The 115,343-nt window shown below is 46.3% G+C and carries 106 protein-coding genes (2 of these 106 running past the window's edge); 90 read left to right on the top strand and 16 right to left on the bottom strand.

The features are described from left to right. The 16 genes from GJB61_RS05775 to GJB61_RS05700 all read left to right on the top strand — a co-directional run. Window positions 1-294 carry the 3' end of a M20 family metallopeptidase gene (locus tag GJB61_RS05775; RefSeq protein WP_154117520.1) on the top strand. 879 nt of this gene lie to the left of the window's left edge, so the window shows 294 of its 1,173 coding nt (coding positions 880-1,173); its start codon lies off the left edge, out of view; the stop codon is at window positions 292-294. A 68-nt stretch (window positions 295-362) separates the two neighbouring features. Then, window positions 363-794, top strand: a complete 432-nt coding sequence (locus tag GJB61_RS05770; protein WP_154117519.1) for a CBS domain-containing protein — start codon at window positions 363-365, stop codon at window positions 792-794. Window positions 795-908: 114 nt separating this feature from the next. Continuing rightward, window positions 909-2,636: a DNA repair helicase XPB gene (locus tag GJB61_RS05765; protein ID WP_154117518.1), complete on the top strand. Its 1,728-nt coding sequence runs from the start codon at window positions 909-911 to the stop codon at window positions 2,634-2,636. Next, window positions 2,633-4,513: a helicase-associated domain-containing protein gene (locus GJB61_RS05760; RefSeq protein ID WP_154117517.1), complete on the top strand. Its 1,881-nt coding sequence runs from the start codon at window positions 2,633-2,635 to the stop codon at window positions 4,511-4,513. Before GJB61_RS05765 ends, GJB61_RS05760 begins: the two co-directional genes overlap by 4 nt. A gap of 74 nt (window positions 4,514-4,587) precedes the next feature. Continuing rightward, on the top strand, window positions 4,588-5,025 hold the full coding sequence (locus GJB61_RS05755) for a YlbF/YmcA family competence regulator (RefSeq protein ID WP_154117516.1): 438 nt from the start codon (window positions 4,588-4,590) through the stop codon (window positions 5,023-5,025). A 40-nt stretch (window positions 5,026-5,065) separates the two neighbouring features. Then, complete coding sequence (locus GJB61_RS05750; protein WP_154117515.1) at window positions 5,066-5,329, top strand: YlbG family protein; 264 nt, start codon at window positions 5,066-5,068, stop codon at window positions 5,327-5,329. A gap of 540 nt (window positions 5,330-5,869) precedes the next feature. Next, a complete protein-coding gene (locus GJB61_RS05745) occupies window positions 5,870-6,736 on the top strand; it encodes an EAL domain-containing protein (RefSeq protein ID WP_154117514.1) in 867 nt (288 codons plus the stop codon). A gap of 42 nt (window positions 6,737-6,778) precedes the next feature. Then, complete coding sequence (locus GJB61_RS05740; RefSeq protein ID WP_229521496.1) at window positions 6,779-7,774, top strand: GGDEF domain-containing protein; 996 nt, start codon at window positions 6,779-6,781, stop codon at window positions 7,772-7,774. Window positions 7,775-8,070: 296 nt separating this feature from the next. Continuing rightward, window positions 8,071-9,591, top strand: coding sequence for an ethanolamine ammonia-lyase reactivating factor EutA (locus tag GJB61_RS05735; RefSeq protein ID WP_154117513.1), 1,521 nt, complete (start codon window positions 8,071-8,073; stop codon window positions 9,589-9,591). Then, window positions 9,591-10,946: an ethanolamine ammonia-lyase subunit EutB gene (locus GJB61_RS05730; protein WP_154117512.1), complete on the top strand. Its 1,356-nt coding sequence runs from the start codon at window positions 9,591-9,593 to the stop codon at window positions 10,944-10,946. The genes GJB61_RS05735 and GJB61_RS05730 overlap by 1 nt, the downstream gene beginning before the upstream one ends. Window positions 10,947-10,962: 16 nt before the next feature. Further along, window positions 10,963-11,673, top strand: coding sequence for an ethanolamine ammonia-lyase subunit EutC (gene eutC / locus GJB61_RS05725; RefSeq protein ID WP_154117511.1), 711 nt, complete (start codon window positions 10,963-10,965; stop codon window positions 11,671-11,673). Between the two features lie 186 nt (window positions 11,674-11,859). After that, on the top strand, window positions 11,860-13,446 hold the full coding sequence (locus GJB61_RS05720) for an amino acid permease (RefSeq protein ID WP_154118138.1): 1,587 nt from the start codon (window positions 11,860-11,862) through the stop codon (window positions 13,444-13,446). A 149-nt stretch (window positions 13,447-13,595) separates the two neighbouring features. After that, complete coding sequence (locus GJB61_RS05715; protein ID WP_154117510.1) at window positions 13,596-14,033, top strand: hypothetical protein; 438 nt, start codon at window positions 13,596-13,598, stop codon at window positions 14,031-14,033. Window positions 14,034-14,128: 95 nt separating this feature from the next. Then, window positions 14,129-15,031: a selenium metabolism-associated LysR family transcriptional regulator gene (locus tag GJB61_RS05710; RefSeq protein ID WP_154117509.1), complete on the top strand. Its 903-nt coding sequence runs from the start codon at window positions 14,129-14,131 to the stop codon at window positions 15,029-15,031. Continuing rightward, a complete protein-coding gene (locus tag GJB61_RS05705; RefSeq protein ID WP_154117508.1) occupies window positions 15,028-15,597 on the top strand; it encodes a GNAT family N-acetyltransferase in 570 nt (189 codons plus the stop codon). The genes GJB61_RS05710 and GJB61_RS05705 overlap by 4 nt, the downstream gene beginning before the upstream one ends. 21 nt (window positions 15,598-15,618) lie before the next feature. After that, window positions 15,619-16,470, top strand: a complete 852-nt coding sequence (locus tag GJB61_RS05700) for a PHP domain-containing protein (protein WP_154117507.1) — start codon at window positions 15,619-15,621, stop codon at window positions 16,468-16,470. A gap of 73 nt (window positions 16,471-16,543) precedes the next feature. Here GJB61_RS05700 and GJB61_RS05695 read toward each other — a convergent pair whose 3' ends face one another. After that, window positions 16,544-18,427, bottom strand: coding sequence for an Rqc2 family fibronectin-binding protein (locus tag GJB61_RS05695; RefSeq protein WP_154117506.1), 1,884 nt, complete (start codon window positions 18,425-18,427; stop codon window positions 16,544-16,546). Between the two features lie 194 nt (window positions 18,428-18,621). Between GJB61_RS05695 and GJB61_RS05690 the strand changes: the two genes are divergently transcribed. The 22 genes from GJB61_RS05690 to spoVM all read left to right on the top strand — a co-directional run bounded on the left by GJB61_RS05690 (window position 18,622) and on the right by spoVM (window position 44,795). Next, window positions 18,622-21,435 (top strand): calcium-translocating P-type ATPase, SERCA-type, encoded by a 2,814-nt coding sequence (locus GJB61_RS05690; protein WP_154117505.1) that lies wholly within the window; start codon window positions 18,622-18,624, stop codon window positions 21,433-21,435. Window positions 21,436-21,521: 86 nt separating this feature from the next. Further along, window positions 21,522-22,358 (top strand): diaminopimelate epimerase, encoded by an 837-nt coding sequence (dapF, locus tag GJB61_RS05685; protein WP_154117504.1) that lies wholly within the window; start codon window positions 21,522-21,524, stop codon window positions 22,356-22,358. 157 nt (window positions 22,359-22,515) lie between these two features. After that, a complete protein-coding gene (locus tag GJB61_RS05680; protein WP_154117503.1) occupies window positions 22,516-22,989 on the top strand; it encodes a MarR family transcriptional regulator in 474 nt (157 codons plus the stop codon). 151 nt (window positions 22,990-23,140) lie between these two features. Continuing rightward, window positions 23,141-24,376 (top strand): MFS transporter, encoded by a 1,236-nt coding sequence (locus GJB61_RS05675; RefSeq protein ID WP_154117502.1) that lies wholly within the window; start codon window positions 23,141-23,143, stop codon window positions 24,374-24,376. A 260-nt stretch (window positions 24,377-24,636) separates the two neighbouring features. After that, complete coding sequence (locus tag GJB61_RS05670) at window positions 24,637-25,932, top strand: ABC transporter substrate-binding protein (protein WP_154117501.1); 1,296 nt, start codon at window positions 24,637-24,639, stop codon at window positions 25,930-25,932. Next, on the top strand, window positions 25,929-27,644 hold the full coding sequence (locus tag GJB61_RS05665) for a methyl-accepting chemotaxis protein (protein WP_154117500.1): 1,716 nt from the start codon (window positions 25,929-25,931) through the stop codon (window positions 27,642-27,644). Before GJB61_RS05670 ends, GJB61_RS05665 begins: the two co-directional genes overlap by 4 nt. Window positions 27,645-27,756: 112 nt before the next feature. Then, on the top strand, window positions 27,757-29,628 hold the full coding sequence (locus GJB61_RS05660; RefSeq protein WP_338115679.1) for a bifunctional homocysteine S-methyltransferase/methylenetetrahydrofolate reductase: 1,872 nt from the start codon (window positions 27,757-27,759) through the stop codon (window positions 29,626-29,628). A 38-nt stretch (window positions 29,629-29,666) separates the two neighbouring features. Continuing rightward, on the top strand, window positions 29,667-30,563 hold the full coding sequence (locus tag GJB61_RS05655) for a YicC/YloC family endoribonuclease (protein ID WP_154118136.1): 897 nt from the start codon (window positions 29,667-29,669) through the stop codon (window positions 30,561-30,563). Window positions 30,564-30,613: 50 nt separating this feature from the next. Next, window positions 30,614-30,874: an extracellular matrix/biofilm regulator RemA gene (gene remA / locus GJB61_RS05650; RefSeq protein ID WP_006209218.1), complete on the top strand. Its 261-nt coding sequence runs from the start codon at window positions 30,614-30,616 to the stop codon at window positions 30,872-30,874. A gap of 19 nt (window positions 30,875-30,893) precedes the next feature. Next, the gene (gene gmk / locus GJB61_RS05645; protein ID WP_154117499.1) at window positions 30,894-31,463 is read left to right on the top strand and encodes a guanylate kinase; all 570 of its coding nucleotides are present in this window, start codon (window positions 30,894-30,896) and stop codon (window positions 31,461-31,463) included. 23 nt (window positions 31,464-31,486) lie between these two features. Beyond that, window positions 31,487-31,705 (top strand): DNA-directed RNA polymerase subunit omega, encoded by a 219-nt coding sequence (rpoZ, locus tag GJB61_RS05640; RefSeq protein WP_154117498.1) that lies wholly within the window; start codon window positions 31,487-31,489, stop codon window positions 31,703-31,705. 317 nt (window positions 31,706-32,022) lie between these two features. Continuing rightward, window positions 32,023-33,255: a bifunctional phosphopantothenoylcysteine decarboxylase/phosphopantothenate--cysteine ligase CoaBC gene (gene coaBC / locus GJB61_RS05635; RefSeq protein ID WP_229521495.1), complete on the top strand. Its 1,233-nt coding sequence runs from the start codon at window positions 32,023-32,025 to the stop codon at window positions 33,253-33,255. After that, complete coding sequence (gene priA / locus GJB61_RS05630) at window positions 33,255-35,783, top strand: primosomal protein N' (RefSeq protein ID WP_154117496.1); 2,529 nt, start codon at window positions 33,255-33,257, stop codon at window positions 35,781-35,783. Before coaBC ends, priA begins: the two co-directional genes overlap by 1 nt. A 54-nt stretch (window positions 35,784-35,837) precedes the next feature. After that, complete coding sequence (gene def, locus GJB61_RS05625; RefSeq protein WP_154117495.1) at window positions 35,838-36,323, top strand: peptide deformylase; 486 nt, start codon at window positions 35,838-35,840, stop codon at window positions 36,321-36,323. Between the two features lie 5 nt (window positions 36,324-36,328). Then, a complete protein-coding gene (fmt, locus tag GJB61_RS05620) occupies window positions 36,329-37,267 on the top strand; it encodes a methionyl-tRNA formyltransferase (protein ID WP_154117494.1) in 939 nt (312 codons plus the stop codon). Continuing rightward, window positions 37,264-38,655 carry a 16S rRNA (cytosine(967)-C(5))-methyltransferase RsmB gene (gene rsmB, locus GJB61_RS05615; protein ID WP_154117493.1) on the top strand — a complete coding sequence of 464 codons (1,392 nt, stop codon included), beginning with the start codon at window positions 37,264-37,266 and terminating at the stop codon, window positions 38,653-38,655. Before fmt ends, rsmB begins: the two co-directional genes overlap by 4 nt. Before the next feature lie 151 nt (window positions 38,656-38,806). After that, the gene (gene rlmN / locus GJB61_RS05610; RefSeq protein ID WP_154117492.1) at window positions 38,807-39,847 is read left to right on the top strand and encodes a dual-specificity RNA methyltransferase RlmN; all 1,041 of its coding nucleotides are present in this window, start codon (window positions 38,807-38,809) and stop codon (window positions 39,845-39,847) included. Between the two features lie 6 nt (window positions 39,848-39,853). After that, window positions 39,854-40,630 carry a Stp1/IreP family PP2C-type Ser/Thr phosphatase gene (locus GJB61_RS05605; RefSeq protein ID WP_154117491.1) on the top strand — a complete coding sequence of 259 codons (777 nt, stop codon included), beginning with the start codon at window positions 39,854-39,856 and terminating at the stop codon, window positions 40,628-40,630. Then, window positions 40,627-42,801: a Stk1 family PASTA domain-containing Ser/Thr kinase gene (gene pknB / locus GJB61_RS05600; protein WP_154117490.1), complete on the top strand. Its 2,175-nt coding sequence runs from the start codon at window positions 40,627-40,629 to the stop codon at window positions 42,799-42,801. The genes GJB61_RS05605 and pknB overlap by 4 nt, the downstream gene beginning before the upstream one ends. Window positions 42,802-42,948: 147 nt before the next feature. Continuing rightward, window positions 42,949-43,854: a ribosome small subunit-dependent GTPase A gene (gene rsgA, locus GJB61_RS05595; protein WP_154117489.1), complete on the top strand. Its 906-nt coding sequence runs from the start codon at window positions 42,949-42,951 to the stop codon at window positions 43,852-43,854. A 4-nt stretch (window positions 43,855-43,858) separates the two neighbouring features. Further along, complete coding sequence (rpe, locus tag GJB61_RS05590; protein WP_154117488.1) at window positions 43,859-44,524, top strand: ribulose-phosphate 3-epimerase; 666 nt, start codon at window positions 43,859-43,861, stop codon at window positions 44,522-44,524. 190 nt (window positions 44,525-44,714) lie between these two features. Next, window positions 44,715-44,795 carry a stage V sporulation protein SpoVM gene (gene spoVM, locus GJB61_RS05585; RefSeq protein WP_020431362.1) on the top strand — a complete coding sequence of 27 codons (81 nt, stop codon included), beginning with the start codon at window positions 44,715-44,717 and terminating at the stop codon, window positions 44,793-44,795. An 84-nt stretch (window positions 44,796-44,879) separates the two neighbouring features. Here the strand turns inward: spoVM and rpmB are convergent, their stop codons facing one another. Then, window positions 44,880-45,068, bottom strand: a complete 189-nt coding sequence (gene rpmB, locus GJB61_RS05580) for a 50S ribosomal protein L28 (RefSeq protein ID WP_154117487.1) — start codon at window positions 45,066-45,068, stop codon at window positions 44,880-44,882. 191 nt (window positions 45,069-45,259) lie between these two features. On the opposite strand from rpmB, the gene GJB61_RS05575 reads away from it, so the two are divergent. The 6 genes from GJB61_RS05575 to GJB61_RS05550 all read left to right on the top strand — a co-directional run bounded on the left by GJB61_RS05575 (window position 45,260) and on the right by GJB61_RS05550 (window position 53,811). Beyond that, complete coding sequence (locus GJB61_RS05575) at window positions 45,260-47,038, top strand: DAK2 domain-containing protein (protein WP_154117486.1); 1,779 nt, start codon at window positions 45,260-45,262, stop codon at window positions 47,036-47,038. An 80-nt stretch (window positions 47,039-47,118) separates the two neighbouring features. Continuing rightward, a complete protein-coding gene (locus tag GJB61_RS05570; protein WP_154117485.1) occupies window positions 47,119-47,979 on the top strand; it encodes a DegV family protein in 861 nt (286 codons plus the stop codon). 12 nt (window positions 47,980-47,991) lie between these two features. After that, window positions 47,992-50,043, top strand: a complete 2,052-nt coding sequence (gene recG, locus GJB61_RS05565) for an ATP-dependent DNA helicase RecG (protein WP_154117484.1) — start codon at window positions 47,992-47,994, stop codon at window positions 50,041-50,043. A 67-nt stretch (window positions 50,044-50,110) separates the two neighbouring features. Then, window positions 50,111-50,401, top strand: a complete 291-nt coding sequence (locus GJB61_RS05560; RefSeq protein WP_154117483.1) for a stage VI sporulation protein F — start codon at window positions 50,111-50,113, stop codon at window positions 50,399-50,401. A gap of 195 nt (window positions 50,402-50,596) precedes the next feature. Next, the gene (locus GJB61_RS05555; protein WP_229521494.1) at window positions 50,597-50,962 is read left to right on the top strand and encodes a DUF2500 domain-containing protein; all 366 of its coding nucleotides are present in this window, start codon (window positions 50,597-50,599) and stop codon (window positions 50,960-50,962) included. A gap of 140 nt (window positions 50,963-51,102) precedes the next feature. After that, complete coding sequence (locus GJB61_RS05550; protein ID WP_229521493.1) at window positions 51,103-53,811, top strand: calcium-translocating P-type ATPase, SERCA-type; 2,709 nt, start codon at window positions 51,103-51,105, stop codon at window positions 53,809-53,811. Window positions 53,812-54,123: 312 nt separating this feature from the next. On the opposite strand, the gene GJB61_RS05545 is transcribed toward GJB61_RS05550, so the two are convergent. Continuing rightward, complete coding sequence (locus tag GJB61_RS05545; protein ID WP_154117481.1) at window positions 54,124-55,050, bottom strand: C40 family peptidase; 927 nt, start codon at window positions 55,048-55,050, stop codon at window positions 54,124-54,126. A gap of 324 nt (window positions 55,051-55,374) precedes the next feature. Between GJB61_RS05545 and GJB61_RS05540 the strand changes: the two genes are divergently transcribed. The 27 genes from GJB61_RS05540 to GJB61_RS05410 all read left to right on the top strand — a co-directional run bounded on the left by GJB61_RS05540 (window position 55,375) and on the right by GJB61_RS05410 (window position 86,772). Beyond that, window positions 55,375-56,445, top strand: coding sequence for an ABC transporter substrate-binding protein (locus GJB61_RS05540; RefSeq protein ID WP_154117480.1), 1,071 nt, complete (start codon window positions 55,375-55,377; stop codon window positions 56,443-56,445). A gap of 64 nt (window positions 56,446-56,509) precedes the next feature. Beyond that, on the top strand, window positions 56,510-57,442 hold the full coding sequence (locus GJB61_RS05535; RefSeq protein WP_154117479.1) for an ABC transporter permease: 933 nt from the start codon (window positions 56,510-56,512) through the stop codon (window positions 57,440-57,442). Continuing rightward, window positions 57,426-58,220: an ABC transporter ATP-binding protein gene (locus GJB61_RS05530; protein WP_154117478.1), complete on the top strand. Its 795-nt coding sequence runs from the start codon at window positions 57,426-57,428 to the stop codon at window positions 58,218-58,220. Before GJB61_RS05535 ends, GJB61_RS05530 begins: the two co-directional genes overlap by 17 nt. Window positions 58,221-58,399: 179 nt before the next feature. Further along, window positions 58,400-60,175 carry a sensor histidine kinase gene (locus tag GJB61_RS05525; RefSeq protein WP_154117477.1) on the top strand — a complete coding sequence of 592 codons (1,776 nt, stop codon included), beginning with the start codon at window positions 58,400-58,402 and terminating at the stop codon, window positions 60,173-60,175. Next, window positions 60,168-61,733, top strand: a complete 1,566-nt coding sequence (locus tag GJB61_RS05520) for a response regulator (RefSeq protein WP_154117476.1) — start codon at window positions 60,168-60,170, stop codon at window positions 61,731-61,733. The genes GJB61_RS05525 and GJB61_RS05520 overlap by 8 nt, the downstream gene beginning before the upstream one ends. A gap of 129 nt (window positions 61,734-61,862) precedes the next feature. Then, window positions 61,863-63,188 carry an ABC transporter substrate-binding protein gene (locus tag GJB61_RS05515; RefSeq protein ID WP_420819731.1) on the top strand — a complete coding sequence of 442 codons (1,326 nt, stop codon included), beginning with the start codon at window positions 61,863-61,865 and terminating at the stop codon, window positions 63,186-63,188. 121 nt (window positions 63,189-63,309) lie between these two features. After that, window positions 63,310-64,197: a carbohydrate ABC transporter permease gene (locus GJB61_RS05510; protein ID WP_420819733.1), complete on the top strand. Its 888-nt coding sequence runs from the start codon at window positions 63,310-63,312 to the stop codon at window positions 64,195-64,197. Window positions 64,198-64,200: 3 nt separating this feature from the next. After that, a complete protein-coding gene (locus tag GJB61_RS05505; protein WP_154117475.1) occupies window positions 64,201-65,040 on the top strand; it encodes a carbohydrate ABC transporter permease in 840 nt (279 codons plus the stop codon). 25 nt (window positions 65,041-65,065) lie between these two features. Continuing rightward, window positions 65,066-66,178: a rhamnogalacturonan acetylesterase gene (locus GJB61_RS05500; protein ID WP_154117474.1), complete on the top strand. Its 1,113-nt coding sequence runs from the start codon at window positions 65,066-65,068 to the stop codon at window positions 66,176-66,178. A gap of 39 nt (window positions 66,179-66,217) precedes the next feature. Then, window positions 66,218-67,252, top strand: a complete 1,035-nt coding sequence (locus tag GJB61_RS05495; RefSeq protein ID WP_154117473.1) for a glycoside hydrolase family 88/105 protein — start codon at window positions 66,218-66,220, stop codon at window positions 67,250-67,252. An 89-nt stretch (window positions 67,253-67,341) separates the two neighbouring features. Then, window positions 67,342-68,133, top strand: coding sequence for an SDR family oxidoreductase (locus tag GJB61_RS05490; RefSeq protein ID WP_154117472.1), 792 nt, complete (start codon window positions 67,342-67,344; stop codon window positions 68,131-68,133). A 225-nt stretch (window positions 68,134-68,358) separates the two neighbouring features. Further along, window positions 68,359-69,072 carry an MgtC/SapB family protein gene (locus GJB61_RS05485; RefSeq protein ID WP_154117471.1) on the top strand — a complete coding sequence of 238 codons (714 nt, stop codon included), beginning with the start codon at window positions 68,359-68,361 and terminating at the stop codon, window positions 69,070-69,072. A gap of 85 nt (window positions 69,073-69,157) precedes the next feature. Continuing rightward, window positions 69,158-70,147: an aldose 1-epimerase gene (locus tag GJB61_RS05480; RefSeq protein WP_154117470.1), complete on the top strand. Its 990-nt coding sequence runs from the start codon at window positions 69,158-69,160 to the stop codon at window positions 70,145-70,147. A gap of 128 nt (window positions 70,148-70,275) precedes the next feature. Next, complete coding sequence (locus tag GJB61_RS32335; RefSeq protein ID WP_154117469.1) at window positions 70,276-72,081, top strand: sulfatase-like hydrolase/transferase; 1,806 nt, start codon at window positions 70,276-70,278, stop codon at window positions 72,079-72,081. Between the two features lie 50 nt (window positions 72,082-72,131). Further along, the gene (locus GJB61_RS05470) at window positions 72,132-73,148 is read left to right on the top strand and encodes a substrate-binding domain-containing protein (protein WP_154117468.1); all 1,017 of its coding nucleotides are present in this window, start codon (window positions 72,132-72,134) and stop codon (window positions 73,146-73,148) included. Then, window positions 73,138-75,015, top strand: a complete 1,878-nt coding sequence (locus GJB61_RS05465; protein ID WP_154117467.1) for a cache domain-containing sensor histidine kinase — start codon at window positions 73,138-73,140, stop codon at window positions 75,013-75,015. The genes GJB61_RS05470 and GJB61_RS05465 overlap by 11 nt, the downstream gene beginning before the upstream one ends. Before the next feature lie 41 nt (window positions 75,016-75,056). After that, window positions 75,057-76,274, top strand: a complete 1,218-nt coding sequence (locus GJB61_RS05460) for a response regulator (RefSeq protein WP_154117466.1) — start codon at window positions 75,057-75,059, stop codon at window positions 76,272-76,274. Window positions 76,275-76,473: 199 nt separating this feature from the next. Next, window positions 76,474-76,935 (top strand): putative immunity protein, encoded by a 462-nt coding sequence (locus GJB61_RS05455; RefSeq protein WP_229521491.1) that lies wholly within the window; start codon window positions 76,474-76,476, stop codon window positions 76,933-76,935. A 21-nt stretch (window positions 76,936-76,956) separates the two neighbouring features. Further along, window positions 76,957-77,295 carry an ArsR/SmtB family transcription factor gene (locus tag GJB61_RS05450; protein WP_154117465.1) on the top strand — a complete coding sequence of 113 codons (339 nt, stop codon included), beginning with the start codon at window positions 76,957-76,959 and terminating at the stop codon, window positions 77,293-77,295. Window positions 77,296-77,311: 16 nt separating this feature from the next. Further along, on the top strand, window positions 77,312-77,815 hold the full coding sequence (locus GJB61_RS05445) for an SRPBCC family protein (protein ID WP_154117464.1): 504 nt from the start codon (window positions 77,312-77,314) through the stop codon (window positions 77,813-77,815). Window positions 77,816-78,005: 190 nt separating this feature from the next. Beyond that, the gene (locus GJB61_RS05440) at window positions 78,006-79,472 is read left to right on the top strand and encodes an amidase family protein (protein ID WP_154117463.1); all 1,467 of its coding nucleotides are present in this window, start codon (window positions 78,006-78,008) and stop codon (window positions 79,470-79,472) included. Between the two features lie 130 nt (window positions 79,473-79,602). Continuing rightward, complete coding sequence (locus GJB61_RS05435; protein ID WP_154117462.1) at window positions 79,603-80,007, top strand: GNAT family N-acetyltransferase; 405 nt, start codon at window positions 79,603-79,605, stop codon at window positions 80,005-80,007. Window positions 80,008-80,340: 333 nt separating this feature from the next. Further along, entirely contained in the window at window positions 80,341-81,429 is a 1,089-nt protein-coding gene (gene chvE, locus GJB61_RS05430; RefSeq protein WP_154117461.1) for a multiple monosaccharide ABC transporter substrate-binding protein, read from the top strand. Between the two features lie 109 nt (window positions 81,430-81,538). After that, window positions 81,539-83,068: a multiple monosaccharide ABC transporter ATP-binding protein gene (gene mmsA / locus GJB61_RS05425; RefSeq protein ID WP_154117460.1), complete on the top strand. Its 1,530-nt coding sequence runs from the start codon at window positions 81,539-81,541 to the stop codon at window positions 83,066-83,068. 6 nt (window positions 83,069-83,074) lie between these two features. After that, complete coding sequence (mmsB, locus tag GJB61_RS05420) at window positions 83,075-84,238, top strand: multiple monosaccharide ABC transporter permease (protein ID WP_154117459.1); 1,164 nt, start codon at window positions 83,075-83,077, stop codon at window positions 84,236-84,238. A gap of 254 nt (window positions 84,239-84,492) precedes the next feature. Further along, complete coding sequence (locus GJB61_RS05415; protein WP_154117458.1) at window positions 84,493-85,161, top strand: TraX family protein; 669 nt, start codon at window positions 84,493-84,495, stop codon at window positions 85,159-85,161. Between the two features lie 93 nt (window positions 85,162-85,254). Beyond that, complete coding sequence (locus GJB61_RS05410; protein ID WP_154117457.1) at window positions 85,255-86,772, top strand: copper amine oxidase N-terminal domain-containing protein; 1,518 nt, start codon at window positions 85,255-85,257, stop codon at window positions 86,770-86,772. 119 nt (window positions 86,773-86,891) lie between these two features. On the opposite strand, the gene GJB61_RS05405 is transcribed toward GJB61_RS05410, so the two are convergent. After that, complete coding sequence (locus GJB61_RS05405) at window positions 86,892-88,307, bottom strand: metallophosphoesterase (RefSeq protein ID WP_154117456.1); 1,416 nt, start codon at window positions 88,305-88,307, stop codon at window positions 86,892-86,894. A gap of 225 nt (window positions 88,308-88,532) precedes the next feature. On the opposite strand from GJB61_RS05405, the gene GJB61_RS05400 reads away from it, so the two are divergent. Beyond that, window positions 88,533-89,132 carry a nitroreductase family protein gene (locus tag GJB61_RS05400; protein WP_154117455.1) on the top strand — a complete coding sequence of 200 codons (600 nt, stop codon included), beginning with the start codon at window positions 88,533-88,535 and terminating at the stop codon, window positions 89,130-89,132. Between the two features lie 91 nt (window positions 89,133-89,223). Here the strand turns inward: GJB61_RS05400 and GJB61_RS05395 are convergent, their stop codons facing one another. Beyond that, window positions 89,224-90,423 carry a foldase protein PrsA gene (locus tag GJB61_RS05395; protein ID WP_154117454.1) on the bottom strand — a complete coding sequence of 400 codons (1,200 nt, stop codon included), beginning with the start codon at window positions 90,421-90,423 and terminating at the stop codon, window positions 89,224-89,226. Between the two features lie 301 nt (window positions 90,424-90,724). Then, a complete protein-coding gene (locus tag GJB61_RS05390; protein WP_154117453.1) occupies window positions 90,725-91,063 on the bottom strand; it encodes a hypothetical protein in 339 nt (112 codons plus the stop codon). Window positions 91,064-91,247: 184 nt separating this feature from the next. On the opposite strand from GJB61_RS05390, the gene GJB61_RS05385 reads away from it, so the two are divergent. Beyond that, window positions 91,248-92,366, top strand: a complete 1,119-nt coding sequence (locus GJB61_RS05385) for a lactonase family protein (RefSeq protein ID WP_154117452.1) — start codon at window positions 91,248-91,250, stop codon at window positions 92,364-92,366. Between the two features lie 109 nt (window positions 92,367-92,475). On the opposite strand, the gene hfq is transcribed toward GJB61_RS05385, so the two are convergent. Continuing rightward, window positions 92,476-92,697 (bottom strand): RNA chaperone Hfq, encoded by a 222-nt coding sequence (gene hfq, locus GJB61_RS05380; RefSeq protein ID WP_239711642.1) that lies wholly within the window; start codon window positions 92,695-92,697, stop codon window positions 92,476-92,478. Window positions 92,698-92,808: 111 nt separating this feature from the next. Between hfq and GJB61_RS05375 the strand changes: the two genes are divergently transcribed. Continuing rightward, window positions 92,809-93,477, top strand: a complete 669-nt coding sequence (locus tag GJB61_RS05375; RefSeq protein ID WP_154117451.1) for a phosphatase PAP2 family protein — start codon at window positions 92,809-92,811, stop codon at window positions 93,475-93,477. A gap of 81 nt (window positions 93,478-93,558) precedes the next feature. Here the strand turns inward: GJB61_RS05375 and GJB61_RS05370 are convergent, their stop codons facing one another. Next, window positions 93,559-94,059 (bottom strand): hypothetical protein, encoded by a 501-nt coding sequence (locus GJB61_RS05370; RefSeq protein WP_154117450.1) that lies wholly within the window; start codon window positions 94,057-94,059, stop codon window positions 93,559-93,561. A 144-nt stretch (window positions 94,060-94,203) separates the two neighbouring features. On the opposite strand from GJB61_RS05370, the gene GJB61_RS05365 reads away from it, so the two are divergent. Together GJB61_RS05365 and helD are read left to right on the top strand one after the other, a co-directional pair. Beyond that, window positions 94,204-95,259: an FUSC family protein gene (locus GJB61_RS05365; RefSeq protein WP_154117449.1), complete on the top strand. Its 1,056-nt coding sequence runs from the start codon at window positions 94,204-94,206 to the stop codon at window positions 95,257-95,259. A gap of 253 nt (window positions 95,260-95,512) precedes the next feature. Then, window positions 95,513-97,870, top strand: coding sequence for an RNA polymerase recycling motor HelD (gene helD, locus GJB61_RS05360; RefSeq protein WP_338115678.1), 2,358 nt, complete (start codon window positions 95,513-95,515; stop codon window positions 97,868-97,870). A 24-nt stretch (window positions 97,871-97,894) separates the two neighbouring features. On the opposite strand, the gene GJB61_RS05355 is transcribed toward helD, so the two are convergent. The 3 genes from GJB61_RS05355 to fsa form a co-directional block, all read right to left on the bottom strand. Next, a complete protein-coding gene (locus tag GJB61_RS05355) occupies window positions 97,895-99,067 on the bottom strand; it encodes an MFS transporter (protein WP_154118129.1) in 1,173 nt (390 codons plus the stop codon). Window positions 99,068-99,121: 54 nt separating this feature from the next. Further along, window positions 99,122-99,565: a MarR family winged helix-turn-helix transcriptional regulator gene (locus GJB61_RS05350; protein ID WP_154117448.1), complete on the bottom strand. Its 444-nt coding sequence runs from the start codon at window positions 99,563-99,565 to the stop codon at window positions 99,122-99,124. A gap of 156 nt (window positions 99,566-99,721) precedes the next feature. After that, window positions 99,722-100,369: a fructose-6-phosphate aldolase gene (gene fsa, locus GJB61_RS05345; RefSeq protein ID WP_154117447.1), complete on the bottom strand. Its 648-nt coding sequence runs from the start codon at window positions 100,367-100,369 to the stop codon at window positions 99,722-99,724. 260 nt (window positions 100,370-100,629) lie between these two features. Here fsa and GJB61_RS05340 point away from each other — a divergent pair, with 260 nt between their 5' ends. Then, entirely contained in the window at window positions 100,630-101,079 is a 450-nt protein-coding gene (locus GJB61_RS05340) for a hypothetical protein (RefSeq protein WP_154117446.1), read from the top strand. Beyond that, window positions 101,066-101,548 carry a GNAT family N-acetyltransferase gene (locus GJB61_RS05335; RefSeq protein WP_338115677.1) on the top strand — a complete coding sequence of 161 codons (483 nt, stop codon included), beginning with the start codon at window positions 101,066-101,068 and terminating at the stop codon, window positions 101,546-101,548. The genes GJB61_RS05340 and GJB61_RS05335 overlap by 14 nt, the downstream gene beginning before the upstream one ends. Window positions 101,549-101,559: 11 nt before the next feature. Here GJB61_RS05335 and GJB61_RS05330 read toward each other — a convergent pair whose 3' ends face one another. Then, complete coding sequence (locus GJB61_RS05330; protein ID WP_154117445.1) at window positions 101,560-101,757, bottom strand: hypothetical protein; 198 nt, start codon at window positions 101,755-101,757, stop codon at window positions 101,560-101,562. Between the two features lie 79 nt (window positions 101,758-101,836). Here GJB61_RS05330 and rpiA point away from each other — a divergent pair, with 79 nt between their 5' ends. From rpiA to GJB61_RS05300, 6 genes are all read left to right on the top strand, one after another. Continuing rightward, entirely contained in the window at window positions 101,837-102,523 is a 687-nt protein-coding gene (gene rpiA / locus GJB61_RS05325) for a ribose-5-phosphate isomerase RpiA (RefSeq protein ID WP_154117444.1), read from the top strand. A 15-nt stretch (window positions 102,524-102,538) separates the two neighbouring features. After that, window positions 102,539-103,006, top strand: a complete 468-nt coding sequence (locus GJB61_RS05320; protein ID WP_154117443.1) for a VanZ family protein — start codon at window positions 102,539-102,541, stop codon at window positions 103,004-103,006. 21 nt (window positions 103,007-103,027) lie between these two features. Then, window positions 103,028-103,468 (top strand): GNAT family N-acetyltransferase, encoded by a 441-nt coding sequence (locus GJB61_RS05315; protein WP_154117442.1) that lies wholly within the window; start codon window positions 103,028-103,030, stop codon window positions 103,466-103,468. 49 nt (window positions 103,469-103,517) lie between these two features. After that, window positions 103,518-104,486, top strand: a complete 969-nt coding sequence (locus GJB61_RS05310; protein WP_154117441.1) for an aldo/keto reductase — start codon at window positions 103,518-103,520, stop codon at window positions 104,484-104,486. Window positions 104,487-104,735: 249 nt separating this feature from the next. Continuing rightward, the gene (locus tag GJB61_RS05305; protein ID WP_154117440.1) at window positions 104,736-105,188 is read left to right on the top strand and encodes a MarR family winged helix-turn-helix transcriptional regulator; all 453 of its coding nucleotides are present in this window, start codon (window positions 104,736-104,738) and stop codon (window positions 105,186-105,188) included. Beyond that, on the top strand, window positions 105,185-108,346 hold the full coding sequence (locus GJB61_RS05300; RefSeq protein WP_154117439.1) for an MMPL family transporter: 3,162 nt from the start codon (window positions 105,185-105,187) through the stop codon (window positions 108,344-108,346). Before GJB61_RS05305 ends, GJB61_RS05300 begins: the two co-directional genes overlap by 4 nt. Window positions 108,347-108,493: 147 nt before the next feature. Here GJB61_RS05300 and GJB61_RS05295 read toward each other — a convergent pair whose 3' ends face one another. Both GJB61_RS05295 and GJB61_RS05290 read right to left on the bottom strand, forming a co-directional pair. Next, window positions 108,494-109,168 (bottom strand): tetratricopeptide repeat protein, encoded by a 675-nt coding sequence (locus GJB61_RS05295; RefSeq protein WP_154117438.1) that lies wholly within the window; start codon window positions 109,166-109,168, stop codon window positions 108,494-108,496. A 115-nt stretch (window positions 109,169-109,283) separates the two neighbouring features. Continuing rightward, a complete protein-coding gene (locus GJB61_RS05290) occupies window positions 109,284-109,490 on the bottom strand; it encodes a hypothetical protein (RefSeq protein WP_154117437.1) in 207 nt (68 codons plus the stop codon). Window positions 109,491-109,622: 132 nt separating this feature from the next. On the opposite strand from GJB61_RS05290, the gene GJB61_RS05285 reads away from it, so the two are divergent. From GJB61_RS05285 to GJB61_RS31105, 5 genes are all read left to right on the top strand, one after another. Next, the gene (locus tag GJB61_RS05285; protein ID WP_154117436.1) at window positions 109,623-110,198 is read left to right on the top strand and encodes a hypothetical protein; all 576 of its coding nucleotides are present in this window, start codon (window positions 109,623-109,625) and stop codon (window positions 110,196-110,198) included. 120 nt (window positions 110,199-110,318) lie between these two features. Further along, on the top strand, window positions 110,319-111,320 hold the full coding sequence (locus GJB61_RS05280) for an aldo/keto reductase (protein WP_229521490.1): 1,002 nt from the start codon (window positions 110,319-110,321) through the stop codon (window positions 111,318-111,320). 275 nt (window positions 111,321-111,595) lie between these two features. After that, complete coding sequence (locus GJB61_RS05275; RefSeq protein WP_154117435.1) at window positions 111,596-111,973, top strand: MerR family transcriptional regulator; 378 nt, start codon at window positions 111,596-111,598, stop codon at window positions 111,971-111,973. 277 nt (window positions 111,974-112,250) lie between these two features. Next, window positions 112,251-112,994, top strand: a complete 744-nt coding sequence (locus GJB61_RS05270; protein WP_154117434.1) for an SDR family oxidoreductase — start codon at window positions 112,251-112,253, stop codon at window positions 112,992-112,994. Window positions 112,995-113,387: 393 nt separating this feature from the next. Continuing rightward, the gene (locus GJB61_RS31105; protein WP_195724291.1) at window positions 113,388-113,546 is read left to right on the top strand and encodes a hypothetical protein; all 159 of its coding nucleotides are present in this window, start codon (window positions 113,388-113,390) and stop codon (window positions 113,544-113,546) included. A gap of 83 nt (window positions 113,547-113,629) precedes the next feature. On the opposite strand, the gene GJB61_RS05265 is transcribed toward GJB61_RS31105, so the two are convergent. Together GJB61_RS05265 and GJB61_RS05260 are read right to left on the bottom strand one after the other, a co-directional pair. Beyond that, window positions 113,630-114,529 (bottom strand): manganese catalase family protein, encoded by a 900-nt coding sequence (locus tag GJB61_RS05265; RefSeq protein ID WP_154117433.1) that lies wholly within the window; start codon window positions 114,527-114,529, stop codon window positions 113,630-113,632. Between the two features lie 94 nt (window positions 114,530-114,623). Further along, on the bottom strand, window positions 114,624-114,836 hold the full coding sequence (locus GJB61_RS05260) for a hypothetical protein (protein WP_154117432.1): 213 nt from the start codon (window positions 114,834-114,836) through the stop codon (window positions 114,624-114,626). A 186-nt stretch (window positions 114,837-115,022) separates the two neighbouring features. Here GJB61_RS05260 and psiE point away from each other — a divergent pair, with 186 nt between their 5' ends. Next, a protein-coding gene (psiE, locus tag GJB61_RS05255; RefSeq protein WP_420819730.1) for a phosphate-starvation-inducible protein PsiE crosses the window boundary here: on the top strand, window positions 115,023-115,343 show its 5' portion. It continues 84 nt past the right edge of the window; 321 of the gene's 405 nt are visible here — the first part of the coding sequence; it begins with the start codon at window positions 115,023-115,025; its stop codon lies off the right edge, out of view.

Raw genomic sequence — 115,343 nt, 5'->3', positions numbered from 1 at the left:
TATCCTCCTCTTGTAAATGATGAAAGTGAGTACCAACGCTTTTTCGATGTGGCTCCGCAAGCGCTAGGGGAATCCGTTCAGGTCATCTTAATGGAGAGGCTGATGCCGGCAGAGGATTTTGCTTATTATGTAAAGAGTATCCCAGGCTGCTTTATGTTCGTAGGAGCGGGGAACCCGGATAAAGGGGCTGACTACCCACATCATCACAGCCGATTTGATTTTGACGAGGACGCTATGCTGCATGGAGTGAAGTTACTGATTGCGATGGCGGATTCCTGTCTAAAGGATAAGTAAACGTATAAATTGTTTGGTTTAGGAGAACCTACTTCTGAAACATGGAGATCATGACAGGAGGGTTCAACTTGAAGACGGTTAAAGAGGTTATGACCACCGATACTGTAACGGTTACATTGCAGGATAATATTTTTGAGGCTGCTATCAAAATGAGGGATAATGATACTGGGTTTATTCCAGTAATTGATTCTAACGACAGCAAGCAATTGCTCGGTGTGATTACAGACCGTGATCTTGTTATTAGAGGGTACGCAGACAAGCATGCCGGTTCCACATCGGTGCAGACAATCATGAGTACTGATATTCGTGCCGTCTCAGAAAATACCTCTGTAGATGAAGCTGCAGAGCTTATGGCTGCGGGTCAGATCCGCCGGCTGCCGGTGACAAATGGCAAGAAATTGATCGGGATCGTCTCGATTGGTGATCTCGCGGTGCGTAATATTTTTGCCGATGAGGCTGGAGAAGCGCTGAGTGGAATCTCACAGCAGCATTTGCATTAACAATATGAATGGGTGAAGCTCATGTCCGTGGTTATCCGGGTGTGGGCTTTTTCCTGCTACTCAGCAGCAGCTTGAAATAAAGGTACATAGCTCACTAAGCAAGGAGAGGAATCTATGGACGAAACAGGAGCTTGTATTATTCGCAGAGACCGGACTGTTTTACTGGAATGTGCTCACCCGGGCTTTGAGGCTGCCAGGCAGCTTCTGGCCTCTTTTGCTGAGCTTATAAAAAGCCCACCTGCCTATCACACTTACAGGATCACTCCATTGTCGCTCTGGAATGCCGCAGCGCTTGGTTACAAGGCGGAATATATTATAGCTAGTCTTAGAGCTATTACCCGTTGGGATATACCTGCTGGTGTTATAGAAGAGATTTCACTTCTCATGTCCAGGTATGGCAGATTGACACTGCATGCCCATGAAAGCGAATCTGAGCTGATTACCATCCGCGCGGATACTTCGGAGCAGCTGGATGAATTGGAGAAGCACCCTGGCTTATATGAAGCTGGACTGCGAAGATGCGGACCTGTAGAATGCGTGTGCAACAAAGCCTTCCGCGGTCAACTGAAGCAGGAACTGACAAGACTGGGTTACCCCATTATGGATTATGCAGGCTATCATGAGGGGCAAACTCTTACTATTGCCTGGAAAGTGCCTGAATACAGCCTGAATGACGAGAGAGAAATAGACGTGGAAGCAAGAAGCATCTTTGGCCTTAGAGAATATCAGTTGGAGGCCGTTCAACGTTTTCAGGGGACGGGCGGTACCGGAGGGAGTGGAGTTGTCGTTCTGCCTTGCGGAGCAGGCAAGACGGTTGTAGGCATAGCTGTTCTGGAAAGCCTCCAATGTGAAACACTGATTCTCACCTCAAGCACAACCTCTGTCCGGCAATGGATGAATGAGCTACTGCAGCGGACAAATCTGAAAGGTGAGGCGATCGGTGAGTACTCTGGTGAGAAAAGACAGGTGCGGCCGGTGACCGTAGCCACCTATCAGATTTTGACCCATCGTCGTACGAAGGGTGGTCCCTTTGTTCATATGAATTTGTTCAACGAACGAAACTGGGGTCTCATCATCTATGATGAAGTTCATTTGCTGCCGGCACCGGTATTCAGGGCCACTGCGGATATTCAGGCTACACGCCGTCTAGGGCTTACAGCTACTCTTGTCAGAGAGGATGGCCGGGAAGAAGATGTGTTCTCCTTAATCGGACCTAAACGCTACGATCTGCCCTGGAAGGTACTGGAGAAGCAGGGCTGGATCGCCACCGTCGAGTGTATAGAGATGACTGTGCCTATGAATCTGGGGTTAAGGCGAAAATATATGTATGCAGAGAACAAAGAAAAGTTCCGTCTAGCCGCTGGGAACCCTGGCAAAATCGATGTTGTGTTACAGCTACTGGAAGCACATCGCGGTTCCTCCGTTCTAGTGATTGGTCAGTATCTGGACCAACTGAGCCAATTGGCTGAAACCATCGATGCGCCTTTGATCACAGGTAAAACCTCAGAGCAGGTGAGAGGTGAACTATATGCGGCTTTTAATGCTAGGAGATTGCAAGTGCTGATCGTATCTAAAGTGGCCAATTTTGCGCTGGACTTGCCGGATGCTTCGGTTGCCATAGAAGTCTCGGGTGCCTTTGGCTCACGACAGGAGGAAGCCCAGCGGTTAGGACGCATTCTGCGCCCGAAGCCGGGGGAGAATAAGGCGTATTTTTATACGCTGGTGACCGGAGACAGCCGTGAACAAGATTTTGCTTGGCGCCGCAGGATGTTTCTGACGGAACAAGGCTACCAGTACGAGGTGAGAATTGTGGAACCAAGTGAGGAGGAGGGCATCCTTTGAAACAGCTTACACAGGAAGCACACGAGGTATTAAGACGGATCTGTATAGCCTATGCAGCGAAACCTTTTGAAGCAGGGAAGGAAGAACGGCTGCGGCCGCCCAATCTTTGTCGCGCAGAGCAGCGGCTTGCCATAAATGAATTATTAAATGCCGGTATGCTGGAAGTAAGGCAGAATATATGGGGTGAGAAGCTCTATCAAATCCCAGTGGAACGGCTACCCTTGCTTCAAGGTGGCTTTTTTTCGTATCATCCGCAGTTTATAGAAGGGCATGAAGTAAAGCTGACTATGGAGGCAGGTACGGGGTTGACCGGAGATTTATTTCGGGCGCTTCTGTATATTGCGCGGGAAGGGCTGCCCTTAACATCTAAAGGTAGCATTCACAAAAGGAATATAGGTCGTCTGACCGCACGGCTGTCTTGTCAAGAAAGTCATCTCCAGGGACTGTTCATTTCATCTTCTTATCTAGAAATATATCCAGCACCCACGGCAGTAATAGTGGATTTAATGCTGTATCTCGGTCTTATAAGTGAGCATGGTGCAGCGTATGAACTGGAGATGGAAGCCTTGCAGCAGTGGTTTAATCTTCCGGAGTCAGGGATGGCAGCGATTCTGTATACTATCGTAATTAATCGCTATGGAAGCTCTGAGCCAGCTGATCAGCATTTCCGGTACCTGATATCCAGCTCTCAATTCCAGCCGCAAAAGTGGACAGCACTTTCAAAGATACTGGACTGGATGGTGGCTAACCAGTTGGCCGCAGCGGAGACCCGTGCGGAGTTGGAATTGTCCAGTTTGGCCTGGTTGCGAATCATGGCTGGCTTTGGTTGGTGTGAACTCGGCGATGAACCGAATGGGGGGCTCTGTTTCCGCTGGAGCGCAGCGAAGCCTCGACTGATTGATGAAACCAGTGATTTCCATGACTTAAATGTTCAAGTACCCTCCCCAACCCCAATGTTTATTGTGCAGCCGGATTTTGAGGTGCTGGTTCCACCGGAGGTGCCTTATGCTATCCGCTGGACCTTGGCCGGCTGTGCCGAACTGCTGCAAAGTGATATCTTGTGGAGCTTCCGTCTGACCCGTGAGCGACTGGAATCCGCTGCCGAGCAAGGAATATCGCCGGAGGAAGCTATTTCCTGGCTAAATGCTCATGCTTTGGGCCAACTCCCTGCAGAGGTGGAATACGCTCTGAAGCAATGGGGCAGAGGATTCGGCCGGACGTTGTTGGCAGAGGTTATTCTGCTTTCTTGCCGCAGTGAGGAAGACGGGAATGCCATAGCTGCCCATCCTCGGCTGCAGGAGAACCTCATTCGCCTTGGCCCCTGTCACTTTAGTGTAAAGGCGGAAGGTCTAGAGCAGGTGCGCAGGGAGTTGACCGCGGCCGGTATGGCCCCGCCCCGCTCTATTACTGGGCGGGAGGAGGTGACTGCGGCAGATAAAGTATTTTTTTACCAGCGCAGTTCAGAGTCTCCAACGGTATATACCCTACCAATATCGCATTCCAAGCGGGGACTCTTCTGCACAGGAAGCCCTGATCATTATCAGCAACCTGCGCTGCTAAAATCACAAGAGGAGAGTTTGCCGGGAATTGAGAGTGTGACGACGATTTGGAGCAAAGAATGGCGTCATTATCACAGTACAACTGCGCAGAAGATTATGGAACAGGGACTAAGCTGGGGCATTAAGGTTCATCTGTCCCTTCAGGGAGAGAATTGTGATTTCATTCCTTTGCAGGTAAGTGGTAACCCGTGGAGAGTGCGAGGGAATAAGTTGTCGCTCACAACAGAGGAAGTCGAGGAAATAGAGCTTACTACAGAGGATTGGAAGGAGATGAGGCTCGTTATTCCCAGCGCCTGGAGAAATTCCTCTTCTGCTTGAGCAACTGGTTATGTTATGATAAGAAAGTCTAATGCCAAGGGCAGAACACTAACTAAAGAAGAGAGTTGAAGTTCATGAGCGTAGCGGAAATGAATACGGTCGATATGGCCGAAGTGCTGACATACGCCTATGAATTAGGCGACATGATTAATCAATCCGCAGAAGTGTCGGATTACCTATACTGGAAAGGGCGAGTTGATGCGAACCCCGAAATTCAGACGATGATTAAACGGCTTCAAAGCAAGAAGGAGCTGTTCGAGGAGACGCAGCGGTTTGGACACTTTCACCCGAACTATCACTCGGCCAAAGACGAGGTTTCAGCTGTAGAAACAGAGATGGAGCAGTTCGAAGAGGTTATCCGCTTCAAGCAGGCGGAGAAGACACTGGACGATATCCTGTTCTCCATGTCAGAAACCATTGCTTTTTCAGTATCGGAGAACATTAAGGTTCCAAGTAATAATCCTTCGCCTAAAGGCGGATGCGGCAGCGGTGGCTCATGCTCTTGCGGATAAGCTGCTCCTAGTAGTTAGAGAAAGAAAGGCGGATTAGCTTATGTTTGCGGAACGCACAGGATATATCATTTGGGTTAGTGACGTCAAGGCGGCGCGCAATCTGGAGAAATACGGAACATTGCATTATGTTTCCCGGAAGATGCATTACGCGGTTATGTACGTGAATGCAGAACGTGCCGAGGAAGTAATGAAGAATGTCCGCAGACTCTCTTATGTGCGCAAGATTGAAAGATCTTACCGCAACGAAATAAAGACAGAGTACACCAGCAACGGACCGGACAAGACACAATATTACGGTTTATAAAGTATAAATAAGGGGTAAGGGGCTGTCTCCAAGTAGAATTTTTTGCGAATGAGATAGCTTCTTGCACTTTGAAGCTGTAAAAGCTAACAAAAACGAGTCAGTCTCCAGGTTACTGGAGACTGACTCGTTTTTGTTTTCGATCCATAATTGGCCTTCGAGAGTCACTCAAAGCAGGAGACGCCGGTACAACGGTTGTTCTTCGGTTGGCAAAATACACTTTCCGCTTCAGTCATTCTGCTCCTTTTGAGAGGGTTAGTGTGATTTTAGAGGATTGTAGAAACTTTTTCTACTCAAAGCAGCGGAGAGGACGGAACGATTGTGGAAAAGCGTTAGCGGTCGCCTTGCTCTCCGGATTTTCACCGCTAAGGGAAATAAATAAAATCTGGAGAGCACAGCGATTGGAACAACGGTCCGTTCGCGGAGCGTCCACATCGAGTATCAAGCCGATCTTACTCAATTTTATCGCGCGTTAATATTTCTTGTGTATGCTGGGGGAGAGAGTGGCAGAATCTCAAGATAATAGGCCTATTGGGAGAGAGAATGGACAAACAATTGCAGATGTATAAGAAAATATTCGTGCTCCCTCAATACCTTCAACATCTGAATGGTAGAATGCGGAGCGAATTCAAAGAGCTGAAGAGACTGGACGAGCTATTGAACATTGTGGATAAAGGATTGCTAGATACTTACTTCCAGCCGATCCTTCAACTGCAGAGCGGGCTAACGATCGGACATGAGGCGCTGAACAGACCTCCAGTTACCCCGCAGTTTCCAACAACAGAGCAATTTTATGAGTTCGCTGGACGAACCGAACAGATGTTCAGATTTGAGAAATACTGCCGCCGGATGTCGCTCACTCGTTATGTGGAGAGACTGCCCAAATCGGCGACTGGTGAAGACAAGCTTATTTTTATAAATGTGCATCCCGGCGTGCTGGATGATTCACGACACAAAAGCGGAGAAACGCTGGAGCTTCTAAGAGAGCTCGGAGTATCTCCCTCCCGCGTGGTCTTCGAGCTGACGGAGCGGCAAGCCGTACATGACTACGTAAGCTTTGAGCGGGTGTTATCCCATTATCGTGAGCAGGGCTTCCGGATCGCGGTTGACGATGCGGGTTCTGGTTATAACAGTCTGAAGACCTTGGTGTATTTAAAACCGGAATTTATTAAGCTGGACAAGTCTCTGATTCGTGGGATTGGCGGCAATTCAGAGCAGCAGGAATTGCTTGAACTGATTAAAGAGTACGCTGCACGTGCAGCAACGAAGGTGATTGCCGAGGGTATCGAGACGGTAGAGGAGCTTTCTTTTTTACAGAAGGCAGGTATTGATTATGGTCAGGGTTATGCTCTGGGCAGGCCTATCTTTCGACCGCAGGATGGATCTATCAAACAGAGTGGTATGAATTAGAGCGTTATTTTACAGGGTGTACAAGTCACGCAGGAAGGGGTTATGAGCATGCTTCTCCAAATCGGAGAGATTGCGGAGCAAATTCCGCAAATCCCCCCCAACAGCAAATGCGAATTCGTAGATCATATTTTTAAAAGCAATCCTCAACTTCAGGGAGTGGTCGTCTCAGACAACGGCTATCCGGTCGCGCTTATTATGCGAATAAGGTTCTATCAGCAGATTGGGACCTTGTATGGGTTTACCCTGTTTATGGGGAGATCTGTAGAGTTGTTAATGGATAAGGACCCGCTTGTAGTTCCGTACAAAACACCTATTACTGAGGTGAGCAAGCTTGCAATGAACCGGAAGGAGGAGAACTTGTATGACTACGTGATTGTTACGCATGAGGATCAGTTCTTTGGCACCGTAAGCGTGCGCGATCTGCTGCTGAATTTTGCCGAGATACAAGCGCTGGCTGCGAGCTTCCTGAATCCGTTAACGGGGCTGCCGGGAAATCTGAGCATCAATGAATATTTGGTCAAGTCGCTGCTTCAGGATCAATTCAGTGTGTTATATATTGACCTTGACCATTTCAAAGCGTACAACGATACTTATGGATTTAAAGAGGGTGACCGGATGATTCAGTCCACAGCAGAGATATTAAAGCATTGCACACTGCGGCTGGGTGGGTTTCTGGGGCACATCGGTGGAGATGATTTCATTGTTTTTCTGAGCGATTATAACTATTTGGAAAGCTGTGAGACCATGCTTAGGGAATTCGATGCTGCGATAAAAGGATTTTATCTCGAGCAGCATCTGCAGCAGCAATATGTTCTCACCGAGAGCCGTTCTGGAGCTGTTGAAGAAATTCCGCTGGTCTCTCTGTCCATCGCCGTCGTGACCAATCGATTGCGGAAGTTCGATTCAATAGAGGACATATCCGGAGAAGCGGCACGAATCAAGAAAAGATGCAAAATGATCAAAGGCAGCTGCTACATAGATGATGCAAAACAAGGAAAAGAAAATGAAGGAATAAGAATGGTGACGAGAGGCTGCTAAAGATAAGATATATGACATAATGGAATATTGAAGTTTGTATTATACTTAAAAGTTGATTGTGTGTCATGTAATGTGACTCATCGTAACAATTTCGTTAATGAAATGAGAATTGTGTGGAAACTATATTGACAATTAGCTGCCATTATTTTACGATTGCTTCAAAAGAGCAACATCATGCCAGTTATCGACAAGAGAATATAGCTTAAGGCGAAGACACTTTATGAGCCATGCATACGGAATTACATGCAGGCGGGTAAGGTGTCTTTTTATGAATTAGAAGCATCTATAGGTGGTACATGGGAGGTGAAGGCATAGATTCTGCCAAGTGGATTACCAGTGTAGGTATTGATCTCGGAACCAGCACGACTAAATGTGTATTCAGCAGGCTTAAGATTGAGCGGCGGAATGGTCTATCCATGCTTCCGCAGTTTCATATTACCGACAGGATACTGAGTTATGAAAGTCCAATGCACCAGACCCCTTTTAGGAATGAAACAGAGATCGATATCTCTGCTCTTGAAATCATTATTTCTGGTGAATACCAGAAGGCTGAGCTTCGACCTTCTGATGTGGATACGGGAGCTGTCATTATTACCGGCGAGACGGCGGTGAAGCTAAATGCGGACTCCATAGTCCATGGACTGGCCAAACAAGCAGGAGCATTTGTAGTGGCCGAGGCAGGCGGGGATTTGGAGGCTATTCTGGCCGGAAAAGGTTCGGGAGCAGAAGCCCGATCGATCTTGACGCAGGGAATGGTAGTCAATATAGATATCGGGGGAGGCACAGCGAATGCGGCTTTTTTCGAGCGAGGCAGCTGCAAGAGAACGCTCAATTTCCATATTGGCGGTCGACTTATCATGCTGGACAGTGCGGGGACTATAACTAAAGTATATCCCGCTGTGCAGGATTGGCTGGTTAACGAAGGCTTCCACTTGAATAAAGGGGGAGTCACATCCATGGATGAACTGCGAAAAATCACCCATTGCTGGAGTGAAATGTTGTTCAGTACGCTGATGAATCCGCTTGATTCTGAGAGCTGTCCCCTGATTTATGGAGAGCGGAATGGAGCTTTGACTTCCTCCGAAAATATTGCGGAGGTGTGGATCTCTGGAGGTGTGGGACGATTGATGGAACAGGCTTCGCCTCGCACGATGGAGGAAGCTGCAGGTTATGGAGATATTGGCCCGCTGCTGGCCGAGGCCTTGAAGAAAGCGGGGAGCGCCTATCCATTTCGATTGCAGGTCCCTCCCGGCGCTCAAAGGGCAACTGTTATCGGAGCGGGTGTGCATACTACGGTGTTAAGCGGATCAACCGTGTTTGTGGACCCTCATTTGCTGCCTCTGCACAATATTCCAGTTGTGAAACTGAAATGGCCAGCGGGTGACCTATCGAGGCTGGCTGGAATTCAGCCAGCTGTTGAAGCAGTTTTTGCTGAGGGGATAAGGAAATTTGGCAAGCTCGGTAAACCACCTTTTGCGATCGTACTCCCGGCTGTACCTTATTATTCCTATCCTGTCATCCGCGAAATTGCTGCAGCGATTGTAGACGTAAGCACAGCATCTATGCAGCCAGAGAATCCCGAAATGTTTCTGGTGATTATCTGTGAGGATGATGCAGCTAAAGCGATGGGGAATTGTATTCATGTGTTGAGTGCGGGAAAGCTGCGCTGTATTTGCCTGGATCAGATTAGTGTGGAGCATGGTGATTATATCGACATAGGGAAGCCCGTAGCAGAGGAATGTATTCCAGTTGCTATCAAGACTTTGGTCTTCTCTGCCTTGAGAGAACTTCGCGATAATGAAAGGGAACAATGCTGATGAAACTTACGGTCACCTATCTTGGAGAGAGTTATCGCTTCCATAATCTAAAGGAGCTGTTCGCGAAGGCGAATGAAGAAAAGTCTGGAGATCAGCTCGCTGAAATTGCTGCAGAGAATGCTCGAGAGCGGATGGCAGCCAAGCTTGTGCTCGCTGAGCTTACTTTGGCTGAGATCCGCAACCACCCGCTACTGCCCCCGGAAGAGGACGAGGTAACCCGAGTGATTGAGGAAGGCATTGATGAGGCCATATATGAAAAAATCCGCAACTGGAGTGTAGGAGAGCTCAGGGAACAGCTCCTCTCCCAGGGGGAAGATGAGGTTCGGTCTATTGGCAGGGGACTTAGCAGTGAGATGGCTGCGGCGGTAACAAAGATCATGTCCAATCTGGATCTGATTCAGGCTGCATCCAAATGTGAAGTGCTCAGCCATTGCAACACAACTCTCGGACAGCGGGGAAGGTTAGGCAGCAGAGCGCAGCCCAATCATCCTACAGATGATCTGCAGGGTGTCAGAGCTTCCATTTACGAAGCACTCAGCTACGGAATGGGAGATGCAGTCATCGGCATAAACCCGGTTATCGACACTACGGACAATATCGTTCGACTGTTTCATGAAACGATGGATGTCATTCACAAGTGGGGTGTTCCGACACAGAACAGCGTCCTGGCTCATGTAACGACTCAGATGAGAGCTATCCGCAAAGGGGCTCCAGCAGATCTAATCTTTCAGAGCTTGGCTGGAACAGAGCGTGGGAATGAGTCCTTTGGAGTGAACCTGAGTCTGCTGGAGGAAGCCGATCAGCTGATTCGGGAGGAGGGGACTGCGAAAGGGAGCAACCGCTGGTATTTTGAAACAGGCCAAGGCTCCGAGTTATCCTCAAATGCACATCATGGAATTGACCAGCTCACCCTAGAATCCCGTTGCTATGGACTTGCCAAACGGTTCAAGCCGTTTCTGGTAAATACGGTAGTCGGATTTATAGGGCCTGAATACTTGTATGACAGCAAGCAGGTGATTCGTGCCGGGCTCGAGGATCATTTCATGGGGAAGATCCAGGGGCTGCCGATGGGAGTGGACGTCTGTTATACAAACCACATGAAAGCAGACCAGAATGATATGGATAATTTAGCTGTACTACTGGCTACGGCAGGTGTGAATTTCTTAATAGGCGTCCCGATGGCTGACGATTGCATGCTGAATTATCAATCGCTCAGCTATCATGACATTGCTACCCTAAGGGAATTGTTACGTTTGAAATCCGGGAATGAGTTTAGTGATTGGGCAGAAAAGCTGGGGATATTACAAAATGGGCGACTGACGGCCCTTGCTGGTGATCCTACCCTATTTATGTGAAGGAGGCTCTTAGGAAATGACTTTGCAGCATACAGAGGAATTGGAACAACTCAAGCGTTCAACACCAGCTAGAATTGGCACCGGTAGAGCTGGAAGCCGTCCTACAACCAGAGAACTGCTTAAGCTTCGCTGCGATCATGCGGCGGCAGTCGATACGGTTTATGGCAGGGTCAGCCAGGCATTGCTGGATGAGCTAGGGTTATTTTCAGTAGAGTCGAGTGCGGGTGACAAGGAAATATACCTGAGGCGTCCGGATTTGGGGAGGGTCCTGCCGGAGAGCAGTATTCAGAATATTCGCCTGCGATGTATCCATGAGCCTAAGGTGCAGGTTGTCATCTCGGATGGATTAAGTGCCAATGCCATTGAGCACAACCTCCGGGATGTTTATCCAGCATTATTAGACTCATTGCAGGTACACGGTTTAACGTGCGGAACTCCGTTTTTTGTCCAGAATGGCAGGGTAGGCTGTATGAATGCCATTGGCGATATTCTTCAACCAGAGGTAATTGTATTATTTATCGGAGAGCGTCCAGGACTTCTAACTTCCCATTCCATGAGTGCCTATCTCTGCTACAAGCCCCGTTCGGGAATGACCGATTCCAACCGTATGGTTGTCTCGAATATCCATCAAGGCGGCACTCCACCTGTGGAGGCAGGTGCTCATTTGGGAACCTTGATTGCCAGGATGCTGAAGCAGAAAATTAGCGGTGTTGAACTTCTGCTCTGAAAATACGGATGGAGGTGAAGAAGATGATTCTGGGAATTGTATTTGTAATAGTGCCTTGTGCTGTAATTCTGGGTATAACCGTAACAGTAAACAGGAATATACGAGAATTTGATGAATCCAGCCATGAGAGCTTTTTAGGTTAGGTAGTTAGGGGAGGATAACAATTTTGGAGGGAAGATGACCATTATGAATCAGACTAAGGATGATCAACTACTGCTCGACAAAAAGGAATTGAACAAATTCGGCTATGCCCAGGAGCTGCTGCGAAGCATGGGTGGGTTCTCCAACTTTGCGATATCCTTCTCCATTATTTCAATTCTGACGGGAGCGATTTCCCTATATGGGCATGGTCTAACCTATGGTGGGCCGGGGATGATGGGATATGGTTGGCCACTGGTAGCTTTGTTCGTGCTGCTGATCGCAGCAGCTCTAGCAGAGCTTGCTTCGGCAATTCCTACCGCAGGAGCGCTGTACCACTGGGCGTCCGTCCTTGCCAATAAACGTTGGGGCTGGTATACGGCTTGGATTAATCTGATCGGGCAGATCGGTATCGTCGCAGGCATAGATTATTCCGCAGCCTTGTTCGCCGATCCTCTATTGTCAGACGTATTTGGTTATACCTCTACAGATACAACCATTCTTATTACTTTTGTTGTGATCTTGCTCAGCCACGGGATCTGCAATCATGTTGGCATCCGTATGGTTGCCAAGTTGAATGATTTCTCGGCCTGGTATCATATTATTATCGCCGCTGGTCTGGTGGTTACGCTGGCCTTCTTCACCAAATCTGATCTTCAGCCGGTCAGCTACTTGTTTAAGGTAGGGGAAACCTTCTCCGACAAGCCGTATGCTTTAGCCTTTCTAATTGGGCTCCTGCAAGCGCAGTGGACCTTTACTGGTTATGATGCATCTGCCCATACGATTGAAGAGACGGTTAATCCGCGGATTCGTGCTCCCTGGGGTATCTTCACCTCGGTGGCGTATTCGTTTGTCTTCGGATTTATTATGTTGGCATTTGTGACATTGTCCATTAAGGATGCGGGTGCTGCAACAGCAGCAGATAATGCTTTCATTTATGTGATCAGCGAGGCACTCGGCGGCACCTTTGGCAAGGTGATTCTGTGGTTGATTACACTGGCAATGTGGTTCTGCGGTCTTTCCTCGATTACGTCCTTCTCCAGAATGATGTATGCCTTCTCCAGAATGATGTATGCCTTCTCCAGAGATAAAGGCATGCCGTTTAGTAAGCACTGGGCCGAAATCTCCAAGAAATACCGCACGCCGGCTAAAGCGATCTGGCTGTCCGTGACCCTATCCTTTTTGCTGGCCTTTATCGATTATATAATTAAAATGATCAATCCGGATGCCACCTACGGGACACTTATATTTCTTACCGCAGTCAGTGTGGTTGGTTTGTATGTTGCCTATGGAATTCCAATATTTCTGAAGCTGCTGGCTCAGCGAAAAGGGACGTTCCAACCCAAGCACTTGGGACCGTGGAATCTGGGCAAGTACAGCACCATTATCTCTGTACTTTCGTTAATATGGATCATATTTATCAGTATTGTGATGATGATTCCACCCAATGAGAATGCAGCTTACGCGATGATCGGCATGATGGTTATATTGGTCATAATGGATTTTTCCTATTACCGTAATCATTTTGAAGGGCCCCAAGCTGCTCTTCGAACTTCTAAGGCGGATTTGCAGAAGCGAGAACGTGAACTTGAATTAAGCTCCGGTCTAGGAACTGGCTCGACCACATCCATATAATTGCATACATACTGAATAAATGTGAATTTCCCCTTGCCTGACTTATGGGTAGGGGTATTTTTTGCGGAGGTGCACAAGCTTGTACAACTTTCGGCAATGAGGTAAGATTGACAACAATAAGTGCATGCATACGGTGGGGTGTGATGAGGATGCGTGACCATGGAATGGAATGGCTGGGTACGTTTGAACCCTTCCATATCCTGTTGAATGACTATAGGGTTGCAAATATTGTTATAACGGATTTTGCGAGAAGCCGCTACGTGGAACGGATTAGCGCTGAAAGCCGTACTGACGGAGAAATCGTCGCCTGGATATGGCAATGCTTAAAGCAGAAGCGGATCCAGTCCTATTCGCATAGTGAGCAGAATGCTTACTTGATTGACGAGGATTTGGTGATGATCGCAGAATTCACGGAGCTACCAGGCGAGACGAATCTCTCTGGCTATCCGCTCTACACGTTGACCGTTGTTTCGTTTCTTGGCAAAGTTTCAGTGACTCCCCAACTGCGGGATTTGAAATCTTATTATTCGCTGCTGCGGCACTCACGGCGCTTGAAGTTGATTAAGCGGAGACGCAGACGCAAATAGTATCATCAGTAGTAGGCATGCGGCAGGAAGCTGCATGTCCTTTTATTTATTTCTGGGTAATCAAGTATTGGCCTCAAATAAGGAGTGGCATAAGCATGAACTTTCATCAGCTGCATATATTTTATACCGTTTCAGAGCGGGGAAGCTTCTCAGCAGCAGCCCAAACACTGCATATGACGCAGCCGGCAGTCACGATGCAGGTGCAGGCGCTGGAGGACTATTTTGGAACCAAGCTATTCAACCGCACCACTAAAAAGATTCTGCTATCCGAAGCAGGCCAAATGCTTATGCCTTATGCGCAGCGCAGTATTGAGCTGATGCGTGAGACAGATCAGGCCATGTCAGCTTTTACCCATATGCTGGGGGGACGTCTGCAGCTTGGGGCTAGCTTGACAATCGGCGAGTATGTGCTGCCGCGATTACTGGGTCCTTTTGGCAAGGAATATCCTAATATCTCCATTATGATGAAGGTAATGAATACCTCGCAGATCATGGAGGAGATACATAAGCATCAACTGAACTTTGGCTTGATTGAGGCTCCGGTGACGCACCCTGATATGGTCATTGAACCTGTTATGGGGGATGAGCTAAAGCTGATCGTGCCCCGGGACCACCCGCTTGCGGCTAAACATGAAGTGACCTTGGAAGAGGCGCTGCAGCATCCGTTTATTCTGCGTGAGCAGGGCTCGGGTACGCGCAGCGTCATGGAAGAACAAATACTGGCTAAAGGACTTGACCTGGCGTCTATGCGAATTGTGATGGAGCTGGGCAGTACAGGAGCCGTGAAATCAGCGGTGGAGGCAGGTCTGGGGATTACGATGATTTCGACTTCTTCTGTTAAGCACGAGGTAACGTTGGGGCTTCTGAAAATAGTGAATATCTCAGACGCGTCCTTAAAAAGACAGTTTTACGCCATCCATCTGAAGTCCACATTGCTGCCGATCTCAGCCGTAACGTTTCTTACGTTTTTGCGCCAGCATTCTCTGGATAGCTTATGAAGATATTATTGAGTGGAGAAAAGGTTGTGCTACGCGACATTACGGAAGCTGACATCCGCAAATTGTATTACTACTATCATGAAGCTGATGATCGGGAGCATTTGAACTGGAATGGGCCCTATAAGCCCCTGAGTTCTGTGAGTTATGAAGAGTTCGCTATAGAATATCGGGAAGATGTCGAACTTACGAATTCAGATGCACCAAGCCGTTGTCTGATGGTCGAGATAGACGGTGAACTAAAAGGTAAGGTAGGCCGATATTGGGTCGCTAAAGAAACCAACTGGTTCGAGATCGGAATTGTTATTTGTGACTCGCGTTATTGGTCAGGGGGATATGGTACAGAAGCTTTCCGGATGTGGATGGAATATTTATTTGAATCTATGGATACTGTTCGGCTCGGAATAGGCACATGGTCCGGTAATGTAAGAATGATGAAGCTGGCAGCAAAATGCGGTATGGTAGAAGAGGCGCGTGTTCGTAAAGCGCGAATTGTTCGCGGCCAGTATTATGATGCGATCAAGATGGGCATTCTCCGCGGGGAATGGGAGTTAGCTCAGAACTTATAAATTAGGGAATGGGTGGAATGAATGGAGAAGGAAATAGATCAATCCGTGCGATGTGACCTGCATACACATACACAAGCTTCGGACGGAATGCTGCCACCAGCGGACAATGTTCGCATTGCGGCTGAGAAAGGTCTTGCGGCTGTAGCCATTACGGATCATGATACCGTTGCAGGTATTGCCGAAGCGCAAGAAGCCGGAAGAAAATATGGGATTACGGTAGTCCCTGGTGTTGAAATCAGCACACGTGCAGGCGGCAAGGATATCCATGTACTTGGTTATTATATGGATACTACCAATGCTCTATTTCTGTCCCGACTCGAAGGGCTGAGAGATACCCGTTCACAGCGGAATGAAGAAATTGTCCGCAAATTACAGAATCTGGGTATTGATATTACTCTGGAAAAAGTTATAGCAGGTATGGGACGTGAGCTGAAGCCGGATGAGAGTGTTGGGCGGCCACATATCGCAGATGAACTGGTGCGGCTGGGAGCAGCGACAGACATGCGGGACGCTTTTAACAAGTATCTGGCTGAAGGCGCTGCGGCTTTCGTATTGCCACCACGCATTACGCCGGAGGAAGCCTGTCAATGGATTATTGAAGCCGGAGGCGCTCCGGTATTGGCACATCCCGGTTTATACGGGGATGATGAACTAGTGCGAGGCATACTTGAACGGAGTGCATTGCGGGGAATTGAGGTCTATCATTCGGATCACGGACCTGCCGAGGAAGAAAGATATCTTCTTATGGCTGCGGAATATGGCCTTATCGTTACCGGAGGCTCGGACTTTCACGGTGCGCGTCAAGGTGTGATTTTCCACGGGGATATCGGTAGTGTAACGGTCTCAGCCGATGTGCTGGAGAAATTAAAGTAATCCTAACTCAAAAACCTCCAAACCTTTGACGTTCTCATCAGAGGTTTGGAGGTTTTTTAATATTTTTGTGGATTTAGTTTTTTAAAATATTCGGAAGACTCTTAATCCGATCCTCATCCGGGGTGACGAACAAAGTCTTTTGATGATCGTAGATCACAAACCCCGGTTTGGAGCCACTCGGTTTGCGTACATGGCGAATCAGGGTGCAGTCTACCGGTACGCTGCTCGATTGTTTGGCTTGACTGTAGTAGGCAGCAAGCTGAGCGGCTTCTTCCAACGTAGCATCACCGAACTCCTCGCTGCGAATGACAACATGCGAGCCTGGAATGTCCTTGGTATGCAGCCAGGTATCATTTGGAGAAGCGAGTCGATTGGTGACGTATTCGTTCTGCAGATTGTTTTTGCCGACATAGATGTCAACACCTTCGGATGAAGTAAACACCTGCAGGGTAGGACGGGCCGCAGCTTTTTTCTTCTTTTTACCTTTTTTGCTGCGATCACGCAAATATCCTTGACCCACAAGCTCATCGCGGATTTCCTCAATATCATTCAAAGAGGCGTGGGCAAGCTGCTGCTGCAGACTTTCCATATAGGCGATTTCCTCATGCGTTTTGATCAGTTGCTCATCAATGACAAGCAGACTGTTTTTATATTTATTGTATTTTTTGAAATAACGTTGAGCATTGTCTGAGGGACCCAGCAGCGGGTCAAGCGGGACGATCATTTCGGCCTGGTGCTCATCATAGTAATTGATCAGGCTGGCTTGCTTATCTCCTTTGGATACCTTGTGCAGGGAGGCAAATAGCAGCTCGCCCCAAATTCGGAAGCGGTCGGCATCTTGAGCCTCATCCAGATCCTTTTGCAGATTGGCGAGTTTCTTGATATTTTTGCTCCGTTCGTTGCCGAGGAAACGAATCAGGTCACTTACCCGTTGTTTCACAGTATCCCGTTCAGCTTTGTCCCCGTAGTAATCTTCCATGCAGAGGCTGATTGTACTATACTTCTTCACATTTTCTTCCAGTAGCGTTAATGGAATCGCTGAGAAAATCATCTTCCCCTTGTGATTAGTACCTGCTGCAGGTGCGAAGTGGAACTCACGTACAGGTCCCATTACAGAATCAAAGGCCTTCCATAATCGTACTGAATCTGCTTCTCCGCTCACCAATGCGTGATCTTGATCCCCGGAGTTTCTGTAGCGCAAGATGATTTCTCCAGCCACGAGTGGACTCATTCCGCTAAAAGCATGCACCATCCAGCCCATAGGATCAGCAGAGGGTGCAGGACCACCAGAGCCATCGGCCTTCTGTTCTTCCAGAACCTTGAGCAGGCCTGCGAGTTCACCCTCAATAGGCTCCTCGACTTCAACCTCGTCCGGGACCAGCAGAGCATTTTCTTCGGCAGCCGTAATGAGCTGTAGAAAATCTTTTTTGCCAAGTTCCAGCGGATTCAGTTTGTGCTGCTGTGGCGGTTCTGTGTAAGCAACTCCAGGCATTACAACCCGATAGCTGCTGATTGAGGGGGTTACATGGTGAATCCCGTCCACAATAGTGCCGGTAGCCAGATCCGTGAGGATGATATTGCTGTGCCGGCCCATGAGCTCGATAATGATCTTTTTGGCGGAGAAGTCACCAAGCTCATCTCTGCTCTTGACGTTTATATGAATAATGCGTTCCATCCCCACTTGGGTGATGCTCTCAATAGCCCCACCTTCGCAGTGTTTGCGCATCAGCATGCAGAACATTGGCGCGTCAGAAGGGTTGATGCTGCTTCTATCCGTAAGATGCAGACGCGGATAGGTCGGGTTAGCCGAGAGCAGCAGCTTGCCGCCTCCGCCGGAGCCGCGAAGTGTGAAAATAAGGTCGTGGGAGTTTGGTTGATATATTTTGCCTATACGCGCACCTATAAATGGTTGCAGTTCGTGCACGATAGCTCGGGTAACAATGCCGTCCAATGCCATGATAAAGTTCTCCTGTCGCCATAAAATTGAATTCTTTCCTCTCTATGATGCCACACTTTAGGACATTCGTGCAAAAGGAGCCGCTTTGTTGCGGTGATATTTCTGGACGACCCTGAATACATTGGTCAAGAACAGGTGGAAAAGCTGTGTGCCGCCCTGAAGTCAAGAAACGACCGGGAGGGGAAATAATAGTTATGGAACAGAACAGTTGGCACCGGCTCGGTGCAGAGGAACTGCAGAGAATGTTCAGCGTTCATCTGCAGAAGGGCCTTAGCGGAGAGGATGCTGCGGAGAGACGTAAGCAGAGTGGGCAGAATGAGCTGTCAGAAGGAAAGACGGTATCTCCGTTTACTTTGCTGCTGAACCAGTTCAAAGATTTTATGGTGCTAGTGCTCATGGGAGCAACACTGGTCTCCGGCTTGCTTGGCGAATATTTGGATGCCATCACGATTATCGCCATTATCCTGCTGAATGGAGCGCTCGGATTTGTCCAGGAATTTCGCGCTGAACGTTCGCTCAGGGCATTGAAGCAACTCTCGGCACCTACTGCCAAGGTCATACGTGATGGAAAAAGCGAGATCCTGCCAGCTAAAATGCTGGTGCCTGGTGATATTGTTCTACTGGAAAGCGGTGACCGAATTCCGGCAGATGTGCGCTGGCTGGAATGCAGTGCGCTGTATGCGGAGGAGTCCGCGCTGACCGGTGAATCTCTGCCCGTGTCCAAGCATTCCGAGCCTATCCATGCCGAAGAAATTCCGCTGGGTGATCAGAAAAATATCGGCTTTATGGGGACTATGGTGACTCGGGGTACCGGGCGGGCCATTGTTGTCCGTACCGGGATGGATACAGAGATGGGCAAAATTGCCGATCTGATCCAGAATACCGAGTCGCAGGAGACACCGTTGCAGCATAGGCTGGAACAGCTTGGCAAGATCCTGATCTATGTATCGCTCGGATTGACTATTGTGGTTGTTGCAGCGGGTATCCTGCACGGACAGCCTGCTACAGCCATGTTTCTGGCTGGTGTGAGTCTTGCGGTGGCTGCGATTCCCGAGGGGTTACCGGCCATAGTTACCATTGCGTTGGCCTTGGGTGTGCAGCGGATGATCAAACGCAAGGCGATCGTTCGCAAGCTGCCTTCTGTTGAAACCCTTGGCTGCGCCTCCGTGATCTGCTCTGACAAGACCGGCACCCTCACGCAGAATAAAATGACCGTAACCCGCTTGTGGACGGGCGGACGCGCGCTTGCGGTGACGGGAGAAGGATATGCTCCGGCCGGACAAATTCTGGAAAAGGGCAGGGCGGTAGACCTCAAGCATGACCAAAGTCTGCGGCGGATGCTGCAAGTGGGCGCTCTGTGCAACAATGCAGAAATCATCGAGACCTTTCCCTCGGAATTGCGCGGAAAACGTAAGGGTAAGGATAAGGTTAATGAATTGGATAAAGGGCCGGTCACCCCTTCCGTATGGGAGCTGAAAGGTGATCCAACGGAAGGAGCATTGGTGGCATTGTCTGCCAAAATGGGCTTGACCTCGCAATCGCTTGCGGTCTCTTATTCTCGGGAGAAGGAATTTCCCTTCGATTCGGAGCGGAAACTCATGTCAGTTGTTGTTGGGCATCCCGGTGGCCGGATGCTCTGCACGAAAGGAGCACCTGATGTGCTGCTAAGCCGCTGCACTTATATGCTCTGGGATGGCGGAGTTGTACCTTGTACACCTACTTTGCGGCAAAGGGTACTGGATGCCAACGAGGAATTGGCCTCTGGCGCATTGCGGGTCCTTGGCATGGCCTATCGCGATATGCGTCCGAACGAGTCAGCGAACAGCGAGAAGGAAGCGGAAAGCCAACTGATCTTTATCGGTCTGGCGGGCATGATTGATCCGCCGCGGCGTGAAGTGCGTGATGCGATCAGCGTTACGCGGCGGGCGGGCATCAAGACAGTGATGATCACCGGAGATCACGGTGCCACTGCTGAAGCGATCGCCCATCAGCTGGGGATTTTGCAGCGGGGAGGAACAGTGCTTACAGGCAGCCAGTTGACCCGGATGGATGATGATGAGCTTGATAAGGTTTCAGATAATGTGTACGTGTATGCCCGCGTTTCTCCTGAACATAAACTGCGGATCGTCAAGTCATTACAGCGCCATGGTCATGTAGTGGCAATGACCGGAGATGGCGTGAACGATGCTCCGGCGATTAAAGCGGCGGATATCGGAATCTCGATGGGGATCACCGGTACGGATGTCACCAAGGAGGCCTCATCACTCATCTTGGGAGATGATAATTTCTCCACTATAGTGGCGGCCATTGAAGAAGGTCGAAATATCTATGAGAATATCCGTAAATTTATTCGTTATCTGCTGGCCTCCAATGTCGGAGAAATATTGACGATGTTCTTTGCCATGATGCTGGGTCTGCCGCTGCCGCTAGTGCCCATTCAGATCCTGTGGGTTAACCTCGTCACGGATGGACTTCCGGCAATGGCGCTCGGTGTAGATCAGCCTGAGAAGGATCTAATGGAGCACAAGCCTCGCGGAGCTAAGGAAAATATTTTTGCCCGCCGGTTAGGTTGGAAGATTGTCAGTCGCGGGCTGCTGATTGGCCTGTGTACGTTGATCGCTTTCTGGCTCACGCTGCGGATTGCACCAGGGAATCCGGCACAGCTGGTCCGTGCGCAGTCGGTTGCTTTTGCCACACTGGTTATGGCCCAGTTGATTCATGTGTTTGATTGCCGGAGCTCCCGTTCGGTGTTCCACCGCAACCCATTCCAGAATAAGTATCTGGTGCTCGCTGTGTTATCGTCCGTGCTGCTCATGTTGGCGGTGATGTATCTGCCGCTGCTCCAGCCGGTATTCAAAACCGTACCTCTGAATTTCCGCGAGTGGTGTCTCGTATTGGTATCTTCTGGTATTCCAACTTTCTTGATGGGAGCGGGAAGTGTCTGGGGCGGCAATCGGAAGCGGAGCCGCAACCGGCCAATGATAAAAAGTACAAAAATTTCGGCATAAAGTCAATAGCATTGCCCCACTCCTTAAGGTATGCTTGATGCAGTTAACAGCTCGTATACTAAGAAATTTTAGGAGTGGACATCTCAATGGAATTCACAAAAATGCATGGCCTTGGCAATGATTTTATCGTCGTCTATGGCGAGCAGGAGCTTCCAAGCAATGCTGCAGAGCTTGCAGTCAACTTGTGCAACCGGTATTTCGGCATCGGAGCGGATGGCCTGGTCTACATTCTGCCGTCAGTGCGTGGAGATTATATGATGCGCATAATGAACTCCGATGGTTCGGAGGCGGAACAGTGTGGGAACGCGATCCGTTGTGTATCCAAATATGTGTATGAGCAAGGACTTGTCAGTTCAGAGCAGATTGTTATTGAAACGATTGGCGCTGGGGAGCAGAAGGTGACCCTAAATGTGAAAGACGGTGTAGTGGAAACCGTTACGGTCGATATGGGCGAGCCTGTATTGTCGGGTCTGCAGATTCCGGTGGCGATAGATGCGGAGCATGTTGTGGATCAACCCATTGAAGCGGAGGGTACAGAATTTAAGTTCACTGCGGTATCCATGGGTAATCCACACTGTGTAATTTATGTTGATGATGCTGTATCCTTTGATCTCACAACTTGGGGACCGAAACTTGAGGTTCATCCTTTATTTCCGCGAAAAGTTAACGTTGAATTCGCCACTGTGCTGGACCGTGGTCATGTTAATATGCGTGTCTGGGAACGTGGAGCCGGACCAACGCTTGCTTGCGGAACTGGAGCTTGTGCAACCCTGGTTTCATCCGTGCTTAACGGTCTGACCGATCGTTCGGCTTGGATCAGCCTGAAGGGCGGCGATCTCTTTATTGAATGGAACGAGGAAGACAATCATGTGTATATGACCGGCCCTGCACAGGCTGTATATACGGGCAATGTGATTTTATAAGATACAGCCTATTTTAAAATGTATAAAAGAGCAATGCAGGAGCTGTACCTCAAAGTGGATTATTCACTTTGAGGTACAACTTTTTTAAATATTGTTGAAAAAGCAACAAAAATTCGATATAATATTGTTAATGCACTAACGGTTGGGAGAACAAGCCATGAACAAAGAAGAACAGGTCTTAATGGGTTTCAGGGACTTATATAACAAGCTGGTTTGGCTTAATAAGGATAAGATGGAAGACAGTCTTAAGGGTTATAAGTCTTCTGAAGTACATTGCATCGAATACATTGAAAAAAATATAGATTCCAACGTGACAAAACTTGCGGAGTCCTTTTATATGACCCGCGGTGCCATAAGTAAAATGACTAAGAAGCTCATGGAAAAAGGTCTTGTCGAAAGTTACCAGAAGCCGGATAACAAGAAAGAAATCTATTTTAGGCTTACTGAACAAGGGAAAGTAATTTATAAAATCCATGAGGAACTGCACAAAGAGTTTCAAGAGCGAGATAAAGCCGTATTTGAGCAAGTAACCGAGGTACAATTTGACAGTGTGCTTAGATTCGTGGATACGTATAGTAGGCATTTAGATGCAGAAATAAAGAAACACGGTATAGATATGAAGTCAGAATAAATTTGAATAATGACAATGAAACCACAGGCAGCCGGGCTCTATTGAGAACGGCTGCCTTTTTATCACCATTATTTTGTTGACAAGGAAACAAAGCGATGATACGATAATTATGTTTCCTGGGAATCGAAATGAATGTTGAGGAGAGTATTAAATGTCCATATCTAAATCACACAATAAACAGAACACAGAACAAACCGTAGAAAGACACGCTTTAATATTCGGTCTTATCTCTGTGTTTCTTTGCGGGATAGGCTTCACTATCGTTATGCCTGTCATCCCATTCTTAGTGCAGCCTTATACAAGCAATCCGGGAGAACAAGCAATAGTTGTAACGCTGCTGACCTCTGTTTATGCACTCTGCGTGTTTTTTGCAGCCCCCGTACTTGGAGCTTTGAGTGACAAATATGGCCGTCGTCCATTGCTTTTAGTATGCCTTTTAGGTTCCGCAATCGGGTACGTAGTTTTTGGCATAGGAGGAGCTCTATGGGTCCTATTTGCTGGACGCATAATAGAAGGTATAACAGGCGGTAGCATAGGCACGATCTTCGCCTATTTTGCAGACATCATTCCTCCAGAACAGAGAACCAAATACTTTGGATGGGTGAGTGCGGTTGTAGGTGTAGGCACCGTCATTGGTCCAACTCTAGGCGGATTGCTTTCCAAGTTTGGTTATTCTGTACCCCTGTATTTTGGAGCAATAATAACTTTGTTGAATGTTGGTTATGGATTCTTTTTTATGCCTGAGAGCCTTGCCAAGAAAAATAGACTGAAAGAGATTACCTTTGCAAGACTGAATCCATTTATACAGCTTGTAAACCTACTTTCCATGAAAAACTTAAACCGGCTGCTTATCTCAGCGTTCTTAATTTGGATACCGGGCGGATCTTTGCAGGCAGTTTTCTCACAATTGACTATGGATAATTTCAGTTGGAAGCCTGCACTAATTGGACTTATGTTTTCAATCATGGGCGTCCAAGACATCATTTCACAAGGTTTAATAATGCCAAAGCTGTTGAAAAAACTAAGTGATAAACAGATAGCCATTCTTGGTATGGTTTCCGAGATTATAGGCTACAGTCTTATTGCAGCATCGACTTTATTCTCATTCTATCCTCTGTTTATCGCTGGAATGTTTATATTTGGTTTTGGTGATTCGATCTTTGGGCCTACATTTAATGGGATGCTCTCCAAGTCTGTAGATTCTAGTGAACAAGGAAGGATTCAAGGAGGTAGCCAATCTATTCAGGCTTTAGCAAGAATGATTGGGCCTATCATTGGAGGCCAAATCTATGTATCACTCGGGTCTGCCGCACCCGCTTTTATGGGTATGATTCTTATAACAGCGGCAATACCCGTTTTATATAAGAGGACGCATGTAAATATATAAACTACCTACTTTCTTTAGGCAAGTATCCACTTTCATTGTCCTTCTTCATCAAAGAATGGGACGACGAAGCCGTTTCTTCTTAGTGAAATTGCGATTGATAAATTCATTATAAAATGGAATTATGAAGAAAAATGTTTTAATTTGTCGAAGAATGTCAAAAAAGCCACACACATTTCCGTTGATTATCCGATATACATGTAGGGTTCACGCATTTAACATGCATAATCACCTAATTCACTTCACGAGAAAGGCGGATATTAATGAAAATAACATTTAGAAGTGTAATTGCAATCCTATTAACCTCTGTAATGATATTTACGATTGTCGGATGCGGAGGAAATGAAACTAAAGTAGTTAATGACGACGAGCAGATTACCTTGAATTTCATTTGGTGGGGTAAACCTGCCCGCAAAGAAATAACTTTAAAGGTTATCGAGATGTTTGAGAAGGAGAATCCTAATATTAAGATCAAGACCGAGGATTATTCCACTACTTCTGCTGTAGCTACAAAGCTGGCTATGGATACCGCTGATCAAACAACGCCTGATCTTATTCAAGCGGATTACGGCTTTATTTTTAATTATATTACACACGATTTAATTGAGCCTCTGGACCCCTTTATTGAATCCAAAGTCCTTGAATTGACTGACGTCGATAAAGCATTTCTGGCATCCGGCCAGTATAAAGGCTTGCAGTACGGGATTCCTATGGGCACAAATGCACTGGGGATGGCTTATGATCCAGCCCTGTTCGAGCAGTATGGAATAGAGCCGCTGCAAAACGGATATACAGAAGAGCATTTATATCAAACGATGAAGCTGCTTAAAGAAAAGGTAGAAACCCCAGATTTTTATCCACTTGATAAAATGATTGATTTATCCTACTGGCTTAGAACCAAGGGGGAATCCTTCTATAATAAGGAGGGGACGGGTCTTGGTTATACTGACAAAGCTATGATTGAGTATCTGTCATTGCTTAAGAAGTGGTTGGATGAGGGGCTCCTGAAACCTAATACTGTGGTGGCCGATGAGAAAAATCCTCTTGCAACTGGAAAAACAGCATTTTTACAAAGTGTAAGCAACCAAATGGTTTCTATGGGCGAAGAAGCTGACAGGACGCTCAAAATAATAAATCTTCCAACGTCTGAGGGGGCAAAGGAAGGTAATTTCATCAAGCCGTCCATGTTCATTGCTGTGTCCTCTTATTCAGAACATAAGGAGGCGGCGGCGAAGTTTATTAGCTTTATCACCAATAATAAAGAAGCTAATGATATTCTCCGAGGTGACCGCGGGGTACCGATTGCTACCAAAGTCGCTGCACAGCTATCGAATCAATCTAACGAACAGGGCAAGGAGCAATATTCATTTATGAGTTACATTGCAAAGCACTCGTCCCCTATTGATCCACCAGCTCCACTTGCTGATGGAGTGGTTCAGAATGCCCTTCAAATTATACTGAACAGCCTGTATTCGGGAAGTATCACTCCTGAAAAAGCAGCAAGCTCGTTTAGAGTAGAAGCAGAACAGATTTTGGGACAGGGGGCTGGGAGTAAATGAATAAATTCATCCAGCTGTTCAGAGCGAAAAGTATTAAGCAGCGTCTTTACATGGGTTTTGGTATTGTTCTGATCTTGTTAGTATTGCTGGGTACTATTGGATACACCTATATAGCACAAATCAATGCCACCTATACGAATCTATTAAATGAAGAGGTTAAGACCATTGGGCTGGTTAAGGATATGAATACCACGATCGAAGCTGAACATGCCAATGTTTCCGATTTTATTATTTCCGGTGACGCGAAGAAATTTGAGGCCTATGCGGAGCGCCGTGTTGAATTCATAGCTATATATGCACAATTGGATAAATTGATTACAGATCGAGATAAGCGCCAAATCTTAGCTGGATTAGACTTGCTGCAGCAGCAATTTATCGTGATATCTGAGAAGATGATCGATGCCAAGAATAAAGGGAATCAAGCTGATATTATTGATATTGCAGTTAGTCAGAGTGAAGTCCTGGATAAGTTTGTAGATGTGGCCCGTAAATTGGTCATAACTAAACAGACTGAAGCGAATGCTGAGATAGCAGTAGCCCATGATGAAGCCCAATCTATACAATTAACGATTACTATAATAGGCTTATTATCTTTAGCAGCTGCGGCATTGTCCGCAATTATAATTAGCAATCAGATTTCCAAACCCATTAAGCAGTTACAGGCTGCCGCTATTAAGATTGCATCTAATGATTTGACGATGAATGAGATCCATATTAAGAATAAAGATGAGCTTGGCGATCTGGCTAATGCTTTCAATCTGATGTCGAATAATTTACGAAAACTCATTCAAGAGATTGGCTTTCATGCAGAGCAGGTGGCTGCCTCAGCGGAGGAACTGACTGCTGGAGCAGAACAGACAAGCCTTGCTACTGAACATATCGCCCACGTAACAGAGGATCTTGCCCAAGGGACGGAGAAACAAGTGGAGAGCATTAGCAGAAGTGTTAAGCTGGTGCATGGAATGGATGAACAAGCTATACTAATTGCCGAAAGTGCTCAAAGTGTCAGTCAATCAGCTGTGAATGCTTCCCTAGTAGTTGTAGATGGGTCCAATGCTGTCCAAACTGCGATTGATCAAATGTCATCGATCCAGGCTAATTCTAACGAAGTAGCGGTTTCGGTAAGGTCTCTTGGAGACAAATCGAAAGAGATTGGGACAATCATTAGTTTTATCTCGGAGATAGCAAGTCAGACCAATCTATTGTCATTGAATGCCTCTATTGAGGCTGCGCGAGCTGGCGAGGCGGGAAGAGGCTTTGCAGTTGTCGCAGCAGAGGTTAAAAAGCTTGCAGATCAAACAGTCTTGTCAGGTAAGCAGGTTGCTGATGTCATTAAGAACATACAGTTTGAGTCTGAAAATAGTGTGAAAAAGGTCCTTCAAGGCGAAGCAGAAGTGCGTATTGGGATCCATGCAGTTTCACTGGCTGGTCAAGCATTTGATAAGATTAAATTGGCAATGAGTGGTGTAGCCGCAGAGATTCATGAAGTATCAGCAGCAGCTGAAGACATGTCCTCTGATACCAAAGACTTGGTTGCAAGCTTTGATTCCATTTCGGTTATTATCAGTGAAACGTCAGACGGCACACAAAGTGTTTCTGCTTCAGCTGAGGAACAATTAGCTACTGTAGAAGAAGTACACAGTGCATCCTCTGCACTAGCCAAGATGTCAGAAGAATTATTACAGATAGCTAGTACATTTAAAATTAACTAAGTAGAGTAGTTGAGAATAAGTGGGCGTCAAGATTGCTTTTCCCTCAAAAGCTTATCAAGCATCCCGTTTTATGTTACATTAGTATGAAACTAATGTCAGGGGAGGGTCTGCGGTGAAGCCGGATTTACGTTCCGCATGGGAGAAAAAAGTGCTGGTCGGAGACGGTGCGATGGGTACCTTTTTATATCAGAAAGGCTTCCCAGTTGGCATTTCCTACGAAGAATTAAATTTGACCTCACCCGGGGTCATTGAAGATGTGCATCGCAGCTATATAGAGGCTGGGGCAGTGCTGCTAGAAAGTAATACCTTTTCAGCGAACTATGACAAGTTGTCGAAATATGGACTGGAGACCAAAGTTGAAGAGATTAATCGCGCCGGCGTCAGGATTGCCCGCCGCGCTGCCGGTGATAACGGATATGTTGTCGGAGCTGTTGGTTCCATCCGCGCCGGTAAACGTGCCAATCTCTCATCTTCAGAGTTGAAGAAATATTTCTCACAACAGATTACAGCATTGTTGGAAGAAGAACCTGATGGTATTATGCTGGAAACCTTCTATGATGTAGAGGAATTGCATCTGGCTCTGAGAACCGTTCGTAAGATCAGCGCATTGCCAGTCATCTGCCAGTTAGCCGTGGATGAATCTGCGCGTACACTGGATGGATTGACATTGCCAGAGGCCTTCCGCATTCTGGAAGGCGATGGGGCCGACATCATCGGCTTCAATTGTCGTACCGGACCTAATGGAATCAAGAGAGCCCTAAAATCTTTACAGGGCAGTCTTGTGCTTCCGGTTTCCGTGTATCCTAATGCTGGAGTTGCAGATTATGTAGATGGAGAATATCGATATGGTGCCTCTCCGGAATACTTTGGTCAAATGGCTTTGAGCTTTGCCGAGATGGGCAGTCGGATTATTGGCGGCTGCTGTGGTACAACGCCACAGCATATTGCTGAAATATCTGCTGCACTGCAAGGCTATGTGCCACAGCCGCTTCCAGTACCAGCAGCACAAAGCTTGAATCGTATTACTGTACATGAGCATTTTAGTGAAGATGAAGGAACAGGTGGTGGAGAGCCAACGTTGGTTGATCTTGTTAAAGAACGCCATACGGTTATTGTTGAGCTCGACCCGCCACGCGATTTGGATATCGCCAAGTTCATGAAGGGTGCAGAGGCACTTCGCCGAGCGGGTGCGGACGCTTTGACACTAGCCGATAATTCTTTGGCCGTCACGCGTATGAGCAACATGGCTTTAGGTCATCTGGTGCAAGCTCGAACTGGACTGCGGCCTCTAGTGCATATTGCCTGTCGTGACCGCAATCTGATTGGAACACAGTCTCATCTAATGGGCTTTGACGCTCTTGGTATTGATCATGTTCTGGCAGTGACTGGTGATCCAGCGCGATTTGGAGATCTTCCAGGATCAAGCTCGGTTTACGATTTAACCTCTTTTGAAATTATACGTATGATTAAACAGCTGAATGATGGCATTGCCTTTTCGGGCAAGCCGCTCAAGCAAAAAGCTAAATTCGTGATTGGTGCAGCTTTTAACCCAAATGTTAAGCATTTGGACAAGGCAGTGCAGCGCCTGGAGAAGAAGATAGCTTCGGGTGCGGATTATATTATGACCCAGCCTGTGTATGACACGGAGCTGATTGCGAATATTGCCCAAGCTACGAAATATCTGGATATTCCGGTGTTTATCGGTATTATGCCGCTGGCAAGCGGTCGCAATGCTGAGTATCTGCACAATGAGGTGCCTGGCATTCAGCTCTCGGATGAAGTGCGCAGACGGATGGATGGCCTTGAAGGGGCGGTGGGACGTGCAGAAGGCGTCGCTATTGCCAAAGAGCTGCTAGACGCAGCGACAGAACATTTCAATGGCATTTATTTAATGACCCCATTCATGTTCTATGATATGAGTGCTGAGTTACTGGAGTATGTATGGAAGAAACAGGGGCGCAAATTGTCCCCCTTGTTTCGCTAGTAATAATCAATTACAATAGTGTAATGGATGTGATTCCGTTGTCATTTAGCATGACCGGATACGGTCAATCGTCCCTGCAATTCGGCGGCTACAAGATTATGTTCGAAGTCAAATCGGTGAATCACCGTTACTGCGAAGTTGTGCTGCGGATGCCCCGGGATTGGACGGGTTATGAGGATATGCTGAGAAGGAAGATTCAACAGCATATCAAACGGGGACGGGTAGATGTTATTATCAATAGAGAGCGCGATGAAGAGACTGGCTCTGGACCTGTGTTGAATAGGTCTGCTGTTAAGTCCTATCTGCTAGCTGCAGACGAGCTGAAAGATGAGTTTGGGCTGGGTGGAGAATTGACAGTGCGTGATATACTTTCAATGCCTGGTATAATGGAGAGCAAAGAGGATGCTGTGGGTTCTTTGCCTGCTACCCTTGATGACTACTCTGAAGTGCTGGAGCTCGGACTAACGCAGAGCTTGGATTCTTTACTAGAAATGCGTGCCCGCGAAGGCAGCTATCTTGTAGCTGACGTAGAGCAGCGTTTGGACCATCTAAAGAAGCTGCATTCTGGAATGGCGGAGCTTGCTCCTGTCGTTGTAAGTGAATATCGCGATAAGTTGCGGCAGCGGCTGAGCGAGCTGAATGATGGGACGTTCCCTTTTGATGAGCATAAATTCGGATTGGAAGTTGCTATCTTTGCAGATCGCTGCAATATTGATGAAGAACTGACCCGGCTATACAGTCATTTTGAACAATGCAGAATGCTTTTGAATGGTAATGAGCCAGTGGGACGCAAACTGGACTTTCTCATTCAGGAAATGAACAGGGAAACCAATACAATAGGGTCGAAATGCAACAATCTGATGCTGGTCAACCTTGTGCTTGACATGAAGGCGGAGCTAGAGAAGATTCGTGAGCAAGCGGCGAATATAGAGTAAGAGGGACCTGAAAAAGCTAAGATGTAACTTATGGGGGGAACAACCGGAACATGGCAATTAAACTTATCAACATCGGCTTTGGGAATATCGTGTCGGCGAACCGAATTATTTCCATCGTCAGCCCGGAATCAGCACCGATTAAACGTATTATTCAGGAGGCTAGAGACCGGCATATGCTGATCGATGCCACCTATGGCCGTCGGACCCGTGCGGTTATAATAACTGATAGTGATCACGTCATCCTGTCAGCTGTTCAACCGGAGACTGTCGCGCATCGCTTATCCAGTAAAGACGACGATAACGACGAATAACAATTAAATGGAGTGTATTATGTCAAAAGGATTGCTGATCATATTATCCGGTCCTTCCGGTGTTGGTAAAGGAACTGTATGTACAGCGCTGCGGCCTAGGATGCCGAAACTTATTTATTCGGTTTCTGCTACTACCCGTAGTCCACGTGCGGGCGAAGAAGATGGCGTCAATTATTTTTTCAAAACTAAAGAACAGTTCGCAGCAATGATTGAAGCCGATCAATTGCTCGAATATGCGGAGTACGTAGGCAATTGTTACGGTACTCCACGTGATTTTGTAGAGAGAACTCTCGAAAGCGGAAGAGATATTATTCTGGAGATCGAGGTTCAAGGAGCTCTCAAGGTCAAACAAAAATTTCCTCAAGGCATCTTTGTGTTCCTTCTTCCTCCTTCGATGGATGAGTTGAAGGACCGTATTCGGGGTCGCGGCACAGAACATCCGGATGTGATCGATCACCGTATGTCTGTAGCAGAGGATGAGATCGGCCTCATGCGGCATTACGATTACGCTGTAGTCAATGACGAGATTGATCTGGCCTGCAAGCGAATAGAAAGTATCATTATCGCCGAACATTGTAAGGTGAGATAAGTAAACTATGAAGAGGTGTCCCTATGCTATATCCATCTATTGATGAAATGATGACCAAGGTTGACAGTAAGTATTCGCTCGTTGTCGCTGCGGCTCGTCGGGCAAGACAATTGCGTGAAGGCGGACACACTGATATTAAGAACCCAAAAGCTTATAAGTATGTTGGTGTTGCTCTTGAAGAGATTTATGAAGATCGCATTATTGTAACTCGCGGTGAAGAAGAAGACGAGAAAGAAAAGTAGCATTAAGATGTTGCAGTAATATTTGTCTACGAGAAACGTCTGTCGTCCATTATGGGCGACGAGGTCGTTTCTTCTTAGGTTATAGGCCACTAACTTAGTGATGATAGCCCGGACCGGGCTGTTCCTGACAACCGGAAGGTTGTTATTTTTTTAAATATAAGAATCTATATGTTTCACAAGATAAATTATCCTTATATTTCTCGAAGAAACGGACACCGTCCATAAAAGGACGGCGAAGCCGTTTCTTCTTGCTTGAAATATAGTAAATATTCTTACTGCATCATTTATGGTTAGGTTAGGAAATGGGGGAGATCAGGTTGAAAAGCTTGAAGGGTAAAACCATTGTACTGGGTATTACTGGTGGGATAGCTGCCTATAAGGCGGCTTCTTTGACTAGCAAGCTTGTGCAAAAGGGAGCCGAGGTTCATGTCATTATGACTGCATCGGCAAAACAATTTATTACAGAGCTCACATTGCAGTCCTTGTCTAAGCAGCGTGTATATAGTGATACTTTTCAGGAACGGGACCCGTCTTCCATCTCACATATTGATTTGGCCGATTCGGCGGATCTTGTACTAATAGCACCGGCTACCGCGAATATCATTGCCAAAATGGCCCATGGAATTGCTGATGATATGCTGTCTACTATGCTTCTTGCAGCCACATCGCCAGTGATGGTGGCGCCAGCGATGAATGTTCATATGTACCAGCATCCCGCTGTGTTGAATAATATTAATATTCTGGCTAGTCGTGGTATTCAGTTTATTGAGCCGGGAGAGGGCATGCTGGCCTGTGGTTATGTCGGCAAAGGACGTCTGGAGGAGCCGGAAACCATCGTAAGTTGTATTGAGATCTTTTTTGCAATGCAGAACAGTGCAGCCTCCGGACCGCTAGTGGGCAAAAAAGTTGTCATCACAGCTGGCGGAACAGTCGAACGAATTGATCCTGTCCGCTATATTTCCAATGACTCCTCTGGTAAAATGGGCTTTGCACTGGCACGCGTCGCACGGGCCATGGGAGCAGAGGTAGTCTTGATCGCCGCCCGAACGGACGAAGCGCCGCCGCAAGAGCTTGATCTTCAAGTAGTGCGTGTTCAATCTGCTCAGGATATGTATGAGGCGGTTACTTCTGTATGGGATGACTGCGATATTCTAATCAGTGCAGCTGCTGTATCAGATTATCGCCCTAAGCAAAGCTCGGATGTGAAGATCAAAAAGAGCGGAGAAACCATGACGCTTGAGCTTATAAAGACTACAGATATATTGGAAACTCTGGGTAAAGCTAAGCAAAAGCAATTCAAGATCGGATTTGCTGCCGAGACAGGCAATGCAGAAGTATATGCCAAAGACAAGCTGGTTCGAAAGAACTGTGATTTGATCGTAGCCAATGACGTATCAGTTGCGGGAGCCGGATTCGGAACGGATACTAATATCGTGTCTATATATGATGTGAATGGCTTAGTCCTTGATCTTCCTTTGCAGTCGAAGGACGAGGTGGCACGGCGGTTGCTTACGCTGGCAGCTGAACGTATTTCTGGAGTAACGTTATAATGGATATTGCCAAGGTCATTGTTGATGTTCCTGTGCGAAGCACTGACCGGCCTTTTGATTATCTTATTCCTGAATCGCTGAAGCTGTGGATTGAAGTAGGCAGTCGTGTGGCGGTTCCATTTGGACACCGCACGGTGCAGGGTTTTGTTGTTTCCCTGGAGTCTGGAGATCATGGTACCATTCCTGGATTGAAAGCCATTCAAGAGGTGCTGGATTTGCTTCCACCGCTATCTCCAGAGCTTGTTGAACTGGGTGATTGGATGAGTCAGCGATATGCTTGCCGGCGTATTTCAGCATTGCAGGCCATGCTACCAACGGCTCTTAAGGGCAAGGCCGAGCGTTTGATTTCACTTGGTGAAGTTGAGGGAACTATCGCTCCTGAGGATGAATTATTTCCGATGTTCCCCAATTCAGACCCTGAGGAACTTGGGATTACTGATTTTGTTAGACGAAACGGTGAGGTTTCGATGAAGCAGCTTACCCGGAACTTCCCGGAGGCTGCAGAGACTGTGAAGTTTATGCTGCGGCGTGGAGTCCTTGTGGAGAGTCAATCGATCAAAGACAAAATGGGCAAGAAAAAGCTGAAGACAGTTGAACTGGCTATTGATGTTGCTTCGGCGCGTGAAATGTTGGGAAGCTTCTCGGGTAGATCCGCGCGGCAGAAGGAATTATTGACATTCTTGATAGAAATGGAAGCCATACTTCCATTGCCCCTTAAAGAAGTTCTGGCTGTATTGCAAATATCGGCCGGTACCGTTAAGGCACTGGAGGAAAAAGGCTGCATAGAAATTAATGAGGTTGAAGTGTACCGTGATCCTTACCGCGGCCGTGATTTCAAGCCAAGCCTGCCGCTGCCGCTGACTGTAGAACAGGAAGCTGTATATGCACGTATTGCGCGTACGGTAGATGAGCAAAGCCATGAAGTGTTCTTGTTGCACGGTGTGACGGGAAGCGGGAAGACGGAAATCTATTTGCAGTGTATTCAGCGCTGTGTGAATCAAGGCAGGCAGGCTGTTGTGCTTGTCCCTGAAATTGCGCTTACACCACAGATGGTGGAACGATTTAAAGGTCGCTTTGGTAGCGGTGTGGCCGTAATGCACAGCCGGTTGTCTGTCGGGGAGCGATATGATGAGTGGCGCAAAATACGTGAGGGCAAAGCAATGGTTGCTGTCGGCGCTCGCTCAGCGGTATTTGCCCCTTTTGCCAATCTTGGTCTGATTATTGTGGATGAAGAGCATGAAAGCTCCTATAAACAGGAGGAGAATCCCAAATATCATGCCCGCGATGTTGCGGTTCGCAGAGCGGAGCAAGGTGGCGCGGCGGTAATTCTAGGCTCTGCCACTCCTTCGCTGGAGAGTTATCACGCAGCTAGAGCGCAAAGTGATATTCATTTCTCCCCAGTGCTCCTAGAAATGCCTAGTCGAGCGCTAGGTAATGAACTGCCAAAGGTGCATGTTGTAGATATGCGTGATGAGCTCAAAGAAGGCAATCGTTCGATGTTTAGCCGTAGGCTGCACGCCGCACTGCTTGAAAGGCTGGAACGTAAAGAACAGACGGTGCTGCTCCTTAACCGTAGAGGGTTCTCTACCTTTGTGATGTGCCGGAGCTGTGGTTTTGTAGCGGGCTGTCCGGAATGCGACATTTCGCTTACGTATCACAGTCGCAGTGACAACTTGCGCTGCCATTATTGCGGTCATGCCGAACCTGCACCGAAGGTCTGTCCAGAGTGCGGCAGCGAGCATATCCGTTTTTTTGGAACGGGAACACAGCGGGTAGAAGAAGAGCTTGGAAAGCTGTTTCCCGGCATGCGGGTCATTCGTATGGATGTGGATACCACAACAGAAAAAGGTTCTCACGAGAAGCTGTTAAACCTGTTCAGAGATAAGAAAGCAGATGTATTACTAGGAACACAGATGGTAGCGAAGGGGCTGGATTTTCCAGATGTTACGCTGGTCGGCGTAATTACAGCGGATTCCGCGTTGAATTTACCTGATTTTCGCGCTGCAGAGAAGACGTTTCAACTCCTGACTCAAGTTGCGGGGAGAGCTGGCCGACATCAGCTTCCCGGGGAAGTAGTGGTTCAGTCCTACACACCAGAGCATTATTCCATTATTCATGCCAGTACTCATGATTATAATTCCTTTGTAAGGGAAGAGCTGCAGCACCGCAAAGGGTTGCATTATCCACCTTACTGTAGGCTGATCCTTGTCACTTTATCGCATGAACAGCTTCCGGTGCTGCTGCGCATGGCTGAGAACTATGCCTTGAACATTCAGGGAAAGGCCAGACAGCTGCGGTGGTATGGTAGTCTGGATAAGTTGTCTACGGATGCCTTGGATTTGTTAGGCCCTGTTGCTTCGCCTATGCCACGTCTAAAGGGTCGATACAGATTCCAGTGTATAATCAAGTGGCGCGGCTCTATAGATGCTATAGGACTTGCTCGTGAAGTCGCTGAGGCGCTTGAGGATTCGGTGCGTGATAAAGATCTGCAGATTAGCATTGATGTTGATCCACAGATGTTAATGTAAGAAATAGATGTGTTACTATTAAGAAATGTTTAGATAGGGAAGGTGTTAACAGAGATGGCGATTAGGATGATCGTTAAAGAACCGGATGAAGTATTGCACAAGAGGGCGAAAGAAGTACAGGTACTTACACCAAATGTAAAAAAATTACTTAACGATATGCGAGATACTATGTACGATGCTGAGGGTGTTGGTCTAGCTGCGCCACAGGTCGGCATTTTGAAAAGACTTATCGTGATTGATGCAGATGATGAGCACGGACTGATCCAAATGATCAATCCGGAAATCATCAGCATGGAAGGCGAGCAGTTGGGTGCGGAAGGCTGCTTAAGCATTCCTGGACTTAACGGTGATGTGCGCCGTGCAGAGACAGTAACTGTACGTGGATTGAACCGGGAGGGCGAGGAAATAATGATTACCGGCAGCGGTCTGCTGGCACGGGCTTTTCAGCATGAGATCGACCATCTTAACGGAGTTTTGTTTACCGATATTGCCGAGAAAGTATACGAGTATACTGCTGAGCGCGATGAATCTGAGGAGTGAAGGAAATGAAGATTGTATTCATGGGCACACCTGCCTTTGCGGTACCCTGCCTGCAGATGCTGATTGATGGAGGTTATGAAGTCGTAGCCGTTGTCACCCAGCCCGATCGTCCGCAGGGCAGAAAGAAGAACCTGGTTCCTTCACCGGTCAAAGAGGCAGCACTGCTACTTGGTCTGCCTGTGCTTCAGCCGGAGCGGATGCGCCGTCCTGAGGCAGTAGCAGAATTGGCCACCTATGCGCCGGATTTAATTGTTACGGCAGCTTACGGACAGATCTTGCCCAAAGCGGTACTTGATTTACCCCGCAACGGCTGTGTGAATGTGCATGGATCATTGCTGCCGAAATATCGAGGCGGTGCACCTATTCAGCGCTGCATCATCAATGGAGAGAAGGAAACGGGAGTAACCCTTATGTATATGGCTGAAGGACTGGACACCGGAGATATGATCTCTCGTGTTGTTGTACCGATTGAGGACGAAGATACTTCCGGCGTCCTTTTCGAAAAGTTGAGTCTGGCCGGACGGGATTTGCTGAAGGCTGAAATGCCACGATTAGCAGGTGGACGACTGTCAGCAACTCCACAGGATGATAGCGAAGCGACCTACGCGCCGAACCTGAGCCGTGAGGATGAACAGATAGTCTGGAGCGCAGCTTCGCAGGAAACGTATAATCGTGTTCGTGGTCTGGTCCCCTTCTCTGGTGCGTTCACACTCTGGAACGGGGAGACATTCAAGGTCTGGGCCGCTAAGGTAGCTGTGCAAGGACAGAATGGGAAGCATGCAGAGCCTGGAACAGTATTGTCCATAAACGAGCAGGGTGTTGAGGTGAAGACCGGAGACGGCAGCATACTGCTGACATCGGTACAGCCTGCAGGCAAAAAAGTCATGAGTGCTGCTGACTTCAGTCGTGGTGCCGCAATGAAGCCTGGCACGGTGTTAATATGACCGCAGGCAATCAGGCTGGAAACCCAAAGAAATCCTCGACAGGTTCCGCTCGGGAAGTCGCACTTGATATCCTTGTCAGAGTGGAGCAGCAGGGAGCCTACAGCAATTTGCTGCTGAACAGCAGTCTGCAAAAGTCAGGTTTAAGCCGGGAGGATACCGGACTGGTAACCGAACTGGTCTACGGTACAATCTCTCGGACGTATACGCTTGATTATGTGCTGGGTGATTTCGTCAGTAAAGGAATCGCCAAGCTGCAACCATGGGTACGCAATCTGCTGCGTCTCAGCTTATACCAAATTATGTATCTGGATCGTATCCCTTCTCATGCTGCTGTAAACGAGGCTGTTAATATTTCCAAGAAACGCGGACATCAAGGAATATCCGGTATGGTCAACGGCGTTCTTCGCAGTGTGCTCCGTGCTGGAGAATTGCCTAAACTGTCTGATCGTCTGCGTGTCGATGAGCGTATTGCCATTCTGCATTCCCATCCGCTCTGGATGGTGCAGCGCTGGATTGCCGAGTATGGTGCTGATACTGCAGAAGCTATCTGTGCTGCCAACAATGAGCCGCCTGCAGTCAGCATACGTGTAAACACTACGATGATCAGCCGCGATTCTCTGCTCAATCAAATGGTTGAACAGGGTCTGCAGGCTACTCCATCGAAGGTTAGCCCGTTCGGTATTGTCGTCAAAGGTGGTGGGAATCTGGCACTATCTTCCTGGTATCGTGATGGGTATATATCCATTCAGGATGAGAGCTCTATGCTTGTGGCGGAGGCTGTAGCTCCGGAGCCTGGTATGAGAGTTCTTGATTGCTGCGCCGCTCCAGGCGGCAAGAGTGCACACATGGGTGAGCTGATGAAGGACGAGGGCTACATCTATGCTAATGATTTGCATCTTCATAAGGCGAAACTGGTCTCCGATCAAGCACAGCGTCTCGGATTAGCATGTATTGTAACTGGAAGCGCTGATGCGCTGGAACTGGAGCAAACCCTTGAAACTGCTTCTTTTGACAGAGTTTTGCTCGATGCACCTTGCTCTGGCCTTGGCGTAATCCGCCGCAAGCCCGATCTCAAATGGCGCAAGCAACCGGAGGATGTGGCTAGCGTAGCTAAGCTGCAAGGAGAACTATTGCAATCAGTCTCCAAGTTGTTGAAGCCTGGAGGCATATTGGTCTATAGTACCTGTACAACAGAACAGGCAGAGAACGAGGAGATTGTTGCAGCCTTTCTGAAGCAGAATCCAAACTTCGTTTCGGTAACCTTTGATTCACCTTTATGGGAGAGGCTGGAGGGAACTGCTCTTGCTGAAGGAGAAGGCCTTCAACTTTTGCCACAGCATTACGGTAGTGACGGCTTTTATATTGCCCGGCTTCAACGTAACTCCTAATCTAGCAAATTCACAACCCCTTCTTGTCTTCCCCGTCCACTGGACTCCGGTGCGGCGGGCTTTTTCTTTTACCGACTCTAGAATTTGTGTTAAAATAGGAAGAATGAGAAATAATATGCATATCCTTATGAAAGAACAGGTGCTAATAATAATGAAACCTTTAATATATGATTACTCTTTGGAAGAGTTGCAGCAGTGGGCAAAGGACAATGGAGAGCCTGCTTTTCGCGGTGGACAAATCTTTGAATGGCTATATGTGAAGCGTGTAACGGAATTTGAGGCTATGAGTAACCTGTCCAAATCGCTGCGCGAGAAGCTGAGCGAACAGTTTTCGATTCTGGCATTGACAGAGATTACGAAGCTAGAATCAAAGGATGGTACAGTGAAATTCCTGTTCGGTCTGCATGATGATCATGCGATTGAGACAGTTATTATGAAACATAACTATGGCAACAGCGTTTGTGTAACGACTCAAGTCGGCTGCCGGGTCGGCTGTACCTTTTGCGCATCTACACTTGGTGGGTTGAAACGGGATTTGACGGCGGGTGAGATTGTTGCCCAGGTTGTCCGTTCGCAGCAGATTTTGGATACACGCGGCGAACGGGTCAGCAGCATAGTCATTATGGGTACTGGCGAGCCATTTGAGAATTATGACGCCACAATGAGATTTTTGCGTCTTATGATTCATGAGAAAGGTCTTAATATTGGACAGCGACACATCACCGTTTCTACTAGTGGAATCGTACCCAATATCTACAAATTTGCTGATGAGGATACACAGATTAATCTGGCGATTTCGATCCATGCGCCTAATGACGCTCTTCGTTCCAAGCTGATGCCGGTTAACCGGCGGTTTCCGTTTGATGATGTAATCGAGTCATTACGTTATTATCAGGCCAAGACAGGCCGGCGAGTCAGCTTTGAGTACGCACTGATTGGCGGCGTCAATGATCAGCCAGAACATGCCGAGGAATTGGCAGGCGTACTGAAAACGATGTTATGCCACGTCAACCTGATTCCGGTCAATCATGTACCGGAACGCAAATATGTACGTACTTCACGCAATGATATCTTTGAGTTTCAACGTATTCTGTCCGATCATGGCATAAATGTTACTATACGCCGTGAGCAAGGCCATGACATTGCGGCCGCATGTGGGCAGCTGCGCGCCAAACATATGAAGTTGGGGTGAGGATATTTGATCAGAACAGTTCATGCCAGCGACATTGGTCGAGTTCGTTCCGTCAATGAGGATTCGGTCTGGATCGGTGCTACGCGCCACGGTTACACCCTCGGCATCATTGCCGATGGAATGGGCGGACATTTGGCGGGTGATACCGCAAGCTCGCTCGCTTTGGATACGATAAGGAATAGCCTCGACGGGTTACAACCTGATCTGCCGGACGAGGATCTGAGTACTGCATTATCTGCTGCCATACTGGAAGCAAATGACACTGTCTATAAGAAAGCTTCCAGCGACGAAAAGTATCATAATATGGGTACGACCGTCGTAGTTGCTCTGCTTAAAGGTTTCCATGGATACATAGGCCATATCGGAGACAGCAGAGCTTACAAGATAAAGGACAGTGTGGCGATTCAGTTAACCGAAGATCATACGCTGGTCAATGAGCTGTTCAAGAACGGCCAGATCAGCTTGGAGGAACTTGATAGTCATCCACGGCGCAATGTTCTGACAAGAGCATTGGGGACGGATGCTAAAGTCTCTGCCGATCTGTTGCCTGTAACTTTGGAATCAGGCGAAGTTCTGCTTATGTGCAGTGACGGGTTAAGCAATTTAGTTAGCACTGAGCATTTGGGTAAGGTTGCAGGAATATATGAAATATCGCTAGAGGAAAGAGCGGACCGCTTACTACAGCTGGCATTGCTTGCCGGCGGCGGAGATAACATTACCGTCGCTATGTTAGAACATCACGGAGAGGCCGCTGCGCCCGAAACAAAGGAGTTGGATAGATGATCGGTCACGAGTTGGGAGGCCGTTACCAAGTCATCGAACGAATCGGCGGAGGTGGAATGGCACTAGTTTATAGAGCCCATGACATCCTGTTAAACCGAAACGTCGCCATAAAAGTATTGCGCAGCCAGTTTGTGCATGATGAGGAATTTATCCGTCGATTTCGGCGGGAGGCGCAATCTGCCGCATCTTTGTCCCATCCGAATGTGGTTAGCATTTATGATGTAGGGCAGGAAGATGAAATCCATTATATTGTTATGGAGTATGTAGAAGGCAAGAACCTGAACGAAATAATTAAAGAACGTGCTCCTCTGCAAGTAGACGAGTCTGTGCGTATTGCTTCGCAAATCTGCGATGCACTTGATCATGCCCATCAGAATCAGATTATTCACCGTGATATTAAACCTCATAACATAATGATTGGACGAAATGGCCGGGTTAAGGTTACTGATTTCGGGATTGCCCGGGCAGTCACCTCAACTACAATAACACAGACAGGATCTGTTATCGGCTCTGTACATTATTTCTCACCGGAGCATGCCAAGGGAGTCACGACAGGAGAAAAGTCCGACCTGTATTCATTAGGTATTGTGCTCTATCAGATGCTTACCGCAAGCCTGCCTTTTATAGGCGAAAGTCCGATCAGTGTGGCTTTAAAGCATCTTCAAGAGGATTTTGAGGAGCCGAGACTGCTTAATCCGCTGATCCCACAAAGTGTCGAGAATATTATTATGAGATCGATGCGCAAGAATCCGGAGGAACGTTACTCCTCTGCTAAAGCGATGTTGCAGGATCTGGAAACTTGTCTGCTCCCTGAGCGGAGAAGTGAAGCTAAGCTGATTTTCCACGATGAAGATGACGAGGATCGGACTCGGGCCATTCCGGCCATCAAACCCATTAGAAAAAGCAATGGTAACCGCAATGGGGGAGAGGATCGGATGAGGCATGAGGAAGAGCGGAGTCTGACACCGACAGGCAAGAAAAAATGGGGACGCCCAGCGTTGTGGATTGGCCTTACCCTGTTGCTTCTGCTGGCCATGGCTAGTGTCGTTTGGTACGTTAATTCCAAGATTGTAGTAAAAGAAGTGGCTGTGCCATATGTGGTTAGCTTGTCATTAGAGGACGCGACAGCTAAGCTTGCTGAAGTAGGTTTGAGTGTGGCCGATCCGATAATCTATGAGTATAACCCAAATTTTGCTGAGAATATGGTCTCAAAACAAAGTAAAAGTAAGGATACTATGGTCAAAGAGGGAACCGATCTTGTGCTCACTGTAAGTACGGCGAAACCTTTGTTGAAAATGCAGGATTTATCCGGAAAAACCTTTGATGATGCGGTTAAAGTACTGATGGAACAAGGCGTAGCTCAGAGCCGAATTACATCAGACGAACGCTTTGACAAGGATACAGAGGAAGGAAAGGTTATTAGCTCAGATCCTATGGCAACCAATGAATTCGACCCTGACACGGCATCCATCGTGCTGTATATCAGCAAAGGCGAAGAAAGCATTACTATGCCGGATCTCACCAGTCTGACTGAAGCAGAGGCCAAGGCGAAGCTGGAAGACAACAATCTTGTACTTGGAGATGTTAAGGAAGAACCGAGTTTCTCGATTGAAAAAGGCAAGGTAACGAAACAATGGGCTTATGAGAAGGGTGCGGCGGTTCCTCCGGGAACGGCGATCACCATTTATTTAAGTACAGGATACCCTCCAGAAGCTTTAAATTATACTTTCAGTGTGCCTGTAGCACCTTCTGCGAATGGGAAGAAGACCAAAATCAGGATCGTATTCGCCGATGCACGCAATGATGGCGAGAATCAGGAGTGGGGAACACGTACGATTGGGAAGAGCCAAGTATTGTCTGTTGATCTAGTTCTGGCACCTAATAAAGATGGAGTAGTATCAATCTATCGTGATGGTGTGTTCTTTGAGACTTATCCTGTTTCTTATGTGGATGCCAAGAATGGCACTGTGCAACTACCTGAGCCTCCTGTGGTAGCGACTCCCGAACCAACGGTGACACCTACAGAAGCACCGGCTGCTTCTGTAGATCCAACCATTGAACCGGAAATATTGCCTGATCCGGGTGCCGGCAATGGAGATGTTCCCGTTAACGGAGCTGTGGATCAGACTGGATTTTTAACAGGAACTCCAAAGCATAAAAAAGGTAAGTAAGATTAAGGATAAAGCTAAAGAGCAAAGTGGCAGCACATCTGGAGATAGAATGACCAGAAGTAACAGTAGTTACTGTCACAGCGAAATGACCCGAGTGATTTAACTTGGGTTATTTTCGTAAAATCAGGAAAGGACGGCTCATTATGTATGCCTGAAGGAATAATAGTTAAGGCTCTAAGCGGATATTATTATGTTAAACCGCTCCGTGAGGGATTGATAGCGACACAGGAAGAGACCATCACTTGCAGGGCAAGAGGAATATTCAGGAAAAATGGTTCAACCCCACTTGTTGGCGATCATGTTGTCTATTGTCTGACTGAGAATGGAGAAGGCATGGTTGATGAGCTTCACCCCAGAGAATCCGAACTGGTACGGCCACCTGTAGCTAATGTGAAGCTGGCCGTACTGTTGTTCTCTGTTCGTGAACCCGATATGAACCTGAATTTGCTGGATAAGTTCCTTGTTCATATTGAGCACTCAGGATTAAATACGCTGATAGTTCTAACGAAACAGGATTTGGCTCAAGACAATGGGGAAGCAACCTTGTATGTCAAAGAACTGTACGAACGTATTGGCTATGAGGTAATGGTTACAAGCTCACTAACGGGTGCGGGCAGCGAAGAGCTGCGCAAGCGTCTTACCCGTGGTATCAGTGTTTTTGCCGGACAATCCGGTGTGGGCAAGTCAACCTTGCTGAACCGGATTGTTCCGGGACTAAAGCTGGAGACTGGTGAGATAAGTTTGCGTCTGGGACGCGGCCGTCATACTACCCGCCATGTCGAGCTGATGGATATTGGAGAGGGTGGATTTGTAGCTGATACCCCCGGTTTTAGCCAGCTTGATTTTCTGGAGCTTGGAGTAGAGGAACTTTCCACTTGTTTCCGTGAGTTTGTCCCCCTTGCAGAGAATTGTAAATTCCGTGGCTGCAGCCATTTACATGAACCGGATTGCCGTGTCATTGAAGCTTTGGAACAGGGTAAGATCGCCCAAAGCCGTTATGATCATTACAAGCTTTTCTATACTGAAATGAAAGATAAGAAGCGGAGGTACTAAATCCATGATTTTAATTGCTCCATCCATATTGTCGGCGGATTTTGCAGCTTTGGGCGCAGAGGTGGCAGAAGCGGAAAGCAGTGGCGCAGACTGGATACATGTTGATGTTATGGACGGACAGTTTGTTCCGAATATCACACTTGGCCCAGTTATTGTCAAAGCAGTATCGGCTCATACTTCTTTACCGCTGGACGTTCATCTGATGATTGAAGCACCGGAGCGTTATATTGCCGATTTTGCAGCGGCTGGAGCAGGAGTAATAACAGTACATGCCGAGGCTTGTGTACATTTGCACCGTGTAGTCCATCAGATCAAGGAACTTGGAATTCTGGCCGGTGTGGCCATTAATCCCGGAACTCCGGCGTCTGCTATTCGTGAGGTGCTGGAGGATGTGGATATGGTGCTAGTAATGACTGTGAATCCCGGATTCGGCGGACAGGCGTTTATTCCGAGCATGCTGCGCAAAATCCGTCAAATCCGCCAGTGGGCGAACGAAGTGAATCCTGGATTGCATATTGAAGTGGATGGTGGAGTGACTGAAGCAACCGCACCGTTAGTTGCCGAGGCCGGAGCAGATGTGCTTGTAGCCGGGAATGCTGTTTTTGGCCGAAGCGATCGTGCAGCGGCTATTTCAGCTATACGAGCAGCAGCGGCTCCAGCGGCCCATTAATAAGCTGCTTCGCAGACTAAAGGTATAGGCCAAGTCCTTAACGCATAAACATGGTTACATGAGCAGAAATCTCATGTAGCCTTTTTTTGAAATATAAGAAAGTATAATAAGAGAGGTCTGCGGTACGTTTGGACAGTGAAATAGAAGGAAGTCTCCTACCGTACGGCATGAATTGATGGGAGGGTAAAACATGAAATTTTACACGTTTAAGCTGCCAAGATTTTTGGGAGGTTTTGTTAAGGCGATTTTGAACACATTTCAGAAAAGCTGAGCTTTTAAAAGAGAAGAAAACATGAAAAAAAGCACCTTACAAATGTAAAGGGTGCTTTTTGCTTAATATGAGATATCGCTCGGTCTAAACGCGTTCAACTTTACCGGATTTCAAAGCACGGGTGCTGACGTATACGCGTTTCGGTTTACCGTTCACGAGGATACGGACTTTTTGAACGTTAACTCCCCAAGTGCGACGGTTACGGTTGTTTGCGTGTGACACGTTGTTGCCGCTACCCGGTTTCTTGCCAGTAATAGTACATGTGCGGGACATAGATTACACCTCCTTGTTACTTACACTCGCATAAAACAATACTTTAATATAATATCACAGCAAAAATTGCTAAGTCAACTCCTTCAAAAACATTTATTTCTTTAGAGTCTTATAGTACAATATAAATTAGTGTATTATGTCCAGTTAATCATAGAATTGATTAGGCATGAAGTTAGGAAGGGGAATTCTCATTGAGTAAGCGTTCAATAAACGGAGCAGATTTCACCGCAATGGTTTTGGCTGGAGCGGAGATCCTGCAGCAGCATGCAGAGCACGTCAATTCCCTGAATGTTTTTCCGGTTCCAGATGGAGATACGGGAACAAACATGAATTTGACGATGACTGCAGGCGCGAACGAATTGAAGAAGAATAATACTGCCTCTATTGGCCAATGTGCAGGCGTGCTTTCAAAAGGCTTGTTAATGGGTGCGAGGGGGAACTCTGGCGTTATTTTGTCACAGCTGTTCAGAGGCCTCAGTCGCTATTCTGCGCAATATGATGAACTAAGCACGCAACAGTTTGCTGCAGCCCTGCAAACCGGAGTAGAGACTGCTTATAAGGCAGTTGTTAAACCGGTGGAAGGTACTATTCTTACAGTGGCTAAGGAAGCTGCAAGACACGCTGTATATTACGCACGGCGTACAACTGATGTGACGGAGCTGATGACAGAGGTATTAGCCAAAGCCAAGGAAGCATTAGCCAATACACCAGAGCTTTTGCCTATATTGAAACAGGTCGGCGTTGTGGACTCCGGCGGTCAAGGCTTGGTCTATATCTATGAAGGGTTTCACCAGCATTTGATGAGCGGAAGTTTCGGCGCGTCTGCATCGGTGCCCGGACAAGCTCCGGTACCTGTTATTGCCCCAACAACTGTGTTACCTAAACCTGATCACGTATTATCCTCCGTCCAGTCTTCCGCCCAATCACAGCTGTCTACGGAAGACATCGAATTTTTATATGATATGGAATTTTTTATTAACCGTCAGCTTGGTGGAAACGCTAAAGCCAATTTTAATGATGAGCTTTTTAGGAAAGCGTTATCAGTAAATGGTGATTCAATTATTGTTATTTCGGATGATGATACGATTAAAGTACATGTGCATTCCACGGCTCCAGGTGAGGTGCTAAATTTGGCCTTGCAATATGGGGAGATTACTCAGATTCACATTCTTAATATGCGTGAGCAGCATCGGGACTTACTATCAGCAGGGATGGATATTGCCCCAATGCCGGATGTATTTGCAGATATTCCTAAGGAGATTAGCAGTATTCAGTCTCCGGCAGAGCTTCCTGCAGATGATTTGGCACCATATGGCTTCATCGCGGTGTCTTCGGGGTCAGGGATTGCTGATATTTTCAAAAGCTTGGGTGTAGATGTAGTCCTTGCAGGGGGTCAGACCATGAATCCTAGCACTGAGGATTTTGTGAATGCGATCTCTTCGATTTCTGCTACGCATGTTTACATTCTGCCCAATAACTCTAATATTGTACTGGCAGCACAGCAAGCTAAAGAACTGCTGGAAGGCGAACGGGATGTCACAGTAATCCCAAGTAAGAGCATTCCACAAGGAATTGCTGCTGCTTTTGCCTTTCAGGAAGATGATTCTGTAGAGACTAATTCAGGTAATATGCTGGAGGCCATCGCACAAGTGAAGTCTGGTCAGGTGACCCATGCCGTTCGCGACACAAGCATTGATGAACTGAAGATCAAAGCTGGACAGTTTATCGGGATTTCCAATTCCAAGATTGTTGCTGCTGCTGATGATCTGCTGGCAGCCAGTCAAGCGTTGCTGTCTAACATGCTGGAGAATGGTGATGAGATTGTCACAATTCTACTGGGCGCTGAAGCAGAAGCAAAGATCACTGATGCCTTGAGCGAGTGGCTTCAGGAGACTTATCCTGAGGTCGAGGTAGAGGTGCATGAAGGTGGCCAACCGCTGTATTATTATCTCTTCTCAGTGGAGCCTTAGTGTAGCATCGAACAATTAGGTTAAACATGTAATGATTCTCGTCATGAGGTTGGCTTAATTCTAATTTGGGGAGGATTTCTATGAATCGTACCATTATCGTCACCGATAGCACTTCAGATATCCCGCCGGCCATGGTAGAAGCGTACGGAATAAAGGTCGTACCGCTGACATTAATGTTCGGCGAAGAGGCTTTCCGGGATAATCTGGATATGACACCGGAGCAATTCTATGAGCGTCTTCCCCGCTCACCGCAGCTGCCAACCACATCCCAGCCGTCACCGATTGAATATATGGATGTGTACCGTAACATCTTGGAGCAGAATCCAGAGTGTTCCATTCTGTCCTTTCATATTTCTTCTGGACTTAGCGGAACCTATCAATCGGCCGTACTGGCTAAATCAATGCTGGAGGAGCAAGGGGAAGGAATAACGGTTGTTGATTCCTTATCCGCTTCTTATGGCTTTGGCTTCATGGTGGTGCACGCCGCCCGATTGTCGGCTGAAGGCAAGGAACCGCAGGAAATACTGGAGTCTGTAGAACGTCTGCGCCAGTCACGCAAGCTTTATTTTCTAGTGGATACACTTGAATATTTGCAAAAAGGCGGGAGAATTGGCAAAGCGTCCGCGATCTTGGGTACTTTGCTTAATATTAAGCCGATTCTTTCCATTGATGCAGAAGGCATTATCTATGCCGTTGAAAAGGTTAGAGGCCGTAAGAAGGCAGTCGCTCGCATGATCGAGCTGTTCAAGAGCGAATTGCAGGGCGTGGACAAAATCAACGTGGCCGTGGGTCATACGGCTGAACCGGCTTCCGGTGAAGAGTTCCTGAATGAGCTTGCCGGACACTTCACATTGGAAGAGAAAGTGCTGACCAACGTTGGCCCTGTTGTAGGTAGCCATGTCGGCAACGGCACATTAGCCGTATTCATTTGGCCCGCATAATGAGGGATGAACATGACATCGACAATAGATACAATTGAAGTTAAGACAATAACTGGCGTGAGTGCTCAAAAGCTAGGCGAGCTTCACGCCTTTGGCGTCTTTACCGTGAAGGATTTGCTGGAGTATTATCCTTTTCGTTATGAAGATTACCGCCCTCGCTCACTTAGTGAGATCAAGCATGGTGACAAAGTGACGCTTGAAGCTAAGGTTATCGGTATTCCCGTGCTGCAGCGATTTGGTGGCAAGTCACGGCTAAGTTGCAAAATGATAGCAGAACCCTGGATGTTTACTGCGACCTGGTTTAATCGTCATTATGTGCGCGAGCAACTAACCGTAGGTCGGGAAATTGTGCTCATAGGCAAATGGGATCAGAAGCGCACGCAAATCACAGTGACCGATTATGAGTTTCCGGACCGTGGCGAAGGGAAGACGGGCACATTGCAGCCCGTCTATTCCGTTGGGGGGAAGATTACCCAGTCGTGGATCAGAAAGATCATCAATCAGGGACTTCAGCAGTTCGGAGATATGATTCCAGAGATATTGCCGCATTCGATTATGCGTAAATATGACTTTATGCCCCGCAAACGGGCCATTGCCACCATTCATCAGCCAGTGGATACCCGAGAGGGTCAACAGGGAAGGCGCAGGATGGTCTATGAGGAGCTGTTCCTGTTCCAACTTAAGGTACAGTCGTTCCGGGTGCTTAATCGCGGTAGAATGGACGGTGTGGTGCATACGGTAGATAACACAACCGTTCGCCAATTCGTTCGAAGCTTACCGTTTGAACTTACAGATGCCCAGAAGCATGTGGAACTGGAAATTCTACATGATATGCGTTCTCCTTATTGCATGAACCGTCTGCTGCAAGGAGATGTAGGTTCAGGCAAAACAGTGCTGGCCGCCATCGCTCTCTTTGCTACAGTTAAATCGGGAAATCAGGGAGCATTTATGGTGCCCACCGAGATATTGGCCGAACAGCATCTGCGTTCACTCGCGAAAATGTTTGAACCCTTCGGAGTCACTGTAGGATTACTGACCGGCAGCGTGAATGGACGCAAGCGCAAGGATCTGCTAGCAGCATTACAAATGGGGATGATTGATGTTGTTATTGGTACCCATGCCCTGATTCAGGAGGATGTTTTCTTCCGCGGACTTGGCGTTGTGGTTACAGATGAGCAGCATCGATTTGGTGTTAACCAGCGCAGTGTCCTGCGCCGCAAGGGTTATAACCCGGATGTGCTGACGATGACGGCGACACCTATTCCGCGTACCCTGGCGATTACTGTCTTTGGAGATATGGATGTATCGACATTATCGGAACGCCCCAAAGGCCGTATTCCGATCACTACCTATTGGGTCAAACATGATCTCATGGAACGGGTATTGAAACTAATCAGCCGCGAGATCGATCAGGGCCGGCAAGCTTATCTCATCTGCCCGCTCATTGAGGAGTCGGAGAAACTGGATGTGCAGAATGCGATTGACCTGCATATTCAGATGGGACAGGCTTTTCCGAACTACAAGGTAGGGCTGCTGCACGGTCGGATGACCCCAAGCGAAAAAGATGTGGTAATGCGTGCATTCTATAGTAATGAGCTACAGTTGCTTATATCAACTACTGTCGTAGAGGTAGGTGTCGATGTTCCTAACGCTACGCTCATGATCATTATGGACGCGGACCGTTTCGGGTTATCGCAGTTGCATCAGTTGCGAGGACGGGTGGGCAGAGGCCAGAATGCCTCTTATTGTGTGCTGGTAGCGGACCCAAAGTCAGAGATTGGGCGGGAGCGGATGACCGCGATGACAGAAACGGATGATGGCTTTGAGATTTCGCGGCGGGATTTGGCGCTGCGCGGCCCCGGCGATTTCTTCGGAACGAAGCAGAGTGGTCTGCCGGAATTCCGGCTTGCGGATATGACCGCTGACTTTGAAGTATTGGAGCAGGCGCGTGATGATGTGGCCGAACTGCTTCGGGACGTTGCTTTCTGGACTTCGCCTGACTTTGCTCCGCTGCGGAATTATTTGCAGAATGAGCAGATTTTTCAGGGAGATTTAATGGATTAAATAGGCACATGCAGCGTCCAACGCACATATACTATGAAAGATTGGGATATGACGGGAGGTGCTGCGCTTGAGTGGTTATCAACAATTCGGAATTAGCCCCCAACTGGTGGATCGTATTAAATTAAAGATGAAGAATCCACCCGCCAAGGAACGCATCAAGAAGATGATTAATGGAGTCTCGAAGCAAGAGCTGCAGGACACGGCGGTTGTACGCAAACTGGTGCGTAATTCGTCGTCAGTGCTGAATGAGAAGCTGACCTCAGCTCAGGAAGAGCAAATTGTGAAATTTATAATTGCCCAGAAGATTGATCCCAGCAATACCTTCCATCTAATCCGGTTGTGGGGGATGTTCCGCTAAAACTAGCTGCCAAAGTACAGTTGTTTCACCTATAAGGAATCGCTCTCAGAATGGAAGCATCACAACATTCCGACTGGAGCGATTCTTTTTTTATGACTTTGCAGAAATTGGAAAAATGAAACCAGAGCAACAGGAAGACGTATTTTAGTAGCGAAGGTTACTTTTATGAATTTTTTCTGGATAGGAGAGATGAACTTGAACGGGTCAGATTTTATGAGTGGCACGCCACTATTTTTTAAGCTGTTTTTCCTAATCATTGTAGGTTTCTTTGTTTTCATCATTATTAAAATGGTCAAATTGTGGATGACCGACAATGCAAGTCCATTGGTAATAGCTAGGGGTACCGCAGTCACTAAACGAAGTGAGGTGTGGGGAGGGACAGGTGATTCTGGTGCTAGCACAAGTTACTACGTAACGTTTGAGCTTGAAGACGGTTCCCGTGTGGAGCTGCAGGTTCAGAGTCGTGTCTTTGGTCTGATCGTGGAGGGGGATGTAGGTGAGCTCTCTTATCAAGGCAGCAGATTTAAGGATTTTCAACGTGCAGAAGAAAGATCCAACTAGTAGCAATTGTTATAGAAGCTGACTATCAAATGCTATAGTTTGGTAAATCCACACATTTCATCCGAATCTCTGAGGCTTTTTTGGGTAAGACTCATATGAGAGGTTTTACCAAGAAGGACTACTGGAAGGAGACTGAAGGCTTGAACGCTATTTCATCTAAGGTACAAGAGGATATTGCATACCATACGCTGAGTAAGGAAGAAGTTCTAAAGCGGTTGGAGACTACAGAAGAGGGTTTATCCACAAGCGCGGTGGATCAACATCAGCAGCGTTACGGGAAAAATGTACTGAAGGAAGCCAAAACCAAATCTCTGCTGGCCAAGTTTATGGAGCAATTCAAGAACGTTATGATCTTTATTCTGCTGGCTGCAGCCGTATTGTCAGGGGTGCTTGGAGAATGGACGGATACCATCATCATTTTGTTGGTAGTCATTCTGAACGCAGTACTCGGAGTTGTGCAGGAGAATAAGGCTGAGCAGGCGTTGGAGGCTTTAAAAAACATGTCCTCTCCACAAGCGAGAGTAAGGCGTGGCGGTCAGGTTGCCGATATCAAAAGTGAGGAGCTTGTGCCTGGTGACATTGTATTGCTGGAGGCCGGAAACGTGGTTCCTGCTGACCTAAGACTTATCGAAACAGCTTCGCTGCAGACGGAGGAAGCCGCTTTGACGGGAGAATCATTGCCCTCGGATAAGAACGCGGGAGTGCTAGAGGGAAGCGACATTGTCATTGGTGATCGGACCAATATGGCCTATATGAGCAGCAGTGTTACCTATGGCAGAGGTGTAGGTGTGGTTACAGCTACAGGGATGGAAACGGAAGTCGGTAAAATAGCTGGCTACATTTCTGAGGAAGAATCCGAGGTTACACCGCTGCAGAAGAAGCTGGATGAACTCGGTAAATATTTTACCTATATCATATTAGGCGTCTGTGTAATTATCTTTGCCGTAGGAATTCTGGAGGGCCGAGAGCTACTGGATATGCTTCTAACCTCGATCTCACTGGCCGTGGCGGCGATCCCTGAAGGGCTGCCAGCTATTGTGACGATTATTCTCGCACTCGGTGTACAGCGGATGGCCAAACGTAAGGCGATTATCCGCAAGCTTCCAGCAGTGGAGACGTTAGGCAGCACCGAAATTATATGTTCGGATAAGACAGGTACTCTGACGCTAAACAAGATGACCGTTGAGAAATTGCATATTAACGGTACAACAATAGAGGCAACCGAAGCGCTATCCAGCATGCCAGGTGGAGAATTAATGCTGCAGGCGATGACGCTGTGCAATGATTCGAGTATTGAGGCGGGAGAGGGGAAGAGTGCTGAAGAAAGTGGGAAGACTCGAAGTGGTAAAGCCATTATTGGCGATCCTACGGAGACGGCACTTGTAGATTATGCACTTAGCATCGGCTTTGATAAGCGGGAGCAAGAGAAGAAGTATCCGCGGCGCACGGAACTGCCTTTTGATTCGGACCGCAAGCTGATGACAACAATTCATGAAGTGGAAGCTGGACATTATCGAGTGCTGACCAAAGGTGCACCAGATGTACTCTTGTCCAAATGTACCCATATTAATATGGACGGAGAGGTTATCCCGCTTACGGAGGACCATTCCGCGCATATTATCAGCAATAACAAGGGACTTGCAGACGAAGCTTTGCGTGTACTGGCCTTTGCCTACCGCGAATATGAACAACTTGTGGAGAATCCTTCACCGGACACAACGGAGACGGGGCTAGTGTTCATCGGTCTGATCGGTATGATAGACCCGCCGCGCGATGAGGTTCGCGATGCCGTTGCTATCTGCCGCAAAGCAGGCATAAGACCCGTAATGATTACCGGTGATCATCGTGATACAGCAGCGGCAATCGCCAAAAGACTCGGGATCATCGAGGATGACAGCAGTGTATTAACAGGGCGTGAGCTGGATCAAATCAGCGAAGAGGATTTTGCGGAAAGGGTCAGTGATTATTCGGTTTATGCCCGCGTCTCTCCACAGCACAAAGTGCGTATTGTCAAAGCGTGGAAACAAAAAGGCAAGATCGTAGCTATGACCGGTGATGGTGTTAACGATGCGCCAGCCCTAAAAACATCCGATATTGGGGTGGGCATGGGGATAACAGGTACTGACGTTGCCAAGGGAGTATCAGACATGGTGCTGGCGGATGATAACTTCACAACGATCGTTGTTGCCGTTGAAGAAGGCCGCAAAGTATACAGCAATATCCGCAAGGCGATTCAGTTTCTGCTCTCTGCTAATTTGGGTGAGGTGCTAACCTTATTTATTGCCACTATGATCGGCTGGCGGATACTGGAGCCGATACATATCCTGTGGATTAATCTTGTAACCGATACACTACCAGCTCTAGCGCTGGGATTGGAAAAAGCGAGCGATGACTTGATGTCCAAGAAGCCTCGCAAGTCCAGCAGCAGTATTTTTGCCGGAGGTGTGGGGATAGGGATTATCTATCAAGGTCTTGTCGAGGCGGCGCTTACGCTGTTCGTATACAACTGGGCACATACCCATTACAGTGAGGGTGTTGCGGTAACCATGGCTTTTGCCACATTGGGGCTGCTGCAAATTACACATGCCTTCAACGTTAGATCCAATACCAAATCGTTATTTCAGATCGGCTGGTTCAGCAACCGTTACATGCTGTGGGCGTCGCTGATCTCCGGCTTAATGCTGGTTCTGGTCATTCTAATTCCCGGCTTGAATAATTGGTTTGGTGTATCACATCTGAATCTTGTACAATGGGGAATTGTTTGTGCCGCGGCACTGGGGATTGTAGTCATTGTGGAGCTGGTGAAGCTATTCATTCGCTCTAGTGGCAAGGGAAAAGCGTGGGATTAGTTACATATAGAAGAAAGAATATATTTATCACGTATGAGGCAGCCTTTTGCACTTCAAAGCTGTAAAAGCTAAAACGAGCGAGTCTCCGAGTTATTAGAGACTCGCTCGTTTTCGTTTTTGATTCGTAGTGGCCTGCTTTAGCTGGTTATGGGCAAGCGATTTTAATGAAGATGTTGTTCAATACATCTGGAGACAACATGCTACTTACGCAACGTTCCGTTCGCGGAGCATTTCTCCAAACTCCTATTTACGGATTGTTCAATAGAACGGTGGGTGTCCCAGCAATCTTCAAGGTACGCCGAGATGGAAAGTTTAAAGAATACGTTGCATATGCAGAATTACGTTACTCCAATAGCCACTGTCCAGATCACTGATCTGAACTCCAGGGTCACCCCAAGTGTGGATAAATTGTCCATTTCCAATGTAAATGCCGACATGTCCCGGGATGGCGTCACTCTTGAAACGACCGGGCACGGTGAAAAATATAAGATCACCTGTTACAAGTTCATTCCGGCTAACACGTTTTCCCAGATTGTCCTGATCCTTGGCGAGGCGTGGCAGATCTACACCGAACTTTTTGTATACATGTCTTGTAAAGGTAGAGCAGTCGAACTTTTTAGTTTCCTCATAAGGGCCTGCACCGAAATCATAGGGTACACCAAGGTATTTCTTCGCATAAGCAACTAATTCCTGACTATCTGCGGCAGATAAGTTCTGAACACGAAAAGGTTTTGCCTCATCAGTCTGCTGTATCTTCAATGTCGTATCCTTATCCGTTGGTGCGACAATGTTGATTTCGCCAGAGCTTTTGTTCCAGCCGACCTCGGTTTGCAATAATTTGGATAATGCTCTGGGTGTAATGTAGATTTCACCCTTACGACGCTCAGGAGAATCAGGCAGAGTAAGCTTTTGGCCGAGAGAGGTAGCTTGTTTAGAGCCAGGATGCAGCATGAACATAACATCGCTATACCCTACTTTAACATTACCTCCGTTAGCCGTATCATCTTTCATCCGATATCCTATAGAAGCAACGGCCGGTTTCAGCGGAATCCAATACTTGCCCTCTTTGTCGGTGATGGGGGATTTCTCATAATAGCTTAACGCATAGGCACCTGCGGGAGTTATTGAGTTTACTTTAGGAGTCTGAGCGGGTTTGGAATAGCTGCAGCCTGTACTTGACAGTGCAACAGTTAGTATTAAGGCAGACACGCTTAACAGCTTCATTTCATATTTTGGCATCGGACACGCTCCCAATTCAAACTTTAAGTAAAGTTTGTGCAGAGGGGCTTTTTTTATGTAAAGCAGGAATAGGAAATCTATGTAAAAAATACAGGAGTTTCTCATAGCTGGGATCGTTAATGTGCGGATATTGTAATATGTTGAGGGGTGATAAAGGATTGACGGATAAACAACCTTTATATAATATAAGTTTAATAGATTTGCTAGTGTTTATGTGAGCATCGTGTGAGCTTATGCTTTAATGCTTTCCCAAATGAAAGCGCCAATGCTGCATCGCTCACTTCTAGACAAGCGCTAATACTGTAAACGAAAAGGGGTTTTCTCATGAAAAGAAAAAATATTTGGGTTGGTTTAAGTATGTGCTTGATGCTGGTAGCAGCGGGTTGTGGCAATAATAATAATGCAGCAGTTAACACAGGAAATACAGCAAACGCTGGCAATAAGGCAGAGGCTACAGCAGCAACGAATACAGAAGCCAAATCCTACAAAATTGCTATTTCGCAATATGTAGAACATCCGTCACTGGATGCGACGCGTGAGGGATTTCTAGCCGCTTTGAAGGATGCGGGTATTGTTGAAGGAGAGAACCTCAAAGTAGATCTTGAGAATGCACAGGCTGATCAAGCCAACAACCTTTCCATTGCCCAGAAGATTGCCGCTGATGATAATGATCTGGTACTGGCCATTGCCACTCCATCAGCTCAGGCTGTTGTGCAGAATGTAGATAAAAAAACACCGATTCTGTTTGCAGCTGTAACGGACCCGATGGACGCTAAGATTGTGACTGATCTGGAACATCCGGGTGGCAACGTCTCCGGTGCTTCTGATACGAACCCAGCAGCGATTACGCAATTGATGGATTTCATTGCTACCCAGTTCCCAAATGTAAAGAAGCTTGGTCTGGTTATCAATGAAGGTGAAGCCAATGCGGTTGTCATGGCGGATTTAGCTAAGGCAGCACTCGACAAGCATGGTATTGAGCTTGTGAAGGCTCCTATTACGAACACCTCAGAAGTGAAACAAGCAGCTGAATCTCTCGTAGGCCGCGTAGATGCTTTATATATCACGCTGGATAACACGGTGGTAAGTGGTGTGGATACTATTATCCAAACTGCAAATGCCAACAAGCTCCCGTTCTTCTCCAGTGACCGCGATACGGTAGAGAAAGGCGCTTTTGCAACCGTGGGTTTCAAATACTACGATCACGGCTACCAAGTCGGACAAATGGCTGTAGAAGTATTAAAGAACGGCAAGAATCCAGGAGATATGAAAGTAACCATGCAAGAGAAGCTGGATCTTATTCTTAACCTGAAAGCAGCAACGGAGCAAGGAATTGAAGTAACTGACGCCATGAAGGCAGAAGTTGCCGACCCAACCAACAATATTATTCAATAAGACAGGATATAAGGGGGCAATTCCTAAGAGGATGTCCCCTGTCGCTTGAAGGAGGAAGTCACCTATGATAGATTCATTGCTTGGAGCAGTTGAAATGGGCCTGCTATATTCATTTATGGCTTTAGGCGTGTATATTACGTTTCGCATTTTAGATTTCCCCGATTTAACTGTGGATGGGAGCTTCACCACCGGTGGCGCTATTGCCGCGGTAATGATTACACACGGTTATTCACCCTTGCTGTCTACGTTGGCTGCGGTAGCTGGTGGTATGGCGGCTGGCATGTGTACAGGCTTGCTGCATACCAAAGGTAAGATCAATGGACTGCTGTCGGGTATTCTAATGATGATTGCGCTCTATTCCATTAATTTGCGGATTTTGGGCGGCAAGCCTAATGTGTCGCTTATGGGTGATCTCACATTGTTCACTTCGATAAATCCACTGCTGGTCATGCCATTTATAGTTCTAGCGGTAAAGGTGCTAATGGATCTTTTCCTGCGAACCGATCTCGGATTGTCATTGCGGGCGACAGGCGACAATGCGCGGATGATTCGCAGTTTTGGGGTGAATACGGACAATACGACTATATTGGGAATTAGCTTGTCCAACGGATTAGTTGCGCTGTCGGGGGCACTGATTACTCAATATTCTACATTTGCTGATGCCTCGATGGGTGTAGGGATGATTGTAATTGGTTTAGCTTCCGTAATTATTGGTGAAGCCGTGTTCGGATCTGGTAATGTATTCCGTGCTACATTGGCAGTGGTGCTAGGTTCTATCGTTTACAGGATCGTGGTAGCGCTGGCCTTACGCGTGGAGTGGCTACAGGCTTCAGACCTAAAGCTTATAACTGCTATCATCGTTATAATCGCGCTTGTATTCCCATCGATTCAGCGCTATTTCAAGCAGAGAAGTTCGGGACGCAAGCGGACGGCTGAATTGGCTGAACTAGCTCTAATCAAGAAGAATGGAGGTGCGGTCGATGTTAAAGCTCGATAACGTCTCCAAGCTATTTAATCCTGGTACACCCGATGAGAAGATAGCCTTGCTCGGCATTGATCTGGAGCTTCTTTCCGGTGACTTTGTTACTATAATTGGCAGCAATGGCGCTGGAAAATCAACACTAATGAATATTATTTCTGGTGTCATGAAGCCGGATCTGGGAGATGTCCGTGTGGAAGGTAGTTCAATTAGCCATTTGGCGGAATATCAACGCAGCCGCTGGATTGGCCGAGTCTTTCAGGACCCTATGGCTGGAACGGCACCACATATGACGATTGAAGAGAACCTGGCGATGGCTTATAAGCGCGGCAAGAATAGAGGGTTTGCCTTTGGCGTATCCGCAGCGAAGCGCATGATGTTCCGTGAGCAACTGAATCGCCTGGGTATCGGTCTGGAGAATCGTCTGCGCGCTAAGGTGGGATTGTTGTCCGGCGGGGAGAGACAAGCGCTCAGCCTGCTGATGGCTACTTTTACAGAGCCGCAGATTCTACTGCTGGACGAACATACTGCGGCACTTGATCCTTCTCGTGCAGAACTGATCACGAAGCTGACTGAATCCATTGTTCGTGAGTTAAAGCTGACTACACTGATGGTTACACATAATATGGAGCAGGCGATCCGTTTGGGCAACCGGCTAATTATGATGGATAAAGGAACCGTTGTGCTTGATATTGATGAAACCCGCAAGAAAGATCTGACCGTAGAGCGCTTGCTAGGTGAATTCGAAACGATCAGCGGACATAAGCTGGCGGATGATCGAATGATGCTTGGTTAGTGCATAAACTTTAGGGGCAGGTATTATAAAGGCTTGGACATGTTGTCTGATCTCAGAGAACATGTTCAAGCCTTTTTGGTGCTTAATTTCACAAAACTCTATACTGAATTATGTTAAAGTGAAATAATTAATAATTAATGCAGTATTCAATCCTGCTAGAAAGAAGAGTGGTAATGCTGATGATACGCAGAAATAAGAGCGCTTACAATAATTCAGGAATATTTAATAAAATGATAATGCTGATCTGTTTCTTGTTGTTGCTTTCCTTCTTTATCTCACTGACTGTCCTTCAGTATGTGTACCGAATATACGATCAACAGATTTACGAGAAGGCATCAGAGATCTTAGGGATGTCATCGATCAGCATTGAAAGTGAACTGCGGGAATTAGAGCAGTTATCCTTTACGGTAGTGTCAGATGAACAGATTCAACAATGCCTGCGCCAGTTGCGTAACAATCCTCAACCTTATGAAAGACAGGTTCTGAATAACAAGATCATCAACCGATTGGTGGCTTTTGCCGGTGCGGAGAAATATGTTTATTCTATGATGCTGATGGATGCCGGTGATGGAGTGATGACAGCTGGCAATCGAGAGGGAGTGTCGCAAGCCCTTCAGGATCAGCTGAAGCCACTTGCCATGGAAGCCGGCGGCAGTAATGTATGGTACAACCAAGGTACTAAAAACTCGCTGTTGGCTGTCCGGCAGATCAAGTCCTACACAGGTTCAACCTTCACGCTGGATAACCTCGGGACGCTGGTCATACGCATTCGAATTGATCGGATTATTGCTGATAATACGGATTCTACCACGAGTAAAGGCCAGCTAATTGTCGCCGATGCCCAAACCGGGCTGGCGATTTACCCTGAGAATTCGATTCTTATGCCGCAGGAGCTTGCTAGAGAGATCGGGCGTCCTGAGGTATATCGTACGGCAAGCTATGACAGCGGGACCTATTTTGTAGCCAAGACTAAATCTTCTTACATGGACTGGACTTATATTAATGCGACTCCGTTTAATGGGATGTTCCAACAAATTTCAGTGGTCAAAAGACTGGTAGTCGTAATCTTTGCTTGTCTTCTTCTACTTGGATTGCTGTTAGGTTATCGGTTCGCTCGTAGCATTGTACGTCCAATCTCGAAGCTGACCGATCGGATGAGGAAGATTGAAATGGGCGATCTGGATAATCTGGAGGAGCAGGCGCTAGGTATGGTCTCACAAACAGCACAAGACGAAGTAAGTCAACTGAACCGGACCTTCAAAATGATGATTCGTCGGATTAGAGAGCTTATTGATGAGAATTATTCGAAGCAGCTTATTATTCGGGAGACTGAGCTCAAAGCGCTGCAAGCACAGATAAATCCACATTTTTTGTACAATACGCTTGAATCTATTAACTGGTTGGCCAAAATGAATCAGCAGTCCAAAATTTCCGAGATGGTGGAAGCACTAGGCTACTTGCTGCGCAGCTCTATTGGCCTCAAGGACCCGTTGATCACACTTGAGAAGGAGCTAAGTATCGTTCAGAGCTATGTCACCATTCAAAAGACCCGGTTTGAGGAGAGACTGGACTTTCATATGGATATCCCTCTTCAATTTCAGGATGCGCGTATTCCGAAGTTGACCTTGCAGCCACTGATTGAGAATGCAATTCGGTATGCGCTTGAACCGAATATTGAGCCTTGTACGATTTCAATTACGGTCGTGCCCCTAGAATATGGATTAGATCTGCAAGTGAGCGATAATGGCCAAGGGATGACGGCTGAGTTCATCAGCGCATTGCAGCAGGGCAGAATTCAGACCCGCGGTGAAGGGATTGGATTAGCAAATATTACGGAACGGATTCAACTGGTTTTTGGCCAGGAATGGGGCACGGTTGTTGAAAGTATACCCGGGCAAGGAACGACAATTCATGTGCGCATTCCCTATTTGAGAGGAGAGGTTGAGAATGTATAGATTGCTACTCGTGGATGATGAACGCCTGATTCTGGAGGGGATGTCACAGGTTGTGGATTGGGAGAAAGCTGGGGTGGAGTTAGTCGGCACCGCTCGAAATGGCCTTGAAGCGTTGGATAAAATAGAGTCTTTGCGTCCGCAGATTGTCATCACAGATATTGCTATGCCCGGTCTGGATGGGTTGGGATTGGTGCAGCGCTGCAGCGAGCGCTTTCCAGAGGTGAAATTCGTCATGCTGACCGGTTATAAGGATTTCGACTACGCGCGAACAGCCATGCAGCATGGGGTTAAGCATTATCTGCTAAAGCCTTGTAACGAAAATCAGATTCATGATGCGCTGGTTGAGCTGGTACAGGAGTTGGAGGAACTAGAGAATCGGGAACTATTCGTCAGCGGGATGAAGCAACGTCTGACCAAGGTTCTTCCCCATGTGAAGGAACAATTTCTGAAGGAATGGATTTCGAACAAAACCTATGGAAGCCATGATCTTGAATATTACCAGGACTTGTTCGGGATTGAACTAAACGGCAAGATTGTTCGGTTGATTCTATTTAGACTTGAGGATTCCTACGAATATGAGCATTTATTCGCCCTGCAAAATATCGCCCAAGATATGCTGCAAGAGGTATTGCTGAGTGCTACGATAGGTAGCCATTTGCTAATATTACTAGAGCATGTGGAGGATACTGCCAATAGTGACACCCTACTAACTCGTATCGGTGAAGTCAGAGAGATTTTTTGCGAATTTTATAAAATAGATGTGACCATTGCGGTTAGCGACGCCGATCGAATGATTCATTCACGCAGGCTGTACCGGCAGACTTTGCAATGTATGAATCATCGCTTCTATTTGGATGCTGGCAGTCTCATTACCGGGCGTGATATTCCTGTTGATGAGCTGAATGAAGGGCATGAGATTGATTTGGAGGAAGAGGAAATCTGCCAGCTAATCAAGGCTGGGGATAAAGAAGCCGTGGATCTTGAGCTGGAACGACTATTTGGTGTGCTCTCTGCACAGCGTTTCGATATCAATGTGACCCGTTCATACGTCCTGCAGCTGTATTCCGCAATGATCAGATTGTGCCTCCCGGAAGAAAGAACTGCTTTCACCGCCGGGATGGCGGAGCTTGCTGAACTTGGGACGTTATGTGGTCTTAAAGTATATGTCAAACAGGTGGCAGCCCAATTGACAGCAATATATGACCGCCATTTCATGTCTCGTCAATCCTCTATCGTGGACAAAATGCTGCGGATCATTGCCGAGGATTACCAGAATTCGGAGCTGTCACTAGGTTCCGTCGCTGCTGAAATGCTGTACATGAATTCTGATTATCTCGGGAAAATTTTCAAAAAGGTGACGGGTGAGAAGTTTTCCAACTACGTTACCAATTATCGAATCACCAAGGCATCAGAGCATATTATCCGCAGCGGGGATGTGAAGGTATTCGAGTTGGCTGAAATTTTTGGCTTCGGCGGCAATGCCCAGTATTTCAGTCAAGTCTTCAAAAAAGTGACAGGAAAGACTCCAACCGACTTTATGAAGCCGCAATCGAACTGATTATTGCACAAACATAACGGTTTTTTGTATTCACCAATGACTGAAAATTTGAGAAGATTCTATACATGGAAGCGCTAACAATGAAAGAGGCGGCTTTCTAAAATCGCATCAAAAAGGGGAGATTTGAACTTGAAAAAAAGATATTCTTTATTAGCGATCCCATTGCTCTTATCCATGCTGTCAGGCTGTGGTGGAGGGAATAACAACAATGCAGCTCCAACAGATGCGGGAGCAAACGCTGCTGCAACTAATGCACCGGCTGCCACAAGTTCGACAGAACCAGTGACATTGCGCATCGCTTGGTGGGGCGGGGATACAAGACATTCTTATACACAGCAAGTTATTGACATGTATGAAGCGGCGAACCCGAATGTAACCATTGAGCCTGAATATGCATCCTTTGATGATTACTGGAAGAAGCTGGCCCCACAAGCCGCTGCGAATCGTCTACCCGATATCGTCCAAATGGATGTTTCCTATATCAACCAATATGGATCTAACGGACAACTGGAAGATATGACTCCTTATCTGAATAAACAAATCCAGGTTGCTGATGTCAATGAGAACGTGCTGGCTACTGGTAAAATCGGTGACAAGCAGTATGGAGTTCCGCTTGGCGTAAACGTGCTTGGTTTTCAATATGATCCGGAACTGTTGAAGAAAGCTGGTGTGGATTCCATACCGGAGAACTGGACTTGGGATCAATACAAGGAAATAGCTACGAAAGCAAAAGCAGCAGGCTTGTACATGGATAGCTCAATGGCTGCGGATGTCTTCTTCAATTATTATCTGCGGACCAAAGGATTGTCTCTTTATAATACGGATGGAACTGCACTAGGTTATGAAGATGACGCGATGTTCAGTGAGTTTTTTGGAATGTTATCTGGTTTGATTGAGGCTGGAGCCGTTCCAAGTCAGGATAAACTGAGCCAGACCAAGGGTGTTATTGAAGAAACAGATGTCGTGAAATCAACCGGCATAGGCATGTGGCAATGGTCGAATCAGTACGTAGCCTTGCAAATTGCGGTTAACCGCCCAATGGCGCTGGCGCAAATGCCTGGCCCGGATATGGAAAAAGGTCTGTATATGCAGCCTAGTATGTACTGGTCCATTACCGCAAACTCCAAGGCTAAAGAAGAAGCCGCTAAGTTCGTTGACTTCTGGACGAATAACGTCGAAGCCAATAAATTGATTAAAGGCGAACGTGGCGTACCGATTTCCAGCAAAATCAAAGAAGCCCTTACAACAGAATTATCAGATTCCGGTAAGCAGGTATTCCAGTTCGTAGCTGATATGGAACCGAAAACATCTCCGATGAGTCCTCCAGTTGGATCGCCTGAAGTTGTGGCACTGCTGACTGACCTTGCTGAGCAGATGAATTTTGGACAGATTAAGCCGGATGCCGCTGCTGCCCAGTTCCGTAAAGAAGCAAATGCTATTCTCGGAAGCCGGTAATAGAGAAGCGGGCCATACTGTGATTCACACAAATTAGAGAAGGAGATGGAGAACCTTGGCTGTTAGCAACCCTATTTCTACGAATCCGATAATGTATAAGAAGAAGAAAACATTTAATCATATGCTGAAGAAAAATCTGACAGGTTACGCTTTTATTAGTCCGTTCGTAATCGGTTTTCTCTGCTTTACACTGGTGCCAATGATTGTTTCACTTTATCTGTCTTTTACCAAATATAATCTGTTCTCCCCACCCCACTGGGTGGGGATGGACAATTATACCAAAATGTTTACGAATGACCCGAAATATCTGCATTCCTTAAAGGTAACTTTTCTGTATGTATTTATCGGTGTGCCATTGAGACTTGGCTTTGCCTTGTTCGTGGCAATGATTCTCAATACGAAATCGCGGATGGTTGGTGCCTACCGCACGGTCTATTACCTGCCTTCCATTATCGGCGGCAGTGTCGCAGTTTCGATCATGTGGCGTAATATTTTTAGCGATACTGGAATTATTAACGGATTGTTCGGTTTCTTTGGTCTTGGACCCGTAAGCTGGTTCGGTAACCCAAGCGCTTCACTGTTTATGCTGATCACGTTGTCTGTATGGCAGTTCGGCTCCTCCATGCTGATATTCCTGGCAGGTCTGAAGAATATTCCCGGCGAAATGTATGAGGCGGCCAGTGTTGACGGGGCCAGCTTTTTCCGGAAGTTCTTCAAGATCACCCTGCCATTGCTTAGTTCAGTCATTCTGTTTAACCTGGTGATGCAGACGATCAGCGCCTTTATGACCTTTGTACCGGCCTATATTATATCCAAGGGTGAGGGCGGTCCAATGGATGGAACAATGCTGTATTCCCTCTATTTGTTCCGTCAGGCCTTCATGTTCAATAACATGGGATATGCTTCAGCGATGGCATGGGTCATGCTGTTGTTGATCGGTATCATGACAGGTATCTTATTCAAGACATCCAAATCATGGGTCTTCTACGAATCGGGAGGTGGAAAATAAGCCATGACGAAATTAAAAATTAAATGGCCGCTGTACCATATTCTCATCGGTGGACTCGCCATAGTGATGTTGTACCCGATTCTGTGGATGATCATGAGTTCTTTTAAAGAAAGCCGCCTAGTAATGGTTACTGCTCAGCAGCTGTTCCCTCATCCATGGGATTGGGGCAATTACGCCAAAGGCTGGGAAGGCGTCGCTGGTTACTCATTCGGTGTCTTCATTAAGAATTCATTTGTGATTGTGATCATAGCCTCTTTCGGAGCGGTCTTTTCCTCTTCATTGGTCGCCTTCGGTTTTGCCCGCAACAAATTTGTAGGCCATGGGTTATGGTTTGGCCTGATGATGATGACGTTAATGCTTCCTTCGGATGTGGTGCTCGTGCCACAATACATTATTTATACCAAGCTGAACTGGTTAGACAGTATTCGCCCGATCGTTATTCCCCAATTCTTCGGTGTACCTTTCTTTACCTTTCTGATGCTGCAATTCATCCGGACGATTCCGGTAGAACTGGATGAGGCGGCTACGATTGACGGCTGCGGCAAATTCCGGCTGTATTTCAAAATCATTCTTCCACTGATCCGCCCATCTATGGCGACAGCGGCTATCTTTTCCTTCTACTGGCGTTGGGAGGATTTGCTCGGACCGGTACTCTACCTGAACTCCCCTTCCAAATACACGGTTTCTATGGGACTGAAAATGTTCCTGGACAGTGAATCTGTATCCAATTGGGGACCAATGTTCGCCATGTCTGTACTCAGCCTTATGCCGGTTATGCTGATTTTCTTTATTTTCCAAAAACAAATTGTGGATGGAATCAGCACCAGTGGGTTAAAAGGTTAATCTCTTTAGAAAGGTGCGGCTGAATTTGGAATCCTATTCTTTTGATTTTGGCCTTGAGGCAGCAGAACCTGGCTATACCAAAGTGCAGCCGGACACGCTGTACACCTTGGAGCGTGGATATGGCTTCACACCTGATTCGTCTGTATTCGGACGCTTTAGAGGAGGAAATGATTCTTTGCGGAATGATTTCTGCATTCCGCACAAAGCCGTGTTTCTGGTGGATTTGCCCGATGGGATTTACCGGATAACGCTGCTTCTGGGTGACGTTCTTGCAGATACCAACACGGTTATCCGCGCCGGAAACGGAAAGTTCGTGCTGGACCCGATAAATGTTCCGGCCGGACAATGGTTGCGGGAATCCTTCTCGATGCGGATTAGGGATGGGCAGCTGCGGCTGTCTTTCTCCGGCTCTGCACCGCGGATAAATGCGCTGGAGATTCTACCAGATACTGAAGCGCTAGTTCTGTATTTGGCAGGTGATTCTACGGTGACAGATCAAGGAGAGGCCGGTTACCCTTATGCAGGCTGGGGGCAGCTGCTGCCACTCAGCTTCAAAGCTGGCGTTGCGGTAGATAATCGGGCGTTATCTGGGCGAAGCTCGAAGAGCTTTATCGAGGAAGGGCATTTAAAGGTTATTTCAGCAGAAATCAGGCCACGGGATTATCTGTTCATCCAGTTTGGGCATAACGATTCCAAGGGCGATGAAGCCCGTCATACCAAGCCTTTTTCTACCTACCAAGAACATTTACGGCTGCTGTTGTCAGCGGCTAGGAATGCGGGGGCGTATCCAGTGTTTGTAACATCGGTACACCGGAGAAGGTTCAACTCGGAAGGTCGAATTCTGGACAGCCATGGGGATTATCTGAGTGCCATGAAGGAATTGGCCGAAACGGAGCAGGTGCCGCTGATTGATCTGGAGCAGAAGAGCCGCAAGCTTTTTGAAGCTTATGGTCCAGAAGGGTCGAAGGAATTGTTCATGTGGAGCTATCCCGGTGAATATATTCATCACCCGGCTGGAGTGCAGGATAATACTCATTTTCAGATTAAAGGAGCACGTCTGCTGGCAGAACTTGTGGTGGAAGGAATCCGTGAAGCCGGATTACATGATCTATTGATTCATCTGCGCCAAGGGGAATAACGTTGTAGTATTTATTTTTAAGAAAGAGGTGTAAGCAGCATGCCAGCTTTTATCTTTGATGAAGAACAAATTCAAAAAACAATTGATCGTGTTGTAGACCGTACTCTCCGCATGGATTTTTCATGGGATTGGCCGGGCGGTGTAGCTTTTTATGGCGTATGTGAAGCTTATGAAGCGACAGGCAAGGAAGAGTATCTCATCGCGCTAAAGACCTGGGTAGACGAGAATTTGGCCGAAGGGCTGCCGAAGCTTTCCGTTAACGGGATATCCATCGGACATTGTCTGTTGACTCTATACGAAGCGACTGGAGATCAGAATTACTTGGATATAGCGATTGAAATGGCAGAATTCTTGCGTGGCAAAGCTGAGCGGTTTGCCCATGGAATTTTTCAGCATACAGTGAACTCCCTTAGTTATGTATTTCCTCAGCAGGCGTGGGTCGATACGATGTTTATGGCTGGTTATTATTTGCTGCGTATCGGCTATGTGCTGAATAATCGCGAATATATCGAGGATGGTCTGGCCCAATACCACGGTCATGAGCAATTTCTGCAGAATCCGGATACGAACCTGTATTATCACGGCTGGGATCATGTGAATCAGAACAATATGTCCGGGATGTATTGGGCACGCGGGAACTCTTGGGCTGCGCTAACCATGGCTAAAGCACTGCGGTTGGTTGAAGTTACCCATCCTTCCTTCATGATTATAGAAGGCTCGCTCCGCGATCAATTGGCAGCGCTCGTTCGTCTGCAATCACCTGAAGGCTTGTGGCATACTGTACTGGATGATGAATCCTCTTATCTGGAAACCTCCGCTTCGGCAGGGATTGCCACCGCAGTGTTGATGCAGGGACGTTTATATAACAAATATTCTAACCTTGCGCTTCAAGGGATCTTGTCAAAGATCAAAGAAGACGGCACCGTTACCGATGTCTCCGCAGGGACGGCTGTCATGAATGATATTGACGGCTACCGGCAGGTGCCGAAGAAACGGATTCAAGGCTGGGGCCAAGGGCTGACGTTAGCTTATCTAGCACAAGTGCTGCGGACAAAGAGTAATCTCTACGGTTAATATCCGATTCATCTTCCCGTATGCGAGGGTAAGGTTAAGGAAAGAACTTAACTGGAAAGCATGCATATCGTGAAGGAGGTTATTACAAAATGACGAATCAGAAGCTGAAGGACAAGGTTGCCATCGTCACAGGTGGTGGCTCCGGTATTGGACGGGCTACAGTACTTGAATTCGCGAGAAACGGTGCCAAGGTAATTATGCTCGACCGTACGGTGGAGAATGCGGAGAAGGTCAGGCAGCAGGTGGAAGAAGAAGGTGGGCAAGCCGTCGTGATTGAGTGTGACATTGCTGAACCGCAGCAGGTAGAAGCAGCCGTAAAGCAGGCCGCTGCCCAATGGGGGCGGCTTGATATTGTTTTTGCCAATGCGGGGATTAACGGTGCCATGACACCGATTGAAACTATGGATATCGAGGCCTGGGATCAGACGATACACATCAACTTGCGGGGGACCTTTGCGACCGTGAAGTATGCCATCCCGCATCTTAAAACGAGTGGCGGAAGTATTCTGATTAACAGCTCCATTAACGGAAATCGGGTATTTTCAAACATTGGCTTCTCCGCCTACAGTACAAGCAAGGCGGGACAGGTTGCTTTTATGAAAATGGCGGCTCTGGAACTGGCTCAATACAAAATTCGCGTAAATGCGATCTGTCCTGGTGCGATTTCGACGAATATTGATGATAATACGTACCCTTCCGAGGATCTCAAGGAAGTGCAGATTCCTGTTGAATTTCCGAAGGGGGGACAGCCACTGGAGGAAGGACCCGGACGTCCCGATCAGGTCGCGAAGCTGGCCTTGTTCCTGGCTTCCGAGGATTCGGATCATATTACGGGCACCGAAATCTACTGTGACGGCGCAGAGTCGTTGCTGCATGGGTGACTTCATCTACTACTAATCGACGGCGGTCTTGCATAGAATAATCTTTATATTGTGAAGCGGGTTATTTCCCCATCGCTATGCGCAGCCGAACGGGCTACGAAAGCATTCGATGAGGAAGTAATCCGTTTTATTTAAATGCTACTCTCTAACTTTGAAAAAAATTAGCTAATCATTCCCACAGTTTTCCGTTATAATAGACTATCTGTGAAGAAGGGAGGCCATATAATGGATTTACATGTAGAATCTTTAATGAAATTGCTGTTGGCCATGCTGTTCGGACTGTTCATCGGTATAGACCGGCAGATTAAACAGAAACCGCTGGGTATTCGAACCAGTATGGTCATTAGTATCGCGAGCTGTCTCGTGACGATAGTCTCGATAAGTGCATATGATAAATTTGGTTCGCAGAATCCTAATATGGACCCTATGCGACTCGCTGCACAGATTGTGAGTGGAATCGGTTTTCTGGGTGCAGGTGTAATCTTGCGCAGGGGCGGTGATGCTATTTCCGGACTCACCTCTGCTGCACTGATCTGGACAGCATCGGGGATTGGGATAGCGATTGGCGCCGGATTTTACGTTGAGTCGTCTTATGCGGTTATTCTGCTGATGTTCGCGGTGAATGTGGTGCCACATCTGATTCGATCGATAGGTCCTCAGGTGCTGAATAAGCATGAGGTTTCGGTCAAAATTATTATGGAGGCCAATTTTGTGCTGACTGAGGTCATTCAGAAGATTGAGAAACGTAAAACTACTGAGAACAGAAAATCTAGAGGCCCAGCCCGTTCGATCCGCCGGATGAAGATTAAAGATCTGGATGATGGAAGACAAATGATTGATATGGTTCTGTCTGCACCTGATCGGGATTATGCCACGGAAATCTATTATGATGTGAAGCAGATCGAGCATGTAATGAGCGTAGAAGTGGAACAGTTGTAAAAATGCCATGTTGCCATTGGGGAAGATGTGGTAATCTATCAAGTGGAGAGTTATTTTGAGTTGTTGAAGGGAGAATGACTATATTATGACGATTACAGCATTTGAAGGTCAATATGAAGGGGAAGCTGCGATCTGGCTAAAAGCCGGACGCTATGAAGCGGCGGTGTTGCCAGGCATCGGCGGCAATCTGATTTGCTTCCGCGATACCGAAAACGGTTACCGTTTTCTGCACGAGCCGGGGGCAGAAGGGATGGAAGCCTTCAAAGCAAGTCCGGGCATTCATGGTATTCCTGTATTATTCCCTCCAAACCGTTACGAGGATGGCAAATTTCCTTGGAATGGCCAAACCTATCAGTTCCCGGTAAATGAAGTTGCAACGGGCAACCATCTGCACGGTTTCTTACATACAGCAGCCTGGGAGGTTGAAGAGTTTGGCAGCGGCCTTACCGAAAGTTTCGTAACCGTTACCATTAAAGTGGATGAGAATCATCCATCTTACGCTTTTCTGCCGCACAAGTATACAGTTAAACTGCGTTATAGCCTTGGTGCAGGTGGATTGTCCCAACAGCTGTTGGTGCACAATGACGGAGACGACGTGATGCCTTGCCTGCTAGCTTTCCATACGGCAGTGAATGCTCCGTTCGCACCGGGCAGTACTGCCCAGGACTATCGCGTGAAGTGTACAATCGGTGAACGCTGGGAACTGAATGATCGGATGCTGCCTACAGGAGCTTTCCAGGAGCTGCAGCCGGAGGAATTACTGCTGCAGGGTGAAGGCGTGAATCCTTTTTATGGAGCTATGGACAACCATTATACAGCAGTACCCCAGAACGGCCGCAACCGGATGGAACTGACAGATAGCAAGGCAGGTGTAACCCTTGTCTATGATGTGGGAACCTCGTACAAACAGTGGATGATCTGGAACAACGGTGCCACAGAAGGCTTCTTCTGTCCAGAGCCGCAAATTAATCTGGTAAATGCGCCAAACGTAGATATTCCGGCAGAGGATATCGGATTGTTCAGTCTGCAGCCTGGAGAATATTGGGAAGAGCGCGCACGGATATACGTGAAATAGGATATTGAAGGCTAGACAAGATAATTGCATGATATGGGGGGCAGAGATTATTTCTGGCTCCCTTTTTAATGTGGCTTTAAGCAAAATAGCGTATAATAGTCGTTTAGTAAAGATTGGAGAGGATTTAGGTGGGTCATTTATTTCGTAACAAGCGTTTGGGGTTATTACTGCTTACCCTGCTGTTTAGCGGATTTTTGTTAAACTTCTTCTTGCAGGCCGCCTCATTCGATATGAATGTATGGAGTGTTTTTGACTGGATTTCAGAGTTTTACTGGTTATATGTGTTTGGCAGTCTATTCTTCTTCTTCGTTCTACTTGCATTTGCTGCGCTTTTGCCTAATATATATACAGGTCCACTGGTTACAGTTCTGGCTTGTGTTCTGCTGGGTATTACCGATTATAAGAAGCTGCTCACAACAGGAGAACCACTATTCCCTTGGGATTTATTGCTAGTCAAGAATACCGGAGAAATGCTCCGAATTACCAAAGGAATGATTTCGCCGTTGGTGGTTACACTGGCGGTTGTTGTGATTGCGGGACTGATTTATATCCTAACTAAACTTCCGAAGATCAGAATCCGGCTGCCGCTGCGGATCTTTTTTACAACTCTGTCCTTGGCTATGATTACCGGATTTGTCCTGATGGTTGGAGGTCAATATACACTTGCCTCTTCTATTCAGTATCAGAATATCTTTTGGAATCAAAAGGTAAACTATACACAGAACGGATTTGTGTTTGCTTTTACAGGTAACCTGAAACAGAATCTGATGGAGGAACCGGAGGGTTACAGCCGGGAAGCTATAACGCAAATTGCTGAGAAATATAGTGCGCTGCCAGATATCGCCGCAAGCTACCAAACAGCGGAGCAGCCGAACATTATGTATATGATGGACGAAGCCTTTTTTGATCCGACACGTATGCCGACTTTTACAATGAGTGCGGACCCGCTAACGTTTATCCATCAAGAGGAGAAGGAAACGCCCTCAGGATTTCTACTATCCCCCGAATTTGGTGGAAACACGGCTAACGTTGAGTTTGAGGCGCTAACGGGAATGTCGATGTATTTTTTGAAGGATGGTTCGATTCCCTATCAGCAAAGAATTGTGAAAATGTCCTCGCTGCCGTCAATAGTGAGCATCCTCAAAGAGCGGGGTTATCAAACACTGGCGCTTCATCCTTTTGATGAGACGTTTTATAATCGTAACCGGGTCTATCCAATCCTTGGATTTGACCGCTTTACGAGTCAGAAGGACCTTCAGAATGCCGGACGGATCACGCCAAATGGATATATATCCGATATGTCGGCTGTTCAGGAGGCAGTCAAAGAACTGAAGGCCTCAGAGCAGCCTACGTTTTTGCATTTAATTACGATGCAGAATCATTTTCCCTTCGTTAAAGGACTGAATGGGCCAAATACAATTACAGTCGAGGGTGTGCAGGCTGCGCAGAAAGACGAGCTTGAAACTTATGTGCAGGATACTAAGCTTACGGATGAAGCATTGTCCTATTTGAGCGAGCAGCTCCAGACGATTCAGCGGCCAACCCTTGTGGTCTTCTGGGGAGACCATCTGCCAGCATTATCAGCAGGAATATACACTCAAGCAGGCTGGGACAGCAACCCAAGAGAGAAGCATGAAACGAAACTGCTCTATATGGCAAATTATGATATTGGCAAGCAATCCCTCGGTACGATGAGTCCTGCCTACATTGGACCCACAGTATTTCAACTGACAGGACTAAAACTGCCTGCATACTACAAGCTCCTGGAGAAAGTGAAGGCGGAGATTCCCGGATTAAGCAAAAGTGTGCTAATCGGTACTTCCGGTATTATATCTAATTTGACTGCTGCACAGCAGGCCTTGCTCGATGATTACAGATTAGTGGAGTATGACCTGCTAGAAGGAGACAATTACTCGCAAAGCCTGCTATTTTAAGTGGGCTTTGCAGTAAATTTTTTATAACTCTTTATGAAAGGGGTTACATATTGAAGAAGTTGTGGTTTGTGTATGCTCTGTTGATCGGAATGTTTCTGGTATATGTACTGAATTATAAGCTGCAGCAGGCGAATACAACAGATCCGTGGGAGACGGCTGGATTGCGGGGGAATATAGAGGACACCTATGTTATGGTCACTTTTCAAAGTGGAATCGATTATTGGAAAAGTGTGCTCAAGGGCTTCGAGGATGCCGCTGAGGAACTGAATATATCCGTGGAATATCATGGGTCTACCCAACATAACGCCAACGAACAAATGACAGTATTAGAGCAGGTTATCGCCAAAAAACCCGCGGGCATCGCCATCTCTGCTGTGAATTCCAAGCTGCTGACAGCTACCATCAATAAAGCGGTGGAAAGTGGTATACCTGTCGTGTTATTTGACTCGGGGGCACCTGATAGTAAAGCATATTCTTTTCTGGGGACGGATAATTATGATGCTGGAATAGAGGCTGCTCGCAAAATGGCAGAGCTGACAGGAGCAAAGGGCGCAGTTGCAATCATAACCACCCCAGATCAGCATAATCATCAGGAGCGCACAGACGGCTTCAGGGACACGATCAGGACAGACTATCCTGCAATGCAGCTCATAGCTGTCAAGGATGGCCGTGGGGATCAAGTGGCTTCCAGAGCAGCTACTGAACAGATATTATCCCAGTATCCGCAGCTTGCGGGTATATTCGCGACAGAGTCGAACGGGGGAATAGGTGTGGCAGAAGCCGTAGAGGCTCACAAGGGGAACAGTAATTCACCCAAAATTATCAGCTTCGATACGGATAAAGGGACGCTGGATCTGGTGAAGGAAGGGAAAATTGCGGCGACAATGGCACAAGGCACCTGGAATATGGGGTATTGGTCACTCATGGAGCTGTTCCATCTTCACCGAGATCTGGCTGCCGATCCCTCTGCCTATGCTAATCATAAGCCACTACCTGTTCCTGATCTGGTCGACACGGGGATAGATGTAGTTACACGGGCTAATGTGGATAGTTATTATGCCAAGTAGACTGACAATGGAGCGGCTGGCGTTCAATAATTTACCTATCCGGTATAAGCTGATTATACATTTTTTGCTCATTAGCATTCTGCCATCAATAGGCCTTGGGTTATTAATCGGTTGGACAGTAGACCGAATAGTTGAGGATCAGAGCAACCAGAACACGGTGCAACTGATCAGCAAAGTTAATGCTGCCTTGGAGAATGATGTGGAGAACCTGCAGAAGGTCACCTATCTGATCTCATTTGATCCTGGCGTGCAATCCTTTTTAAGCGGTCAAATGAAGGATATGGAGCAGACGGGGAACGAGACCGCTAATGGGGAATCGGCAGAATATAATATTCGAAAGTTTCTGCAAGGCTTTACCACTTTAAGTTCTGAGATCGCTGGCATCATGCTCGTGAATAGTAAAGGCGATTTCATTAGCAATGAAATGTATTCCCGGCTGGGAACTAGTCTTACCCAAGAGGAATGGTATAAAGAAGCTGTAGATAATAAAGGGATCTTCAAAATTATCGGGCATCCCTATGGCCGGGCTGTGATGTCCCACGTAGATTATCAGGAAAGCGAGGTTGTCTCTGCGGTAAGAGCCATTGTGGACCCGGAGACACAGGTCGTTCAGGGTGTAGTGCTCGTCGATCTAAAGCTGAGGGTCATTGCTGAGAAAGCCAGAGATGTTACGTTAGGCAAAACAGGGTATCTTACCGTTGTCGACAACAACGGCGATATGATCTACGCTCCGCAGCATCCTTTTATGACGAATATACCGGTGGAGCTGTTCACCGAGAATTCAGGAATTACTTCAGAGAAGGTGGACGGCCGGGATTTGCAGCTTATTTACAGAACTTCACCCTTTACTGGGTGGACGACTCTGGGTATTTTTCCGATGGACGAATCGGCATATGGCGTGCGTGAGATTACTTTTAATGTCGTCACCTTTGTATTTGTGGTTTGTATGCTCGGAATGACCGCCTCCTTCTATCTGGCCTATTCCATTTCCCGCCCGATCGGACAACTGGCTTCCTTTATGAGCAAGGCGCAATCGGGTGATTTAACGATTCGTTATTGGGGAGATCGTTCCGATGAGATTGGGCTGCTGGGCCGCAGCTTCAATACAATGTTAGCTCAGATTAGCCGTTTATTGTCGCTTTCAGAGCTGCAGGAGCGGCAGAAACGGGAGGCGGAGCTGCGCAGTCTGCAAGCGCATATTAAGCCGCATTTTCTCTATAACACGCTGGATACGATTCATTGGATGGCCCGCAGCAGAGGAGCAGAGGATATAGCAGAGGTAGTTCAATCTCTATCGAAGCTGTTCCGTCTTGGATTAAGTAAAGGCAGTGATATTATTCCACTCTCCGATGAACTGGAGCATATCGTTAGTTACTTAAAAATCCAGCATGTCCGTTATAGCAGTAAGCTGGCTTACAGTATTGAGGTAGAGCCACAGCTCCAAGAGGTGTATGTGCTCAAGCTACTGCTTCAGCCAGTGGTTGAAAATGCCATTTATCATGGAATCAAAGAGCGGCGAGGTCCGGGACATATCTCCATAGAGGTAGCTGAACGAGAAGGAGATCTATTCTTGACCGTTCGTGATAACGGGAAGGGAATGCCGCCGGAACGGCTTGCCATGCTGAAGCACAAGCTCGAAAGTGTTGGAGGCGAGAGTGAAGCTGCTGAAGTCGAACAGCCCATCCCGGACAGTGCAGGTAGTGGCTACGGGATTCTAAACGTGCAGGCCCGAATAAGATTGACCTACGGTGCGCCTTATGGTCTCCATATTGAAAGTGAGCTAGGTGTAGGAACTGTGGTGACCGTGCAGCATCCGATGATCCGTGACAGCAGCAATACACATAAGGGTTCTAAGGATTATGAATAGCATAGGGAGCCTGGATAATGTGATATGGAGGTAATGAAGCTATGGAATTCTGGAAGGTACTGATTGCCGATGATGAAGATATCATTCGTGAAGGCATCAAACAGTGTGTAGACTGGGCCGGGTTATCCTTACAGGTAGTGGCTGAAGCTGAGGATGGCGAAGAAGCGCTGGAGCTGGCGGTTCAGCATCAGGTGCATATTGCGCTCGTTGATCTCAATATGCCGATCATGCATGGAATTGAGTTAATGAAGAGACTTAAAGAACAGCTGCCATTGTGCAAAATCATTGTCATTACTGGACATGATGAATTTACATATGCGCAGGAATCCATCCGCTTGCAGGTGAATGATTACATCCTAAAGCCGGCTGATCCGTTGCAGCTGGCCCAGGTGCTGCGTGGGGTTCGGGATCAATTGGTGCAGGAGCAGCAAGCAAGTCAGCATTTGCAGCAGGCTTCCCGACAGATACTCAAGAATTTCCCGCTGCTGCGGGAACGCTTCTGCCAGGAATGGTTGGATGGGAATCTCAGCCGACAGGAGATCCTTGAGCAGTTGAATTTCTTGCAATTGCCTAACCGTAGCCCTGAGTTGCTTGGTATTCTCCGCTGGAGATGGGAAGCGCACCAGTCAGGTATGAAAGAGAAGGAGCGGCAGCTATTTCTCTTTGCGATTGAGAATATTACAGCCGAGCTGCTGGAGGAGTATCCGCTGGCGATTTTTCGTGATCAGTCCGGTCTGATTATCATTCTTCTCTGGGATGGGGAGGCAGAAGGTCAGCTGGCAAGAATCGAGCAGGAAGTCCGCTCCAATCTGAAAATAGCGATTGAGGTGGGCATAGAGCAAGTACAAGAGGATATTACCGAACTGGCCGCCGCCTATCGCCGGTGTAGAGTGACTCTCTCTAAAGAGGTGCCATTATCTCCAATGGTTCGTAGAGTAAAGCAATACATGCTGGAGCATTACAGCGAATGTGGATTAACACTGGACTTTATAGCAGCCACACTACAAGCATCTCCAGTATATCTCAGCCGTTTGTTTAAGCAGGAGCTTGGAGAATCCTTTGGCACTTATCTGACGCAAATCCGTATTCGCAAGGCAGCACAACTGCTCCATTCTACGGATATAAGCGTATATGAAGTAGCAGAACGAACCGGATATGAAACCCAGCATTATTTTAGTACAGCTTTTAAAAAGCAGACTGGCGTCTCTCCCTTGCAATTTCGTAAGGGTGTGATGCCGGAGGAGGGCGGACCTACATAAGGTTCGTAATCTGGATGTGGAACGGAATAATACATTGGTGAAGTATACCGTACTTAAAAGTCCCTTATTCTTATGCGTTTGCTGAACTAATCCGATTTTTATTTGTGAATATTCCTTGACGGGAATATTCTCCAAAGAGTATATTGGGATGAGAATAGTGATTAATCATAGGAATTAATATAGGGGGATTACATTGGCCATGGGGAAAGTGAAGTTCATAGACACAAACATAAGTAAGGTGATTGCAGAGCTTGCGAGCAAGTGTGATCATCGAACATTGGTGCTTTGGGCTACGGACTGTTCCGAGCATGTACTCTTCTATTTTGAGGAGAAGAACCTGACAGATAACCGACCTCGCCAAGCAATCGAAGCAGGACGTGCCTGGGCGCGTGGTGAGATCGCGATGAGTGAAGCGCGTACTGCTGCGTTTGCTGCCCATGCCGCTGCGCGAGAAATCCTTGAAGCTGCAGCATGTGCTGCTGCCCGATCCGCCGGTCACGCCGCAGCAACCGCCCATGTTGCAAGTCATGCGGTACATGCCGCTACTTACGCAGCCAAAGCTGCTACCTACACCTCGGAACTCGCTGATGCCAATGCCAACAATGCCAAGGAACGTAACTGGCAATATCAACAGTTGTTCGATTTGGGAGCATATCATTAGAGTTTGGAGTGGATTTGGTTTATGAATGTTATGATTTTTAGTGCTCTTGCCGAGCCTCACAGGTTAGCCATTATTGAACTTTTAAGTGAGGGCCCTTTACAGGTTGGTAATATTGCGGAACGACTTGAGCTCAGTCAACCCCAAGCTTCCAAACATCTCCGTGTTCTTACGAGTGTTGGTCTTGTTCAGGTGCAACCAGTTGCCAATAAACGAATATACAAACTGCGTCCCCAACCGCTGCAAGAGCTGGAGACTTGGCTCGAGACTTTCCGTCGCAGTTGGGATGAGAAGTTCGATAACCCGGAAACCTATCTGCATCAATTGCAAACCGCGGAAAATAATAAGGACCACTCAAAATAGTTGGGGAGGCTTACACATGGAAACGAAAATGGAAGAGAATGAATTGGTGATCACCCGGGTGGTGGACGCTCCACGCGATCTAGTGTTTAAGATGTGGTCCGAGGTCGAGCATCTAAAGAATTGGTGGGGACCCACGGGCTTCAAGATTGAAGTCGCTGTGATGGATTTTCGTCCAGGAGGCGTGTTCCACTACAACATGCAAGCCCCTGATGGAGATGAGATGTGGGGGAAGTTTGTATATCACGAAATTGAGTCACCTTCAAAGATCGTATTTGTTAACTCTTTTTCAGATCCGGAAGGCAACATCGTTCGCGCCTCATTCAGCGCATCATTTCCATTGGAAATATACAATCACTTGACCTTAACTGAATCAGAAGGCAAAACTACATTAACCCTGCGCGGTGGTCCGATCAATGTGTCAGACGAAGAGCTGAACTTTTTCAAAGGCATGTTCGACTCTATGAAACAAGGATTCGGAGCAACCTTCGATCAACTTGACGAATATTTAGCAAAGGTTTGATCGTCAGAAGACCCTATTCTACTCGTCGTATTCGAGTGGATAGGGTCTTTTTCTCTCATCATCTAAAAAAGGGAAATTAAGGATTATGATCGAATATAAAGGATTAAGAAAATATGAAATGAAACGACACAACGATTGACCGAACATATCCAAAGATAAGTTTGAATAATATGCTAATTGGGGCGTGTGTATGAAAAAAGATCTTTTTAAGCTGAACATCGATGTAGAAGATGCAAGTATATTGGAGTTACAGGACGCGATGGAGAATGGGAAAATTACTTCTAGAGAATTGTTTTTTTTTTATTTATCCCGTATCGCGATATATGATCAGGATGGTCCTTACATAAATTCCATTATGGAAATGAATCCAGATGCTATTTTCATTGCGGAGGCACTTGATCTAGAACGGCAACGTAAAGGTAGTAGAGGGCCACTTCATGGTATTCCGATTCTAGTGAAGGATAATATCGAAACCGGAGACAAGATGCGTACAAGTGCTGGAGCCTTAGCCTTGGCCCAGCATGTAAGTACGGAGGATGCTTTCCTGATCCGGCGGCTAAGAGAATCCGGAGCCATCATTTTGGGTAAGACGAATATGACAGAATGGGCTAACGGTGTTTCCTCAACGATGTGGGCAGGTTATAGTTCGAAAGGTGGTCAGGTAGCGCACCCGTATGGCGATTTTTTCGTAGGTGGATCCAGTACTGGATCGGCCGCTGCTGTTGCTATGAGTTTTGCAGCAGCGGCGATAGGCACAGAAACCTCTGCTTCTATTCTTAGTCCGGCTATACAAATGTCTATCGTTGGCATTAAACCGACTGTTGGCTTAATTAGCCGCTCAGGCCTTATTCCTTTTTCCTATTCACAAGATACGGCTGGGCCGGTGGCAAGGACGGTTTCGGATGCGGCAGTTCTGCTTAGTGCATTAGTTGGGAGAGATGAGCAAGACCCAGCAACATGGCGTAATGAAAGCAATATACAGGACTATACTGCATTCTTGGACAAGGAAGGATTACATGGAGTGAGAATTGGGGTCTTTTGCGAAGTGCCCAATTATGTTCGTGAATCTGGTGAGTATGATGAGGCGCTATTTAACCAAGCAGTCTCCGCATTGAGTAAAGCAGGAGCCGAAGTTGTAGAGAATATCGACATTCCTTCATTCCATGGGCCATGGAAGTGGAACAAGATGAATTTAGAATTCAAACATGGAGTAGAAAATTATTTGCAGCGTCTTCCGGCACAATTGCCCATCCATTCGTTGTCTGAACTTATCGATTGGAATGTAGAGCATGCTGATAAAGCCCTGAAATATGGTCAAGATTTATTGGAATTCCGGGAGGGGTTAACAGATCCCCTAAAAAATAAGGACTACATTATGGAATCAATAATGGATTTATATCTTGCCCAGAATGAAGGAATTGATTATGCGATAAACCGTAATCAATTAGATGCAATAATGTTTCCAGCATATATTGGAGCGGATATATGTGCGCGAGCCGGTTATCCATCCATTGCTATCCCCGCGGGGTATAGAGCGAACGGCAGACCTTTTGGCATTACTTTTGCCGGAAAAGCATTTACCGAACCTACCCTAATACGCATTGCCTATTCTTTTGAACAAATAACGAAATTTCGCAAAAAGCCTGTTTTTAACTAATGGATGACATGCGCATAAACACAAAAATTTCTTCAAACACTCCATTATTCATATACCTATTTAAAGGTAAACTGACTTATAGGAAGCAATTTGTATCCTAGAGACAAATTCCGATGAAGGTAGGTATGAGATGAGCATCCGTTACGCTTCGAATATTGAGGTTATCACTAAGGAGGCACTTCAAGAGTTATTTCTTTCGGTAGAGTGGGAATCAGGAAAACACCCAAATGACCTTATCCAAGCGATTAAAGGATCTCATTCGATTGTTGCGGCTTGGGATGGAGATAAGCTCGTCGGTCTAGTAAATGCTCTGTCCGATGATGTTTTAACCGTATATTTCCATTACATGCTTATCAATCCTAGTTATCAGGGTGAAGGAATAGGTAAGGAAATGATGGACATTATGCTTGATAGATATAAAAGATGTAAAACGAAAGTACTAATTTCTTATCTGAGTGCAGTGGATTTTTATCATAAATGTGGCTTTTCCAAAGAGGATGGAGCCACGCCTATGTTTATTTCAGAGTTGGTTTGATTCAACTCGCGGGATACATTAGCTCAATAACACGGCGGTAGTCTAGAACTTCATTTTCTGTCCACAATCAGCGCGATGTCGAAGCATACTCATTACTAAACTTTATTTTATCCAAAAACAGCCAGTCTCCTAGCAATGGGAGACTGGCTGTTTGCCGTTATAGCGCACATTAAATCCCATTCATGTAAACGCTATCAAAAAAGGTTCGTTTTTTATAAAAACAGTAGTTTCATTGTAAATACTATACAAGCCCCCTCTTGCTATACTCAACTTGTCAAACAGGGAGAACGTTCCCCGTAGGGGCAACAGAATAGTTCAGGGGGTTGTGAAGGAATGAAAAAATATTCGTTAATAATGTTGACGTTGGCACTCGTACTCATTTTATCTGCATGTGGTAATAACAACAGTTCAAGTGGAGGCTCCAATGGAGCCAGCGGCAAGGTGGGTATTGCGATGCCTACGAAATCCTCAGAGCGTTGGGTGAATGACGGCAATAATATGGTGAAGGAGTTCGAGAAGCTGGGTTACAGCACGGACCTGCAATACGCTGAGGATGTCGTGGAGAATCAGGTTTCTCAAATTGAGAACATGATCACCAAAGGTGTAAATGCAATTGTAATCGCTTCAATTGACGGTGAAGCCCTGACGGATGTCCTGCAAAAAGCGCATGATGCCAACGTTAAGATTATCGCTTATGACCGTTTGATCAAAAAAAGTGAATATGTCGATTACTATGCGACTTTTGATAACTTCAAGGTTGGCGTGCTGCAAGGCTCTTACATTGAAGAGAAGCTGGGCCTGAAGGATGGCAAGGGACCTTTTAACATCGAACTGTTCGGCGGATCGCCAGATGATAATAATGCTTACTTCTTCTTTGATGGTGCGATGTCTATCCTGAAGCCTTACATTGATTCAGGCAAACTTGTAGTTCGCAGTAAACAGCTAACTATGGATCAAGTAGCGACTCTTCGCTGGGACGGTGCTGCGGCTCAATCGCGTATGGATAACCTGCTGAGTGCCAACTATGCCAGCGATAATCTGGATGCTGTGCTTTCTCCCTATGATGGCATCAGTATTGGGGTACTATCCTCACTTAAAGGGATTGGCTACGGTTCTGGTGACAAGAAGCTACCGGTTGTAACAGGACAGGATGCGGAGCTTGCTTCCGCAAAGTCGATCCTCGCCGGAGAACAGACACAAACTGTGTTTAAGGATACGCGTGAACTGGCTAAAAAAGCGGTTGATATGACAGAGAGTGTGCTCAAAGGAACAGAAGCTGAAGTGAATGATACTACAACCTATGACAATGGCGTGAAAATAGTCCCTTCGTATCTGCTGGAACCCGTATCTGTAGATGCAACTAATGTAGATAAGGTCCTTGTAGAGAGTGGTTACTACACCAAAGCTGAGCTTGGTGAATAATCAATTGAAATTCTTATAACCTGTGTGCGGCGGCAGTCTTTGCGGTCTTTATTGAAGGCTGCCAGCCGCATTCATGATTACAGTCACTTTTGAAAGCTGGGTGAGAAGCATGGCAGACTATATTATGGAGATGAAAAGCATTACGAAGACATTCCCCGGCGTGAAAGCGCTCAGTAATGTGAACCTGAAGGTGAAGGAAGGCGAAATTCACGCCTTATGTGGAGAGAATGGGGCCGGCAAATCCACTTTGATGAAGGTGCTTAGCGGTGTTTATCCGGTGGGAACGTATGAGGGAGATATTTTATTTAAAGATCAGGTTTGCCAGTTCAAAGATATTAAGGATAGTGAAAGTCTCGGGATTGTCATTATTCATCAGGAGTTGGCACTGATTCCGTATTTGTCGATTTCGGAGAACATCTTCCTGGGCAATGAACAGGCTAAGCACGGGGTGATCAACTGGAATGAAACGACGGTGAAGACCACAGAGCTGCTGCAAACCGTCGGCCTCAAGGAATCGCCGTCTACAAAGGTATCGACGATAGGTGTTGGCAAGCAGCAACTGGTTGAGATCGCCAAAGCGCTCTCCAAGGAGGTCAAGCTGCTCATTCTCGATGAACCAACTGCGGCCCTGAATGAGGATGATAGTGAGAACCTGCTGGAGCTGATTCTGGCGCTGAAGAAGCGAGGGATTTCCTCCATTATCATTTCACATAAATTGAACGAAATCGAGAAGGTAGCGGATTCTGTAACGATACTGCGCGATGGACAAACCATTCAGACTCTGGATATGAAACAAGATCAAGTCACTGAGGATGTCATTATTAAAGGTATGGTCGGCCGCGACCTGACCAATCGGTATCCAGACCGTACTCCGGATATCGGAGAGACTATTTTCGAGATCCGGGACTGGGAGGTTTATCATCCGACACAGCAGGACCGCAAGATGCTGGATAAGATCAATATGCATATCCGCCGCGGTGAAGTAGTCGGCATTGCTGGACTCATGGGCGCGGGACGAACGGAATTGGCGATGAGCGTGTTTGGGAGAGCTTACGGCAAGCGGATCAGTGGCCAAGTGTTTATGCATGGCAAGGAAGTTTTTTTGACGGATATCAATAAAGCAATAGAGAATGGTTTGGCCTATGTGACCGAGGATCGGAAGCAATACGGGCTGATTCTGATCGAGGATATTAAACGGAATATTTCCCTGAGTAATCTGAAGAAGCTGTCGCGTCACGGCATCATTAATGAGAATGAGGAAGTGCTGGTAGCGGAGGAATATCGGAAGAAGCTAAACATCAAGACACCTAGCATTTTGCAGAAAACAGTGAATCTCAGCGGCGGAAATCAGCAAAAGGTAGTGCTCAGCAAATGGATCTATGCGCAGCCGGATATTCTCATCCTGGACGAACCTACGCGCGGAATTGACGTTGGTGCCAAATACGAGATCTATTCGATCATCAATAAGCTAGCGGCCGAAGGCAAAGGTGTACTGGTCATTTCCTCTGAACTGCCCGAGATCATCGGCATGTGCGACCGGATCTATATGATGTGTGAAGGGCGGATTACCGGTGAGGTGGAACGGCAGGATGCAACGCAGGAGACTTTGATGAAATATATGACACGAAGCAGGGGGTAGCACCGCATGGGAGCCATTAACGAATTATTCAAAAGGAATATCCGCCAATACGGCATGATTATTGCATTAATCTTTATCTCCATTTTCTTTCAAATCCTTACGGACGGCATTCTGTTGAAGCCGCTAAACGTTACGAATCTTATTCTGCAAAATAGCTACATTCTTGTGCTGGCAATTGGTATGGTACTGGTCATTATTACTGGGCATATCGACCTTTCGGTCGGTTCCGTGGCCGCCTTTATCGGCGCACTTTCAGCGATTATGATGGTGAAGATGGATATGAATCCGGTGCTTGCGGTATTTCTGTCTTTGCTCATGGGCGCCATCGTGGGTGCATGGCAGGGCTTCTGGGTTGCTTATGTCAAAATACCAGCGTTCATCGTGACCCTAGCCGGGATGCTATTGTTCCGCGGGTTGACGATGATCGTACTGAACGGCCAATCCATCGCTCCTTTCCCAAAATCTTTCCAAAAGATCAGCTCCGGCTTCATCCCGGATGTATTCGGGGGAAGCTCACAGCATCTGCTAACGCTGATACTCGGTATTCTTTTATCTTTAGTTGTAATCTATCAAGAGTTCAGAACTCGCAGGACTACCGTGAAATATGGTTTTGAGCAGGGTTCGGTCTGGCTCTCTGTGGCCAAAGCTGCAGCGCTGATTATAATTATTAACCTATTTACCTTTGTGCTGGCTCAATATAACGGGATTCCTAATATACTAATCATTCTGCTCGTTCTGATAGTAATCTACTCCTTTGTCATGAACCGGATGACCATGGGCCGGCATATTTACGCACTGGGTGGCAATGAGAAAGCGGCTAGTCTATCTGGTGTCAAAACCAAACGCGTTACCTTCTGGGTGTTCGTTAACATGGGCGTAATGGCTGCGTTATGTGGCCTCGTCTTTGCTGCCCGTCTGAATTCGGCAACTCCTAAAGCGGGTACTAACTTTGAGCTCGATGCCATCGCCGCCTGCTTTATCGGTGGAGCATCAGCATCCGGTGGGATAGGAACGGTTGTCGGGGCTATAATCGGTGGTCTAGTCATGGGCGTAATGAACAACGGGATGTCGCTCGTCGGCCTTGGCGTGGATTGGCAGCAGGGGATCAAGGGACTTGTACTGCTGCTGGCTGTTGGGTTTGATATTTACAACAAGTCGAAGACAGCGTAAGAGAAGGATCGGAGACAGTCTGAATACTAGAGAATTAATAAGGCCGCTCCTCAGAATTTCTGGGGAGCGGCCTTTCTTTAAAGATATTTCTCGAAGAAACGGGTGACGTCTATATAAAGGACGGCACATCCGTTTCTTCTTACTGGCGGTAGAGAATGGTGGAGATGCTAAATCGGGAGCAGGTTGAGGCTTGCCTCAGTGCTTAATCTATTGGATAATAACATTCAAACATACTATTTTACAGGAGGTCTGAGATGCAGATTATCGCTATGCTGACTATGCTTATCGATCACGTAGGCTACATCTTTTTTCCGGGAGAGTTAGGCTGGCGATACATTGGGAGAATTGCTTTTCCAATCTACTGCTATACGTTAGTGCAAGGGCATATATATACTTCATCCAGACCTAAATATTTGCTAAGATTGCTGCTCATTGCTGTGATTGCCCAAGTCCCCTATAATCTGGCACTGGACCCGGGCGGATTAAATGTCGTGTTCACACTTCTATTGTCGGCAATAGTGCTGGTAGTATTAGATAAGGTACCTAATCCGTGGCTGGGCGCGCCGCTAGTGATTGCGGTCTGTATATTCATGGAATACTTCCCATTGGATTATAATGCTTATGGTCTGCTGCTGGTGCTGATATTCCGCTATGCCCGATCGTACTGGCTGGTGCTGGCCCATTTCCTGCTGAATATATTCTATCTGTTCTATAACGGCTGGTTGGTCCAGATGGTCAGTATTGTTCCAACGCTGCTGATCGTTATCGTACCTGTATTCTGGAAATATCTAGAGCGTCGGCGGCTCCCGCGTTGGGTGTGGTGGTCCTTTTATCCAGCACATTTAGCTTGTTTGGCAGTTGTTAAGTTTCTGGTTTACAAAGATTGGGTACATATTGATTGGCAGAGCTTAATAAACATGTAATCCCTTACATGGTTCTATAGTTTGATTTACAAATCCTGCCACTATTGATACAATGATAGGGTTTAACAAAATACAAGTTAGAGGAGAAATGCTATGAGGAAGATTAAAGCAAGAACAAAGTGGTTCGTTCCCTTCATCGCAATCCTGCTGATTCTCGCGGGCTGTCAATCCGTTGGAGGATTAGATGTCAACAAAGTATTGCTCGGTGATTTAGACGTAAAGTCCTCTGAGTCCAGCATGACCCTTTCCTTAAATGCTGTCCCTGCTGCAGGGATAAGTGCTGAAGACAAAGAAATAGTAGATCTTATTAATTCTTTCTCCTTAGATGTAAGCAATATGAAGCTGCAAGATAACGGCAATATTTCTGCCAAAGGGACTGTCGGTTACAAACAATTGAAGCTGCCCTTTACTTTTTTTATGGATAAGGAAGCTATAGTCTTTACGGTTGAAGGAGCCAAACAGCCCTTCTACTACCCGATCCAGAATGCTGAAGATATGGTGGGTATAGAAGGACTCGATCCTGCCAAAACAGAAGTTTTCTCTAAGCAACTCACCCAGTTTGTGGTTAAGAATCTGCTTAATCCAAGTGTGATTAACGTTTCCTCCGTGAATGAGGCTGTTTACGGTCAGTCTATGAACCTTACAAAGCTACATACTGAGGTGACTGGTGATGAGCTTCCGGCATTATTAAAGGGATTCCTTAAATCCATTTCGACGGATTCCGAAGGTTTTACTCAACTAATCAGTGGTCTCTATGACTACCTCTATCCAGTGATTCAGGCAGAAGATGTGGATCTGGGCGAGCTGCTTGGCCTGGGTGCGGGTCAAATACCTCTAGAGGATAAAGAGGCGGTTGTGACCGTTCTGCATGATGCAGCCAAGTTGGCTATTGATACAGTACTACTTGTATACGACAAACAGTTGGATAATCTGTACGAATCGACACCTGAGCTTAAGACGGTGCTCAGCAAAGATACAAAGCTGCAAGTAGATGTATTTGTGGATAGTGGACTTCATGTGCGTAAACAGAATATTGATCTGTTAGTTGCGCTTCCAGCGAGTGAGGATCTACCCTTGCAAAGTATTTCCTTTAAAGCAGAGAGTCAGATCTGGAATATTGGCGGGCCGGTAACAGCTGACGTTATCAGCACAGAGGGTGCACTTGATGTTTCTGCTTTACAGCTTACACCAGGTGAGACTTTGAGAAACTTTGAAGCAGGCTCGGATGTCCATCGCTTAATGAAAGAGGATTTCGGTATGACCAAAAAATCAATCGGGATTGCTCCTGATGACGATTATTATTATCCGCTGGTCGAAGGCAACACCACCTACGTGCCACTGCGGTATTTAGCAGAAGATTTGGATGCAACTGTAGAGTGGGATGCGGTGAACCATGCGATTAACGTTACCGAGGATGTGTATGGCGACAAGCTGGTATTCAAAATTGGTTCCTCCGTGGTTACCATTAACGGTGCTACTGTGAAGCTGGATCAACCGGTATTCGTTGACGAATACGGGGATGCCTATGTTCCACTTCGCCTGTTGGCAGAAGCGCTGCATGCTACTGTGGAGAAGGATGCGGATGGCTGGATTTACATTGAACGTGATTAGTTAAGAAGAAACGGCTTCGCCGTCCATACAAGGACGGCGAAGCCGTTTCTTCGAGAAAACCGTGTTCCCCAAACCGCAGAAAATGCGAGGGGAACACGGTTTTTTTTTGCTTTTTTATTCTACTGTGTGGTCAAAATAACCTGGAGTGACACATTGCTAGGTTCTTTATCAGCAGCCATACTACTAATATAGCCGGACAGGAAATTATCGGTTACACCTTCCCAAAGCTTAAAGCCTGGCAGTGCCTTAATGTCAGCGGAAGAACTTCCGGCTGTTCCGGCAAAATACCGCACATTCAGCTTGGACATCACCGTTGCCATCGACTGCTTCTCTGCCTCAGTGAACTTACTGTCCTTGAGACTTGTCATAGCTTTGTTGTAGGAGCTTGTTGCAAAGGTTTGTTCAGCATAAGCTTTAAAGTTTAAAAGGTTAGGATCAGTGCTCCCGTTAGCCTTAGCCCAGTCCTCGACATTGACTGTAGCCGTGTGGTAATTCACAGTTCTAGTGAGCGGGTCAAACGTCATGGCTCCATATTGATGTGGATTCACAGCTAACGCACCGGTCGAGATATCATATACCGGAGTTAGCGGAGGAGATGAAGAGTCATCCTTGCCTACAACCGGATCTCGGCGGATATCCTGCAAATGAACATGTCCTGACAGCACTAAGTTTAGTCCATTCTTGCGCAGAACCTTCATGGTCTCCTGACTATTATTGAGCTTAAAGCCGGCAATTGACAAGGAAGTGTGGTCCAACAGATTGTGGTGGAAGACCGTAATTATAGAGGCATGTTCCTTGGCTGCAAGCTTCACACATTCATCAATCCACGAGAGCGTGGATGCGGCCACCCGCCCATCCGTTTGTGGAAATCCGTACTTTTGGTTGTTATTATATTGACTGCTGTCAATCATGAGCAGCATTAAACCAGGAGCCGCTTTAACGACATAGCTGAGCGTTTCCTTGTCACGGGAAAGAGCTTCATTATAGCCGAAATCGCTATAGAGATCAGTGAAGTCCTTATCGGTTATGGAATCGGCAATGATCTGCTTATTCGCCTTAAAGGATCTTGCCCAAGGGTTAAACAAGTCATGATTTCCGGGAATTACATAGACGGAGGTTCCCAACTTCTCTATCCGCTTTAGCTTAGCTGTTAATTTCTCATGGCTGCTCTTTTCACCGTTGTTCGTTAGATCTCCGCTCAGGATAATGAACTTCGGTTTCTGCTGCTCTACGTCCCTTACCAAGGATTCGGCGATTTCATCACTGTAGGGCAGCATTTTACCATCACCACCAGTGACATAGGTCTGAAAAGCCTGTCCGTCATCATGGAGCCCTTTATCCAGATAATGAACATCGGTAGCCACCCAGAAGGATATGGGATCTTTGTTATTACCTTCTGATTTCTCTGAATTTAAAAGAGAAGAATTTGTGACTTTACAGCCACTAATAACCAGGCTCAAGGAAAGTAAGAGCAATACCGCAAAAATAGTTGTTTTATTCTTCAAATTAAAGTCTTTTCGCAATAAGAATTTCATGCTTTATACCTTCTTTCAGCATTTTCGCTGAATCATTGTAGCCTATAAATAGGCTGTTTGTATATGGTTGGTGTCGAGCGAATAATTAAACGTATTTCAGTAATAATAAAAGTTGGCGGTTTGTATACCCGACCCAAAAAGTTGTGTATAGGGATTGTAATTCCAGAAAAAAAGTGTTAAGATATATAAAAGTTAGTTACTAAATTAAACGGAGGTAGTTATTTTATGTCTAAGAATTTTTTTGAAGCGGTCAAAGGTAGACGTTCCGTATATGCGATCAGCAAAGAATCCACAGTATCCGATGCTAAGATTCAGGAAATTGTTGAAGAGGCAGTACTACATAGCCCAACTTCATTCAACTCCCAAACCTCGAGAGCGGTTGTCCTTCTGGGAGAGCAACATGATAAACTCTGGGATATCACTGCAGAAGCACTCCGCAAAATTGTTCCAACAGAACAGTTCGAAGGTACTGCTCAGAAATTGGCTTCTTTCAAGGCTGGTTACGGTTCCGTATTGTTCTTTGAAGATCAAGTAGGCGTAAAGCAGCTGCAGGAGAACTTTGCTCTCTATGCTGATAACTTTCCAATCTGGTCTAACCAGTCTTCTGGTATTCTACAGTTTGTAGTATGGACAGCACTTGCTGAAGAAGGACTTGGTGCTTCACTGCAGCATTACAACCCGCTGATTGATGAAGATGTGAAGAAAGAGTGGGGCATTCCGGCAGAATGGAAGCTGATTGCTGAATTGCCATTCGGTAAACCCGTTACTGCACCCGGTGAAAAAGAATTCCAGCCGATCGAAGAACGCGTAAAAGTGTTTAAATAAGCAATATTGGGTTTGAAATATCTATAACAAGCACAAAAAAAGCAGGACAGGCGAATTAACGCTTGTCCTGCTTTTTGGAATAATTATTTCTTTATTTAGCTGGTGCTTCTGTAGCTTCGGCTGCTGCAGGGTCTGCACTTGCATCTGGAGCAGCAGATGCGTCAGCTGCTTTGGCGTCTGTAAGAGTATTAGTGATTTTGGATTTAGTTGTTAAATCCTGCAACCATGTTGCGGATAGCTCAGAAACTTTTTGCGAGATAAGAGCTTTGGTGATATCCGCTTTCTTTTCTTCCATAGTGTAATTATGAGCATCTTTATGGTCAGTCACTTTAATAATGTGATAGCCATATTGGCTTTTTACTGCGCCGCTTGTTTCGCCTACTTTAAGCTTAAAGGCAGCGTCGGAGAAATCAGGGTCCATATCTGAACGTTTAAAGAAGTCCAAGTCACCGCCGTTATCCTTAGAACCTGTATCAGAAGACTTTTCTTTAGCAAGTGCGGCAAAGTCCGCGCCATCCTTCAGTTGTTTAAGAATTGCGTCTGCTTCTTCTTTGGTTGCTACAAGGATATGGGAAGCGCGTACTTCTTCTTCAGTGTTATAAGTAGCTTTGTTTGTATCATAATAAGTTTTGATATCCGCATCCGTTATTTTTACCTGCGGTTCAAGAATCTTACGAATTTGTACTTGCAAAGGCATTTGTTTCTTCAGATCGTCAATAGTCATTGAGCTCTGTTCCAAAGCGGAGTTCAGGGCAGCTTCACCACCGAATTGCGTTTTAAGATCTTCAATCTCAGCAGTGACATCTGCGTCAGTCACAGTAATATTCGCTTTTTTGGCTTCTTGATCTACGAGAGTAGTTGTAATCAGTGATTGCAGTGTAGTTTCTCCGCCAGCTTCTACCAGTTTATCGTAAAGTTGTTGTTTTGTAATATCAGTTCCGTTAACCGATGCAACAGCTGCTTTGCTGTCATCTGTTTGGAAAGGGGGTTTGATCAGAACGATGATGAGTACTGCTGCCAGAACGATCGATGCGATCATCCAGCCCTTATTGCTTCTGGAGGAAGCGGAAGGGGGTGCAGGAGGCGTTGGTTCACCAACTTTACTCATTACGGGAACACTTTCCTCGATGTCTGTAACCAAGGGTTCTGGCGTATCTTGAAGCTCTTCAGTTGCTGGAGAGGGGGTAGTATCCTCAATAGCTTCAAGATTTTCATTTTCGGAAGCGTTGAGTTCTTCCGTCGTTCCGTTGTTCTCCAAGTGTTCATTTTCATTCAGATCTTTTTTGTCCATTATAATTAATGACTCCCTTCAATATAGGTGTTGCCTGTCTTTCTACAACTTTACCAGAAATCAAGATCTCAAACCTTAAGAAAGTATAAAAAAGCACATATACTTTTTAAGTATTCATTAAGAAAAGAAAAAAAGCTGGAAATAGCATGATAAACCATGCGTTTCCGGCCTTTGCTGGAAATATAAGAATTTATACGCTTCACGCAATAACTTATCTTTATATTTCTCGCAGAAACGGCTAAGTCGTCCTGTATTAGGACGGCTTAGCCGTTTCTGCTTAAGGCAGCGGTAAAGGTAACTCTTAAGAATGAAGATTTCTAAGTAGATGACGGATACTTTCCTGTTTCCGTCTAGGGACACGGACATTTTTGGCGTAAAGGCCCTTCTCTCCAAAATAAACACAGTCTTCTTCAATAGAGCTGATCTTGTTCAAATTTACATAACAGCCACCATAAACATGATAATAACTAGAACTTAGCAATAAGCGGTTTAGTTGCTCGGCAGTCATTCTCTTTTTAATGTTATAATTTCTGCCGTGAAAAATGACCAAATCATGGTCTCCGACCTTAAAGAACAGAATGTCCGTTTCCACCTCGAAGTCCTCATACACATTTTTGGCTTCCAGCAGGATGCTACTCATTCTTGTTCCCCCTTTTTTCAAAATAAAATATTATGTTAGCGCTTTCATCATAGCACATGGTTTTGGGTTTGAGAAGCCTTATTTTTTAAATGTTTTATGACATTTTAAACGTAGTATTTGTCATAGACGGAGAAAAAATGTAGATTATATAGAAGGTAGCTGACCTTAGAGGAGGAAATTTGAAATGAATGAGCGTTCTAAATTGTTATTATTTACGGGCTCCTATGCAAGTGCTACGGAGAGTGGAGTACAAGTATTTGAATTCGATGGGGAAGCCGGAGGAACGATAACGCTATTAAATACCGTTGAAGGGATTACAAATCCTACCTTCATTAATGTAGATCCTGTTAATATGCGATTATATGCAATCGGAGAGACACCAAATGGAGAAGGAGGCAAGCAAGGGGAGGTTGTTTCTTTTGCCATCGATCCTCAGACCGGGAAATTGAGTGAGCTGAAGCGTATTCCAACCATGCCTGCTGAAGGTAAAGTCCAAACAACGACTTGCCATATTTCACGGGATTTAGAGAACCAATATGTAGTGGTATGCAGTTATCATGGTGGGAAAATTGGCCTGGTGTCATTAGATGAGCAAGGGAATCCTCTTTCATTAACTGATGTAGCGGTACATACCGGTCATGGCGCTCATCCGGAACGTCAGGATCGTCCACATCCGCATTCCGCTGTATTCAGTCCGGACGGACGTTATTTGTTTGTCTCTGATCTTGGACTTGATCTGATTCGATCCTATACGATTAATAGAGAGCAGCAGACTTTCGAAGCTCAGCATGATACGATACTTCATCCAGGGGCAGGCCCACGCCATTTTGTCTTTCATCCAGATGAGAAATCAGCCTATGTGATTAATGAGGTGGATTCTACAATTACATCGTTTACCTATGACAGCGCAAAAGGAACTCTGCACACGGCTGTAACTGTGTCGACTCTGCCGGCCGATTATGATTCTAAAGAAGAAAACACGTGTGCGGAAATAGCATTGTCAGAGGACGGGCGTTTTCTGTACGGTTCCAATCGTGGACATGACAGCATTGTTGTTTTTGCAGTAGATGCTGGCTCCGCAGGGCTTACCTTTGTCGAACATATATCTACATTAGGAGGTCACCCGCGTCATTTCACATTAACACCGGATAGTCGTTACCTTATCGTTGCTAATCGTGATGCTAACAATCTGGTGGTGTTCTCGAGAGATCCCAAGAGTGGCAGACTTCTGTATACGGAAAATATGGCGGAGGTATCCAAGCCGGTATGTGTGAGAATAGGTGTATTTCCGGCTACGCATTGACAGCCTGAGAGCTGACAAAGGGAACACCGGGTTCTTATTCCGGTGTTCCCTTTGGGTTGATGGGCTAGTGAAGGTATTCTAGGTTGAGAGAGATAGCATTAGGGACAGCTTATTTGAGCGAGACTGGCTTTAACGGTACAATAGTGGATACCGCCGATTTGAAGAGCACATTTTGTCTGCCGTCACCTTGACCAATTAACGTAATGGTAAAAGCGTCATAAGAGGTAACTAGACCCTGCATTTTGACCCCATTAGTTGTAAAAATCGTCACGGGTACCTTTGTTGAGATGAACTGGTTCAACAAACGTTCCTGCAATTTTAGACTTTCCACTTTGGCAGCACTCCATCTTTTATAAATTGATATCACTGTGTAATTATAACACGGGAAAGTCCTTCTCAGGAAATGGGATCAGCAGCCATAGAGTTAGACAAGGAGGAAGTTATGCTTTATTTTCGTTACTGGTCTAGAGGTTTTGTACTTTTTTTAGGCTTTACGGCGGGATTCGCCGTGATAGCGGCGCTGGTCATGCTGAACAAGGTGGCCTTTTTTGATGAATACATAATTAATGTTGTCCAATCCGCTGAGTCTCCTGCATTTACTTCACTGGCCAAGAGCTTGTCCTTGGTCGGTTCATCCAGACAGGCGATTGGGATATCGCTGCTGGCAATGCTACTGCTCTTCTTTCTGCTGAAGCATCGGCTGGAGCTAGCTTTATTTCTGTGTGTGGGATTAGGCTCACAGCTGTTAAACACAATGATGAAGCTGTGGTTTCATAGAGAGCGACCGAATCTGCATCGAATTATTGAAGAAGTCGGATATAGTTTCCCTAGTGGACATTCGATGGCTGCTTTTTCCCTTTATGGTGCAATTGCTTATCTAGTGTGGCGCCATTTACATCGGAAGTTTGCCCGGATCTTGCTGATTCTGATAGCTGTGCTCATCACTGGAGGAATTGGCTGGAGCCGTATTTATTTAGGGGTACACTATCCAAGTGATGTAATCGGTGGCTATGCCGCAAGTGGCGCCTGGCTGATGTTGTGTATTACAATATTTGAAGCCTACCGGAACTCACAGCGGCAAATAGGAAATAAGCCTGTACCTTCTGCATAAAGTGATATATGAGGGATGTAAAAGAAAAGCGGATACCTCCCCTGAAAATGCTGAAGGTATCCGCTTGATACTGTATAAGGTTTATTTAGGGTTTTTGGCCTGCTGATCTGCAGGTTTACCTTCATGAAAATGCTCAACCTTATTTATTCGTAGTTTCAGAATCGCAGGAAGAGCTGCCTTAAGCTTCGTGGCTTCGTCTGCAGTTAAACGCCCTTCAGTGATGGCTTTATCCAGCTTAAGGCTGGCAGCCTCGCTAAGCTTCTGAATATATTGCTCTTCAGACCAGCCTTTCTTCTCTAAAGCAAGCCCGGATAGTGTTTTCCCTGCTTTCAGCTTGTTTACAAGCTCGGTGCGATCCATTTCCAGCAACCTCGCGGTTTCAATAATGATGAAATGGCCTCCGGCTCGGAAGCCACCCTCTTTGCCTGGATGTGCTCTATGAGCATTCTCGGAATGAATGGAATCTGGCGCCGTGGAAGGTGCGCGCTCAGTTCCTACAGGATTTGCAAAAGCCATAGCAGGCGTTATGCTGAACAGAACAGCTACTGCAATAACTGTAATTCTTTTGATACGGTTACTCATTTGTTCACCTCGTCTGTGTTGTAATGGGAATACTGTATTCAGTATTCCCAGAAAGCTGAAATAATCCTGAACCCTAGCTTAAGCTAACTTAAAAATTCGCCAGCTTGCTGCTTGGGTAATAATGTCTGTAAAGGAGTGATGGAGTTGGCTTTTGGAGCTCGCATATTTAAAACGGGAATGGCAGTAACCCTTGCCCTATATTTGTCCGCGCTGCTGCAATTCTCTTCACCTGTAGGCGCGGCAATCGCAGCTATTTTTGCCATGCAGCCCTCCATTTATCGATCTTGGAAATATTTCCTGGAACAGATTGAGACCAGTACGATGGGAGCGATTCTGGCTTTACTTGGAGGAATGCTCTTGTCGAATGAACCGATTGCAATCGGAATGATCTGTATTTTGGTTATAATGATTAGTATGAAGATGAACCGGGCAGATACCATTGGCCTTACACTGGTCACTGTAATCTCTGTGATGGAAGCATCGGGTCAATGGCAGTTTGCTATGACTAGGTTTTTACTTACACTTACCGGTATCGTTTCTGCATTTCTAATTAATATTATTGTGCTGCCTCCGAAACCCCGTAAACAATATATCCAGCAAATTGAGATTGTTTTTGCCAGTCTCTCCTTGTTGCTGCGTACGGCAGTTTCGCATGAGATGAAGGAAAGTGTCTTCCGCGATGAGAAGAACGGACTGGAGGGCGCCATTAAATCGTTAGCGGACAAGTACAGTTTGTTCGAAGAGGAACAGAAGCAGCTTAGACGGGCCAAGTACAGCCATACGAGACAAATGGTGGTATATAAGAATTTGTTGTTCTCCTTGCAGAAGGGTTTTGATGTGCTTGAGGCTATAGATCGCCATTATTTTCAAGCCGAGCGTTCGGAGGCTACAGATCAGCTGTTTGATCGCCATTTGGAGCAATTAATTAAATACCATGAGCATATCCTGCTCAAATTCGAAGACAAGTTGAAGCCTAATTCAGCCGATACGGTGCTATTGGGAGATGACAATGATCATTTCTTGGAGGCGGCAATCCATGGCTACAATGCTGAGAAATCGGGCCAATTACGGCTATCTATTGTAGCTGCTGCAGTCTATGACTATGGATATCAGCTGGAACGTCTGGATAAGGTGGCTGAGCAAATGAACCGATTGTTGACTGAGGATAAGGAAACACACAACGTTCCGGAGAAAATATAAGGATAAGGGGAATTTTGAAATTGTTAATTCCTTATATTTAAATAAAAAAGATCCGTTCCCTGAAGGACCGGATCCATAATCTATAGAATAGATGCGTAGATAAAATATAAATAGTTAGAAAGCTTGAAATTATGCTGTAAAATTGGTAAAATAAAAAGATATCAAATGAGTGGTTAATATTGAACATAAATACTCAATTTAATTATATCACGAAATAATTGGAATGTCAACCTTCCGAAGGGGATGAATTGTAGTGGAGAATAATGATGGCGAATGGAAAGCTGAGCAGGAGCGAGTAACGGGTATAACGAAGCTATTGACCTCCCATATTCGGGGTTTATCAGAGGAACTTGGCCTTCACCGCATGGATGTTGTCGATATGCGAAAAGACTTCTGGGAAGAGGTTACGGTAAACTTTAGCAGCCCAGATGATCTAGGGGAGACATCGACAAGTCTGCGGCAGCAGTCGCAAATCCTGAATGAACGAGAGCGTCATCATCTGCAATCCAGTAAAGCTCTGAAAAAATATAAGAAGCTGGTCGTATCCCCATACTTCGGGCGAATTGATTTCTCGGAAGGATCGGATGGAGAGCAGGAGCAAATTTATCTCGGGATTGGCTCATTGATGAAGGATAACGGCACCTTTTTAATCTATGACTGGCGGGCACCTATTTCAAGCCTTTATTATGACGGAGCACCTGGGCCAACGGCTTATGATACTCCGAGTGGTCCGGTATCTGGCACAATGAATCTTAAACGGCAATTTGTTATTGACGACGGCAAGATTGAAGTCATGTTCGATACAGGGGTTACTATTGGTGATGAATTGCTGCAACAGGTGTTGAGCCATAGTGCGGACGACCGGATGAAAAGTATTGTAGCTACTATTCAAAAGGAACAAAATGCTATTATCCGCAATGATAAAAGCCGAATGCTGGTCGTTCAGGGTGCCGCTGGCAGTGGCAAGACTTCCGCAGCCTTACAGCGTGTAGCCTACCTGTTGTACAAATATCGTGAAGTGCTGCAGGCTGATCAGATGCTGTTATTCTCACCCAATCCTTTGTTCAATAGCTATGTTTCCACAGTTCTGCCAGAGCTGGGTGAAGAGAATATGCAGCAGACAACGTTCCAAATGTATCTGGAGGTACGTCTTGGACAGGAATTTCAACTGGAGGATGTCTTTAACCAGACCGAAAGTCTGCTGAATGCTCCGGATGGTCCTGAGGCTGCCATTCGCCGCAAGGGTATTGCTTACAAGTCATCTGTAGCCTTTCTAGACGTTATCCGCCGTTATGTGAATCTGTTGGAGCATGAGGGCATGTTATTCAAGCCGCTTATGTTTCTGGGAAGAGCAATCGTTGGCAAAGAGGAGATGGAACGGAAATTTTACTCTTACGATCCCACGATCAAGCTGGCGAACCGGATTGAGCTGATGACAGGCTGGCTGCTCAAGAAAATTGCCGACTTTAGTGTGGAGGAACGTAATTCAGAATGGGTAGAGAATCAGATCGAATTGCTGGATTCCAGCGAGTACCAACGTGCGTATAACTTGATGCGGCGTAAGCAGCGTGGTAAAGAAGAAGGCTTCGATGATTATGAGACGGAAAAAGACTTGCTGGCCCGCCACTTGGTTAGCCAACGACTGAAACCGTTGCGTGTATGGATTAAACGGGGGCGTTTCGTCGACGTTAAGGGGCTTTACAGCACTCTTTTTACCGATCGTGAGCTTATGGAGACCTTAAACGCTGGCAATTCTCTACCGGCAGTCTGGGACGGTATTTGTAGTCAAACGTTGGACGCTATAGCAGAAGGAGAGCTCTGTTATGAAGATGCGACGCCCTTCCTTTATTTGAAGGAACTAAGCCAAGGCTTTCGCACCAATACATTGATCAGACATGTCATTGTCGATGAAGTGCAGGATTATTCTCCTTTTCAGCTGGAATTCATGCGTCGGCTGTTCCCGCGTGCAAAAATGACCGTACTAGGTGATCTTAATCAGGCCATTTATGCCCAAGGGGAGGTATTAGGAGATTTAGCTAGCTTGGTCAGCGTGTATGGTGAGGAGAACACAGAGGTCATCTCGCTAACTCGCAGTTATCGTTCAACCTATGAAATTGTGGAGTTTACACGCTCCATGATCCCCGGAGGGGAGAAGATCGTACCTTTTAACCGTCGTGGAGAAGAACCGCTACTGAGTGTTGTAGACAGTAAATCGGAGCTGCTTGCTTCTGTTGAAAAAGATATTCAGGAGCTGCACTCCCAAGGGTATCACTATGTAGCCGTCATCTGCAAAACTGCGCAGGAAAGCGCAGAAGTGCATGAGGAGCTGCTAAGCCGAATACCTGTAAGGCTAGTAACAAAGGAAACTCCTAACTTTCAGAAGGGGACACTTGTCCTTCCCGCTTATTTAGCCAAAGGTGTAGAGTTCGATGCGGTTATTATCTACGATGGATCAGCAGAACGATATAACCGGGAAAGCGAACGTAAGCTGTTCTATACCGCCTGCACTCGGGCTATGCATTTGCTGCATATTTATTGCCTGGGTGAGCCGAACCGCTTTTTAACTTCCGCCAGTAAGCAATCCATGATTGCCGAATCAGCGCAAAGCTGATGTTCTTGCCATAATAGTTGAAGATCAGACCGTCTTTCGTATCTTAGCGAAGGCGGTTTTTTGTCTACCACGGCGCTGCAAGGCTAGAATAGTGATGTAGACGATTAGCAGGATTGCGGGGGCTAACGCGGAAAAACGGTACATGACAGCGTAGCTGGTATACATGGCGATGGAGCCTAGCAGCATGGAGCCCGTTGCTACACCGAGGTCGAGCGAGTTCAGAAACATACCATTGGCCATTCCCCGCTGGCGGGGTTCTACGGCTTGAATCATCCAGGTTTGCAGGGAAGGCTGCATGGAACCGAAGCCGATGCCATAACAGATAGCAGCCGGGAATAGAGCAGCTGTTGAAGAAGCGAAGGACAGTAGTACTAAACCAGCGATAATGAAGAAGCTGCCGGGAATGAGCAGGGCTGCGGGGCCGTAGCGGTCGAATATTTTGCCCGAAAACGGGCGCACAATCACGACTGCCATAGCGTTGAACAGAAAGAAGTAGGCAACATGCGCCAAATGTGCTTCAGATCCGTATAAGGCCAGAAAGCCCAGAAGTCCGCCATAAGAAACGGAAAGTAGAAAGTTCAATAGACAAGGGAGCCACAGCTTGCGGAAAGCTCCAGTCTTAGGTCCAGTTTCAACTGGAACCATCGGAGGTTCTATATGACGGGCGGGCAAGCTTGAGGTTAGACGGTACCCAAGGGGTACAATAAGCGCGATTACAGCCGCAGTACAGAGGATCAATGAACCAAATCCGGGACCTTGCAGTAGGCTGAGTCCAATTAGCGGTCCGGCTGACATGGCAAGGCTGGTCGATAGTCCAAAGTAGCCCATCCCTTCACCCATTCTACGAATGGGTATGACATCCGAGGCCATGGTTGGGAAGGCGGTACTGGCCATACCAAAACCGATCCCAAAGAGCATGCGCAGCAGCAGTAAAGCTAGGATACTGTCAGCCCAGTGATACCCGACTACAGCAGTGAACGAAATAGCGAGTCCAAGGTAAATCAGTAGGTTGCGGCCACCTTTCTCCATGGCCTTGGCCGAGAACAAACGTGAGGCAATGGCGCTAAGTGCGAACAGACTGGTTACGAGGCTGATCTGTAGAGATGTAGCGTGTAATGATCCTTCGGCATAGGCTGGCAAGGTAGACAGCGTCATCTGTAGGCCGATGAAGAGCAGAAGGTTGCATAAGGTCAGCATAACAAATGATTTTGTCCATAAATGATCCGTTGGTGTATTCAAGTTGTAGTTCTCCTATTCCTGATGCATATTTCCGGTATTGTGATAAATAATGTCCAGCATTTCACGCAATTCGGTCAGCTGTTTAGGCTGCAATCCGGCAACGGCGGCTGAAATATTCTCTTGCTCCAAGGGAAGAGTCAGTTCAATTAAGGCTTTACCTTCTTCAGTAGCATATAAGAGGAAAGCCCGGCGGTCGCTGGGGCTGGTGGATTTCGTAATTAACCCTTTTTTTTGCAGCAGCTCAACGATTCGGGCAGTCGTGGGCTGGTCTTTGACTACTGCTGCGGCAACCTCTTTTTGGTTAATACCCTCATGTCTTGAGATCATGAATAAGACAGACCATTGCTCTGGAGTAATATCATAGGGTCTAAGCGCCTTGGCGAATTGATTGGAGATCCCCCTGTAGGCGGAGCCCAGGATGAAACCAAGAAATTGTTGAGGAGCGAAATTGGGCATGGACAAGCATCCTTTCAAATATAGATGTTATGACAATTATATTCACGACAAGTAAATCTGTCAACGCTGGAAGAGGAGAGAAAACAAAAAAGGCCATTCAAGGATTAGTTCCCTGAACGGCCAATTTATAAAGTTAGTACATTAAATTATTGTAGTTTATACTTGCGGGACTTTTTCCCAATCCTTCAAGAAGCGTTCAATACCGCTGTCTGTCAGCGGGTGCTTCCACAATGAAGGTAAAAGCGAGCCCGGAATGGTAGCAATATGTGCACCGGCAAGCGCTGCTTGCTCAACATGAGCAATGTTGCGGATACTGGCAGCGATGATTTCCGATTTTAGATCATAGTTGGTTAGAATCGTCTTGAGATCTTTAATCAGCTTCATGCCGTCTACGCCAATATCATCCAGGCGACCGACGAATGGGCTGATATAGGTTGCGCCTGCTTTCGCAGCCATAAGGCCTTGCGCAGCGGAGAATACAAGAGTGACGTTAGTCTTGATGCCTTTTTTAGTGAGTTCATAACAAGCTTCCAGACCGTCTTCTGTCATCGGCAGTTTAATTACAACATTCGATGCCCATGTAGCAATTTCGTATGCTTCCTTAAGCATATCTTCGGCTTTAAGTCCAATAACCTCAGCGCTGACCGGACCGGGTACGATGGCCACGATTTCTTTAATTACATCCTTGAAGAGTCTGCCTTCTTTAGCGATCAGCGACGGGTTCGTCGTTACGCCATCCACTAGTCCTAGGCGGGTTATACGTTTGATTTCTTCAATATTTCCGGTATCCAAGAAAAATTTCATTTCAGTTTATCCTCCCTTGATTTCCTTATGGATTGACAAGCAGCGTTCATATGTACATTATGAGACATGCCTAACGAAGTTTCAACTGTTATTTTGAATATTTCAAAATAACTTTATAGAATTAGTGACGCTTACACCGTAAATCAAGATTTGGGTTTAAAGATCGGTAGCTGTTTCTGAAATCTGTCATTCCCGTCTGTATGATTCCCGTGATAATATAAAATCGGTATAAATACTTCAAGTGGATGGAGAGGGACCGGATGATCTATGCGATAATGGCTGTGGTACTCCTGCTGTTGATTGTTGCCGGTAAGCTGGCTTATGAGAATAGCCAACTAATATCCAAGCGGAATCCAGCTCAACCTCAGTCTTATAGTGCATCAATGAAGTATTCTGTATACCCTCAATCTCTGTCCGATATTGCCGATGCATTCAACATCGTTCCATTGTTCCAGTTAAGCATTGCAGAGCGCGTGAATGGATCTCTGGGTGATTCGAGAGCGGGATTAACGCTGACCCTATGCAGGGTTGAAGCAGGTAAAGGTGAAATGATATTGGCTGACGCGCAGAACTGGATGTTGAACAGTCTTCAGCAATTCAACCGGCAAAGTGTTCAGGTTACGCATGAGGCCTTTTTGGACAAGGCTGCTGACCCGTTAGAGCTGGAAATGTTAATGAAATTGGAGAGTGTTACCAGTGAAGGAAGTTGAGTTTGTAGTTGTTGAGCCGGATAATCGAAACTTGCGGGAGCTTATTGCCCGTCTGGATGAAGAATTGCTTGCGCGGTATCCGCATGAGACCATATATGTGGTTGATTTTGACGATCCGAAGGTAAAGGAAATGACCTTTGTGGTAGCTTATCTGAATGGAACAGCGGTAGCTTGTGGTGGTTTACGGCCATTGGACTATATGAGTTTGAACACTCCTTCAATGGAGCTGAAGCGGTTTTATGTGGACGCGGGCTGCCGCAAATGGGGGATTGCCACTAGAATGCTGCTATTCCTGGAAGAGAAGGCTATAGTAGCTGGCTACGGGGAGATCAGACTGGAGACTGGAATTAAGCAACCGGAAGCCATTGGACTTTATGTTAAGCACGGCTACCGGCCGATTGAGCTATTTGGACCTTATGTAGGAGATCCTGACAGTCTCTGCTATGGTAAAATTCTGAAACAAGGTTAAATAGAACAAACTCAAGCGTGATATTTGCCTATGGGCGCGTTAAGTACCCATTCCAGCATCGTAATCATATCCTCAAGACGTTCAAGCTGGTCTTTCAGGTGCTCACGCTGAGGACTCTCTTCGACTAAAGGAGTCAGTCGTGATTCCAGTGATCTGCGCTGGAGCGTTAATTCGTTGATTTTGGATTGAATCTGGTTTTCGGTTCTCATGATTGAATCCTCCTGCTGGCTTAAGTTGTATTATAGATTTAATATAGATCATTATAACGGAAAATGTGGAGGTATTAAAATGAACGTCAATGTGAAGCAATTAGCCGCTGAAAAAGCAGTGGAGTATGTACTGGATGGGATGAAGGTTGGACTGGGAACCGGATCAACCGCATACTGGGCTATTCGCAAGCTTGGGGAACGCGTTCGTGAAGGGCTTAAGATTACGGCGGTAGCTACCTCGCGTGCTTCAGAGGAGCAGGCTCGTGAATTGGGCATTCCGCTTGTTGCCTTTGGGGACATTGATCATCTGGATTTGACTATTGATGGAGCGGATGAGCTGGACAAAGAGCTGCAGCTAATCAAAGGTGGCGGCGGCGCATTGCTTCGCGAGAAGATTGTGGCCAGCAACAGTTCTCGTATGATTGTAGTTGCTGATGAGAGCAAGGCGGTAGGTACGTTGGGGAAATTCCCGCTTCCGGTAGAAATTGTTCCTTTTGCCTGGGAATGGACGGTTGCGGAGATTGCCAAGCTGGGCTGCAAGCCGGAGCTGCGGCGAAATGGAGAAGAACTGTACAAGACAGATAACGGTAATTACATAGCGGATAGCCACTTTGAAGCTATAGAATCAGCTCCGAAGCTGGCGCTGGATCTGCAGAGCATTCCAGGAGTAGTGGAACATGGCCTATTCATCGGTATTGCGGACATCGCAATAATAGGGAAGAACGATGGAAGTATAGAAACCATTGAGGCTAAACGGGAAATTTGATTATGGAGAGATAACGTGAAGGCTTCCAAATTGGAACAAGAGGAGAACAGAACTAAGCACGAGCGACGGTTGACAGGGTTTGTGCTGGCTCTGTATAGTGCTATTGTTATCTATTGGATGTTCATCGGTTTCGGACGGGAGCCTCATACAGGTGGCCCGCTTCAAATCAATCTGGTACCGCTGCGGACCGTACTGCTCTATTTTGATCTAGGAAACGGGTTGTCGCCTGCCATTCGGCTGGTTAATCTGCTCGGAAATGTGGTTGTGTTCATTCCCTTTGGATGGTTGTTTCCACGTTTGGCTAAAGGTTCGAATTCTTGGATTCGGCTCACATTCTCATCGGCTTCACTTATATTAGCACTGGAATGCTTGCAAATGCTCCTGCATGTCGGAAGCTTTGATATCGATGATTTATTATTGAATTTAATAGGTGTCTGGATAGGTTATAGCCTGTTTAGATGTTACCTTAGATACACACAATAAGAAGTAGAGGAGTAACAATCGATGCTGATTGATCTGAAGCACCTTTTAGGCACCCCTGAGGTAAACGAACTGATGACTTATGCCCTTATTGATGAACCCGAAACACTCCTGCATACCTCGGCTGAATATAGCGAACAAACAGCGCTGCAATTATGCGGCTGGGAAGAGGAGAAGCTGCTGCTTGGGCTTGTAGGTTTCGAAGAGACTGAGGATGGTTCCTTGGTAATCCGGCATATTGCCGTGCTACCGGAGAATCGTGGCAAGGGTTATGCACGTGGTATGATTCTGGAGCTACTGACTGTGCGCCAGCCGCGATACTTGCTAGCGGAAACAGAAGATGAGGTTTCAGCAGATTTCTTCCGCAGTCATGGCTTCATGGTATACAGCCTTGGCGAGAACGCCGCTGGAATTGAAATGTTCCGTTGCGTCTATGAAGTAGAAGAATCAGAAGATGAAGAATAATACTTGAGAATAGATTGAGGACATTAAATTGTGAAGGCGAGGGGAAAATATGAACTACAGAACGCTAGGCAAAACAGGAATGAAAATATCCGAAATCGGGTATGGAGCATGGGGAATCGGCAAAACAGCATGGATCGGAGCAGATGATCAGGAATCGCTTAACGCGCTTAACCGTTCCATTGAGTTGGGCTTGAATTTTATTGATACTGCGCTTGGTTACGGGGATGGACATAGCGAGAAGTTAGTTGGGCAAGTTGTTCGGGAACATACAGGGAACATCTACGTAGCTTCCAAAATTCCGCCGAAAAATGGGCAGTGGCCCGCTCGTGCTGGTGTACCTTCTGAGGAGACATTTACAGCGGAACACGTAATTTCCAGCACTGAAAAAAGCTTGCGCAATCTGGGCCTCGACACGATTGATGTTCAGCAATTCCATGTCTGGTCAGATGAATGGGTAGGTAAAGGCGATTGGCTGGAAGGCGTACGTAAGCTGAAGGAACAAGGGAAAATCCGTTTCTTCGGCGTCTCTATCAATGACCATCAGCCTGCAAATGCGGTCAAACTGATTGAGACCGGTCTAGTGGATACGGTACAGGTGATCTATAACATTTTTGATCAAAGTCCGGAAGATGAATTGCTGCCAGCCTGTGAAAAACATAATGTCGGAGTTATCGTTCGGGTTGCGCTTGATGAAGGTGGATTAACGGGTCGAATTACAACGGAGACTGTCTTTGCTAAAGAAGATTTCCGCAACGGTTATTTCAAGAATGATCGTAAGCAGGAAGTTTATGACCGCGTGCAGAAAATTGCTGCTGACTTACATATTTCTGTAGATGAAATGGCGGAAACCGCACTGCGTTATGTACTTAGTCATCCCGCAGTTTCAACGGTCATTCCAGGCATGCGCTCCATTACCAATGTGGAACGCAACATGAAGGTCGGAGACGGTCTTGGTCTTTCCCAAGACCAGCTCGCCAAACTGAAGGCGCATCGTTGGATTCGTAATTTTTATCAATGAGACGTCTTGGCTGTCTTGTACTCGAACTGTAAATTGAGGTGAATGCAAAATGACTCTGAACACGGAGTCATTTTTTTGTTGTTTAGGAGTATTTATAGTCTCAGAAGAATTACGTGAGGTTTTCTTTCGGGATCGGCGGAATTAAGATCGCCGGCATCATTGTACATAGGTTGACTTTTCAACGTGGAAATAATATAGTTTTACAATGAAACTATTCTACACGTGAACTATCGGCAGGAGGTTATAGTTTTGAATGAAGATGCAAGTCACTGGATTAACCGCTATATGGATGTTTACCTAGTGGTAACGAGGCGCATCAATGCGCAGATAAGAGATAGTATAGCTGCAGACATAACTAACGACCAGTATCTCATTCTTCGCTTAATTAACGGCCAAGAACTATGTACATCTACGTATCTGGCAGAATCTTTTGCGGTGGGTAAGAGTTCGATTACTGCTATCATTAACCGGCTGGTTGAGGCGGGAATGGTCGAGCGAACTCGTGACGAGAATGATCGGCGCCAGGTATATCTGTCGATGACAGAGAACGGAAGAAGCGTATATGAAGAAGCAGAGAAGCAGATACAGGAGGTCATATCTCCGTACTTGTTTGATTTTGAGAAAAAAGATATTGAGAATTTCATCATGATGTTTGAGAAGCTAGGCCGTTTAATGCAGGAATCGGGAGGGAAAAGCAATTGAAAACGATATTAAAAGCAAGATGGGCAGTGATCGTGGTCTGGCTTGCAATGGCGGTTGTATTATTTATGACAGCACCGTCAATGTCAGATCTTGTGCGTGAGAAGGGTGATATCTCAGTTCCAGACGGATATAGTTCCGCTAGAGCGATTGAGATTTTGCAAGAGGTCTCTGACTCCAAGAATGGAGAAACGCTGCATCAAGTTGCGCTTGTATTTAACATGCCGCAAGGAATTGGGGCAGAAGAAACGGCAAGTATCAAGCAGGGTGTCGAGAAGCTGAGCAAGAATAAAGAAGCTCTAAATATTGATGCCATTACAGATCCTTTCTCTCAAAGTGAGCTTAAGGATACGCTGATTGCCAAAGATGGCAAAACCATTATGGTGGCACTTTCTATAAAAGGTGGAGAAGAGGTTGTTCAAGAGCTTCCCGCTAAGGTGGATGAGTTGCTCGCTGATGTCGATGCAGATCATTACTTAACTAGTGAAGGGCTGATTACTGAGGATACCATTGCCAGTTCGGAAGCGGGTCTTAAGAAATCAGAATACATTACAGTGGTCTTTATTTTACTTATCCTATTTGTAGTGTTCCGCTCGATGGTGGCTCCATTTGTTCCATTGCTGACTGTGGGTCTGAGTTTTATTGTAGCTCAATCCGTTGTAGGTTTTCTGGTGGACCGATTTGATTTCCCATTATCGACGTTCACACAAATTTTTATGGTCGCCGTAATGTTCGGAATCGGGACGGATTATTGTATCCTGCTGATTAGCCGATTCAAAGAGGAGCTTGCCACATCGGAAGATACCCACAGTGCGATTGTGGCTACTTACCGGAAAGCAGGTGGAACGGTCTTTTATTCCGGGTTGGCCGTATTCGTGGGCTTTTTGGCAATTGGGCTCTCGAAATTCGTCTTGTATCGTTCAGCAGTGGCAGTCGCAGTAGGGATTGCGGTGATGCTACTAGCTCTCGTTACACTTGTTCCTTTCTTCATGGCTGTACTGGGTAAAAAAATGTTCTGGCCGTCACGAGGCAAGCTGGAGCATAGTGAAAGCCGTATTTGGGGCGCGGCAGGCTCATTTTCTTTAAAAAGACCGTGGGCGGCATTGCTGATCGTAGCAGTGATAGTTGTACCATTCCTCGTCGCTTATGATGGGAAGCTGTCCTTTAACAGCTTGGATGAGATTGGTTCTGATTATGCTTCGGTTAAAGGCTTCAATATCATATCGGATAGCTTTGGTCCAGGTGAATCGATGCCTGGTAAGATTGTGATTAAGAATGATGATCGCATGGATACCTCGGAATATATAGGGTTGTCTGAGAAGATCAGCCGCGAGCTGGAAAAGGTGGACGGCGTTAAGTCGGTGCGCAGCATGTCGCGTCCGACAGGAGTACAAATCAATGACTTTCTCATACCTACTCAGGTAGGAACTCTTTCCGACGGTCTAGATCAGACTAATGAGGGTCTGACTAAGATTCAAACAGGATTATCAGATGCAAGCAAGCAGCTTAGTGATAATGCGCCGAAGCTTAATGAAGCTGTATCTGGCAGCGCTAAGCTGGCGGAAGGTACTGCTGACCTCAAAGCAGGCATCGTCGCCTTGGGTGACGGATTATCCCGGATAGAGAGTGGCATTAAGAGTGGTTCCGCCGGTGCAGGAGAGCTCAAAGCGGGTCTTCAGCAAGCGGCGTCAAGCGCTAAACAGCTTGCAGATGCTAACACAGCACTGTTGGCAGGGTATAAAAAGATCGGCGGTGGCTTAACTGCGCTGGATAGTGGATTAGGACAGCTGCAAGGGCAACTGCAGGGTGTGGCAACAGCTTTGAGTGGCTTGGATACTTCCTTTACAGGTCTGGAGAGCAGCCATCCTGAACTGCTGCAGGATACAGATTATCAGACGATTAAAGGTACAGTGACGCAGAGTGGTAAAGGGGCTACACAGCTCGCCACAGGCCTGGGGCAAATTTCGGAACAGCTGAAGGGTGCGGCTGCGGGCTTGAATGAAGCTAACGCTGGTTACGCCAAGGCTTCTGCGGGGCAAACTGCACTTGCACAAGGGCTACAGAAACTGGTAGCAGGCATTGGGCAGTTGCAAACAGGTCTGAATCAGGCAGCAGCAGGTCAAGGTCAGATTGTCGATAAGATTCCCTCGATCAGTAGTGGGCTTACGCAACTGCAAGGAGGACAACAGCAGCTTGTGGATGGATTTGGGCAATTGACGGGTCAACTTGGAGAGTTGACGAAAGGTCTAAGCGATAGTTCGGAGGGCTTGAAGCAAATCACTGGTGGTTTGAGCTCAGCGCAAGATTACCTTAATCAGATTAAGGCGGCTAAGGATGATGAGTTGAGCGGATTCTTCGTGCCCGCAGAGGCGCTTGAATCGGCAGATATTCAGCAGGTATTCGACAATTACCTGTCTACAGACCGCAAGGTTATGACTTTGGATGTTGTATTCTCCAATAATCCTTACAGCACAGAAGCGATTGATAGTATGGGCGCTATTCAGTCCGCGGTTGACCGCGCGGTTAAAGGTACGAAGCTGGAGAATGCAGAGACCGCTATTAGTGGGGTCACTAGTACCTACAGCGATTTGCAGAAAATCTCTAATGAAGACTATTCGCGGACCGTTATCTTGATGCTGAGCGGCATCTTCATTATTCTGGTTCTGCTGCTTCGGTCCATCGTCATGCCGCTCTATCTTATTCTATCGCTGGTGATCACTTACTTTACTGCGTTAGGAGTGACAGAAGCGATATTCGTTAAGCTGCTTGGTTATGACGGAATTACCTGGACGACACCGTTCTTCAGCTTCGTAATGCTGGTAGCACTCGGTGTGGATTACAGCATCTTCCTGATGGCCCGGTTTAATGAGAATAAGACATGGGATGTTCGTGAAGCCATTCTGCATGCCATGCGTAATATGGGCACCGTTATTCTGTCGGCAGTAGTTATACTGGGTGGCACATTTGCCTCAATGTATCCTTCAGGAGTGCTGTCGATGATGCAGATTGCTACAGTAGTTCTTGTCGGCTTGGCCTTATATGCCCTGGTATTTCTGCCGTTCTTCGTTCCAGTTATGGTACGGATGTTCGGTCGGGCCAACTGGTGGCCTTTCCGAGTCAAAGAAAGCGGAGAAGCTCCAAAGCATGATTTGCATATGTAAGATCATGAGGTGGTAGTAAATCCCCCCGCCTCCCCCCGCTAAATATAGACTTGTCTCGGATGAACCGGACTTCAAAAGAACCTCTGACGATCACGTAGCAAATGTGATCGTCAGAGGTTCTTTCACGTTATATGTAATCTTCTAAAGCTAACGAAGCTTAGCAAAAAAACTGCGCAACGCCCAGCCGCGTTCCTGCCGTTTCTTGTATTTGGGTAGCGAGCGATAGATAGCTGTGGATTCCGCAAAAGCGCGTTTTGCATCCTCATTTCTCCCTAACGCTTTGTACATGGAACCCGCTAGATAATAGGCTTCACTTGACGAGCTTTGTATCTCCTGAAATTGTGTTACATAGTTCAATGCTTTGTCATGGTCCGTGTGGCGGAAGGTCTCGGCCAGCCGCAGATAGGGTTGACCATATTGGGCTTTTCGATTAATCTCTAGCCCCCGTTTGATCTGTGATTCACCTTCATCCAAGTGACCCAGCTTTAGATTCACATAGCCGAGTTCTACCCAAAATTCAGCGGATTGTTCATATCGGTCTTTGATCTGTAGAAGTAATTCATTCGCTTCCTTATATTTCTTGCGCTCAGTCAAATGCTTGGCGAGTTCGAATTTGGAAGAGACGTCATTAGGATTGAGCGAGATTGTTGTCCGGAGCTTGGAAATTTGACGCCCTCTGCGAAATGGCTTCATAACACTGGGGAAGATGCCTACATATCGGCGATCCAGAATATACAAGATAACGAGTAGGATGATTAAGGCCAGAAACGGATTGCCTACTAACCTGCTTAATAGAACAAAGCCAATAAAAAATTTGAACATGATGTCCCTCCATTATCATTGTATTTCCAATATTTTGATTACAATAATATCATAAAGAAGGAAAATATATGATGAACTTATTTACAATGAGATTAAGATAAGGCAGTGTTTTTAGTTATTCAATATGTTTTGAAGATAACCCTGTATACCCATCCTGTATTATTTTCCCGTCGTTACAAATCGAATAGTAATATAGAAAATCTGGTTCATCAGAAAAAGTAACAGATGCACCATAGCGACAGAAACTGCTTTTTGAAGCAAGACCGGTATGGACAACAAAATCATTTTCAGAATACATCTGACTATGTAATCTTTTTTTCATGAATCCTCCTAACCTCACTATTTACTAATATAGATTATACCTCACTCTAAAGGAAATTTATTCCTTAATCTCGAATCTAATAGAGGCTGTTATAATTGAAAGAGAAAAAATGGGATAAAAGGGGATTTTTATATGTTTAAAAATGAATTTGCGATAGGACTTAAAGTAAAAACGATCATGGAATTAGGAGAACTTAAAAGAAAGTTAAGTGAACGTAGTATTTCTGAACTTAGAACATTAAAGGCTAATGCCAGAGCATTAAGCGAATGGAATAAAATATTAACCGTTTTCTTGGCGGTGGTTTGTATTGTTTCTACTTTATTACTAGGGATAATTACAAATATAAAACAAAATGAAAGTGCAATTAAATCTTCTACAATAGATAGCCTTCAAACTATGAAAATAGCGGATATCGAACAAATAAAAGAAATAGATGATACTACTAAACAAACACTTAAACAAATGATCACGGAATCAACAGAAAAATCAAAATTAAAGCTTTGGGAAAAAAATGATAAATTCATGAAAATTGCCATGATCCCCATTATTATTTTAATTATTTTTTTTATATATTTTATATTTGCATCAAGGAGAAGTCTTTATTTAAACAATATTATCCAGGAAATAATTGAAGAGAAAATGGCACAAATAGACAAAAGCTTTCGAACAAGAGGAGATCGACTCGAACGAAAATACATAAGAAGTTAATCTTGAAGAATGAGTTTGGATTAAGATTGATGGTATAATTAACCATACATAAGAAGCCTTCGTTAGCGCTAAAACTGGCGAGATTTCCTCATATGCTACATATTTCAGAAAGAAGGATGAATGATGGAGCCGAGTTCAACAGCTGTAAGTTTGCGTCCGTTAGGACAATCTTCGTTGTCTGTTTCTCCACTAGGTTTAGGCTGCTGGCAATTCAGTAGAGGGAGTGGTTTGGTCGGGCGGTATTGGAGCAATCTTGAAGAAGGAGATATCCTGAATATCGTGCGGGTAAGTCTGGAAGGCGGTATGAACTGGGTTGATACGGCAGAGATCTATGGAGGCGGCAAATCAGAAGAAGCGTTGGCTCATGTTCTCGATCAATTGAAACAAGAGGGAAGTGCCCACTCTACGCCTTTTATCGCTACTAAATGGTGGCCGTTAATGCGCACAGCTAAGTCTATCACATCTACGATTGAGGAACGGCTTCGTTGTCTTGGTGGCCGGACCATAGATTTGTATCAAATTCATCAGCCCTTTTCCTTATCGTCAATCGCAAGTGAAATGAAAGCTATGGCAGGTTTAGTCAAGGCGGGAAAGATCAGGTACGTAGGAGTTAGCAATTATTCCGCTAAGCAAATGGTGCGAGCACATAAGTTGTTAAAAGAATATGACTTGACGTTGGTCTCTAATCAAGTGAAATATAATTTGCTGGACCGTTCAATTGATCGGAACGGGATCATGGATGCAGCCAAAGAACTGGGCATTTCTATAATCGCCTATTCCCCACTGCAACAAGGGATACTAACAGGACGGTTTCATAAAGATCCTGCGCAGATTAGCAATATCTCCCGTATGCGGCGGATGCAATCGGGTTTGAACGAGAAGAGTATGGTCCGCAGTAGACCATTAATTGATTCGTTAGTGACGCTGGGTGATAAATATGAGGTTACCGCAGGCCAGATTGCCCTAAATTGGTTAATCCATTACCACGGAAACACAGTTGTCGCAATACCAGGAGCATCAAAAGTGCGGCATGCAGAGGAGAATATTGGGGCAATGACTTTTCAGCTTAGCAAGGATGAACTGGAGCATCTGAATCAAACCTCATGGGCAGCACTGAAATAGAAGTCATAGATCAGAATGGTCCGCAAAGCGATGCTGAGAAGACAGAACAATGTATAAGGGCATTTTTTGGATGTCAATCCATTCATAGTTGCCAATGTAGGATTCTTTTGAGGTAATAGAGATGGTTATGCTAAATTTTGAAATATCCACAATCAGCTTGAATTCAACTTAGTTAATAGAGTACACTCTAACTCAAGAAGTTCATGCACCCGTCATTAATCTAGGATCATCGCTAACAGAAGTTATAGTTTACTCTAAGCTAGGAGGTGAAAGTGATGTCCACGATTAAGGGATTTTCGGAGGAAACCGGTATTTCGCCCTATACGCTTCGTTATTATGAGAGGGAGGGAATACTGCTGGGCGTGAAGCGAGATCCGAGTGGCAATCGGTTGTACGACGAAGAGAGTCTGGAATGGCTAAATTTTATTTTATCCCTGCGGATGACAGGCATGCCGCTTTCCGAGATCAAGCAATATGTAGATTTGTACAAGGAAGGCGAGAGCACGCTCCGGAAACGTAAACAAATGATGCTAGATCATAAGGGAAAAGTGGAGAAGAATGTCGCGGAAACGTTAAAATATTTGGAGACCATCAATTATAAGCTCGCGTTATACGATTTTCAGGAAAAAGGGTTTACGAAAATGCTACCTTAGATCGGCTCATCTACAATATTCCTCACTTAAGCCAAGCGCGTCCGTCAGGACGTGCTTTTTTGGTGCGTGGATTAGAGTATACTGTAAGGTATTTCGTCCTATATGGAACCATTTATCACCAAAAAATCATTATTTTAGCTGGAAAATACTAGATTCACACGGGTTTTCAGACCTGTACAATGTTTTTTGCCGAGATTTGACTTACAGTATACTCCACTTGTTAACCTTGAATAGAGCCAGCAATAGCTGGCTAATAACGAACAAAGGGGAATTCTACATGAGTGCAAAAGTCGTGATTATTACCGGAGCAAGCAGCGGAATGGGGGCAGCTACAGCGAAGCTCCTTGCTCAAAGCGGATTTAAAGTTATGATGGCTGCTCGCCGTGAAGACCGTTTGCAGCAATTGCGGGATGAAATCATTAGGGCCGGTGGCGAAGCCAACTACAAAGTGACAGACGTCACCTCACGTGCCGACGTAGAAGCCTTGGCCGACGTAACTATTCAAACCTATGGTCAAATCGACATCATCATTAATAATGCCGGGATTATGCCGCTATCGTTCTTCAAGAGTTTAAAGGTTGAAGAGTGGGAGAAAATGATAGACGTTAACATTAAAGGCGTTCTCTATGGGATGGCAGCCGTATATAAGCATATGGAGGAACGCAATGAAGGTCATATTATTAATTTCTCATCCATTGCAGGGCACGTGACCTTTCCATCCAGCTCCGTTTATAGCGCAACCAAACATGCAGTACGGGTGCTGACGGAAGGGATGCGAATTGAACTGGGGGCGCGGCAAAATATTCGGACGACGCTGATCTCCCCTGGCTCAGTGGCAACTGAGTTGAGCGGAACCATCACCGACACCTCGATTTATCCGGCACTAGAGAAAATGGGCAATACCGAATGGACTGCAATTGATCCTATTGACGTTGCAAAGATTGTACTGTTTGCGATTCAACAGCCAGCTAACGTGGCGATTAACGAACTGATCGTGCGTCCAACATCGCAAAGCTTATAAACTAATCGCCGATCTCAACTCCATTATTTAGAAACAAAAAGAACTGGGAGCAGGTTTTTCAGAATGTAAGATCATATTAAATCTCTGGTATGAACGAATACAGAAGGTCAGGTGATATTTCCTGCCTTCTTTTTTTATGTCTGGAGATATGCTAGCCATTTTTCTAGACTGATTTCACTCTGAAGACATTAAAAATCACTCGAATTCCCCAGGTACATCAAGGCGCATCTAGCTATTTCAAGCTGCGAAGTATGAGTTATTTATTTCTTTTAAGAAAAGGTTTAAGTCAGAAATAAGCGGGGTATATAACATATAAGAAATTTTTGAATCATGCATCTTATGCACAATAATTGCATGAATTATGGGGGAGATTTTGGAAGGAGGTTGAACCTAATGAATATGACAGTACATAATCTTATGGCTTACAATCCTCAATATTTTAGACCTCAACCCGTGGTTAATTCCAAGCAAGAGAGAACTGATGAGAAGATACAAAGCTTTCAGGATGTCCTAAATGATAAAATGAGAGCAAATAGTGGAAAGACCAAATAAGCACGGATCATGATGCTGACACAAAACAAGCCGGACCGAAAGACCTTTAGGGTCAATTGGGCCGGCTTGTCCCGTTCCAAGGACTAATGAATATTGGCTGCCTGCTGCAGTCTCGCGGCAATCGCCAGAAAGTCCTCCTGGGAGAAACCGGGTGCGAATTCTTCGGGAACCTCAGGTGCTTCCGCAATCGGGAAGCCTTTGGGAGATCCTTCGATGACTTCGAGTGGCTGACCATCTTCAGGATGCAGTCCTTTCCAGATCTGCTTAATCGCTGTAAAGTCTCCGTCGCTATTCGTATAAAGCTTGGTATGGAGGCTTCTGGATTCATATTTACGTGTCTCGCTAAAGGCTTTGTTACTTAGAGATGGAATCGGGATCAGTTTGCCGACATCCACTCCTGTCGCTACCTCCAGAGCCTTGGCATAGGCGACAACATGTACTCCGCCGCGGACAAGCAAATAACCTACCACTTCACGGGCAGCCGGATGATCTGTCATCTCATATACTTTCATCTTGTGCGTCCGCGCACCACATTCCAAGAAAAAATTGTGCAGCAGATCCAATATTAGATTGCCGCTGTTGAATACATATTCGCCGCTCCAAGGGCGTCCCATAGAATCGACCGGTAACGCCGCCTGTGCACCTGCTAACGCGTAATAAGTGTTGCGTACATCCTTTAAAGGTCCAAGCGGAGTTTCATCAGGTTCTTTATACGAGGTGGAGCCGTGTAGACATTTGTTAATCGCATGAGCAACCAGCTCGACATGACCCAACTCCTCAGCGGTGATGCTGGTAACAAGATCGTAGAAAGGTTTTAGCTTTTTTTTGCTGCGGAAATTGAAGGATTGGAATAAGTAGTTGTTCAGCGTCGACATTTCTCCGAATTTACCGCCCATCAGCTCCTGAACGGCTGCCGCCGCATTGGGGTCTGGCCGTTCAACTTCGGGAATTTCAATCGCAATCTCGTCAAATCGTTTGAACATGCAAACACCTCGCTATAGATTGATTGTGGAGCCACTGCCTGACTTCAGCTTTTAGTGTCTCCACGAAACGCAATCTATACACGAAATAATAACTTTAACGTCTAAGCTCATAGAATTGACATTCCCGGCGAGAATAATAAGTTAAATCACTAACTCGGGATTGAATAACAACATCCGTATCGGTAAAGCGGACAATTGTGGCTCCCGAATTAACCAAATGATCATCCTGAAAAACTCGGACAGGCAGTTTACGATCCTGGGCTTCCTGGAAATCGCTGTCTGTTTGTAAAGGGCGTGTAACGGGCATAGTCTTATTCTCCTTTAGGGCTATGATTAGACAATGGAAATAAAAATAGTATAACTGTGGACAGTGAATAAATCCAATAGTAAGCCAGCTTTTACGGAGTGGTGAATGGAATGTTGACGAGCGGCTTGCACTGTAAACGTAACCACCTTTATACTGTGGATTACCTTGAGCGCGGGAGATGATATTGTGAAGATGAACAATAAGTTCAGGTACGTTCCACTCGTGCTGCAATGGGTACTTAATCTGGCCTTAATTGTATTAGCGCTTATTCTTGTAGTCTTACTGGGAAAAGAGACGATTTATATTTTTCATTTCATTAATGACGGAGGCGACTTATCGAAGCTGGAATTACTGGAGGGCTTGCTGGTTTATTTCTTATATTTCGAATTTATAGCGTTGATCATTAAGTATTTCGAGGCGAAATATCATTTCCCACTCCGTTATTTCATCTATATCGGAATTACAGCGATTATCAGGTTGATTATTATCGATCACGAAAGTCCAATG

The sequence above is a fragment of the Paenibacillus monticola genome (assembly GCF_009664975.1).
Taxonomy (GTDB): Bacteria; Bacillota; Bacilli; order Paenibacillales; family Paenibacillaceae; genus Paenibacillus_AQ; species Paenibacillus_AQ monticola.
The sequence above is the reverse complement of the archived record's forward strand: the minus strand, read 5'-3'. Positions and strand labels throughout refer to the sequence as shown.

What these genes read in the sequence shown, in the direction of transcription:
- GJB61_RS05765 (WP_154117518.1), top strand. Translation starts at nt 909, where the DNA reads ATGGACGAAACAGGAGCTTGTATTATTCGCAGAGACCGGACTGTTTTA.
- GJB61_RS05755 (WP_154117516.1), top strand. Translation starts at nt 4,588, where the DNA reads ATGAGCGTAGCGGAAATGAATACGGTCGATATGGCCGAAGTGCTGACA.
- GJB61_RS05750 (WP_154117515.1), top strand. Translation starts at nt 5,066, where the DNA reads ATGTTTGCGGAACGCACAGGATATATCATTTGGGTTAGTGACGTCAAG.
- GJB61_RS05745 (WP_154117514.1), top strand. Translation starts at nt 5,870, where the DNA reads ATGGACAAACAATTGCAGATGTATAAGAAAATATTCGTGCTCCCTCAA.
- GJB61_RS05740 (WP_229521496.1), top strand. Translation starts at nt 6,779, where the DNA reads ATGAGCATGCTTCTCCAAATCGGAGAGATTGCGGAGCAAATTCCGCAA.
- GJB61_RS05735 (WP_154117513.1), top strand. Translation starts at nt 8,071, where the DNA reads ATGGGAGGTGAAGGCATAGATTCTGCCAAGTGGATTACCAGTGTAGGT.
- GJB61_RS05730 (WP_154117512.1), top strand. Translation starts at nt 9,591, where the DNA reads ATGAAACTTACGGTCACCTATCTTGGAGAGAGTTATCGCTTCCATAAT.
- eutC (WP_154117511.1), top strand. Translation starts at nt 10,963, where the DNA reads ATGACTTTGCAGCATACAGAGGAATTGGAACAACTCAAGCGTTCAACA.
- GJB61_RS05720 (WP_154118138.1), top strand. Translation starts at nt 11,860, where the DNA reads ATGAATCAGACTAAGGATGATCAACTACTGCTCGACAAAAAGGAATTG.
- GJB61_RS05715 (WP_154117510.1), top strand. Translation starts at nt 13,596, where the DNA reads ATGCGTGACCATGGAATGGAATGGCTGGGTACGTTTGAACCCTTCCAT.
- GJB61_RS05710 (WP_154117509.1), top strand. Translation starts at nt 14,129, where the DNA reads ATGAACTTTCATCAGCTGCATATATTTTATACCGTTTCAGAGCGGGGA.
- GJB61_RS05705 (WP_154117508.1), top strand. Translation starts at nt 15,028, where the DNA reads ATGAAGATATTATTGAGTGGAGAAAAGGTTGTGCTACGCGACATTACG.
- GJB61_RS05700 (WP_154117507.1), top strand. Translation starts at nt 15,619, where the DNA reads ATGGAGAAGGAAATAGATCAATCCGTGCGATGTGACCTGCATACACAT.
- GJB61_RS05695 (WP_154117506.1), bottom strand. Translation starts at nt 18,427, where the DNA reads ATGGCATTGGACGGCATTGTTACCCGAGCTATCGTGCACGAACTGCAA.
- GJB61_RS05690 (WP_154117505.1), top strand. Translation starts at nt 18,622, where the DNA reads ATGGAACAGAACAGTTGGCACCGGCTCGGTGCAGAGGAACTGCAGAGA.
- dapF (WP_154117504.1), top strand. Translation starts at nt 21,522, where the DNA reads ATGGAATTCACAAAAATGCATGGCCTTGGCAATGATTTTATCGTCGTC.
- GJB61_RS05680 (WP_154117503.1), top strand. Translation starts at nt 22,516, where the DNA reads ATGAACAAAGAAGAACAGGTCTTAATGGGTTTCAGGGACTTATATAAC.
- GJB61_RS05675 (WP_154117502.1), top strand. Translation starts at nt 23,141, where the DNA reads ATGTCCATATCTAAATCACACAATAAACAGAACACAGAACAAACCGTA.
- GJB61_RS05670 (WP_154117501.1), top strand. Translation starts at nt 24,637, where the DNA reads ATGAAAATAACATTTAGAAGTGTAATTGCAATCCTATTAACCTCTGTA.
- GJB61_RS05665 (WP_154117500.1), top strand. Translation starts at nt 25,929, where the DNA reads ATGAATAAATTCATCCAGCTGTTCAGAGCGAAAAGTATTAAGCAGCGT.
- remA (WP_006209218.1), top strand. Translation starts at nt 30,614, where the DNA reads ATGGCAATTAAACTTATCAACATCGGCTTTGGGAATATCGTGTCGGCG.
- gmk (WP_154117499.1), top strand. Translation starts at nt 30,894, where the DNA reads ATGTCAAAAGGATTGCTGATCATATTATCCGGTCCTTCCGGTGTTGGT.
- rpoZ (WP_154117498.1), top strand. Translation starts at nt 31,487, where the DNA reads ATGCTATATCCATCTATTGATGAAATGATGACCAAGGTTGACAGTAAG.
- priA (WP_154117496.1), top strand. Translation starts at nt 33,255, where the DNA reads ATGGATATTGCCAAGGTCATTGTTGATGTTCCTGTGCGAAGCACTGAC.
- def (WP_154117495.1), top strand. Translation starts at nt 35,838, where the DNA reads ATGGCGATTAGGATGATCGTTAAAGAACCGGATGAAGTATTGCACAAG.
- fmt (WP_154117494.1), top strand. Translation starts at nt 36,329, where the DNA reads ATGAAGATTGTATTCATGGGCACACCTGCCTTTGCGGTACCCTGCCTG.
- rsmB (WP_154117493.1), top strand. Translation starts at nt 37,264, where the DNA reads ATGACCGCAGGCAATCAGGCTGGAAACCCAAAGAAATCCTCGACAGGT.
- rlmN (WP_154117492.1), top strand. Translation starts at nt 38,807, where the DNA reads ATGAAACCTTTAATATATGATTACTCTTTGGAAGAGTTGCAGCAGTGG.
- pknB (WP_154117490.1), top strand. Translation starts at nt 40,627, where the DNA reads ATGATCGGTCACGAGTTGGGAGGCCGTTACCAAGTCATCGAACGAATC.
- rsgA (WP_154117489.1), top strand. Translation starts at nt 42,949, where the DNA reads ATGCCTGAAGGAATAATAGTTAAGGCTCTAAGCGGATATTATTATGTT.
- rpe (WP_154117488.1), top strand. Translation starts at nt 43,859, where the DNA reads ATGATTTTAATTGCTCCATCCATATTGTCGGCGGATTTTGCAGCTTTG.
- spoVM (WP_020431362.1), top strand. Translation starts at nt 44,715, where the DNA reads ATGAAATTTTACACGTTTAAGCTGCCAAGATTTTTGGGAGGTTTTGTT.
- rpmB (WP_154117487.1), bottom strand. Translation starts at nt 45,068, where the DNA reads ATGTCCCGCACATGTACTATTACTGGCAAGAAACCGGGTAGCGGCAAC.
- GJB61_RS05570 (WP_154117485.1), top strand. Translation starts at nt 47,119, where the DNA reads ATGAATCGTACCATTATCGTCACCGATAGCACTTCAGATATCCCGCCG.
- recG (WP_154117484.1), top strand. Translation starts at nt 47,992, where the DNA reads ATGACATCGACAATAGATACAATTGAAGTTAAGACAATAACTGGCGTG.
- GJB61_RS05545 (WP_154117481.1), bottom strand. Translation starts at nt 55,050, where the DNA reads ATGCCAAAATATGAAATGAAGCTGTTAAGCGTGTCTGCCTTAATACTA.
- GJB61_RS05540 (WP_154117480.1), top strand. Translation starts at nt 55,375, where the DNA reads ATGAAAAGAAAAAATATTTGGGTTGGTTTAAGTATGTGCTTGATGCTG.
- GJB61_RS05535 (WP_154117479.1), top strand. Translation starts at nt 56,510, where the DNA reads ATGATAGATTCATTGCTTGGAGCAGTTGAAATGGGCCTGCTATATTCA.
- GJB61_RS05530 (WP_154117478.1), top strand. Translation starts at nt 57,426, where the DNA reads ATGTTAAAGCTCGATAACGTCTCCAAGCTATTTAATCCTGGTACACCC.
- GJB61_RS05525 (WP_154117477.1), top strand. Translation starts at nt 58,400, where the DNA reads ATGATACGCAGAAATAAGAGCGCTTACAATAATTCAGGAATATTTAAT.
- GJB61_RS05520 (WP_154117476.1), top strand. Translation starts at nt 60,168, where the DNA reads ATGTATAGATTGCTACTCGTGGATGATGAACGCCTGATTCTGGAGGGG.
- GJB61_RS05510 (WP_420819733.1), top strand. Translation starts at nt 63,310, where the DNA reads ATGCTGAAGAAAAATCTGACAGGTTACGCTTTTATTAGTCCGTTCGTA.
- GJB61_RS05505 (WP_154117475.1), top strand. Translation starts at nt 64,201, where the DNA reads ATGACGAAATTAAAAATTAAATGGCCGCTGTACCATATTCTCATCGGT.
- GJB61_RS05495 (WP_154117473.1), top strand. Translation starts at nt 66,218, where the DNA reads ATGCCAGCTTTTATCTTTGATGAAGAACAAATTCAAAAAACAATTGAT.
- GJB61_RS05490 (WP_154117472.1), top strand. Translation starts at nt 67,342, where the DNA reads ATGACGAATCAGAAGCTGAAGGACAAGGTTGCCATCGTCACAGGTGGT.
- GJB61_RS05485 (WP_154117471.1), top strand. Translation starts at nt 68,359, where the DNA reads ATGGATTTACATGTAGAATCTTTAATGAAATTGCTGTTGGCCATGCTG.
- GJB61_RS05480 (WP_154117470.1), top strand. Translation starts at nt 69,158, where the DNA reads ATGACGATTACAGCATTTGAAGGTCAATATGAAGGGGAAGCTGCGATC.
- GJB61_RS05465 (WP_154117467.1), top strand. Translation starts at nt 73,138, where the DNA reads ATGCCAAGTAGACTGACAATGGAGCGGCTGGCGTTCAATAATTTACCT.
- GJB61_RS05460 (WP_154117466.1), top strand. Translation starts at nt 75,057, where the DNA reads ATGGAATTCTGGAAGGTACTGATTGCCGATGATGAAGATATCATTCGT.
- GJB61_RS05455 (WP_229521491.1), top strand. Translation starts at nt 76,474, where the DNA reads ATGGGGAAAGTGAAGTTCATAGACACAAACATAAGTAAGGTGATTGCA.
- GJB61_RS05450 (WP_154117465.1), top strand. Translation starts at nt 76,957, where the DNA reads ATGAATGTTATGATTTTTAGTGCTCTTGCCGAGCCTCACAGGTTAGCC.
- GJB61_RS05445 (WP_154117464.1), top strand. Translation starts at nt 77,312, where the DNA reads ATGGAAACGAAAATGGAAGAGAATGAATTGGTGATCACCCGGGTGGTG.
- GJB61_RS05440 (WP_154117463.1), top strand. Translation starts at nt 78,006, where the DNA reads ATGAAAAAAGATCTTTTTAAGCTGAACATCGATGTAGAAGATGCAAGT.
- GJB61_RS05435 (WP_154117462.1), top strand. Translation starts at nt 79,603, where the DNA reads ATGAGCATCCGTTACGCTTCGAATATTGAGGTTATCACTAAGGAGGCA.
- chvE (WP_154117461.1), top strand. Translation starts at nt 80,341, where the DNA reads ATGAAAAAATATTCGTTAATAATGTTGACGTTGGCACTCGTACTCATT.
- mmsA (WP_154117460.1), top strand. Translation starts at nt 81,539, where the DNA reads ATGGCAGACTATATTATGGAGATGAAAAGCATTACGAAGACATTCCCC.
- mmsB (WP_154117459.1), top strand. Translation starts at nt 83,075, where the DNA reads ATGGGAGCCATTAACGAATTATTCAAAAGGAATATCCGCCAATACGGC.
- GJB61_RS05415 (WP_154117458.1), top strand. Translation starts at nt 84,493, where the DNA reads ATGCAGATTATCGCTATGCTGACTATGCTTATCGATCACGTAGGCTAC.
- GJB61_RS05410 (WP_154117457.1), top strand. Translation starts at nt 85,255, where the DNA reads ATGAGGAAGATTAAAGCAAGAACAAAGTGGTTCGTTCCCTTCATCGCA.
- GJB61_RS05405 (WP_154117456.1), bottom strand. Translation starts at nt 88,307, where the DNA reads ATGAAATTCTTATTGCGAAAAGACTTTAATTTGAAGAATAAAACAACT.
- GJB61_RS05400 (WP_154117455.1), top strand. Translation starts at nt 88,533, where the DNA reads ATGTCTAAGAATTTTTTTGAAGCGGTCAAAGGTAGACGTTCCGTATAT.
- GJB61_RS05395 (WP_154117454.1), bottom strand. Translation starts at nt 90,423, where the DNA reads ATGGACAAAAAAGATCTGAATGAAAATGAACACTTGGAGAACAACGGA.
- GJB61_RS05390 (WP_154117453.1), bottom strand. Translation starts at nt 91,063, where the DNA reads ATGAGTAGCATCCTGCTGGAAGCCAAAAATGTGTATGAGGACTTCGAG.
- GJB61_RS05385 (WP_154117452.1), top strand. Translation starts at nt 91,248, where the DNA reads ATGAATGAGCGTTCTAAATTGTTATTATTTACGGGCTCCTATGCAAGT.
- GJB61_RS05375 (WP_154117451.1), top strand. Translation starts at nt 92,809, where the DNA reads ATGCTTTATTTTCGTTACTGGTCTAGAGGTTTTGTACTTTTTTTAGGC.
- GJB61_RS05370 (WP_154117450.1), bottom strand. Translation starts at nt 94,059, where the DNA reads ATGAGTAACCGTATCAAAAGAATTACAGTTATTGCAGTAGCTGTTCTG.
- GJB61_RS05355 (WP_154118129.1), bottom strand. Translation starts at nt 99,067, where the DNA reads ATGCTGACCTTATGCAACCTTCTGCTCTTCATCGGCCTACAGATGACG.
- GJB61_RS05350 (WP_154117448.1), bottom strand. Translation starts at nt 99,565, where the DNA reads ATGCCCAATTTCGCTCCTCAACAATTTCTTGGTTTCATCCTGGGCTCC.
- fsa (WP_154117447.1), bottom strand. Translation starts at nt 100,369, where the DNA reads ATGAAATTTTTCTTGGATACCGGAAATATTGAAGAAATCAAACGTATA.
- GJB61_RS05340 (WP_154117446.1), top strand. Translation starts at nt 100,630, where the DNA reads ATGATCTATGCGATAATGGCTGTGGTACTCCTGCTGTTGATTGTTGCC.
- GJB61_RS05330 (WP_154117445.1), bottom strand. Translation starts at nt 101,757, where the DNA reads ATGAGAACCGAAAACCAGATTCAATCCAAAATCAACGAATTAACGCTC.
- rpiA (WP_154117444.1), top strand. Translation starts at nt 101,837, where the DNA reads ATGAACGTCAATGTGAAGCAATTAGCCGCTGAAAAAGCAGTGGAGTAT.
- GJB61_RS05315 (WP_154117442.1), top strand. Translation starts at nt 103,028, where the DNA reads ATGCTGATTGATCTGAAGCACCTTTTAGGCACCCCTGAGGTAAACGAA.
- GJB61_RS05310 (WP_154117441.1), top strand. Translation starts at nt 103,518, where the DNA reads ATGAACTACAGAACGCTAGGCAAAACAGGAATGAAAATATCCGAAATC.
- GJB61_RS05295 (WP_154117438.1), bottom strand. Translation starts at nt 109,168, where the DNA reads ATGTTCAAATTTTTTATTGGCTTTGTTCTATTAAGCAGGTTAGTAGGC.
- GJB61_RS05290 (WP_154117437.1), bottom strand. Translation starts at nt 109,490, where the DNA reads ATGAAAAAAAGATTACATAGTCAGATGTATTCTGAAAATGATTTTGTT.
- GJB61_RS05285 (WP_154117436.1), top strand. Translation starts at nt 109,623, where the DNA reads ATGTTTAAAAATGAATTTGCGATAGGACTTAAAGTAAAAACGATCATG.
- GJB61_RS05280 (WP_229521490.1), top strand. Translation starts at nt 110,319, where the DNA reads ATGATGGAGCCGAGTTCAACAGCTGTAAGTTTGCGTCCGTTAGGACAA.
- GJB61_RS05275 (WP_154117435.1), top strand. Translation starts at nt 111,596, where the DNA reads ATGTCCACGATTAAGGGATTTTCGGAGGAAACCGGTATTTCGCCCTAT.
- GJB61_RS05270 (WP_154117434.1), top strand. Translation starts at nt 112,251, where the DNA reads ATGAGTGCAAAAGTCGTGATTATTACCGGAGCAAGCAGCGGAATGGGG.
- GJB61_RS31105 (WP_195724291.1), top strand. Translation starts at nt 113,388, where the DNA reads ATGAATATGACAGTACATAATCTTATGGCTTACAATCCTCAATATTTT.
- GJB61_RS05265 (WP_154117433.1), bottom strand. Translation starts at nt 114,529, where the DNA reads ATGTTCAAACGATTTGACGAGATTGCGATTGAAATTCCCGAAGTTGAA.
- GJB61_RS05260 (WP_154117432.1), bottom strand. Translation starts at nt 114,836, where the DNA reads ATGCCCGTTACACGCCCTTTACAAACAGACAGCGATTTCCAGGAAGCC.